This window comes from Streptomyces sp. NPDC044003, from assembly GCF_056435185.1.
In genome coordinates this window covers 564,478-679,820 of the sequence record NZ_JBWKFA010000003.1, presented here as the reverse complement: position 1 = coordinate 679,820, position 115,343 = coordinate 564,478, and the positions used below count along the sequence as shown (strand labels likewise).

General features: G+C 70.9%; 80 protein-coding genes and 5 pseudogenes (2 of these 85 only partly in view). 42 read left to right on the top strand and 43 right to left on the bottom strand.

The window, feature by feature from the left end:
* From AC07AW_RS14965 to AC07AW_RS14950, 4 genes are all read left to right on the top strand, one after another.
* A protein-coding gene (locus AC07AW_RS14965; RefSeq protein WP_478815853.1) for an LAETG motif-containing sortase-dependent surface protein crosses the window boundary here: on the top strand, nucleotides 1–68 show its end. The gene continues 286 nt to the left of window position 1, outside the view; the window shows 68 of its 354 coding nt (coding positions 287–354); its start codon lies off the left edge, out of view; it ends in the stop codon at nucleotides 66–68.
* A gap of 515 nt (nucleotides 69–583) precedes the next feature.
* A complete protein-coding gene (locus AC07AW_RS14960; protein WP_478815852.1) occupies nucleotides 584–1,936 on the top strand; it encodes a DUF4012 domain-containing protein in 1,353 nt (450 codons plus the stop codon).
* 228 nt (nucleotides 1,937–2,164) lie between these two features.
* Nucleotides 2,165–3,628: a glycosyltransferase family 4 protein gene (locus AC07AW_RS14955; protein WP_478815851.1), complete on the top strand. Its 1,464-nt coding sequence runs from the start codon at nucleotides 2,165–2,167 to the stop codon at nucleotides 3,626–3,628.
* 145 nt (nucleotides 3,629–3,773) lie between these two features.
* The gene (locus AC07AW_RS14950; RefSeq protein WP_478815850.1) at nucleotides 3,774–4,928 is read left to right on the top strand and encodes a glycosyltransferase family 4 protein; all 1,155 of its coding nucleotides are present in this window, start codon (nucleotides 3,774–3,776) and stop codon (nucleotides 4,926–4,928) included.
* Here AC07AW_RS14950 and AC07AW_RS14945 read toward each other — a convergent pair.
* Nucleotides 4,909–6,375 carry an oligosaccharide flippase family protein gene (locus AC07AW_RS14945; RefSeq protein WP_478815849.1) on the bottom strand — a complete coding sequence of 489 codons (1,467 nt, stop codon included), beginning with the start codon at nucleotides 6,373–6,375 and terminating at the stop codon, nucleotides 4,909–4,911. The genes AC07AW_RS14950 and AC07AW_RS14945 overlap by 20 nt on opposite strands.
* A 480-nt stretch (nucleotides 6,376–6,855) precedes the next feature.
* Between AC07AW_RS14945 and AC07AW_RS14940 the strand changes: the two genes are divergently transcribed.
* On the top strand, nucleotides 6,856–9,450 hold the full coding sequence (locus AC07AW_RS14940) for a polysaccharide biosynthesis tyrosine autokinase (RefSeq protein WP_478815848.1): 2,595 nt from the start codon (nucleotides 6,856–6,858) through the stop codon (nucleotides 9,448–9,450).
* Nucleotides 9,447–10,013, top strand: coding sequence for an arsenate reductase/protein-tyrosine-phosphatase family protein (locus AC07AW_RS14935; RefSeq protein WP_478815847.1), 567 nt, complete (start codon nucleotides 9,447–9,449; stop codon nucleotides 10,011–10,013). The genes AC07AW_RS14940 and AC07AW_RS14935 overlap by 4 nt, the downstream gene beginning before the upstream one ends.
* On the opposite strand, the gene AC07AW_RS14930 is transcribed toward AC07AW_RS14935, so the two are convergent.
* Nucleotides 9,989–10,993 (bottom strand): polysaccharide deacetylase family protein, encoded by a 1,005-nt coding sequence (locus AC07AW_RS14930; protein WP_478815846.1) that lies wholly within the window; start codon nucleotides 10,991–10,993, stop codon nucleotides 9,989–9,991. The genes AC07AW_RS14935 and AC07AW_RS14930 overlap by 25 nt on opposite strands.
* The gene (locus tag AC07AW_RS14925) at nucleotides 10,990–11,901 is read right to left on the bottom strand and encodes a class I SAM-dependent methyltransferase (protein ID WP_478815845.1); all 912 of its coding nucleotides are present in this window, start codon (nucleotides 11,899–11,901) and stop codon (nucleotides 10,990–10,992) included. Before AC07AW_RS14925 ends, AC07AW_RS14930 begins: the two co-directional genes overlap by 4 nt.
* A gap of 213 nt (nucleotides 11,902–12,114) precedes the next feature.
* On the opposite strand from AC07AW_RS14925, the gene AC07AW_RS14920 reads away from it, so the two are divergent.
* The 3 genes from AC07AW_RS14920 to AC07AW_RS14910 all read left to right on the top strand — a co-directional run bounded on the left by AC07AW_RS14920 (nucleotide 12,115) and on the right by AC07AW_RS14910 (nucleotide 14,881).
* A complete protein-coding gene (locus AC07AW_RS14920) occupies nucleotides 12,115–13,095 on the top strand; it encodes a glycosyltransferase family 4 protein (protein WP_478815844.1) in 981 nt (326 codons plus the stop codon).
* Nucleotides 13,092–14,168 carry a GNAT family N-acetyltransferase gene (locus tag AC07AW_RS14915; RefSeq protein ID WP_478815843.1) on the top strand — a complete coding sequence of 359 codons (1,077 nt, stop codon included), beginning with the start codon at nucleotides 13,092–13,094 and terminating at the stop codon, nucleotides 14,166–14,168. The genes AC07AW_RS14920 and AC07AW_RS14915 overlap by 4 nt, the downstream gene beginning before the upstream one ends.
* A 122-nt stretch (nucleotides 14,169–14,290) precedes the next feature.
* Nucleotides 14,291–14,881, top strand: coding sequence for a sugar transferase (locus AC07AW_RS14910; protein WP_478815842.1), 591 nt, complete (start codon nucleotides 14,291–14,293; stop codon nucleotides 14,879–14,881).
* Between the two features lie 18 nt (nucleotides 14,882–14,899).
* On the opposite strand, the pseudogene AC07AW_RS14905 reads toward AC07AW_RS14910, so the two are convergent.
* The 3 genes and pseudogenes from AC07AW_RS14905 to AC07AW_RS14895 form a co-directional block, all read right to left on the bottom strand.
* Nucleotides 14,900–15,269 (bottom strand): annotated as a pseudogene (locus tag AC07AW_RS14905) (transposase); the annotation flags it as partial.
* A 347-nt stretch (nucleotides 15,270–15,616) separates the two neighbouring features.
* Complete coding sequence (locus AC07AW_RS14900) at nucleotides 15,617–16,402, bottom strand: WecB/TagA/CpsF family glycosyltransferase (protein ID WP_478815841.1); 786 nt, start codon at nucleotides 16,400–16,402, stop codon at nucleotides 15,617–15,619.
* Complete coding sequence (locus tag AC07AW_RS14895; protein WP_478815840.1) at nucleotides 16,396–17,391, bottom strand: NAD-dependent epimerase/dehydratase family protein; 996 nt, start codon at nucleotides 17,389–17,391, stop codon at nucleotides 16,396–16,398. The genes AC07AW_RS14900 and AC07AW_RS14895 overlap by 7 nt, the downstream gene beginning before the upstream one ends.
* A gap of 1,401 nt (nucleotides 17,392–18,792) precedes the next feature.
* Between AC07AW_RS14895 and AC07AW_RS14890 the strand changes: the two genes are divergently transcribed.
* Nucleotides 18,793–19,884 (top strand): PP2C family protein-serine/threonine phosphatase, encoded by a 1,092-nt coding sequence (locus tag AC07AW_RS14890; protein ID WP_478815839.1) that lies wholly within the window; start codon nucleotides 18,793–18,795, stop codon nucleotides 19,882–19,884.
* A 402-nt stretch (nucleotides 19,885–20,286) separates the two neighbouring features.
* On the opposite strand, the gene AC07AW_RS14885 is transcribed toward AC07AW_RS14890, so the two are convergent.
* Nucleotides 20,287–22,689 carry an ATP-binding SpoIIE family protein phosphatase gene (locus tag AC07AW_RS14885; RefSeq protein WP_478815838.1) on the bottom strand — a complete coding sequence of 801 codons (2,403 nt, stop codon included), beginning with the start codon at nucleotides 22,687–22,689 and terminating at the stop codon, nucleotides 20,287–20,289.
* Nucleotides 22,690–23,589: 900 nt separating this feature from the next.
* On the opposite strand from AC07AW_RS14885, the gene AC07AW_RS14880 reads away from it, so the two are divergent.
* Complete coding sequence (locus tag AC07AW_RS14880; protein ID WP_478815837.1) at nucleotides 23,590–24,912, top strand: ammonium transporter; 1,323 nt, start codon at nucleotides 23,590–23,592, stop codon at nucleotides 24,910–24,912.
* Nucleotides 24,909–25,247 (top strand): P-II family nitrogen regulator, encoded by a 339-nt coding sequence (locus AC07AW_RS14875; RefSeq protein ID WP_478815836.1) that lies wholly within the window; start codon nucleotides 24,909–24,911, stop codon nucleotides 25,245–25,247. Before AC07AW_RS14880 ends, AC07AW_RS14875 begins: the two co-directional genes overlap by 4 nt.
* Before the next feature lie 464 nt (nucleotides 25,248–25,711).
* On the opposite strand, the gene AC07AW_RS14870 is transcribed toward AC07AW_RS14875, so the two are convergent.
* From AC07AW_RS14870 to AC07AW_RS14820, 11 genes are all read right to left on the bottom strand, one after another.
* The gene (locus AC07AW_RS14870; protein WP_478815835.1) at nucleotides 25,712–25,924 is read right to left on the bottom strand and encodes a hypothetical protein; all 213 of its coding nucleotides are present in this window, start codon (nucleotides 25,922–25,924) and stop codon (nucleotides 25,712–25,714) included.
* 127 nt (nucleotides 25,925–26,051) lie between these two features.
* A complete protein-coding gene (locus tag AC07AW_RS14865) occupies nucleotides 26,052–26,297 on the bottom strand; it encodes a hypothetical protein (protein ID WP_478815834.1) in 246 nt (81 codons plus the stop codon).
* 109 nt (nucleotides 26,298–26,406) lie between these two features.
* A complete protein-coding gene (locus tag AC07AW_RS14860) occupies nucleotides 26,407–26,523 on the bottom strand; it encodes a hypothetical protein (RefSeq protein ID WP_478816249.1) in 117 nt (38 codons plus the stop codon).
* Between the two features lie 197 nt (nucleotides 26,524–26,720).
* A complete protein-coding gene (locus AC07AW_RS14855; protein ID WP_478815833.1) occupies nucleotides 26,721–28,574 on the bottom strand; it encodes a hypothetical protein in 1,854 nt (617 codons plus the stop codon).
* Nucleotides 28,567–33,870, bottom strand: coding sequence for a hypothetical protein (locus AC07AW_RS14850; RefSeq protein WP_478815832.1), 5,304 nt, complete (start codon nucleotides 33,868–33,870; stop codon nucleotides 28,567–28,569). The genes AC07AW_RS14855 and AC07AW_RS14850 overlap by 8 nt, the downstream gene beginning before the upstream one ends.
* Entirely contained in the window at nucleotides 33,867–37,079 is a 3,213-nt protein-coding gene (locus tag AC07AW_RS14845) for a hypothetical protein (RefSeq protein WP_478815831.1), read from the bottom strand. Before AC07AW_RS14845 ends, AC07AW_RS14850 begins: the two co-directional genes overlap by 4 nt.
* Nucleotides 37,076–38,251, bottom strand: a complete 1,176-nt coding sequence (locus AC07AW_RS14840) for a Kelch repeat-containing protein (RefSeq protein WP_478815830.1) — start codon at nucleotides 38,249–38,251, stop codon at nucleotides 37,076–37,078. Before AC07AW_RS14840 ends, AC07AW_RS14845 begins: the two co-directional genes overlap by 4 nt.
* Before the next feature lie 28 nt (nucleotides 38,252–38,279).
* Nucleotides 38,280–42,875 carry a DUF6603 domain-containing protein gene (locus tag AC07AW_RS14835; protein WP_478815829.1) on the bottom strand — a complete coding sequence of 1,532 codons (4,596 nt, stop codon included), beginning with the start codon at nucleotides 42,873–42,875 and terminating at the stop codon, nucleotides 38,280–38,282.
* Nucleotides 42,872–44,494, bottom strand: a complete 1,623-nt coding sequence (locus AC07AW_RS14830) for a hypothetical protein (protein WP_478815828.1) — start codon at nucleotides 44,492–44,494, stop codon at nucleotides 42,872–42,874. The genes AC07AW_RS14835 and AC07AW_RS14830 overlap by 4 nt, the downstream gene beginning before the upstream one ends.
* Entirely contained in the window at nucleotides 44,491–46,587 is a 2,097-nt protein-coding gene (locus tag AC07AW_RS14825) for a hypothetical protein (protein WP_478815827.1), read from the bottom strand. The genes AC07AW_RS14830 and AC07AW_RS14825 overlap by 4 nt, the downstream gene beginning before the upstream one ends.
* Nucleotides 46,588–47,158: 571 nt before the next feature.
* A complete protein-coding gene (locus AC07AW_RS14820) occupies nucleotides 47,159–48,109 on the bottom strand; it encodes an NADP-dependent oxidoreductase (protein WP_478815826.1) in 951 nt (316 codons plus the stop codon).
* Between the two features lie 102 nt (nucleotides 48,110–48,211).
* On the opposite strand from AC07AW_RS14820, the gene AC07AW_RS14815 reads away from it, so the two are divergent.
* Nucleotides 48,212–49,276 carry a GlxA family transcriptional regulator gene (locus tag AC07AW_RS14815; protein WP_478815825.1) on the top strand — a complete coding sequence of 355 codons (1,065 nt, stop codon included), beginning with the start codon at nucleotides 48,212–48,214 and terminating at the stop codon, nucleotides 49,274–49,276.
* 332 nt (nucleotides 49,277–49,608) lie between these two features.
* Here the strand turns inward: AC07AW_RS14815 and AC07AW_RS14810 are convergent, their stop codons facing one another.
* Complete coding sequence (locus AC07AW_RS14810; protein WP_478815824.1) at nucleotides 49,609–50,667, bottom strand: hypothetical protein; 1,059 nt, start codon at nucleotides 50,665–50,667, stop codon at nucleotides 49,609–49,611.
* A 169-nt stretch (nucleotides 50,668–50,836) separates the two neighbouring features.
* Here AC07AW_RS14810 and AC07AW_RS14805 point away from each other — a divergent pair.
* The 4 genes and pseudogenes from AC07AW_RS14805 to AC07AW_RS14790 form a co-directional block, all read left to right on the top strand.
* Nucleotides 50,837–51,172, top strand: a pseudogene (locus AC07AW_RS14805) (transposase); the annotation flags it as partial.
* Nucleotides 51,173–51,399: 227 nt separating this feature from the next.
* Entirely contained in the window at nucleotides 51,400–52,026 is a 627-nt protein-coding gene (locus tag AC07AW_RS14800) for a 2OG-Fe(II) oxygenase (protein ID WP_478815823.1), read from the top strand.
* Entirely contained in the window at nucleotides 52,023–52,763 is a 741-nt protein-coding gene (locus AC07AW_RS14795) for a hypothetical protein (protein ID WP_478815822.1), read from the top strand. The genes AC07AW_RS14800 and AC07AW_RS14795 overlap by 4 nt, the downstream gene beginning before the upstream one ends.
* A gap of 44 nt (nucleotides 52,764–52,807) precedes the next feature.
* Nucleotides 52,808–53,680 (top strand): glycosyltransferase family 2 protein, encoded by an 873-nt coding sequence (locus AC07AW_RS14790; protein ID WP_478815821.1) that lies wholly within the window; start codon nucleotides 52,808–52,810, stop codon nucleotides 53,678–53,680.
* Between the two features lie 240 nt (nucleotides 53,681–53,920).
* Here the strand turns inward: AC07AW_RS14790 and AC07AW_RS14785 are convergent, their stop codons facing one another.
* Both AC07AW_RS14785 and AC07AW_RS14780 read right to left on the bottom strand, forming a co-directional pair.
* Nucleotides 53,921–56,155, bottom strand: a complete 2,235-nt coding sequence (locus AC07AW_RS14785) for an exonuclease/endonuclease/phosphatase family protein (RefSeq protein ID WP_478815820.1) — start codon at nucleotides 56,153–56,155, stop codon at nucleotides 53,921–53,923.
* Entirely contained in the window at nucleotides 56,152–56,982 is an 831-nt protein-coding gene (locus AC07AW_RS14780; RefSeq protein WP_478815819.1) for an NHL repeat-containing protein, read from the bottom strand. Before AC07AW_RS14780 ends, AC07AW_RS14785 begins: the two co-directional genes overlap by 4 nt.
* Before the next feature lie 1,020 nt (nucleotides 56,983–58,002).
* On the opposite strand from AC07AW_RS14780, the gene AC07AW_RS14775 reads away from it, so the two are divergent.
* The 3 genes from AC07AW_RS14775 to AC07AW_RS14765 all read left to right on the top strand — a co-directional run bounded on the left by AC07AW_RS14775 (nucleotide 58,003) and on the right by AC07AW_RS14765 (nucleotide 61,817).
* The gene (locus AC07AW_RS14775) at nucleotides 58,003–58,887 is read left to right on the top strand and encodes an alpha/beta fold hydrolase (RefSeq protein ID WP_478815818.1); all 885 of its coding nucleotides are present in this window, start codon (nucleotides 58,003–58,005) and stop codon (nucleotides 58,885–58,887) included.
* A gap of 229 nt (nucleotides 58,888–59,116) precedes the next feature.
* Nucleotides 59,117–59,851: a D-Ala-D-Ala carboxypeptidase family metallohydrolase gene (locus tag AC07AW_RS14770; RefSeq protein WP_478815817.1), complete on the top strand. Its 735-nt coding sequence runs from the start codon at nucleotides 59,117–59,119 to the stop codon at nucleotides 59,849–59,851.
* 187 nt (nucleotides 59,852–60,038) lie between these two features.
* Nucleotides 60,039–61,817 carry a glycoside hydrolase domain-containing protein gene (locus AC07AW_RS14765; protein WP_478815816.1) on the top strand — a complete coding sequence of 593 codons (1,779 nt, stop codon included), beginning with the start codon at nucleotides 60,039–60,041 and terminating at the stop codon, nucleotides 61,815–61,817.
* A 261-nt stretch (nucleotides 61,818–62,078) separates the two neighbouring features.
* On the opposite strand, the gene AC07AW_RS14760 is transcribed toward AC07AW_RS14765, so the two are convergent.
* From AC07AW_RS14760 to AC07AW_RS14750, 3 genes and pseudogenes are all read right to left on the bottom strand, one after another.
* Nucleotides 62,079–63,143, bottom strand: a complete 1,065-nt coding sequence (locus AC07AW_RS14760) for a polyprenyl synthetase family protein (protein ID WP_478816248.1) — start codon at nucleotides 63,141–63,143, stop codon at nucleotides 62,079–62,081.
* Nucleotides 63,144–63,262: 119 nt separating this feature from the next.
* The gene (locus AC07AW_RS14755; RefSeq protein ID WP_478815815.1) at nucleotides 63,263–64,414 is read right to left on the bottom strand and encodes a tetratricopeptide repeat protein; all 1,152 of its coding nucleotides are present in this window, start codon (nucleotides 64,412–64,414) and stop codon (nucleotides 63,263–63,265) included.
* A 189-nt stretch (nucleotides 64,415–64,603) separates the two neighbouring features.
* Nucleotides 64,604–64,738: pseudogene (locus AC07AW_RS14750) on the bottom strand (LacI family transcriptional regulator); the annotation flags it as partial.
* 418 nt (nucleotides 64,739–65,156) lie between these two features.
* Between AC07AW_RS14750 and AC07AW_RS14745 the strand changes: the two are divergent.
* The 7 genes from AC07AW_RS14745 (at nucleotide 65,157) to AC07AW_RS14715 (ending at nucleotide 71,966) form a co-directional block, all read left to right on the top strand.
* Complete coding sequence (locus tag AC07AW_RS14745) at nucleotides 65,157–65,918, top strand: peptidoglycan-binding domain-containing protein (protein WP_478815814.1); 762 nt, start codon at nucleotides 65,157–65,159, stop codon at nucleotides 65,916–65,918.
* A gap of 17 nt (nucleotides 65,919–65,935) precedes the next feature.
* Nucleotides 65,936–66,694 (top strand): D-Ala-D-Ala carboxypeptidase family metallohydrolase, encoded by a 759-nt coding sequence (locus AC07AW_RS14740; RefSeq protein ID WP_478815813.1) that lies wholly within the window; start codon nucleotides 65,936–65,938, stop codon nucleotides 66,692–66,694.
* Nucleotides 66,695–67,209: 515 nt separating this feature from the next.
* Complete coding sequence (locus AC07AW_RS14735; RefSeq protein ID WP_478815812.1) at nucleotides 67,210–67,383, top strand: hypothetical protein; 174 nt, start codon at nucleotides 67,210–67,212, stop codon at nucleotides 67,381–67,383.
* 205 nt (nucleotides 67,384–67,588) lie between these two features.
* Nucleotides 67,589–68,668, top strand: a complete 1,080-nt coding sequence (locus tag AC07AW_RS14730) for a ferritin-like domain-containing protein (RefSeq protein WP_478815811.1) — start codon at nucleotides 67,589–67,591, stop codon at nucleotides 68,666–68,668.
* A 248-nt stretch (nucleotides 68,669–68,916) separates the two neighbouring features.
* A complete protein-coding gene (locus tag AC07AW_RS14725) occupies nucleotides 68,917–69,153 on the top strand; it encodes a hypothetical protein (protein ID WP_478815810.1) in 237 nt (78 codons plus the stop codon).
* Nucleotides 69,154–69,533: 380 nt separating this feature from the next.
* A complete protein-coding gene (locus AC07AW_RS14720) occupies nucleotides 69,534–70,220 on the top strand; it encodes a hypothetical protein (RefSeq protein ID WP_478815809.1) in 687 nt (228 codons plus the stop codon).
* 414 nt (nucleotides 70,221–70,634) lie between these two features.
* Entirely contained in the window at nucleotides 70,635–71,966 is a 1,332-nt protein-coding gene (locus tag AC07AW_RS14715) for a DUF1254 domain-containing protein (RefSeq protein ID WP_478815808.1), read from the top strand.
* Between the two features lie 441 nt (nucleotides 71,967–72,407).
* Here AC07AW_RS14715 and AC07AW_RS14710 read toward each other — a convergent pair.
* Nucleotides 72,408–73,476 (bottom strand): annotated as a pseudogene (locus AC07AW_RS14710) (DUF5685 family protein); the annotation flags it as partial.
* Nucleotides 73,477–74,160: 684 nt separating this feature from the next.
* Nucleotides 74,161–75,585 (bottom strand): RtcB family protein, encoded by a 1,425-nt coding sequence (locus tag AC07AW_RS14705; RefSeq protein WP_478815807.1) that lies wholly within the window; start codon nucleotides 75,583–75,585, stop codon nucleotides 74,161–74,163.
* Nucleotides 75,586–75,763: 178 nt separating this feature from the next.
* On the opposite strand from AC07AW_RS14705, the gene polX reads away from it, so the two are divergent.
* Nucleotides 75,764–77,500 carry a DNA polymerase/3'-5' exonuclease PolX gene (gene polX / locus AC07AW_RS14700; protein ID WP_478815806.1) on the top strand — a complete coding sequence of 579 codons (1,737 nt, stop codon included), beginning with the start codon at nucleotides 75,764–75,766 and terminating at the stop codon, nucleotides 77,498–77,500.
* Between the two features lie 8 nt (nucleotides 77,501–77,508).
* On the opposite strand, the gene AC07AW_RS14695 is transcribed toward polX, so the two are convergent.
* Nucleotides 77,509–77,946 carry an archease gene (locus AC07AW_RS14695; RefSeq protein WP_478815805.1) on the bottom strand — a complete coding sequence of 146 codons (438 nt, stop codon included), beginning with the start codon at nucleotides 77,944–77,946 and terminating at the stop codon, nucleotides 77,509–77,511.
* Nucleotides 77,947–78,278: 332 nt separating this feature from the next.
* Between AC07AW_RS14695 and AC07AW_RS14690 the strand changes: the two genes are divergently transcribed.
* Complete coding sequence (locus AC07AW_RS14690; RefSeq protein WP_478815804.1) at nucleotides 78,279–78,560, top strand: hypothetical protein; 282 nt, start codon at nucleotides 78,279–78,281, stop codon at nucleotides 78,558–78,560.
* A 6-nt stretch (nucleotides 78,561–78,566) separates the two neighbouring features.
* Here the strand turns inward: AC07AW_RS14690 and AC07AW_RS14685 are convergent, their stop codons facing one another.
* The 7 genes from AC07AW_RS14685 to AC07AW_RS14655 all read right to left on the bottom strand — a co-directional run bounded on the left by AC07AW_RS14685 (nucleotide 78,567) and on the right by AC07AW_RS14655 (nucleotide 86,304).
* A complete protein-coding gene (locus tag AC07AW_RS14685; protein WP_478815803.1) occupies nucleotides 78,567–78,848 on the bottom strand; it encodes a hypothetical protein in 282 nt (93 codons plus the stop codon).
* A gap of 740 nt (nucleotides 78,849–79,588) precedes the next feature.
* On the bottom strand, nucleotides 79,589–79,804 hold the full coding sequence (locus tag AC07AW_RS14680; protein WP_478815802.1) for a DUF6243 family protein: 216 nt from the start codon (nucleotides 79,802–79,804) through the stop codon (nucleotides 79,589–79,591).
* Between the two features lie 1,372 nt (nucleotides 79,805–81,176).
* Nucleotides 81,177–82,412, bottom strand: coding sequence for a cytochrome P450 (locus AC07AW_RS14675; RefSeq protein WP_478815801.1), 1,236 nt, complete (start codon nucleotides 82,410–82,412; stop codon nucleotides 81,177–81,179).
* Nucleotides 82,413–82,436: 24 nt separating this feature from the next.
* Complete coding sequence (locus tag AC07AW_RS14670) at nucleotides 82,437–83,861, bottom strand: NAD(P)/FAD-dependent oxidoreductase (RefSeq protein WP_478815800.1); 1,425 nt, start codon at nucleotides 83,859–83,861, stop codon at nucleotides 82,437–82,439.
* Nucleotides 83,818–84,042, bottom strand: a complete 225-nt coding sequence (locus AC07AW_RS14665) for a ferredoxin (protein WP_478816247.1) — start codon at nucleotides 84,040–84,042, stop codon at nucleotides 83,818–83,820. Before AC07AW_RS14665 ends, AC07AW_RS14670 begins: the two co-directional genes overlap by 44 nt.
* Before the next feature lie 112 nt (nucleotides 84,043–84,154).
* Nucleotides 84,155–84,793 carry a hypothetical protein gene (locus AC07AW_RS14660; protein ID WP_478815799.1) on the bottom strand — a complete coding sequence of 213 codons (639 nt, stop codon included), beginning with the start codon at nucleotides 84,791–84,793 and terminating at the stop codon, nucleotides 84,155–84,157.
* A gap of 170 nt (nucleotides 84,794–84,963) precedes the next feature.
* Nucleotides 84,964–86,304: a helix-turn-helix domain-containing protein gene (locus AC07AW_RS14655; RefSeq protein ID WP_478815798.1), complete on the bottom strand. Its 1,341-nt coding sequence runs from the start codon at nucleotides 86,302–86,304 to the stop codon at nucleotides 84,964–84,966.
* A 137-nt stretch (nucleotides 86,305–86,441) separates the two neighbouring features.
* Between AC07AW_RS14655 and AC07AW_RS14650 the strand changes: the two genes are divergently transcribed.
* Nucleotides 86,442–87,791, top strand: a complete 1,350-nt coding sequence (locus AC07AW_RS14650) for a M64 family metallopeptidase (protein WP_478815797.1) — start codon at nucleotides 86,442–86,444, stop codon at nucleotides 87,789–87,791.
* 250 nt (nucleotides 87,792–88,041) lie between these two features.
* Here AC07AW_RS14650 and AC07AW_RS14645 read toward each other — a convergent pair whose 3' ends face one another.
* Entirely contained in the window at nucleotides 88,042–90,567 is a 2,526-nt protein-coding gene (locus AC07AW_RS14645; protein WP_478816246.1) for an FtsX-like permease family protein, read from the bottom strand.
* A 10-nt stretch (nucleotides 90,568–90,577) separates the two neighbouring features.
* Between AC07AW_RS14645 and AC07AW_RS14640 the strand changes: the two genes are divergently transcribed.
* From AC07AW_RS14640 to AC07AW_RS14620, 5 genes are all read left to right on the top strand, one after another.
* A complete protein-coding gene (locus tag AC07AW_RS14640) occupies nucleotides 90,578–90,715 on the top strand; it encodes a hypothetical protein (protein WP_478815796.1) in 138 nt (45 codons plus the stop codon).
* A gap of 163 nt (nucleotides 90,716–90,878) precedes the next feature.
* Nucleotides 90,879–91,475, top strand: coding sequence for an ArsR/SmtB family transcription factor (locus tag AC07AW_RS14635; protein ID WP_478815795.1), 597 nt, complete (start codon nucleotides 90,879–90,881; stop codon nucleotides 91,473–91,475).
* A 325-nt stretch (nucleotides 91,476–91,800) separates the two neighbouring features.
* Nucleotides 91,801–92,229, top strand: coding sequence for an XRE family transcriptional regulator (locus AC07AW_RS14630; protein ID WP_478815794.1), 429 nt, complete (start codon nucleotides 91,801–91,803; stop codon nucleotides 92,227–92,229).
* Between the two features lie 7 nt (nucleotides 92,230–92,236).
* Nucleotides 92,237–92,794 (top strand): ParH-like protein, encoded by a 558-nt coding sequence (locus tag AC07AW_RS14625; protein WP_478815793.1) that lies wholly within the window; start codon nucleotides 92,237–92,239, stop codon nucleotides 92,792–92,794.
* Nucleotides 92,791–93,978 carry an MAB_1171c family putative transporter gene (locus AC07AW_RS14620; protein ID WP_478815792.1) on the top strand — a complete coding sequence of 396 codons (1,188 nt, stop codon included), beginning with the start codon at nucleotides 92,791–92,793 and terminating at the stop codon, nucleotides 93,976–93,978. Before AC07AW_RS14625 ends, AC07AW_RS14620 begins: the two co-directional genes overlap by 4 nt.
* A gap of 157 nt (nucleotides 93,979–94,135) precedes the next feature.
* Here the strand turns inward: AC07AW_RS14620 and AC07AW_RS14615 are convergent, their stop codons facing one another.
* The 3 genes from AC07AW_RS14615 to AC07AW_RS14605 form a co-directional block, all read right to left on the bottom strand.
* On the bottom strand, nucleotides 94,136–95,359 hold the full coding sequence (locus AC07AW_RS14615; protein WP_478815791.1) for a M6 family metalloprotease domain-containing protein: 1,224 nt from the start codon (nucleotides 95,357–95,359) through the stop codon (nucleotides 94,136–94,138).
* Between the two features lie 48 nt (nucleotides 95,360–95,407).
* Nucleotides 95,408–95,554: a hypothetical protein gene (locus AC07AW_RS14610; protein ID WP_478815790.1), complete on the bottom strand. Its 147-nt coding sequence runs from the start codon at nucleotides 95,552–95,554 to the stop codon at nucleotides 95,408–95,410.
* 492 nt (nucleotides 95,555–96,046) lie between these two features.
* Complete coding sequence (locus tag AC07AW_RS14605; RefSeq protein WP_478815789.1) at nucleotides 96,047–97,204, bottom strand: M6 family metalloprotease domain-containing protein; 1,158 nt, start codon at nucleotides 97,202–97,204, stop codon at nucleotides 96,047–96,049.
* Between the two features lie 136 nt (nucleotides 97,205–97,340).
* Here AC07AW_RS14605 and AC07AW_RS14600 point away from each other — a divergent pair, with 136 nt between their 5' ends.
* Nucleotides 97,341–98,309, top strand: coding sequence for a LysR family transcriptional regulator (locus AC07AW_RS14600; RefSeq protein WP_478815788.1), 969 nt, complete (start codon nucleotides 97,341–97,343; stop codon nucleotides 98,307–98,309).
* A 165-nt stretch (nucleotides 98,310–98,474) separates the two neighbouring features.
* On the opposite strand, the gene AC07AW_RS14595 is transcribed toward AC07AW_RS14600, so the two are convergent.
* Nucleotides 98,475–99,311, bottom strand: a complete 837-nt coding sequence (locus tag AC07AW_RS14595) for a DUF5995 family protein (protein ID WP_478815787.1) — start codon at nucleotides 99,309–99,311, stop codon at nucleotides 98,475–98,477.
* A 476-nt stretch (nucleotides 99,312–99,787) separates the two neighbouring features.
* Here AC07AW_RS14595 and AC07AW_RS14590 point away from each other — a divergent pair, with 476 nt between their 5' ends.
* Nucleotides 99,788–100,273 carry a hypothetical protein gene (locus AC07AW_RS14590; protein WP_478815786.1) on the top strand — a complete coding sequence of 162 codons (486 nt, stop codon included), beginning with the start codon at nucleotides 99,788–99,790 and terminating at the stop codon, nucleotides 100,271–100,273.
* A 165-nt stretch (nucleotides 100,274–100,438) separates the two neighbouring features.
* On the opposite strand, the pseudogene AC07AW_RS14585 reads toward AC07AW_RS14590, so the two are convergent.
* Nucleotides 100,439–101,248: pseudogene (locus tag AC07AW_RS14585) on the bottom strand (collagenase); the annotation flags it as partial.
* A gap of 671 nt (nucleotides 101,249–101,919) precedes the next feature.
* Between AC07AW_RS14585 and lanKC the strand changes: the two are divergent.
* Nucleotides 101,920–104,520 (top strand): class III lanthionine synthetase LanKC, encoded by a 2,601-nt coding sequence (lanKC, locus tag AC07AW_RS14580; RefSeq protein WP_478815785.1) that lies wholly within the window; start codon nucleotides 101,920–101,922, stop codon nucleotides 104,518–104,520.
* Between the two features lie 328 nt (nucleotides 104,521–104,848).
* On the opposite strand, the gene AC07AW_RS14575 is transcribed toward lanKC, so the two are convergent.
* Together AC07AW_RS14575 and AC07AW_RS14570 are read right to left on the bottom strand one after the other, a co-directional pair.
* Nucleotides 104,849–107,941 carry a glycoside hydrolase family 3 protein gene (locus tag AC07AW_RS14575; RefSeq protein ID WP_478815784.1) on the bottom strand — a complete coding sequence of 1,031 codons (3,093 nt, stop codon included), beginning with the start codon at nucleotides 107,939–107,941 and terminating at the stop codon, nucleotides 104,849–104,851.
* A gap of 34 nt (nucleotides 107,942–107,975) precedes the next feature.
* Nucleotides 107,976–109,889 carry an RICIN domain-containing protein gene (locus tag AC07AW_RS14570; RefSeq protein ID WP_478816245.1) on the bottom strand — a complete coding sequence of 638 codons (1,914 nt, stop codon included), beginning with the start codon at nucleotides 109,887–109,889 and terminating at the stop codon, nucleotides 107,976–107,978.
* A 228-nt stretch (nucleotides 109,890–110,117) separates the two neighbouring features.
* On the opposite strand from AC07AW_RS14570, the gene AC07AW_RS14565 reads away from it, so the two are divergent.
* Nucleotides 110,118–111,401 carry a ricin-type beta-trefoil lectin domain protein gene (locus AC07AW_RS14565; RefSeq protein WP_478815783.1) on the top strand — a complete coding sequence of 428 codons (1,284 nt, stop codon included), beginning with the start codon at nucleotides 110,118–110,120 and terminating at the stop codon, nucleotides 111,399–111,401.
* A 22-nt stretch (nucleotides 111,402–111,423) separates the two neighbouring features.
* On the opposite strand, the gene AC07AW_RS14560 is transcribed toward AC07AW_RS14565, so the two are convergent.
* Nucleotides 111,424–112,731, bottom strand: a complete 1,308-nt coding sequence (locus tag AC07AW_RS14560) for an ROK family transcriptional regulator (RefSeq protein ID WP_478815782.1) — start codon at nucleotides 112,729–112,731, stop codon at nucleotides 111,424–111,426.
* Between the two features lie 170 nt (nucleotides 112,732–112,901).
* On the opposite strand from AC07AW_RS14560, the gene AC07AW_RS14555 reads away from it, so the two are divergent.
* The 3 genes in view from AC07AW_RS14555 to AC07AW_RS14545 are tightly spaced (at most 19 nt apart) and all read left to right on the top strand, a layout consistent with a single transcriptional unit that may run on beyond the window.
* Nucleotides 112,902–114,221 (top strand): extracellular solute-binding protein, encoded by a 1,320-nt coding sequence (locus AC07AW_RS14555; RefSeq protein ID WP_478815781.1) that lies wholly within the window; start codon nucleotides 112,902–112,904, stop codon nucleotides 114,219–114,221.
* Between the two features lie 11 nt (nucleotides 114,222–114,232).
* Entirely contained in the window at nucleotides 114,233–115,225 is a 993-nt protein-coding gene (locus AC07AW_RS14550) for a carbohydrate ABC transporter permease (RefSeq protein ID WP_478815780.1), read from the top strand.
* 19 nt (nucleotides 115,226–115,244) lie between these two features.
* A protein-coding gene (locus AC07AW_RS14545) for a carbohydrate ABC transporter permease (protein ID WP_478816244.1) crosses the window boundary here: on the top strand, nucleotides 115,245–115,343 show its 5' end (the start). 741 nt of this gene lie beyond the right edge of the window; 99 of the gene's 840 nt are visible here — the first part of the coding sequence; the start codon lies at nucleotides 115,245–115,247; its stop codon lies off the right edge, out of view.

The following is a 115,343-nucleotide window of genomic DNA, read 5'->3' as shown; positions in this document are numbered from 1 at the left end:
TCGCGGCCGCTCTGGTCGCGGCAGGTGCCGGCACTGTGCTCGTCGTGCGCCGCCGTCGCCAATCATGACGGCACGACGACCCCGTATGACATTCGGCGGGCGTCCCGGGCGTACCCGGGACGCCCGTCGGGCGCGTCGGCGCATCCACGGTCCTGGGGCCAGGAAGGTGCTGCTCGCAGCCGCCGTCCTTCCCTCGGCGGCGGCCGCCTGGATCCTTGTCACGGGCGGGCTCGCCGTCGCCGAGCTTCGCGCCGCCCAACACGACCTGAACGCGCTCCGGGAGTCGGTCGCGGCGTCGGCGTCCACGGGGTTTCCGGGGGGCGCCTCAGGGTCGCCCGGGGAGTCCGATCAGGAGCGCTTGCTGCGTTCGGCGGCCGCGCATGCCTCACGCGCCCACGACCTCACCACTGGGCCTGCTTGGTACACAGCCGCCCAGCTACCTTTCTTCGGAAGGCCGTTCGAGACCGGACGGGGCATCGCAGACGCCTCGGACAGACTGGCCCGAGACGTCCTGCCCCCGCTGGTGCGAGCCGTCCCCCGGCTCTCGGCCGGTGCTCACGCGAAGGGTGCCGCACACGCTCTCGTGGGGCTGGAGAGCGAGGCGCCCGCGTTCGCCCGAGCCGCGCGTGTCGCCGCCGAGGTGCAGCAGGACATCGCCCGCCTCCCCCACTCCAGCTGGCTGCCGGCGAGCGACCGCGGCCGTGCGGATCTATCAGATCAGCTCGACCGTCTCGTCCCGGGGACGCGCGACGCCGCCGTCGCGGCCCGCGTGCTGCCGTCGATGTTCGGGGCGCACGGGCCGCGGCGCTACTTCCTCGCCTTCCAGAACACGGCCGAGGCCCGGGGTACCGGCGGCCTCCCGGGAGCCTTCGCCGTCCTGCGGGCCGACCGGGGCCGGCTGTCCTTCGAGCGCTTCGGGAACAACACCGAGCTGGACGGACTCCGCGCGGATGTGAACCTCGGAGCCGAGTTCGCCGACAGGTACGGGAGCAACGAGCCCGGCAGCGCATGGGCGAACTCCAACATGAGCCCGCACTTCCCGTACGCGGCCCGCATCTGGGCCGGGTACTGGCGCGCGCACACCGGTCAGCACATCGACGGCGCGATCGCCGTCGACCCCGGCACCTTGGGCCTGCTTCTGCGCGTCGCCGGGCCGGCCCGCCTGCCCGACGGCACCGCACTCACCGCCGACAACGCCATGGACCTCACCGAGCGGACCAGCTACGCGAGTTACGAGGACACAGCCGAGCGCAAGGCGTTCTTCGTCGAGGCCGCGCGGGCAGCCGCCGAGCGGATGATGAACGCGGTCGAGGACCCGAAGCTGCTTCCCGCTCTCCTGGGCGCCGTCCGCGATGTTCAGCAGGCAGGCCGCCTCCAGGTGTGGAGCGCGAACGCGGACGAGGAGCGGCTGCTGATGTCGGGGGCGTTCGGAGGTGCCCTGCCCGACACACCCGGTCCCTTCGCAGGGCTCGTGGTGAACAACGCGGCCGGCACCAAACTGGACTACTACCTGGATCGAAGCCTCGTCTGGGCGCCGGGTGCCTGCGCGGACACCGGCCGATCGGTCACCGCGACGGTGACGCTCACCAACCGGGCACCGACCTCGGGCCTGCCCGCGTACGTCACTCAAAGGGTCGACGCTCCGCCCTACCGGACCCTCCCAGGCGACAACCGGCTGCTGGTCGACTACTACGCCGGTCAGGGAGCGACTCTGGAGGGGGCCACTCTCGACGGCCGCCCAGTCGAGCTGATCCCCGGTGTCGAGCGCGGCCACCCCGTCTACACACTCGACCTGGAGCTGCCCCGGCAGTCCAGCCGCACGCTGGTGCTGCGCCTGCGCGAGCCCGACGCCGACCGCCCCCCGACGATTCTCCGGCAGGCCCTGGTGACACCACTGAGAGCCACGGTGAAGCGGGCCGCTCCATGCCGCGGCTGACCAGGGACCATTCGAGGACGCGCTCGGCTCCGATCGTGTCGCCGTCGGCGGACGCGAAGAAGCCGATTGGGGTAATAATCGCCGAAACGCCATGACAGTGATGTTTTCGGTCGCCTTGAATCCTAGGCTGACACGTGATCTCTGGCGTCGGCTCGACCGAAGCCGCCACGCGCTCGTCAGCCACGTGCCGCTGCACCGACCGGGTCCCGCAGCGGATGGAGAGGACTCATGCGCCAGGAACAGGCAGAGAAGGCGGGACGCCCCGCCGGCCTCCCCGCCGCGGCAGGGAGCGCCGACGTGGGTACCGACAGCCCGGAAGGGGCCGAGTCGGCGCTCGGCGGTGCGACACGGGGGCTGCACATCGTACTGGTCGCATACGGCTGCGATCCCACGCGCGGCAGTGAACCGGCCGTCGGGTGGGGATGGGCCGAAACCCTTGCGGAACGTGGGCACACCGTAGAGGTCCTGACCCACCCCGACCGGGACAACGAGCGCCAGATCAGGCTTCGGGCCGCAGAGCTGGGGGACGTGGGGCGGCGGATCAGACCTCACGTCATCCCGGTGCCCGACCTCCCGTCCTGGGCTGCTCTGCTGCCGGGCTTCGTGCGCGACAGCGCCCGGGAGTTCCTGCGTTACGACGGCTGGCAGCGCCGGGCCCTGGCCCACGCGCGCACCCATGGGCTCGACCGGGCCGATCTGGTTCACCACGTCTCGTACGTATCCCTCCAGGGCGGCTGTGCGCTGTACCGTCTGGGACCGCCTTTGGTGTTCGGTCCCGTCGGCGGTGGCCAGATCGCACCGCACAGCCACCGGCGTTACCTTGGCCCGGCGTATCTGCTGGAAGTCGTGCGGACCTTGCGGGTGCGCCATCTGGGCCGTCGGCCGTTGTGCCGCGCGACGCTTCGCGAGGCGGCGGCGGTCCTGGTCACCAACTGGGACACGGACCGGAGGGCTCGCCGTCTGGGCCGCACCGATGCGTGCCTGATGCTGGCGGACGGGATCCACGAGTCGGTGATCCGCCAGCCGCTGGAGGCCCCGCCGGCGTGGTCCGCCCTTCACCCTCCGACGATTCTGTGGGTCGGCGGACTGACGGCGCACAAGGCGCCCGAGCTGGCGCTGCGGGCGATGGTGCATGTCCGGGCGGAACATCCTCGGGCGCGCCTCGAATTCTTCGGCGACGGACCGCTGCGGCTCTCCCTGGAGCGACTCGCCCGGCGTCTGGGGGTGAGCGAGTCCGTCGTCTTCCATGGTGACGTGCCCTGGACGGATCTGCGCACGGCCTACGACGCTGCGGATGTCTTTCTGATGACAAGCCTGCGCGACTCGTTCGGCGCCCAGTCGCTGGAGGCATGGGCGAGAGGCTTGCCGGTGGTCCACATCGGTCACCAAGGCATCGGTGATTTCTCGGCCCCCGGCGGGGCGGTCTCCGTGCCGCTCGGCAACCCCGCCGATCTGCCGCAACGCCTCGCGAACGCACTCAGCGCCGTACTGGGCGACGAAGAGACACGCCACGGTATGCGCGCAGCTGCGTTGGCATGGGCGCGGAAGCACACGTGGACGGCGAAGGCCCGAGCCGCCGAAGAGCTCTATCGCGTCGTCCTGTCCAGCGGAAGGCCGGCTGCCGCGACCTCCGCCGAAGACCGTCCCGGACGGGGCGTGGCCGAAGCCGCCGCCCTCTCGAAGACCACTTGAAACAGGAGGTGGAACGAGTGCCGTCACCACAACCCACGCTCGGCGTGATCGCAGTCTCCACCCGGCGAGGCATGAGCTCCCTTCCTCGCGGTGGCGTGCCAGGACACCGGCTCGCCGTGTGCTCGCCCCGCCTCGGGACAACCGGATGACCCCGCTGCGCATCGCCGTCGTCCACAGCTTCTACTCCTCCGGGCAGCCCAGCGGCGAGAACGAGGCCGTGCGCGACCAGGTCCGCGCCCTGCGGAACGCCGGACACGAAGTGGCCCTGGTGGCCGCGCACACCGACACGCTGGCCCGCAGCCGCGTCTACCCGGTGCGGGCGACCGTGACGGTGGCCTCCGGCAGGGGCCGGAGCCCGATCGCCGAGCTGCGGGCCTTCGCCCCTGATCTGGTGCACGTCCACAACCTGTTTCCGAACTTCGCCCGCGGCTGGGTGCGCGCCTGGGACGGCCCGTTGGTCGCCACCCTGCACAACTACCGTCCGTTGTGTGCCGGCGCGACCCTCTCCCGCGACGGCGCCCCTTGCACCAGCTGCCTCGACGGCGACCGCTGGGCGGGTGTCCGGCACGGCTGCTACCGCGACTCCCGGCTCGCCACGGCACCACTGGCGTGGGCCAACAGGCGGGGGGCGACGGGCGATCCGCTGCTGCGTCGCGCCGACCGGCTCATCATGGTGTCCGAACTCGGGCGCAGGATGTACCTCCGAGCCGGGATCGCCGCCGACCGCATTGCGCTGATCCCCAACTTCGTCGACGAGCCGGCCCCCTGCACGGACGGTGCATCGGACAAACGGTGGGTCTTCGCCGGTCGGCTCAGTCCGGAGAAGGGCGCCCTGGACCTGCTCCGTCGCTGGCCGGAGTCGGCGCCGCTGGACATCATCGGCGACGGTGAACTCCTCGGCCGGGCCCGGGCCACGGCACCCTCATCGGTGCGGTTTCTCGGCCGTCTGGACCGCGCGGAACTGCGCCGACGGCTGCCGTCGTACCTCGGCCTCGTCTTCCCGAGCCGCTGTCTGGAGGGCGCCCCCCTGGTTCAGGTCGAGGCGTTGGCCGCCGGGCTGCCCATCCTCGCCTTCGACGGTTCGTCGGTCGCCGAGTCCGTCCGATCCCTCGGGACCGGTGCGGCCGTCGGCTGGGAGAAACCGCTGGCGCCCGTCCTGGCTGACGCGGCCGAACGGTTCCCCGCCCTGCGTGCGCACTGCCGCCGTGTCTTCGACACGTACTTCACCGAAGACGCCTGGCTGCGGCAGGTCGAGCGGCTCTATCACGAGGCCCTCGGGATCAGCCCGCTCGCCCCGTGACCATTCCGCGGGAGACGGCCGCCGAGTACAACGGGAGCCTGCGGCGCAGCACGACACACACCAGGGCCACCGGGACCATGCCCAACAGACCGTGCAGGACCTTCGCCGGCGCCCCGACACCGTAACCCGCTGCCAGATACCCGCTGCCGTACAGCGCGACCCCGACGGCCGCATGGACGGCATACGGCCGGACGAGCGCCGACAGACGGCACAGTCCGGCCCGGTGCCAGCGGACGAGCTGATCCACGTGCCCGACGCCGGCCGCGACGGACGCGGCCACGGCCACGAGCGCCATGCCACGACCGGCCGCGACCGCAAGCCCCACGAGCACCACCGTGGCCGCCAGGACGAGCAGTTGGGTCCTCAGCAAGCTGCCCATCTCCTTGCGGATCTCGTCCACGGCATAGCTGACCTGACAGAGCAGGACGAGCGGGGCGCCTGCTGCCAGGACCGGCACCAGCGCACCTGCCGCTCCCCATCCGGGCCCGAGCAGGAGGCTCAGCGCGGCCGGGCCCACCCCCGCCAGCACGCCGAAGGAGACGCACGCGACCGCGGACGTCGCGCTGAGCACATCGGACAGCACCGTGCCGAGCGGCCGCCCTTCTGCGTTGATGCGGGCCAGTGAGGGCATGACCGCACGCCTCAGGCTCTGGCAGAGCATGGCGACCGGCAGGCCCACCGCGAGCGTCGTGCGGGAGAACTGACCCGCTGCGGCCGGTCCGAGGAACCGGGTGACGGCGAACAGGGTGGCATCGGCCGCCGTCATCTGGATCATGCCGTAGCCGGCGAAGGCTCCGGAGATGCGGAGCATCTCGCGAGGCGGCACGTGAGGGCCGTCCGCGAGCGGCAGGCGCGCCAGCGACACCGCGGTCACCACGAGCGTCACCGAAGGCGTCACCACCTGGGCGGCCACGAGTCCGTACGGACTCCAGCCGAGGGCCAGCAGGACAGCGCCGACCGCCATGCCGGCGAACTGGGCCACGGTCTCGGTGAGCGCGCAGAACCGCGCGCGATCCAGGCGGCGCAGTGCCGCGACGGCTACCTGCGAGGCCGGCTGGGCAAGGAAGTACATGCCGTAGAGCTGCACCAACGAAGCGACCTGGGGCATTCCCCACACGGTGGCCGCCAGCGGCGCCAACGCCTGGCTCACGGCACAGCAGAGCACACCACTCAGCACGGAGACGCGGTACGCGCACCGGACGGTCTGCCGGGTCAGCTCCTCGGCACGCAGCAGATAGGTGGCGAGTCCCGCTCCGGCGACGTACCCGAGCACGGTCGTGGCCGCGGCGGCTGCGGCGAAGGCGCCGAAGCTCTCAGGAAGGACGACGCGAGCGGTGTAGGCGGTGTAGCAGAGCTGGAGCACCGTGGCGACGATCGCCGAGGCATAGTTCCAGACCAGGGCGACCATGGTGGTGCGCGCCTCGGGTGCTGCGGTGTCGGTGGACAAGGGCTCCCCATGTCTCAGAACCTGCCGCGGGCGGTGCGGACCGCGGAAACCGTCGGGCGAAGGGCGAGGGGAGGGCAGGGCGGCAGGAACAGACGGTCCGGGTCCCCCCGTGCAGCGTGATACTCCGTCAGCAGCGGCCGCTCTCCCACGAACGACATCCCCTGACCTACGACATTCTCGAGTCGGGGCCTTACATCGTTCGGTAGACGGGCCCAGGACTCGTCCGTTCGTGGGATGTTCGTGCCGCGCTGCACCCTGAACGGCCGGCCGCCGGTCTCGATCGACGGGTTCGCGTCCGGCCGGTCGGCGAAGGAGACACGGCATCACCGAGCGGCATCCGGGAAGCACATCGGCCGGCACCAGGTCGGGCTCGTCGGCAGACACGCCCGACGGCGCTCTTCTCCTGGCCCGTCCATAGGTAAAATGCCCGTTATGCCACGAGCTGTTACGACGCGATCAGTGGTGAACGATCGACCACGCATGCCCTTGATCGCCATGGCGGCTTTCTGGACTCTCCTGGGAGGTATCCCCGCACAGTTCGGGCTGAACGGCCCCGCCACGGTACTGATCTTCCTCGCCGCCGTGATCGCGCTGCCCTACGCCACGCTGCGTCGGCCCGTCCTCGCCCACACTGCCCACCCAGCCGTTCTCCGGCCATCGTCAGGGGTGCCGCTTCCCCTGTGGCTCTTCGCCGGCCATGTGATCGCCTCGGAAATTCAGCAGCGGACCCAGGCCGGCGCCCAGAACACCCTGGTGTACGTGTCCTTCGTCGCCGTGATCGCCCTGGCCTCCGCGTGGACCTCGACGGAGTCGCCCCTGCGGCTCCTGCGCTGGCTCCGCGGCGCGTCCGTCGTGGCCGCCATCGCCTATCTGGTGACGGTGGTTCTGTTCGGGCCGGGGAACGGCGTCCTGTACCCCGGGCGTCTGTTCGGTGAGGTCGTCTGGATCGGGATGGTCGGCGCCGTGCCGCTGGCGGAGCGTTCGCGCCGGGGTTGGCTCGCGCCGTGCCTGCTGGTGACCGCGGACATCCTGTCCCTGTCCCGTACGTCCGCCGCCGTGTGCCTGGTGCTGGTCCTCGGGATGGTGCTCAAGGGCCGAGGCCGGGGTGAGTTCCGTCGGGCCTTTGTGCTCGCCACGGTGATGGCGGTGGCTGTGTACCTCCTGGTGGAGAGGTACCGGCCGCTGCAGAACCGCTTCACCCAGAACGACAAGCAGACCTTCGCAGGGGTGGAGATCGGCACCTCGGGTCGTTCGTGGCTCTGGGAGACCACCTGGGCCTCGGTCAAGGAGGCTCCGTGGCTCGGCCACGGCATCGGCAGTGTGGAACGTGTCGTCGGCCATCCGCACAACGACTATCTGAGGCTGTGGCACGACCTCGGACTGCTCGGTCTCGCCCTGTGGGCGCTGGCGATCCTCGTGATCGGACGCGGGGTGTTCCGCCGCAGACGCGCCGCGCGGAACGACGACGACTGGGCGATCCACCAGGCCGCCCTGCTCGCCGTGGTCGGGCTGAGTCTCAACGTCGCCACCTCCAACCTGCTCGTCTACCTGTTCGTCATGATGCCGGTCGCGGTGGTCATCGGTACCAGCATGGGCCGATCCGCGAGCGACCCCGATCTCCCTCAAAGACACCCAAGTTCCTCACCTCCGAAGGGGCGCACGTTGGATCTGCGTGGTTTCCTCAAGGCCCTGCGACTGCGATGGCTCTCCATCACTGCTCTCGCTCTCGTCGGTCTCGGCGCCGGAATCGCCTTCACCTCGTTCTCGACTCCCCAGTACCGAGCCACCAGTCAGATCTTCGTCTCCGCCCGTACCACATCGGACATCACGGAACTCAATGCGGGCAACACGTTCTCGCAGGCACGCGTGGAGTCCTACGCCGACATCATCACGAGCCCCCGGATCGCCGAACTCGTCGTCCAGCGGCTCAGCCTGCCGATGACGCCGGCCAAGCTGGCCGAGCACATCAGCGCCGAGGTCAAGCTCGGCACGGTGCTGATCGACATCACCGTCACCGACCGCAACCCCGCGCTGGCCGCACGGATCGCCAACACCGTCGCGAGCGAGGGGAGCAGCGAACTGGTGAAGCTGGAGACACCGCAGGGGGAGACGCTCTCCCCCGTGAGCATCGGCGTCACGCGCAATGCCGAACCGCCGACCACTCCGATCAGCCCGAGGCCCCTGCTCAACACCTTGGTCGGACTGTTCGCCGGCCTTCTCGCCGGCATCGGCTTGGCTGCCCTGCGTGACACGCTCGACACGACCCTGCACACCGGCGCCGCGATGGCCGAGGCGACCGGGCTGGCGGTTCTGGGCACCATCCCGTTCGACAAGGAGGCGCCGGACAAGCCACTCGCGGCCGGCCCGGCGGCCCACGGTGCCCGCGCGGAAGCCTTCCGGCTGGTGCGGACCAACCTGCAGTTCGCCCAGGTCGACCACAAGCCCCGGGTGATCATGGTGACGAGCCCACTGCCGAGCGAGGGCAAGACCAACACCGCCACCAACCTCGCGCTCTCTCTGGCCGAGACCGGCGCCAGGATCTGTCTGGTCGACGCGGACCTGCGCAACCCCTGTATCGCCAAGACCTTCGGACTCGTCCAGGGCGCCGGTCTCACCAGCGTCCTCATCGGCGCGGCGACCGCCCTCGACGTCATGCAGCAGTTCGGGGAGCAGGGCCTCAGCGTGCTGACTTCGGGACCGATCCCCCCGAACCCCGGGGAGCTGCTCGCCTCGGAACGGATGCGGGAGATCCTGAATGACCTGACCGAGGACTTCGACATCGTCGTCGTGGACAGCGCCCCCCTGCTGCCTGTCGCCGACACCGTGGGGCTCGCCCCGATCGTCGACGGGACGGTCCTCGTCGTGCGAGCCCGGCGTACTCCGGCCGAGCGCGTGAAGGCGGCGGTCGACGCCCTGCACTCGGTGAGCGCACCGGTTCTCGGCAGCGTGCTGAGCATGGTCCAGCTGACCAGCAACGGGTACGGGTACGGGTACGGGGAGCGTCCCTCCGGCCTGGAGGACTTTCTCGTACCCCCGCAGAAGGCGGAAGCCGACGCGATCGGAACCGCGCAGTGAGCGCGTTCACGGTGCTGTTCGTCTGCACCGGCAACATGTACCGATCGCCGATCGCCGAACGGTTGCTCCCCGTACATCTGGGCGCGGCCGCCGATGGCTTCCGGAGCATCAGCGCCGGAACAGCAGCGCGGCCGGGGGCTTCGCTGAACCCCCGGAGCACGGCCGTGATCGAGGATCTCGGAGGCCGGGCAGCCGGGTTCACGGCCCGACGGCTGACGGCCGACCTGATCGGCTCGGCCGACGTGGTGCTCGGGCTCGCGCGGGAGCACCGCGAGGCCGCGCTACAGCTTCGGCCTGCGGCGCTGCGGCGCTGCTTCACGCTGGAGGAGTTCGTGCGCCTCACGGGTGGACGGCGTTTCGAGAGCGGCCCCGCGGACGCGGTGGCCTGCGCTGCCGCGGCCCGCGGCCGAAGCGCCCCCGTGGCACCGGAGTCGGACGACGTCGAGGACCCCGACGGCCGCCCCCTGGCCGAGTTGCGCGTCTGCGCCGCTCAGATCGACCGAGCGCTGCGCCAGGTGGCGGCAGCGCTCACGGCTGGTCAGGACCTGCTACTGAGCGGCTGACCCACGTGCGCGACGACACGGGCGGCCTTTCGCCCGACGCGGAACAGGGCAGGGTGCAGCCCGGAAAGGATGGTCTCCAGCCGGTCCACGCTGGTCCGGCTGGAGACCACGAGCCGATCGATCCGCAGCGGGTGGCGGGCCCCCGGAGCGGCGAGTCGGTGGTTGTACAGGAATCCGGAGCGATACCCGGCCCGGGCGAGCAAGCGGTGGGCCCGCTCGTCGACGTTTCCGTTGGGGTAGGCGAACGAAGACGGCGGGCGGCCGAGCAGCTCCGTCAGCCGCTCGTGCGCCTGCAGTACCTCCGTACGCACCTGGTCGTCGTCACACCGGTCGAGGCAGGGGTGGGTCAGTGTGTGGTTACCGACGACGACCCCGCCCTCCTCCAGCGCACGTAGTTCGCCGACGGTGAGCTGCTGGGGGCGCGGGCTGGACACGGTGGCCGTCGCCCGCAGCTCCGCAAGGGCCAGCTGTCGGTCACGCTCGGACAGCAACTTCAGGGTGTGCGGGGTCAACTCGGGCCGGGTGGGTGGGATCCGGTGGGTCGTGCCGCCGTGCCGGACCAGGTGTTCGGCCTCGTCCCACCAGAACGGAGCCCGGACACCCACCAGGCCGGGAATGACGAAGCAGACGGCGGGGATGCCGCGCGCCGCCAGCATCGGCAGGGCGTGCGTGTACACGCTGCGGTCACCGTCGTCGAAGGTGACGAGGACGCTGTGGGCGGGGAGCGTCCGGCCGCCGTGGGCCGCCTCCTCGACCTGCTCCAGTGACACCGGCACGAACGAGCGCTGCAGCACGTCGAGGTGGGCCTCGAAGGTCGCCGGGTCCTCCACGCCGTGATAGCCGAGGACGGCCAGTCGGGGCGCTGCCCGGCGGTGGAACCACGCCTGGGCCGGCGAGCGGCGCAGCACCGCGTCCGGCGCCTGCCAGGAGTCGTATCGCGCGTACCAGCCGGCGAGCCTGGCCCTGACCGCCGGGTTCACGCCCGGGCCAGGGCGGGGAACGACGCACCGATGCCGACGCCCTGGTACCAGTGGTCGTGCGGCTTCTCGTTGAAGTGGAGGAACTCGCGCTGCTGCTCCTCGGCCCAGCGCGACAGCTCCTGCCAGCAGTAGGTCTTCGTCGCCACCACGACCGCACCAGGTGCCAGCAGAGAGGTCGCTGCCGCGAGTTCGGCACGCTCGTGTTCCGGGGTGTGCCCCGTGTCCACGAAGAGCAGATCGATCGGCCGGCGCCGCACCACCGGACTCGCCAGGAACTCGAGCGAGTCACCGACCACGTGCTCGATCACCTGGTCGTACGGAGGAAGGATGAGTTCGCCCGATCGGTCGTCGAGGTCGACGGTCGCCAGTCGGCCCCGGCCGTTCTTCAGCATCGCGGCGGCGATCACCGCACTCCCCATGCCGCGGTTGGTGCCGGTCTCCACCACGAACTCCGGACGCAGGGCACGGACGATGGCGTACCAGCCGATCCTTCGGCCGTATCTGACGACCCGGTCGGTGATGGCGCTCCGCGGGCTGTCGGCCAGGCCATCGGCGATGATCCGGCGCAGTTCGGCATCCTCCTGAAGCTCCGCCAGATAGCCGCGCACGACGTTCACCCGACTGCCCGTCACCGTACTGACGAACCAGGCCAGATGCTCCATGTTCAGCGGTTCGAGATCGTAGGTGTAGTGGACGTACTCACGAGAGCGCACCAGCCAGGAAGCCGTCTGCTTGGCGACACGGGCGTTGTGCCGAGCCACCTTCGCGAACCGCCCCGGAAAGGCGGCGTAGTGCGCCAACTGGCTTGCTGCGATTCGGCGGGCCAGCTCATTGCTCTGCATGAATACTCCTATTGAGTCTTCTCCGGCTCCGCTGCCGATTCCTGACTTGCCGTTCACTGCGTTCATGGCAATTTATCCAGCATGGAAAGAAAGTCCCGATCGACACGCCACCTCGCAGACCGCCCGCGAGTGGTCCTCCTGGTGCCGTTCCTCTCGGAGTTCCGGCGCTCCTTCTATCGCCGCCTCGAAGAGGATCTGAACGCCCGCGGGATCCGTCTCGTGATCGCTTACGGTGCGCCGTACAGCGAGGATCAGGAAGCACGCCGAGACGTGATCCACATGGACGGCGCAGTGCGGCTGAAACAGCGGAGCGCCTGGGTGGCGGGTCGACCGCTGGTGCACAAGCGTCTGGGCACGCTCGCCCACTCGGCGGATGTCGTGGTGGTCGACCAGTCGCTTCGGAACATGGAGCTGTACCCCCTGCTGCTACGGCAGTTGACGGGCCGCGGGCCGGCGGTCGCGATGTGGGACCACGGTCGCACCTACACCCGTCCGCAGTCCGGGCTGGAACAGTCGCTCAAGTATTGTCTGACCCGGCGTGCCCGCTGGTTCTTCTCCTACACCGCCGGTGGGGCGCGAGCCGTCACCGAGCACCGGTTTCCGCGCCAGCGTGTGACGGTCGTCCAGAACGCCGTCGACACCAAGGCGCTCGGCGACGCGTACCGCAGTGTGACCGAGGACCAGAGCGCCGAGCTGCGCCGGACGTACGGCCTCACGGCCGGTCGCACCGGCCTCTTCGTCGGAGCCCTCAGCTCCGGCAAGCGCATCCCGTTTCTGATCGAGGCGGCAGAGAAGATCGCCGACCGCCTGCCCGGCTTCCGGCTCCTGGTGGCGGGAACCGGTCAGGAGCAGCAGATCATCGAGGCCGCGGCGGCACGGAGGCCCGTCGTGGTGCCCGTCGGCCAGGCGTTCGGTGACCGCAAGGCCCTGCTGGGCGCGGTGTCCGACGTCATGCTGATGCCGGGCCTTGTGGGACTGTGCGCGGTCGACTCGTTCGTCCTGCAAACACCCATCGTCACGACCGCGTGGCCCTGGCACGCCCCGGAGTTCGAGTACCTCGAACACGGCCGCAACGCCTGCGTCGCGCCGGACGACCCGGGGCAGTACGCCGCCGCCGTGGCGGCGCTGCTCTCCGACCCCGAACGACTCGACGCCATGCGCGAGGAATGCCGGCGAGACGCCAGCCGGTACACCGTCGAGGAGATGAGCCGGCGGTTCGCCGACGGTCTCGTCCGGCTCCTTGAGGACAGACAGAGGTGATCCGCACAGCGATCCCCCAGGCGCCCGCCACCGCCGGCTTCGAGGTGCACCGCACGCCGAGCAGCCTGGCGCCACTGGAAGACGCGTGGCGCGACCTGGTCAAGAACGTCCCCGGCTCCTCGTACTTCATCACCCCGGACTGGGTGCTCGGCTCGTGGCAGGCCATAGATCCGGCCACCACCGCCGAGGTGGCCGTGTGGACCGGTCCCGGTGGGCGCGTGGAGGCGGTCGTCCCCCTGGTACGCGTCCGCGAGCGGCTGCACCGCCGGCTCCCGCTCCCGGTTGCCTGTTGGACCCTTCTCGGAGCCGGCGCCGACGCGGCGGACCACGGACTGTTCCCCGCCCTGCCGCACCGCCGTGACGACGTCCGCGCCTTCCTCAGGGCGCGTACCGGGCGCAGCAGTTGCTGGTTCCCCGCGATGGACCCGGAGGCCGATCCCGGGCTGCTTCCTCCCGGGACGCGTCGGATCACCACCACGGCCTGCCCACGCCTGGCGATCGGCCCGGACAACACCGTCGGCTCCCAGAGTTTCCGGCAGCTCATGGCGCGGCGCCGACGGCAGCTCGCCGCGGCCGGTGTCTCGTTCCGCTGGGTCCCTCCGCAGGAGATGACGGCCGAGGTGACCGACGTCGTGATCAGGCTCCACCGGGCGCGGCAGGACGTGAAGGGCGTCACGACGACCTTCGGGCCCGGCCGACGCGGCTTCCATCTGCGGCTCCAGGCCCACGCGGCTCCCGGACGGGGTCCCGCAGCCCTGCTGGCCGAGCGCGACGGCAGCGCGGTAGGGGCCGTCTACGGATTCCTGTGGCAGAACACGTTCGCCTACTACAACGGCGGCTGGGATGCGGCGTACGCCCGGATGAGTCTTGGCACCGTCCTGCTGCACCAGACCATCGCCGCCGTGGCCGAGTCGGGTGTGGAGACCTTCGACTTCCTGCGCGGCAACGAGACCTACAAGTACCGGTCGTTCGGCGCACGGGACCGCCACGACGAAAGCTGGCTCAGGTCCCGCAGCCCGGCAGCACTGCTCGCGGGCACAGCCCTCGGGCTGCACCATCGACGGTCCGGCTGAAGAGTTCGCCACCCCGTCAAGGTGCGGCGTCGCAATCACGTGGGGATTGCGAGAAGGCACCACCACCACCCGATCAACCCATTCGTGACGACTGTCCCAGTGTTTCCGCGAACGGATGCAGCATGCCCACCAAGCGAATCATCGATGTTGCCGGCAGCATTGTTCTGCTCCTGCTGGCCGCCCCCCTGCTCTGCGTCATCGCTCTCGTGATCGTGTCGAATTCACCGGGCAGCGTGATCTACCGACAGGTCCGGGTCGGGCTGCACGGCCGCCCCTTCGAAATCCTCAAATTCCGCACCATGCGGGTCGGGGCACACGCCGAGAGGGACTCGCTCGCAGCACTCAACGAGACGGACGGCCATCTCTTCAAAGTCCGCGACGACCCGAGGATCACTCCGGTGGGGAAATGGCTGCGGCGACTCTCACTGGACGAACTGCCCCAGTTGGTGAACGTGTTGCGGGGCGAGATGTCCCTCGTCGGACCACGCCCGCTGATCCTCGCGGACTCCGGCTACACCGGTGACGCCCGCACCCGGCTCTCGGTGGTCCCGGGGCTGACCGGACTGTGGCAGGTCAGCGGCCGGTCCATGCTCGCCTGGGAGGAAATGGTGAAGCTCGACCTGCACTACGTCAAACACCAGTCCCTGTCCCTGGACCTCGCCATTCTCATCCGAACGGTCTCGGCCGTCCTCAGCTCCAAGGGCGCCTACTGAGACCGTGTCCTATGTGGTGAGGCGGACGCCGATGCGCTTGCCGCGGAGCCATCTCGGCAGTTCAGGTATGTCGTAGGCCTTGTCGGCATGCAGGCGCTGGGGTTTGAAGTGACGGCTGCGGTGGGTCGTCGAGGCGGTGCAGGATGTCCTCGTGCAGCCGGCCCCAGACTCCAGCTCCAGACCAGATCAGGAACCGGCGGCGGGCGGTCGACTTCGAGATGTCGAAGCAAGGCGGTAGGGCCCGCCGGGCGCAGTCGGGCACCAGCGCGTAGACGATCGCGGCGAATACCGTCTCATCAGGCGTGTCCTGTGTCCCGCCACCCTGCGGCCGCACTCGACATGGCGGGATCAGCGGCTTCGCGATCTCCCACAGCCCGTCCGGAACGATCCAACGCCACGCCCCGCCCCATCCAGTGACCTCAACGGCCGCCTCACCACATAGGACATGGTCTCAATCGGAGCACCGACGACGACGTCTGCGCCGGAGCCTCACCACGCCATCCGCAGAGGTGACCAGCACGCCCCTGTTCACGGGTTCCCGATCCGGTTGGTCACGGACGCGCGACGATGCCGGGCGGCGCGAGTGCAGGCGCCACCCGGCATCGAATCGACCCAGCGGATATCGAGCCCGTACGGATGGAGTGGCCGCCCAAGGAAGCACGAACCGCCGGGCCACGACGGTCGGTCCCACGGCCCCACCGCGACCGACCGACCTCGGGGCCAAACGGTCGGTCCTCAGCCCTCGCCGGACCCGACCAGCCTCGGCGGCCGCAAGGCCGTACGCACCACATAGGAGGGGTTGTTGCGGAGATAACGCCGCCAGAGCCGACGGGGCTCCTTGAACAGCCGGTACGACCACTCCAGCCCGTGCTGCCGCATCCACTCGGGTGCCTGGGGCATGAGGCCGGCGTGGAAGTCGAACGCTGCACCCACTCCGAGCAAGACGGCGGAGTCGAGCCTGGCGCGATGCTCGGCCATCCACCGTTCCTGCTTCGGGGTGGACAGCCCGACCCAGACCAGATCGGCTCCGCTGTCGTTGATACGGCGTACGACGGCCTCGTCCTCCTCGACCGTCAGCGGCCTGAAGGGCGGTGAATGGGATCCGGCGATCTTCAGCCCGGGAAACCGGCGGAGCAGAGCCTCCTCGAGCAGTTCGGGAACGCCCTGTGCGCCACCGTAGAGGTACGAGGACCAGCCGCGCTCGGCTGCCTGCGACAGGACGGACAGCATCAGGTCCGCACCGCGCACCTGACGCATCCATGGTGCACCGGCGCGGTGCCCCGCCCAGACCATCGGCATGCCATCGGGGACGGTGAGCCCCGAGGCGTTGTGGATGCGGCGCAGAGCGGGGTCCCGCTGCGATTCCATGACACCGTGGACTCCCGTCACACAGACATAGGACCGCTCGCCGGACTCGATCCAGCGTGAGATCGACGCGACCGCCGAATCCGGGGTCACCGCGCTCACCCCCACCCCCAGCACATCGACCCTCACCGGGCTACCCGGCGCGCTCGTCAGCACTGGTGGGGCCGCCCTTCGAGCTGGGCCTTCACCTGGTCGTACACCCAGCGGTAGGTGGTCTCGAGACCCTGCACGAGAGACGACTCCGGAGCCCAGCCGAGTTCCTTGCGGATCCGGGTGTTGTCGCTGTTGCGACCGCGCACCCCGAGCGGACCCGGAACGTGACGGTGCCGCAGCCTGACGCCGGCGATGTCCTCGACGATCCCGTACAGCTGGTTGATGGACACCAGATGGTCCGAACCGATGTTGAGCGGATCGGTGCACTCGCTGCGGGTGAGCCGCAGCGTGCCGTCGATGCAGTCGTCGATGTAGGTGAAACTGCGTGTCTGCTCGCCGTCACCCCAGATCTCGATCTCGGCGTCTCCGGTGAGCTGGGCGCGAGCGACCTTGCGGCAGGCGGCCGCCGGCGCCTTCTCACGGCCACCCGTCCAGGTGCCGTACGGGCCGTAGACGTTGTGGTAGCGAGCGGTGCGCGTGGCCACTGCGTAGTCCTCGCGGAAGTGCCGTGCCATGCGCTCGCTGAACAGCTTCTCCCAGCCGTACCCGTCCTCGGGCATGGCGGGATAGGCGTCCTCCTCACGCAGAGGGAGCACGTCGATGTCGGTCTGCTTGTCAGCGGCGTACACACATGCGGACGACGCGTAGAAATAGCGGCCTACGCCCGCTTCCCTGGCGGCGAGCAGCATGTGCGTGCTGGAGAGAACCGAGAGCATGCAGGCAGCCTTGTTGCTCTCGATGAAGCCCATGCCACCCATGTCGGCGGCCAGATGGTAGACCTCACGGGCACCGCCTTCGAGTACGCCCCTGCAGGTGTCGAGCAGGGAGACGTCCCCCTCCACGTTCTCCGCATCGTCGTGCACCTGATACCACTCGGTGAGCGGCTTGCGGTCGACGGCCCGCACGCCGCATCCCTCGGCGAGCAGGGCTCGGGTCAGATGCCCGCCGATGAATCCCCCGGCTCCCGTGACCACCACATCGATGTCACCCACTGTGTACTCCTTGGCGTTCGTGTACGAAGGGCTTGAGCTACGGTTACGCCCCGCTCGCCCCTCCGGCCGCATTGCCGGAGAACACCGGGCCGAGCCCACCCGGCTGGCCGAGCGACCCCCGAATCACCCTGGTGGTCCGTCAGGCCCGGACCGTTACCCGCGACGGGATCCATCACGAGGAAGATCTGGAATGGCCGGCGATCTGCACGAGGCTGCGCTCCTCCGGCATGCCACTGGCGACGATCCGTCAGTACATCGAGCTGGTCCGCCAAGGACAGGGCAAGGACAACGAGCGGCTGGAGTTGCTGCGCCGGCACGCCACCATGTGGAGGGGCAGATCCTGGAGCTGCAGGAGACCTTGGCCGCGATGAGGCAGAAGGTGCGGATCCACGAGGATCATCTCGTCCGTGGCGACGCCGACCGGCTCTGGAATCCGTCCCACCCAGACGCCGCCCAAGCCCTCACTCACCAGGAGTGCCATCCGCCAGAGGGTACGTGATCGTTCGGTTACGCTCTGTGCGGCGTCGACCGCAACCTCTACCGCTCCATCACCCGCGGCGCCCAGTTCGCCGGCTGCGCACCGCCGGGAACCCACGTTCGATCCGGCGGCCCCAATCGGTAAGCGGACGGCTTCTGTCCCCCACCACGAAGAGCTGCCCTGGAGGAACGATCCGTCGTATTCATGGAGCGCCATCAACTCCGCTCGGCTGTGCGGACGGACACCCCGCATGGCGCGCCAACGCCCCTGGCATCTATCGCTTCTGGCGCGACATCGGCTATGCCTCTGGAGGCCTGACCGCCGGCGTCCTCGCCGACTGGCTCGGCCTCAACGCCACCGTCATCGCCGCCGCCGTCCTCACCACCGCGTCCGGCCTCCTCTCGGCCCGCCGGTTCACCGGACACCGCCCCGACACCCGCTCCGCTCCCACGTGACAGGACGGTGCCCGCGAGATCCGAGATCGCCGATCCGCCAACGACCAGATTTCGATCCGGTCGTACGACCGGCTCCTGCGTGGCGGCAGCAATGCGGACACCACGCTCCCCGGCCTGCTCGACACCGAAACCGGAGACCTCAGCCGCGACTGGTAGCAAGGGCCGGGCCGGTGCCGGACACGTGAAGGCAGGAGCGGGACGGCCTCCGCCTTCGCCTCGTACGGGGTTCTTCCCGGCGTCACGCCTCTCAGACTGAAGGGGCCGGAGGCTTCCGGCGGCGACCAGCCGGCTTCGACGAAGGGGTTACTCTTGGTATTCGGTTTTCACCATCCGTGACGTTTCCCGGGCCCTACGAGCCACTGGCACATCACGCGGTCGCGCTCTCGCAAGCCGGCAGGCGTGCTCTGCCCTACCCGGAGCCCGCTCGTCACGTCGCTGAGCGCGCCCCTCGCGGATACTCTGGGATTCATGATCGAGTCCGGACGGCCGCGGCTCCGGCAGAGCTACGGCTACGGCAGGCTTGTGCGGCTGTCACCGGTGATTCTGACCGTCGTGATCGCCAGCCTGGCTTACGCCACCCCGCCGGAGATGGCCTTCAGCCGCCTCCTGCCCGCGGCGCCGGCTCTGGCCGCCGCCATGTGGCCGGTCCTCCCGACCGTCCTGCTCGGGACCGTCTGCCTCTTTCTGATGATCGGCCTCAGCTTCGTCTTCCCCGATCTGGGGACGTGGTGGACGTGCGGGGGGATCATCGCGGTCACCGTGGCCGCAGCATACGGAAGCCACGTCCGGCTTCAGCGGGAGCGCACCCTCTTTCAGGTACGGCTCGTCGCCGACGCGGCCCAGCAGGTGGTGCTACGGCCCCTGCCGCACCGTTTCCGGAACGTCGAGATCGAATCGCTGTACCTCGCGGCCGCGGCAGAAGCCCGCATCGGCGGGGACTTCTACGAGGTGGTCGATACGCCGTACGGGGTACGGCTACTCATCGGCGACGTGCGGGGCAAAGGCCTGCCGGCAGTGGGGGCGGCCGCGGCGATCGTGAACGCCTTCCGGGAGGCGGCACACGGCGAGGCCTCCATGACCGACATCGCCCGCAGGCTCGACGCCAGCTGCGCCCGGCACAACGCCGCCCATCCACCCGAGGCACCGATGGAACGCTTCGCCACCGCGCTGCTCGTCGAGATCCCGCATCAAGGCAGCCGCATCACCATCGTCAACTGCGGACACCCCCCACCGTTGGTCCACAGCCTGAGGAACGTGCGCATCCTCGAGCCGTCCGCCCCGTCGCCCCTGCTCAGCCTCGCGGAGTTGATCGGTGACCAGTACCGTGCGGACGCCTTCGACTTCGCTCCCGGCGAGCTTCTCCTCCTCTATACGGACGGGATCGCCGAAACCCGCGCCCGGGACGGTGAGTTCTTCCCGTTGACAGAATGGATGCGTCGACAGCTCCCCACACCTCCCCGTGACCTGCTCACGGCCCTGCACCACGACCTCCTCCGTCACAGCAGAGGCAGCCTCGACGATGACATCGCCGCCTTGGCCGTACGCCTGCACACCCCATGAGCCATGCGCACGGAGAGGCCGTGAGCTCCCACGCCGCTCAGCCTTGAGCCAACCGTCCTCTCCCGATCCAACAGTGTCGCGAGGGAGGAACTCGCTCACGCCAGTGACGGTCGGCAGCAGGGCAGCAGAAGCCGGCTGTCGCCGATCTCGTGTCACCGCGTGGCCCCATACGATCCGGCGTTGAACGCTCCCGTCACGCTGCTCGCCGACGCAACGCCCACCGCTCCCCCTCTCGTCCTTCGCCCCTGGTGCGCGGACTCCGTTGCTGCCCTGGTTCAGGCCCACCAGGACCCCGTTCTGCGGCGTTGGACCAGCTCTCCCCTGGAGAGTGCGGACGACGGGCCTGCGGTGTGGGAGCGGCACCGGGATCCGAGCCACCCGCGGGGGGGCGGCGCGCGGCCGTCAAGCCAAGGGCAAGGCCTGTTCCGCCCAGATCGTTTTCCCTGCCGGCATGTAGCGCGTCCCCCAGTGCTCGGTGAGCTGGGCGACCATGAACAGTCCACGTCCGCCCTCCTCGTCGCTGCCGGCGTAACGGGCATGCGGTGAGGTGTGCTGCGAGTCGGAGACCTCACAGATGAGAGAACGGTCCCGGATCAACCGCAGACCGATCGGGCCGGAGGCGTGGCGGATCGCGTTGGTGACCAGTTCACTGACCACCAGTTCCGTGGTGAAGGCCAGATCGTCCAGTCCCCACCGCCCAAGCTGTTCCGCGGCCATCGCACGTGCGCCCGCGACGAGCGCGGGGTCCGAGGGCAGCTCCCAGGTCGCCACCTGACGTGACCCCAGCACACGGGTGCGCACGACGAGGAGCGTCGCGTCGTCCTGCACCTGGTCCGATGCCAGCTCCGCGACGATCTGGGCGCACAATCGGTCGGACGACGATCCCCGCTGCTCGCCGAGTACCGCCGCCAACCGCTCCAACCCTGCGTCGATGCCCTTCCCCCGGGCCTCCACGAGGCCATCGGTGAACAGGACGACCAGACTTCCCTCGGCGAGCTCCACTTCCGCGCCCTCGTATGGAAGCCGTCCCACACCCAGAGCAGGCCCCGGCGGCAGACGAAGGAAGCTGACGGGGCCGTGGGGCTGCACCACAGCCGGCGGCAGGTGTCCCGCCGCCGCCCAGGTACTCGTCCGGGAGGCCGGGTCGTAGATCCCGTAGACGCACGTCGCTCCGACGGCGCCACTGTCGTCTGCGCCTTTCCCGTCCTGGTCCGACGCGTCCTTGCCGACTTGATCGTTCAGCCGGGCCAGGAGTTCGTCGGGTGCGAGGTCCAGCTCGGCCAGGGTGCGCACCATCGCGCGCAAGCGCCCCATGGTGGCAGCGGCCCCGAGTCCGTGCCCGACCACGTCCCCCACGACGAGTCCGACACGTGCCCCTGACAGCGGAATGACGTCGAACCAGTCTCCGCCGGCGCCGAGGTGGCTGTCGGCCGGCAGGTAGCGGCTCGCCGCCTCGACCGCACTCAGCTCGGGCAGCGAGCGTGGCAGCAGGCTGCGCTGGAGCATGAACGCGGCGGTGCGCTCCCGGCGGTACCGCCGGGCGTTGTCGATGCATACGGCGGTCCGCGACGCCAGCTCCTCGGCCACGGCCCGATCGCCGTGGTCGAAGGGTTCCGAGTCGTCGCCCCGCACGTAGGTGACGAGGCCCAATGGCGTCTCCCGCACCATCAGCGGGACGTAGAGCCGCGTCGGCGCGACCACGGCGTCCATGGTCGACCGGCCCGTCGCCAGGCTCTCGGCCTGCGACGATCCGGCGGCGTACGCAACACGCTGGGCCACCCGGGAGGGTTCCCCGTCGGAATCCGCCACGCGTACGAGGTCCCCTGCCGCGACGGGCTTCGGCTCCTCTCCCTCGAGCACTTCTGCCACTACGTCGACAAGCAAGGCGTCGGCGTACTGCGGCACGGCGATCCTGGCGAGCTCCGCTGCCGTTTCGGACGGGTCCAGCGTCGACCCGATCCGCGCGCCGGCCTCCGCGAGGAGCGCGAGGCGCTGCTGCGCACGGTAGTGGTCGGTGACGTCGATGGACTGTTCGCACACGCCCACCGGCTCTCCCCGGCCGTCCAGCAGCCGGAAATAGGACGAGGACCAGACGTGCTCACGCCGCGGGTCGACCGGAGAGCGCCCCCGGAAATGCACGTCGATGACCGGCTCACCGGTCTCGAGGATCTGCTGGACGAGGTCCTCCGGCGGCGCCAGATGCTGGGTGGTGAGGACATCACCGGGAAAGAGTTCGGTCATGGAGCGGCCGAGCAATCCTGTGAGGTCGCCGCCGAGCTCCCGGACACTGGATGCGTTGGCCCACAAGAGGCGCGCGTCGGGACCGTAGATGGTGAGCGTCACCGGCGACTGGGTGACGAGCCCTTGCAACATCGCCTGTCGGGTCTCCCACCAGCGAAGCCCCTCCAGCTCAGCCGCCATGAGGACGGCGGAGGGGGCCTGGCCGGAGGAGACCCCGACGGAGGCGGGGGTCAGGGGATGCAGAGTCACTGCCACCCGTACGGTGTCTCCGCTACGGTGGCGCACGTCCACGACGGCACTGCGTGTCCCATCGAGCCGCAGCCGCTGATCCGACCGCGGCTCTTCCGATCTGTCGCGATCGGCGTGCGAGGTCGCGATCAGGTCCACCGCCCGGCGTCCCAGTACCTGCGAAGCCGGATATCCCAGGAGTGCCTCGGCCTCACGACTCCACCCGACGAGCACTCCGTCTGCGGCGAGCAGGGCGAAGGCGGCCGGGGGCGGGGGCGGGCTGAGGTGCCCCCCTTCGTCCGCCCCGGCAGAAGGAATGAACGGTAGCCCTTCCATGCCCCCATCATCCTTCCGAGCGGTCGTGACCGCAGTGCGCTCGATCAAGTCCAGGCGGCCACCGAGCAGCGCGGGCGAGTGCGCGGCCTTCCGGGTTCTCCACGGAGGGGTCTCACCGAAGTCCCGACACCAGGAAGTCGTGCGCCGTGAAATCGGGACCCGAACCGGAGCGGATCGGCCGAACCGGGAAACCCCCTTGTGCCTGCCACGCTGCGAAATGCTGGCCGAGCGCCGTGCACCACTGGATCAGATGCTCCAGATATCGGCATTCTCGGTGGCATCCGGGACCTGGTCGTCGGGGACGGGGCACGTTCGCCCTGGGTGGTGGCATGGTCATCGAGGGCTGGGACCGGGGAATGAGACATTGCGTGAACGGCCCTGGCTGGGATTGGTTCCCCTATGGCCGCGCGGTGGACGCGTCGGGCCGCCGGCGCCGCGTACGAGTCGGGTTCGGCGATCGTCGGGGCTGGGTCCCGCCCACTCACCCGATCCCCGCCGGACCCGAACACCGCGCGCACCCAGATCCGTCCTTCCAGCACCGTGGTGGATTCCTCGTCCGGCCAGTCACGCCGATGGACTTCCATCGGAGGCGTTCGGCTGACGATTGCCCGCCTTCCCGGCGCGAGGTCATGGGGCACGGGCCTCGCGGCCCCGCTCATCCAGCGCGCAGGCACCCGCGGCGGGCCGCACGTCGTGGCGGCGCGGAACCGGGGGCGAACCCGCGGCGGCTTGCCCCAGCATCGTCGGCAGTAGTGCGGGTGGGCACCCCAGAGCCGCACGCGGCACTGTGAGGGCCAGGTAATCCCCGCGCAACACGAAACACGGCGGAAATGCCTGTGTACGCATCGTGAAACGCGCCGCCATGAGGCTCTCCCCCTGACCCGTAGGAGGAGACCGTTGATGCCCCTCGCCGCCGCACCCCGGCTCGACACCGGCGACACCGCCTGGCTGCTCGCCGCCACCGCGCTCGTTCTGCTGATGACCCCGGGCCTGGCCCTGTTCTATGCCGGCATGGTCCGCACGAAGAGCGTCCTCAACATGCTGATGATGAGTTTCGTGTCGATCGCCCTGGTCACCGTGGTCTGGCTGACTGCCGGCTACTCGCTCGCGTTCGGCGACGACGCCTTCGCCGGCCTGATCGGCGGGCTGGGACACCTCGGCATGGCGGGCATCGGGCCGGACACCCTCACCGGTACGGTTCCCACCCTCCTCTTCGGCACCTTCCAGCTGACCTTTGCGATCATCACGGCGGCGCTGATCAGCGGCGCGGTCGCGGACCGCACCAAGTTCGCGGGCTGGCTCGTCTTCGTACCGGTATGGACGCTTCTCGTATACGTTCCCGTCGCGCACTGGGTGTGGGGCCCAGGCGGCTGGATCACTCACTCGCTTGGCGCCCTCGACTTCGCGGGCGGACTCGTCGTCGAGATCGCCTCGGGCGCCTCGGGCCTCGCGATGTGCCTGGTGCTCGGTCCGCGCATCGGCTTCAAGAAGGACGCGATGCGGCCGCACAATCTGCCGATGGTGCTGCTCGGCGCGGGTCTGCTGTGGTTCGGCTGGCTCGGCTTCAACGGCGGCTCCGCGCTCGGCGCGAACGGCCTGGCCGCCGCGTCCGTCCTCAACACCCTCGTCGCCGGGTGCACCGGCCTCCTCGGCTGGCTCTTCGTCGAGCAGCGGCGCGACGGGCACCCGACCACGTTCGGTGCGGCGTCCGGTGCGGTCGCCGGGCTCGTGGCGATCACTCCGGCGTGCGGGGTCGTCGGCATGCCGGGCGCGGCGGCGATCGGTCTCGCCGCGGGCGTCGTCTGCTCGTACGCGGTCGCCTGGAAGTTCCGCTTCGGCTACGACGACTCCCTCGACGTCGTGGGCGTGCACTTCGCCGGCGGTGTCGTCGGCACGCTGCTGATCGGCCTGTTCGCCACCTCGGTGATGACCGGTGGCAAGGAGGGGCTGTTGTACGGTGGCGGGCTCGGCCTGCTCGGCCGGCAGGCCCTCGCCGTGGCGGCCGTGGCGGCGTACACCTTCCTCGTCACGTACGGAATCGGCAAGGCTCTCGACCGGGCGATGGGGCTGCGGGCCTCCGCCGAGGAGGAGTTGACGGGACTCGATCAGACGGTGCACGCGGAGACCGCTTACGATCACGGCGTGCTCGGCCACGGCGCCGCACCGCTGTACGCCGCGTCCCCCGTCACCTCGCTCGTCAAGGACAGGAAGCCCTCCGCATGAAGCTGATCACCGCGATCGTCAAGCCGTTCCGCCTCGACGAGGTGAAGAACGCGCTCCAGGAACTCGGCATCAACGGGCTGACGGTCACCGAGGCCAGCGGCTACGGGCGCCAGCGAGGACACACCGAGGTGTACCGGGGCGCCGAGTACCGCGTGGACCTCGTCCCCAAGGCACGTATCGAGGTCGTCGTCGAGGACGCCGACGCGGAGCCCGCCATCGAGGCCATCGTCCGCGCCGCCCATACGGGCAAGATCGGCGACGGCAAGGTGTGGGCGGTACCGGTGGAAACGGTGGTGCGCGTGCGCACGGGGCAGCGCGGCCCGGACGCGCTCTGACGTACGGGGTGCACCGCGGCGGCGCTCTGCGGCCGTATCCACGGCACCGCACCGGGTCAGCCGTTCCGCCCACGCCCTTCGCCACCACCCGCCCGGCACCGCACTGGCCGTGACCGGCGGGCACACTCATCAGCCCCCTCCCGTTGCTCTGGGCCTTGTGTCAGGTCGTGACCTGGCACAAGGCCCTTTCGCGTTGCTTCGAGCATGGGATACGAGCGAGCGCCGAAACGTCGGCCGCCGGGCTCTCGACCGACCGCCGGTGCGCCCGACCGCGCGGCAAACATCGATCTCCTCGCCGAGTCGTCGTCGGCGGGCGGAAGCCTGGTCACCGCGCACGACCCGAGCGAGTACCGTGGGGTCACGCACCCGGCGCACAACCACTCCCCCTGGTGTCGCCTGCCCTCACACGGACATCACCGCGAGCTGCCCCATCGATTCAAAAACCACTCGGGGTATTTGACAGGTCAATCGAACCGGTACGTGATCCAGTCCGTTCCGCCCACCGGGACCACGCCTGCCGCTGCGAGCTGTTTGGCCTTTGCCGTGTAGTAGTGGCCGTCCACCCGCGTCCGCGCACCGGACATGGTGTTCTCCACCCACGCACCCTTGGACATGGACTTCCTGGCCCGCTCGCGGAACCTTCGCCAAACCGGCGCGAGCGACGCGTCGTCGGTCATGGCGACGAGGAACGACTCTCCGAGAACGGTGTCCGACTGCGCGCCGAGGTGGATGAAGAGCGAGTCAGGGTTCCTCTTGGGGGCGCACCGCTCCAGTCGCCGGAAGATCGCCTCGGTCCCGTCTCCGTCATATCCGTGCGGGACATGGGCGTAGGCGGAGACGGGGGTGGACGTCGCCGGCGACGGGCCAGCCGGCCGCGTGGCCTGCGGGGAGGATGCCGAGCGGGATCGCGTAGGTGAAGGGGTGAGACAGCGAGCGGATGTTGTGGGCGGCAACACCGGCCCACAGCGCCTGTGCCTGGGGCGTCCGGAACAGTCCGGCCAGGACCGTGGCACGCACAGCGGTGGGCAGCCCGAAGCGGGCGAGCAGCAACGGGTGGTGGGGACGCGGAGCAACGGGCCCAGCGTGTCCTGGGCCAGCGCCTCCCCGTCGCGAACCGGCTCGCCGAGGAGGGCTCGCCATGACGTCCTGTCCGTGGACGTCATCGGCCGGAGCGGGTGGACGCGCTGCACGTGGTCCAAGGGGAGTCGGAGCCGTCGGTGGGCCAGGGTGGACGACGCAGCATGTCCTTCACCTTCACGTGTCCGCGTTCGAGCAGTCCGAGCGCGGCGTCATGGATCTCGTACGCCTGAGTCTGCCGGTGGATCGGCCGGCCTTACAGGCAGATCACCCGTACGTCACCGGGGGCGAGGCCGCAGCGGTCGCTACCGAGGCGGACGGGCCGGTCTCCTCCACCGGCGGCTGCCCGTCCCGCGCAACGTGCGCATTCTGCAGGGTCCACGCCCGTCCGGCCTGTCATGAGCTCGCGCCAGATCCGGCCGCCGCTGCGGATACCGTGCCCGTTCCGGTCGTGTCGACCAGGGTGTCGAAGGCCAGTCCGCTGGAGCCCTCGCCACGGCCGAGGCCGCGTTGGGCGCTGAGCCAGACCGCTACGCGTCCGTTCCGCCAACGGGTTCGGTTGTACGCGACGGCGACCCGGGTACCCGCCTGTGTCACTTCCTCCTCGTTGATGAAGTACGGGTTCCCGGCGTCGAACCCTTCGCGCAACAGGCTGGTGCGGGGCTCCACGGCCTTGCCGTCGACGGTGCTCAGGACACTGGCGCGCTGCAGCCTGACGGCTCGATTGCCGCCGGGGACGTGCACGGCGATGAACGGCGTCCAGTTCTCGGGCACGGAGTTCATGGCCTGATAGGCGATCGGTGCGGTGGGGGTGTCCGGAGCGGGCGCGGGGCGGAGCCGCATCCGGTGAGCAAGGATCTCCGCGGTCACCTCGCTGCCGCGACGCGCCTCCCCGGTCGGCAGTCTGACCGTCTGCTCCAGGCCCCAGACCATGTTGGCGTTCTCGTCGCGGATGAGCAGGACCTCTTCCAGCGTCGGCCCTTCGGCGATCTTCGGCACGCTGGCGGGCAGGAAGATACCCGTGTCGGCGGCCACGTCCTCTGCGCCGATGGTGTCGAGCGTGTACATCGACCAGCGCTGCCAGTCCTCGTCCTGTCCGGCGCCCGCAGGGGTGATCCACAATCGCTGGCCGAAGACATCGGTGACCGCCAGGCCGCGGATCGAGGCCAGTGCACCGGCCGGCAGGTCACAGGGCAACTGGAACCAGTCGTTGCTGAAGACGAGCGCGAATTCGAGGAAGATCAGCCGGGCGAGGTCGGTACTGTCGGGCTGTACGGCAGCGAAGTTCGTACGGCCGTCCTCCACCGCCCACCATCGCGGCAGCGGCATCCCTGCATAGCGCACCGGTGTGGGGAACACCGTGCGGTTGATCGGCGCGGGCGCCGAGCCGGTTCCGCCGAGCGGAGCACCTGGGTCGATCGAGAACGCGTGCCAGTCCAGCTGCCCTCCGGGGTACTCCTGGGAGGTGAGCACCTTCTCACCCCCGGTCGGCTCGGCGGCCGCGACGGAGAACCGGTGTTCCAGCCTGGTGGCGTCCCAGGCGGCGTCGGCGCGGGGCTGCTCGATCAGCTCCTCGAACCAGCTCACCAGCCGGGCACCGAGGCCGTCCAGCTGAGCGCGCAACACCGCCGAGGCGGTGATGCCGTCCCACGCGTGTCCATGGTCCACCGTGATGTGCCGGTAGAGCTCGTAACCGTCCATCCGGCGATCGGCGTACGCCTGCAGGGTCGACCAGACCTCGGAGTGAGCCACCCGCGGTGCGTCGGCGTCCGCGTCGCGGTCAGGTGCGAGGACGGGATACCGCGTGACGTAGGCATTGCGCAGATGCTGCAACCCCGGCTGGGCCCGCAGCAGTTTGAGCCATCGGCGTCCGATGGCCAGGCGCAGGTCGAAGGAGATCCGGTCCGCACCGGCCGAGAACGCCAGGGCGCGCCGTTCCGCCAGGGTCTCCAGCGGACGGTCGGACGGCAGACCCTCTACCGGGCCCGCGGCGGACCGGAACCGGGACGGAGTCGTGGTGGCCACGGAGTATGTCGCTGTGACGGGCGATCCCGCGTCCGTGCCACGGAACTCACCGAGCTGCCATTGGCGGGTGAGCAGCCACAGCGGGTCGCGGACCTCCGCGCGCAGGGCGCGGTCGAATTCCGTGGTGCGGGGCCGGCCTTCGAGGCGGTTCCAGAGTCCGACGGCCGGGTACGAGCGACTGTCCAGCGCGGCGCGCAGATTCGTGATGCGGGGTGGCTCAGACACGGTTCTTCCAGCGCAGGTTGGCGGTCGCGAGGTCGGTACTGATGGTGATCGGCTGCCGGGTCGCCGACATCACGGTTGCCGGCAGCAGATGTGCGTACGCGGTGGAGTCGAGGTGCTCCGGCTCGACTGCTCGGCTCTTGGCCAGGTCCAGGGTCTCGCCGATCGCCGCGAGCAGGTCGTCGCTGTTCCAGTTCCCCGTCCGTACCGGCGGAGTGACGAGCAGCATGGCCTGCGGCGGCTCGGAATCGGGGCCGTCGTAGTGGAGGGCGATGCCGGTGGTCTCCTTCTCGGCCGGGATCACCTCCGTCCATTCGTCGAGCAGCAGGCCGCACTGCTGGTTGCCCACCAGCAGTGGCCCGTCGGCGTAGTGGGCCGTGAACAGCAGCCGGTCCTCGTCGATGGAGGTGTGCGCTGCGAACTCCATGCCGAGCCAGTGGTCGTCCGGGCGGTAGGGAAGCTGGATCGGTACCAGCTCCGGGTCCTGCACGCCGTGGACATCACCGAGCAGGCCGCCGGCGCCGCTCAGGGCGTCCGCGAGGAGGACGGCCTGTTCCCACTGGCGCGGCTTGTCCCGTACGCGTGCGATGCCGTGGAGCCAGTCGTCCACAGGGAAGTCGCGATGGAAATCCTGCGTGAGGTGGCTCAGGAGATCGGTGCTGTCCCCATGCGCCTTCCGCCAATTCGTGAGCAGCTCATCGGTGGCGGTGAACTCCGGTACGAGGAGTACGTCCTCGCCGAGCATCGCCTGGAGGGCCTCGGTCGCGGCGAGCACCCGGTCCGGACCGGTCACCGCCTGCGTGTACGCGGCCAGGGCCTGGTCCGCGGCCGCGAGTCGGCCGATGACCTCGGCATGCAGCGTACGGGCCCGCTCCAGCAGATCGGCACCGAAGACGACGGCCCGGTCCTGGAACGGTTGGAGATCCAGCCCGATGGGGTCGAAGTCGCTCAGCGGCAGGAGCGTCGCCACCTCCGTGAACAATCCGCTGAGCGTCTTCTTCGTCGTCCTCGCCACGTTGCGGAGGGCCTGGAGGCGCGTGTTGAAGGTGGAACGGCGAGCGCCGACGATGGCCCGCAATGGGGCGGGCTGAGCCGGGCGGGGGCTGGTCGGCTTCGTGGTGAGCAGCCACTCGGCCTGTTGCAGAATCCGGAACCGGGTGTCCGCCGCCGCCGATCCCGGCAGCCTGTCGTAGGCGGCGATGAGCGAGTCCGCGGCGTCGAGCGTCGTCTTCATACGGTCGGCGGTGAGCGCGACCGCTGACTGGAGGTCGGCGTACACGGCACGCCGCCACCGGGACAGCTCGCCCCAGCCACCCCGCACCATGCCGAAGCCACCGGCGGTGACGACCAGGCCCGCGTACCCGGTCAAGAAGGTGTCGATGCCGTTGAGCACGGCCGCGCGGTCGGGCTGAGCCGGCGGCGCGGGAAACAGGGGTGCCAGAGACGCCAGGTAGGCGGCCGTGGCCTGGCGGAGGGTGTCCAGGGACGCGCGCACCGCGTCCGGCCGCTCGCGCGGGAGGGAGACGGCGTCGTCGCCGCTGCGGTCGATCTGCTGGGTGCCGGCACCGGGTACGAGGTCCGTCGCTCGTAGGGGGCGGGCTGTGGTGAGCAGCGAACGCAAGGTGGAGATGAGCGGAGACACCTCGAAGAAGGTCAGTTTGCCGGCAATCCGCTCGGTGTGCCGGATGACCAGCTTCGCGTCGGGACGCGGCTGGTCCTTGGCCACGACGAATCCGATGATCCGGTCGTCCAGATCGCTCATCGCGCGGATCCGGTCGATCGTGTCACCCGACGGAGGGACCCCTCCCGTCTGCTCCCTCGCCACGGCCTCGTCGCCCAGCCGTACGCTCCACAGCATGTCGATCGGTTGAAGTTCGAGGTCGAACTGGGTGACCGTGCGGCTGCGTTCCGTGCCGTCGACCGGATCCTGCCAGGTGACCCGGACGGCCACGTCCTTCTGGGCCGGCAGCAAGGAGGGAAGCCAGGCATTCACCGCAGGTTCGGCCCGAGCCCGTGGGCCGTTGCCGTGGAACAGACTGGAGCCGTGCTCGGGGCGCAGCCCGGGGGTGAGGTTCAGCCCCAGCCGGTGGGTCAGCGTCACGCCGCTGCGCGGTGTCCGGATCACTGCCGGGTCAGGGGGGAACCCCTCCTTGGCGTACGCGTCGAGCGTCGCGCCCGCGCGTTCGGTGTTGCCCGACAGCGCCTGATGGGTGGCTTCGGCCACAGCCAGGTCGGCCAGCGCGTCATGGATGTCGAGCAGGCGCTGCACTTCGGCGTTCATCGCACGCTGCTCGCCCTCGGTCGCGTCGGGCAGGCCCGACGCGCCGAAGGGGTATTCGGGGTGGGCCGGTTCCCGGGTCGCGCGCCGTACGAGGGCGAGGCCGTCGACGACGTTGCGGGCCTCGATCAGCTCCACCGGGTGAGGGGAGGTGATTTCGGACAGGCGCCCGGCCCGCAGCGGGAAGGCGCCCCGCAGCGCCGGGATGAACTTGTCCAGTTCGACCTCGGCGTGGCGGTCGTGCAGGGCACGTTCGAAGCGGTAGCCGAGGAGCGCGCCCAGGGACTGGCCCTGGCGCAGTCCGTCCAGGAGTCCGAGTGCGACCCGGACCCGGTCGGAACTCAGGTTGACGGCAAAGCAACCGGGCTTGTCGGGGGCTCCGTTGGCGAGGTAACCGGCCCGCAGCACCGCCGCGGTGGTCGCCTGGGCGGGCGACGGCGCGTGCATGTAGCCGCCGTTGTGGGGGTCATGCAGCAGAGGGCCGCTGCATTCGGGCCGGCTGAAGACATCAGCGAGGTCGCCACTCAGTTCCACCGGTGTGAGGCTTTTCTTCCGGGGGCGGATGTCCTCCAGCCATCCGAACGCCCCGAGGTGGAGCCCGCGCCGTGGGGGTGAGTTCCCGTCGGCGCCGAAGCGCAGCTCGCTCAGCCGTTCGTTGGCCAGTCCGAGCCTCCAGGCGTCCAGCCTGTAGGTGGCGCAGTCGAGATGCTCGGCCATGACGCGTTCGAGAGCCGCCGTGGGCACATCCGCCAACAGGTCGAGCGCCTTTACCTGCTCCGCCAGTTGAGTCGTGTGGGAATCGGTCCCGATGACGCCACCGATGTAGTCGACGACCAGCTGGTCAGGATCATGAGTGATGTCCGGGTCCGGGGAGTACAGCTTGCGATAGCGGCTTTCACTGGGCTGCGGAGGACTGGTCTCCTTGATGTGGATGAACAGGGGATCCGCCGCCGACACTGCCTCCCCGGCTCTCGCGGCCAGCTTGCGCGCGGTGTCCTCCCAGCCGAGCAGCACGGCATGGCGGAGCAGCAGGTACAGCAGCGCGGCCGGCGGACGGTCGTCGATGAAGCCCTGTTCCAGCCGGATGGTCTCCAGCGACCGGCCCGCGTTGTCGGCCAGCCATTTCACGTAGTTGCGCCCGTCGGCGAGGTACTTGCGCACGCCTTCGGTCTCCGACAGCGGACGGTCGTCGACGAGCGGACCCAGCAATGGATGCTGCTCCTCGGTGAACAGGCGGCGGATCACGTCCGGATCGGGGACCCCCGTGCCGCCGTGGCCGAGCCGGGCCAGCAGCGCTCGGATCGGCTGCGGCATGTACATCAGGTCCAGCGCGGGCAGCACGCTGGGGCCGTTGCTGCGGAAGTTCTCGCGGTTGAAGATGTCCTCGACGCTCTGGGCATACCGCTGGTAATACTCGGCCGAGGTGGGGTGCAGCGCCAGGATGTCGAGCAGCAGCTGATGCGGATCGTCGGTGTACTTGCCCAGATATGCCACCTTCTCCGTGGCGGCCTGCCAGTCCTGCGCGGCGGCACTCAGCAGCTTGTTGAGGGCGTGCCGGTGCGTCGCGGTCGCAGGCCAGGAGAGTCTGGAGAAGGCGGTGGTGGGCAGAATGCCGTAAGGCTGCCGCCCGATCTTGATCGCGGGGACCGGACCACGGCCGGACACGTGGCGGACGAAGAATTCCCTGGTCTCGGACACCGCGTCCGCGGGGACGACGGGGTGCAGCATCGTCTGCAGATACGAGCCCCAGGTGGCGGGCCACAGCGCGATGTTCGCGGCCCGCGCGTCGCGCTGGTCCGTCCGGTCGGCGTTGGCCACCCCGGCCAGCACCGCGGGGTCGATCCCGAGGAGTTCCGCGAACCACTGTCCGTCGCTCTTGGTGGTCCAGTCGCCCGGCGTCGCGATCCCCAGCCCGGAGACGGTGCGCCGTACGGCCCCCGCCACCTCGTGGGCGTCCTGTCCGGCCGGCCCCTGCTCGCTGTTGTTGGTCGGGGTGCCCTGCGGCAGCAGGGCGAACCCGGCCGGACTACGCAGCTGGCGGGTGATCAGGCCCGCCAGGTCGGCCTCGCTCTGCTGGGGAGTGCTGTTCTGCCGTACGCCGAAGACGATCATCCGGTCGACGCCGTCACGGATCTGCTCGTCGAGAGGGATCCGCACGCCCATGCCGACGTCGACCGCCGCGCAGAAGTCGGTCAGCCAGCGCAGATCCGCCGGGACGTGCAGCACCGCGGTCTGCTCGTCGACCTTCGGCTTGTCGGCGGAACCGGGGTCCACGCTCACCGCCAAGGTGGCCGGGACCGGTTCGCCGGCCACCGAGAACACCTCCCGGCCCGCGACGTACCCGACCACCGTGAACCGATCGGGAAGCAGCCGCGCCCGGGCCGCCTGGGTCCACGAGCGGGTGGCGACCTCCTCCGGTGCGGGAGGCGCCAGCACCAGAAAGGCCACGAGCACGTCGTCCCCGGCGCCCGCGGGCGCACCGTCCAGCCCGACCGGGCGCAGGCGTCGGATCGCGTCCGCGCGCGAAGCGCCCACCTCCGCCAGCAGGGCCGTGTCGGCGGCCCGGACCTTCGCACGGTCCCCGTGCGCTCGCCAGATCCTCGTCCAGTGGTCGATCGTCGGCTGACGGTCGCCCGAGGCGACGGCCTGGGGGCTGGCCACCACCAGCACGGTGGTCCCGGCCGGCACGTCGTGCGGCTGCTCGGTGGGATTGGCGGGGCGACGGGACTGGAGCAGCCACCCGGCCCGCCCGGCCGGGATCCGTGCGGTCACCTCCCGCCAGGCGGCTTCTTCCGCCGCCGCGTCGCCGCCGGCCCGCCACAGCGCGGTCCAGTAGGCATCGAGCGCGCCGATCTCGGCCGGGCTGGGGAGGGGCTCGGACTTGTCGATCGACCACTCGTCCGGAAACACCCTCACGAGCAGTTCGGTGTCGGTGAAGCGAGTCTCCAGGCGGACCGGGCCCAACAAGACGGGGAAGTCGTCGCTGAGCTGGAGCGGTGAGCGGAGGTCGGAGGGGATCACGGCAACATCTCCTGTGCGTGCACGGCCATCAGCACCGGGGCTTGGAAGAGGACGTAGGCGATGTCGGCGGAGCTGAGGCCGGCGTGCCACAGAGGCAGGGACAGGTCTTCCACGTGCTGGTCGTGCTTCTCCGCGTCCTCCGTGGGCTCGTCGAACTCCTGGAGCACCACCGGATCGGTGTCGCCGTCGAGCCGGATGAACCCGCTCTCATCGGGGTCGACGTCGGGCCACGACAGGTCGTTCCATACCTCCACTCGCGTGGCGGGACCGATGTCCAGTCCGAACCGGGGGTCGCCGGGGCGTTCCTTGAGGACGAAGAACCAGCCGGCGCTGCCCCCGGGACCTCCGCCCTTCGCCTCCTGGGACGTCAGATCGAATCCGAGCAGGTAGATGTCGGGTTCCACCTTCGCCTCGTACAGCGGCAGTCGGATCTCGGCGTGCGAGGGGTTCGCCTCGTCGACGAGTTCGACGGGGACCCGTTCCCTGCCGGGGTCCGGATGGGCGTCGCTGGGATCCCAGCGGGCCCGGTGCGCGTAGACGGCCGCGTTCGGATACTTCTTGAGCAATTCGCCCCGGATGACCAGGACCAGTTCGTTCTCCTGGTCACCGGTGTCGCGGTTGTCGTGGGCGCCGAGCCGGGAGTCCGGCGTCCAGGTGGCGATCGGAGGGATGTCGTACAGCCGTTCCCGGCGCTCTTCGATGCTCTCCCCGGCCGCCGACGGGACCGTGCGGACGTCCCAGAACTGCCGGAACGGGGTGCCGCGCTGGTCGGTGGGGTACTCACGCCACAGGAGTTCGCGGGCCATTTCGTGGTTGAGCCCGACCATGTAGGCCTCGATGAACTCCTGGTTGGTCTCCAGCAGAGTGATGGAGTTCGGTGCCACGAGGTTGAGATTGGGGACGAACAGGTCCACCGACTGGTCGAGCAGTGCCTGGTACATGGGCATGTCCAGGACGGGGTAGGCCATCGCCTCCATGAACCGGTCGGCGAGCGACGCCAGTTGCTTGGGCAGTCTCACCGAGCTGAGCAGGTTTCTCCGCACGGTGGTGTCGGCGCGCAGCCCGGCCAGCATCGCGTCCGTGGTGCCGGGGACGTTCAGCTGCCGGCGCGCGTCGGTGTGACCGCCCAGGGCGGCGTCTCCCCACCCTTCATAGATCTCGTGAAGCGCCTTCTTGAACGACTTGGCTTCGGCACTGTCGTCGCCCCCGGCCGTCGGAACGAAGGAGTCCCCGGGAAGGGTCAGCTTGAAATTGGCGCTGGTCGGCAGGGTGTCGACCGGATCGGTGACCGTCGTCGCCGTCGGGGTGACGCCCGGCGGCACGGGGTGCAGCACCCGGTCGAGCTGAGCGGGCGTGATCACGGCAGCGGGCCTCGTCTTGGGCACCGCGGCAGTGACCCCTCCGGATTCCGCGTCGATCCTCGGGACCAACGCGTGCGGTGGATGCTCCTCGGTAAAGGGCAGCGTACGCATCAGCCGCGAACCCGGTCGGGTGATGCGGCGCATCGCCGCCGAGACCGGCGAGGCGGTGACCCGGCTCTCCGACACCCGGAAACCGACGGCCACACGCTCGCCCGACTCGGCCGTCCCCGCCGCAGCATCGGTGACGGTCCCCGTCCCGACGGCCGCCACGCGTGCGACGACCCGCGAGTGGGCGGGCGCGGTCAGGGTCAGTGCCCTTCCGGAAGGCGCGGCCGACGCCCTGGCCCCCGGTGGTGGCGCCGGATCCAAATGCTTGCCGTGGAGTACGGATCCCACCTCGCGGGCCAGTTGCGCGGCCCGGACCCGGGCGTTCACCGCGAGCACCTCACCGACCTGCGACCAGGCGGCCGCCATGAACTCCTCCTGCCGTCTGCGTACCACCTCCGCGCCCAGGTTCGCCGCCACCCGGTGCCTGGGGTCCAGGTTGAGCTTGTGCACCCAGTTGCGGTTGTACGGGACGGGGCTGCCGTCGCGCTCGGTCAGCAGCCGCGCGGCAGGCGCGTGCCAGCGCCCGTACAGGGGCGAGGTGATGATCGGCGCGGCTTCGGTGCTCGCCGGCACGGTGCCCGCGGCGGCGAGAGCGCTGTGCGCGGTGGCCGGTTCCTCGTCGAGGTAGGTGTCGGCGAGGTTGATCACACCCGCGAGGGCCCGCTGGAACGGGTGAGGGTAGGAGAACCCGAGCCGTTGCAGGTCGTCCCATTTGTCGTAGATGTCGCTGAGTTCGGGCTGCTTCAGGGCACCGCCCAGCTTCAGCACGCCGCGGAGCTCCACCGGCTCGGTGATGCCGGGCAGCAGAGGGCTCTGCCGCCGGTGCACGTCGAGGTCGCGGCGGCCGACGCTCGGGTCCAGCGGCCGCGTCGGGTCCAGCAGGCGCACGAGGTACTCGAAGTCGCCCGCGCTGCCTGTCGAGAAGAACCACCGGTGGTAGTACGGAATCTGCCCGGGTGCTTCCTGCCCCCCGTACCCCTGTCCCCAGCCCGGGTGCAACGCGCCGGGAGAACGGGCCGGATCCAGCCCCAGACCCGCCAGCCGCCCGGTTTCGAACGCCGGAACGAGAAAGGCGTGGTAGCCGGTGTTGGGGGACAGTCGGCGCGGGCAGATCAGCCGCGCGCAGGCGTGGTCGGCGTTGGTGCGCAGTACCTCGCGCAACGCGGGCAGCGCCGCGGCCATGTTGTCGGAGGCCACGGGAGCATCGAGAGAGCCGTTGACATGGACGTGCGCCCAGGCACCGAGCTCTGCCGCAGGCGGGAGGGCGTCGGGCTCTTTCACCGTGATGAAGGGCAGCGGCCGTCCGGCGGTGGTCCCGTCCCGGAACTCGGCGTCGGCTCCGGGACGCGAGTCGTCTCCGCCGGCGAGGACGATCAGAGCGAGCCAGGGCCGCAGCCGACGGGTCGTGGCGTCGGGCGCCGCGGGGCTGTAGCGCCACGGGAAGTCCTCGTCGTAGAACTCGATGTGAGCCAGGTAGTTGGGCTCCACATTGGTGATCCACGGCCGTGGCTCGGTGCGGGAGATCGCTCTCGGATCCACCCCGATGACATCGCCCGGACCGTACAGCTGCACGGTCTTCTCGATGTCGCGGCCGAGCGGACCGGGCCCGGTGATGGGTTCGCCGGTCACGCGCAGGCTGACGGGGACGCTCGCTCTGGACGCCGTACCGGGGTTGGTGGTGATCTTGGTGGCGATTCCGGAGCGCAGCCACGGCAGAAACGTGTAGGCGTTGGAGGTCACGGTGTGCCCGTCGCGTCGAGGTCGAAGATCTCCGCACTGGTGGTCAGCTCCTCCGCACCCGGACTCGCCGCGGCCTGGCCCGACCGCACGGCACCACCGGCAACCAGCACCAGCTTGTCCGACAGGGCCGCGGCCGCGAAGGCCCACCGGCCCGTCGACAGGCCGGCCGCCGGGCTCCAGCTGCGCGTACCGGCGTCGAAGACGAGTGCACTGGCGTACCCGACATCGTCCCGGGCGTTGTCACTTCCGCCGACGACGAGGACCCTCGACGAACCGAGGGGTACGGCGCGGTGCAGACCACGGCCGCCCGGCATGTCCGGAACGCTGGTCCACGCCCCGGTGTCCTGGATGTACAGCTCGGCACTCGCGCGGCTGAACGGGTCGAACGTGCCGTCGCCCGGTCCGCCCGGAGCGCGGCCGCCGGTGACCAGCACGCTGGAGCCCCCGGAGAGCACGGTGGCCTGGTGGCGGCTGCGTGGCACGAGCAGCCCGCCGGTCGGACTCCACTTCTTGTCGTCGGGGTTGTACAACTCGCAGTAGGCCAGAGCGGTGTCTTCGTCGCGGGCCGTCGGTACGGTGCCCCCGATGACCAGCACGCGGCCGTTGCCGAGCACCACCGCGGGGTGGCCGCTGCGGGCGTCGGTCATGGGCTCCGTCTCGCTCCAGGTCCGGGTCGCCGGGTCGTACAGCTCGGCGGAGCGCAGCGCCCTCACCGACTGGGCGGAGCGGATCGTGGTGCCGCCGGCCACGAGCACCTTGGTGCCCACCAGCACGGCGCTGTGTCCCCACCGGGGCGTGTTCATGCTCCCGGTGGGGGCCCAGGTGCGCGCCACGGGGTCGTAGATCTCGGCCGCGGCCAGGCCCGGCGACGGGAACTGCGCCGATCCGCTGATCCCGCCGGCGACGAGGACCTTGCCGTCGGGCAGTCTGGTCGCGGTGTACAGCCGTCTCGGGGTCTGCAGGGCGCCCGTGGGGGCCCACGTCTTCGCCGTGGGGTCGTAGACGGCGGCCTGCGCCAGCGCCGCCGCCGAGCCGTCCGCGCCGCCCATCACCAGGACCTTGCCGTCGCCCAGCACGACGGCTCCGTCGTGCTGGCCGTACCAGCCGGCGGCCGACGGCAGTGCCCCGGTTGTCGTCCAGTGCCCGGTGACCGCCAAGGTGGAGCTGGTCATGGCCGCAAACCCTTCGTCGTCGGTGCGCTCATGGAGTGAAGATCTCGGCGGTGTCGGTCAGGACGTCGTGGCCTTGATCGGGGGCTGCCACCCCCGTCAGGGCACGGCCGCCGACGGCCAGCACCCGTCCGTCGGAGAGGAGCACGGCGGCGAAGTCCCACCGGCCCGTCGTCAGGCGGCCGGTGCCGGTCCACGTGTCGGAGTCCGGGTCGTACACCGTCGCGTCACGTTGGCCCACGTGGCCGCGTGGACCGCCGGTGCCGCCGAGCACCAGCACCTGGCCGTTCGACAGCGGGACGGCGCGATGGCGGGTGCGCCCACCGGGCATGCGGGCGGCCGGGGTCCACTCGCCGACTGCGGGGTCGTACAACTCGGCGGTGTCCAGACTGCCGGCGTTGAAGGTGCCTCCTGGGTGGCCGGTCGGGGCGTCGCCTCCGGTGACCAGGACGGTCCCGTTCTCCAGCAAGGTCGCCTGATGCCCGGTCCGGGCCGTGGTGAGGCTGCCGGTGGGCGTCCAGGTGTCGGTGGAGGGGTCGTACAGCTCGCAGTAGGCGAGTGCGGCAGTTCCCCTGCCGGTGAGCATCGAACCGCCGATGACGAGGACCTGGCCGGTGCGCAGCCGCACGGCCTGATGCCCGGTGCGGGCCTCGGTCATCGTCTTGGTGGACTTCCAGGTGCCGCTGTCGGGGTCGAAGAGCTCCGCCGACGCCAAGGCCGAGGGGCGCTGCCCCCGCAGGCCGGTACCTCCGGCGACGAGCACCTTGTGGTTGTCCAGGGCGGTGGCTGAATGCCCGTACCGGGGCGATTTCAGGTTCACTGGGATCACGGACCAGAGGTCGCGGACCGGGTCGTACCGCTCGGCGGAACCCAGAACGGAGCCGTCTGCCGCCAGGCCGCCGACGACCAGTGCGCTGTTGTCCGACAGCTTGGTCAGGGAGTGCCGACGACGCCCGGTCGTCAGGGTGTGGACCGCGGTCCACGTGCCGGCCACCGGGTCGAACAGCGCGCTGACGTCGAGCGCCCGGCCGGCGGCGTCGACCCCGCCCGCCACCAGGGCCCGGCCCCCGGACAGCAGTACGGCGCTGTCGGTGGCGGAATCCGTACCGACAGCCGTCGGGACCGCCACGGTGCCGCTCCAGCCGCCGGGGACCGCAAGGGAGTCGGTCGCTTCGGATTCCGGAATGACATGGAGGGTGCCCAGGAGACCGGGGTCGTGCCGCACCATGTCGTCGAGGGCGTCGGTCGCTGTCGCCAGGCTGCGAAAGCCGGCCGGATTCCCCGTACGGACCGATGTCCCGGAGGTGGTCGGGAACGCCCGCTGGTTGTTGCGCCGGTGGGCGACGACGAAGCGCTGTCCGGTCAGCTGCAGCGTGTCGTCGGCGAAGGGTCGGCGAAGGGCCGCCTCGTGCTGGGAGAGGGAGGAGCGGCTGGTGCTGCTGCCGTTGAGGAGCTGCTGGAACACGACCGGACTGACCCGGCAGAGCTTCTTCTTCTGGAGCGGGGCCGCGGTGGTGTCCGGCAGCCGGATCCCCCTGTCGGCCCGCTGTGCGGCCGTCTGCCGGGCCTTGCTGTCGATCACGATCATTTCGTACCGTGCGCTGCGGCGCACGGCACGGGCCGACGAGAGGCTCCCCTGCGCGGCGGTCAGTTCAAGGCCCGCGTCCTGGTCTTCGTATGCCGGGCGGGACAGTTTCGCCGCATCGTCCATGTTCTGGAACTGGGCCATCGCGAACCGGTCCGTGGTGACGGAAGCCTGCAACAGGCCGCCGCCGGGCGCCGGGGCGACGCTGAACCTCTTGCCGTCGCTCGGCTGCTGGGCGCCGACGCGGTCGAGCCGCACGTTGAGAGGGATGGCCCGCTGGCGGATGAAGAGGGTGCCGAGCGGGTGCAGCACCAGCCGGTCGGACGCGGGTAGCGTGCGGAGGTTGACCAGCGCGGCGGTGCCGCCGGTCGGCAGCCGGGTCTGCCACCCCTCCTGTTTGCCGATCTCGTCACTGAGCAGGGCCAGGACGTCGATCGGCGGCAGGGTGGGATTGTGGCTCTCGCCCCAGGTCAGGTCGAAGTCCGCCGAGATCTCGAAGAAGAGCAGCGAGATCGATCCGCGCCCCCGTGCCCTCCAGGGGGCCGGGCCTTCCAGCTGGAATCTGAGGTGGACGCTGAAGAGGCCGACGCCGAATGCCTTCAGCGACAGGTCGGCCGCGATGTCGATGACGAAGGCGAACGGGGAGAAGCGGAACAGCGCGTCGAAGCTGAGATGTCCTTCGAGGCCGAAGTCGTCGAACCCCAGGGCGAGTTCGGCCCTCGCCCCGAACTGCGCCGTGTTGCTGGTGACGGCGAAGTAGCCCGAGACCCTGATACGGGCGAACGGCTGATGGAGGATGTCGACCGAGATGCGCGGCGGAATCGGGAACGGCAGCGGGGGCGGCCTGAACGACGGGTGGAACCCGCCGACGGACAGGACCAGGTCGCCCTCGCCCCAGCCGACGAGCAGGCCCATGCCGCCTTCGATGGTCATGAACAGGATGCGGGACTCGAACAGCTGGGCGCAGAACCACAGCCGCTGCTTGTCGAACTCGATCGCCCCGGCGAAGTTGACCTGCAGGACCAACAGCGGCAGTTCCTTCGCCGGCAGGATGCACCGCAACACCCCGATGATCGCGATGTTGCCGGGAATCTCGACGATGACGCCCAGGGAGACGCTGATCAGGGTGGGCGTGCCCCAGCCGATCTTCAACATGGGGCCGATCAGGAACGTGCCCTGCTGAGGGGGGAAGAAGGCACGCAAATCGCCGAGGATGCGCGGGGCGTTGGCGACCACGTCCCGCGGGAACATCACCGACTCCACGGCCCCGGTGCGCACCCCTTCCGCCAGCGCGCCGAGGTTCATGGAGCGGTGCAGTCCGAAGAGCCCGCCCACGGCGAGCAGCGTGAACCCGTAGCCCAGCTGCAGACCGATTCCGCCGAACTCCGCCGTCAGGACGATCAGCAGCGAGAAGCCCGCCGAACCGTCCGGCATCCGGGTGGAGAGCAGCCCGATGGCCTTCACGTCGATGAATCCGGCGAGCCGGAACGCCAGCGCCCCCGCGTACTCTCCACGATCGGGGTCGAACGACAGGAACCCGCCGCCACTGACGATGTCGAGGTCCAGGGACAGCCCCACACCGGTGGGCGGCTTGAACCGGGTCCCCAGGTCGACGGGGCCGAGGTTGCCCTTTCCGCCCGGCGCCAGTTCGAGGGGGATCTCGATGCCCAGGCCCTGGACGACGGCCGTGATCGGACCGAGGCCCGCCTTCACGTCCGCGGTGAGGCCGAGGGTGAACGCGCTGTCCTTCACGCCGAGGAGCAGAGTGAGAGCCAGGAGGTCGACCGCGCCCAGATCGACGTGTGAGGCGAGCTGAACCTCCAGTCCACCGCTGCCCTCGAACCGCAGGCCGTCGTCCTGCGAGAAGCGGGCACCGAGCTCGAAGTTTCCCTCGAGGCGCACGTCCTTCAGCAGCTTGGCGAGGAACCCGTCACCGCCGCCCAGGGTGAGGAGCACCTTGCCCCGCCGCAGGAGCACGCCGAGACCGACGCTGAGGCTGCCGTCCGGCAGCGCCCGGATGCGCAGGGCGGAGTCCACCTGCTCGACGGACACTCTGCTTCCGCCGGGGAGCGAGACCAGCAGCAGCGGATCGTCCGGCTCACGGACGTAGCTGTGGACGGCCTCGGCGGTGCCCGCGACGGTCGCGCCGGGCGGGGGCTCGACCTTCGCCTTGCCGGGCTGCAGGACGAGCACGGTCTGTGCCGGCACGTCCGCGTCCAGCCGCAACGTGAGCGTCCAGCGCTCGCTGGTGCGCTCGGTCGTGCCCTTGAACAGCCCGTCCGGCAGCTCCACCGCCAGGCCCGGCGGAGTGAGATCGGTCCTCGGCGTGAGCGCCGCGAAGACCACGTCCAGGGTGGGCGGTACGGCCGTCTTGTCGAACAGCGCCGGCAGTCCGGCGTAAGCGGCGAGCCGGTCCAGCACGGTGAGGACCTTGACGCCGTCAAAACCCGGCGCGCCCCAGTCGTACAGGGCACCCAGCTGAGTGCCGGGCTCGCGCAGCCAGCCACCGATCCGGTCCAGGTGGAACTCGTTCTCCGTGAAGAACGGCTTCTGCGGATCGATGAGCCCGACGTTGTGGTCCGTGCGTACGAGGATGCCGAGGAACTCGAGGAGTTCGTTGACGCCGGGATCGCGGCCGAGGAACCGGGCCAGCAGCAGGTTGAAGAGCCGTTCCGGAAGGTTCGCCAGAATCGGTCCGGCGTCGGGCAGGTTCAGCCCGGTGAGCGCGACCTTGAGACCGTCGAACCCGGTGATGACCGTATTGATCTGCGCCCCGGCCCGGGCGATCTGGCGCAGGACCTCCGCCCACTGCTCCGCGTCGATCGCCGCTTGGAGATCACCGAGCAACTCGACCAGGAAGCCGACCGCGCCGGTGGTGGTGCTCAGCGCCGGCGCGATGGTGGTCGCCTGCGCGTCGGTGAGCGGCAGGCCCACGTCGGCGAGGAATTCCCGCGCCCCGGCCGGAGTGAGGCCGGTCAGCGGGGACAGCAGCGTGGTGAGCTGGCCGACCAGCCCTTCGAGGGTCCCGCGCTCGCCGTTCATGACGCCAGCGCCTTCGGGACGTCCTGCATGGTGTCGACCGACAGCAGCGCCGCGACCACCATCGGCCCGTACCGTTCGAGATCGTGGCGCAGGGCCGGCCCCGCGTGCCGGGCCAGCAGCGGCAGCATCGCCTCGGCCAGCTGGCTCCGCGTGACGCCGTTGATGACGGTGGGGACGGGGTGTCCAGGCGTGCGGACGGCCCGTACACAGTGGTGGTAGAACGCCGCTCCCTGCAGGGCCTGCCAGGTCGCGGCGACCGGGCGCACCGAAGTGATCATCCTCTTCACCTCCGCGCGGTGCTGCCGGATCTTGCCCAGCAGCAGCTGTCCACGGACGGAGGTACGGAGCTCCGCCCGCAGCAGCTCCACGCCTCGCGACTGCGCGACGGCTTCGGGGGACGGGGCCCCGTCCAGGCCGAGGTGCATCTCCTCGCCCGCGCTGGGCGCGGTGCCGGACCAGCCTGCCTCCACGGCGGGGATCTCCACTTGGAGGAGGTCCAGGACCGCGCGAATGGGTGTGGCCACGCCGACGAAGCCGACATGGGCGAACTCGGGTTTGCTCTGGTCGATCTTCATGAACTTCCGGACGTCGTAGTGCCGGATGATCATGCCGATGACGAGGTTCTGATGATTGATCACCACGCTGCCGGAGTCGCCCGACTGGAAGGAGAGTTTCTCGCCTCTGCGGTAGCTGTCCGCCAGCGACTGGCCCGCGACGGGGGTGGGCCGTGGGAGGATCATGAATTGGTTGATGGTCGTCTTGATGCCGGCTTCCAGGTCGCTCTCGTCGAATCCCTTCTCCGAGCAGATGATCCCGTCCGCGTCGGCGGAACTGGACGGAGGAAAGCTCAGCAGGGTTCCGTACTTGAGCCGGCCGTTGACCGCGTTGTACACCCGCACGTACTGCTCGGGACTGGGCAGGGTCCCGAGCGCGGGTCCCTTGCCGATCCCGAGTCCGGTGGTGACCGCGCCCTTGATCGGAATGCTGGTCACCGTGCTGCCGCTCTTGACCTGCCACACGTTGTGGAACTTGACCCCGGGGGCGACCAACGCCGCGGCGCAGTCCGTCGTACTGGCCTGCCGCGCGGCGTCCCACTTGAACCCACCCGTCCAGGTCCCGTCGTGGTAGCCGCCGACCCAGCCGCCGTCCGCGGTCTGCTGCGCCTTGACGTTCTTGTCGACGACGAGCCTCCCGACACGGTCACCCCCGGAGCAGCATGAGCTGTAGTCGGGGGAGAAGACCCACATGTCGTCGATGACGCGGAACCCCGGGAACAGTACATGCGAGCACGAGAGCATGACGGGCTTGCCGTTCCGGTCCCGGGCGAAACATCCCAGGCTGCCCTCGCCACCGCCGAGATTGGTCTCGATGCTGGCGCCTGCCGTGATGAACGGCGGGCCGGCGGTCGCGGTGACCGGGAGCGCGGCCGCGACATGGGTGGGCAGGCCCAGCACCGATCGTGGCACGCCGCGGCTCCGGCCCTCGACGTACACCCGCCACACCAGCGCCGCGTCAGTGTTGTCCGCGACGCCGAGGCCCACGCCGACCACGCCCGGGAGGGCGAGCAATGTCCGGCGCACCCTCGGCAGCAGTGCCCGCCACGTCTCCAGTGAACTCATGCCGTTTCCTCCGGTCCCGGCCCGAGGTCGACCCCGAGGCAGTGCAGCAGCGGCTCGATGGGGCAGGCGACGCCGTCTCCATTGGCCGTGGCGCCCCACAACAGCCCCACGACGCACTGCTGTTCATCCAGGAGCGCCGCGCCGGAGTCGCCAGGAGCGGTGAAGGCCAGATCCGGATCGTGGGAGCCGACGAGCAGCTGACCCGGCGCGGCGCGGTCCCGACCTTCGATGAACGGCCGGTCGGGGTAGGCGACATCGAGGAGAGTTCCCCGGGTGAAGCCGGTGGCCGGTCCGTGTTTGGTCACCCGTGCACCGGGGGCCGAGTGACCGACTGCCATGGGCCAGGCGCCGGCCAGCATCCGACGTAGCCACGCGGGGTGTTCCTCGGGGCCGTCCCTCTCGATCTCGATGAGCGCGCCGTCGACGAAGTACTGTCCGCCTTGGAAGGTCACTTGTCCGAGGTGACCCCGACGGGCGTACCCCAGCCGCACCCGGTCGGCCGGCGTGGCGCTCTCGCCGGACGGCGGCAGGGCCCAGACCGCCTCCCCCGCGCCCGCGCCGCCGCCCAGGACGACGTGGTGGCTGGCCAGCAGATAGCGGGATCCCTTGCCGTCGTGGACCAGGGCCCCCGCTACCCCGGGCACCCCACGGGAGTTGACGATCGCCACGGCCGGAGGTTGCGCGGCGTATCGGGAACCGAGCAGGTCCTGCAGCGAATTCGTGCGCGCCGCCAGATCCAGTACCTGTTCCTGGTGGGCGATGATGTCGGAGCGCAGCGCCGTGCTGCCCTCGACCAGGAGCACGTCACGCATGACGTGCAGAAGGTCCACCAGGCTCACCCCGTCGATCGAGGCGGGAACGGGCCAGGCCGGTTCGCCGGAGCTCCGCAGCGCGGTGTTGACGAACGCGGGCCCGTGATGGCGGTGCCAGGTGACCAGTACGCGCCGGTTGTGGTGGACGAGGTGGCGGACCTCCTCGGCGTGACGCCGGAAGGGCCCGCCGAGCCGCGCGCCGAGATCGCTGCGCTCCAGGGCCGCGCAGGCGCTGTGGACCGTCGACCAGTCCACGGGCTGGGCACCGTTCCGCGTCAGGGGCATCCCCGGGGCGGCGACGGCCTGCCCGGCCGTGTGGAACCCGACCGGCGCGATTTCGGCGTTGAGGTGCTTCAGCGCCGCGGCGATGAAGATGCCGTGCGACCGAGGACCGAGGATTCGCACCGGATCGGGCTTGCCCATGACGAGGATGTCCACGTTCACGCCACTCGCGATGATGCCGACCACCTTCCGCTGCTTGTCGACGATCGGGGCTCCGGAGTCACCGGGCTCCGAGAAGTGCGAGCCCCTGATGATGAGGGTGGGATTGCTCGCGGAGCCGCCGGGTGTCGCCGCGAGACCGGCATGGGCACGGACGCGGTCGGCAATGATCTGCGGGGTGATGTTGGGATCGATGGTCCGGTACCGGGCCATGTCCAGGCGGTGTTCCTGGACCTTCGGCTCGGCGCCCGGGGGCGTCACGTGCTCGACCTCGAAGAGCCACCCGAGCGTGGGTGGCCCGGAGGCCTGAAGAATCGACACGTTCCGCAGAGCGATGATCTTGCCCTGGGTGAGATCGGTCTCCGGGCCGTACTTGGACACATCGATCTGCCGTTCCGCCGGTACCGTCTCCACCGGCGTGGTGGTCGACAGCGACCACTCCGCGATGAGGTCACGGATCTCGGAGACCTTCCCGATCTCCGGAATCTCGTTCGAATGACCCGCGTTGGCCCTCAGGGCGACGAGTGCGGCATCGACCGCGAAGGCGGTCTGTCCGAGTTTCACCGAGGCCTGGATCGACTCGCTTTCGAACGGCTGGAGCGTTTCCTTCACCACGTCGCCGACGGGGTGGCGGCACTCCACGTCGCACACCGTGCTCGGTTTCGGCGAGTACACCTGATCGGAACCCTCCGCCGCCTCGGGAGGTGCCGCCACTCCCAGCACGTGCGCGCAGGTCAGAATGTACGTGCCCGCTGCGCCGGTCCTTCTGACGATCAGTCCGGCGGTGCCGCGGCCGTACTGCCCTTCCTTGCCCCGCGACACCCCCTTACCGGAGTGCACGCTCGGCGCGCTGGTATGGGGAACGCTCCGCGCTTCGAACAATGTGTCGGCGGACACCAGGGGGGTGCGATCGAGCGAGTCACCGCTCATGTCGACCGCCACATGGCGGGTGCCGGTTGCCGATCGGCCTCGATCGCTGCGGCCCTCATGGGGATCACCTGCTCGCTCCGTCAATCACCTGGCGTGAACACTCTAAGCTACGATCCATCACGCAGAGCATCCGATCGGGGATGAAGTACACGATGGAGTGAGTGGCGTCGTGAGAGCGGATTCCCGTGATCGCAGGCAGGAGTGCGGCTGTCTGGCCCACCGATCCGGCCGCCCTTCCGGTCACGCACCGTGCCATGAGGGCGTGCGGACGCCCATCACCGGCGGACCCTCAGAACCACGATCCGGACCATGCGCGGTCCGACATCCCGCCCGACCCCGGCCCACGGCGGATCCCGCCGGTCGGTTGCCGTGCAGCGGCTGTACCACCAGCAGGCCAAGAGCCGGCTGTTCCTCGGAGGTGGACGCCTGGGCGGGGCGTACGGGCGGGCGCCCGGACCGGGCGGCAGGGTGTGGGGCGGGGTCAGGCGACCGTCAGGACGATCTTGCCCGTCGTACGGCCCAGCTCGCCGACAGCGTGAGCCTCCGCGGCCTCGGCGAGCGGCAGCACGGTGTCGACCACCGGCCTCAGCGCGCCGCGCTCCACCAGGTCCGCGATCTCTCGCAGGCCGAGGTGGTCGGGTTCGACCAGGACCCACGCGGCCATGACACCGTCCTGGGCGGCGGGCACGTCGTCCGGGCCCGGCAGCGTGATGAGCCTGCCGCCGTCGCGGAGCACCTTCAGGGAGCGCTCGGCCGTCTCTCCTCCGAGACCGTCCAGCACGACGTCGATGTCGGAAACGACGTCCTCGAAGCGAGCCGCACGGTAGTCGACCACCTCGTCGGCGCCCAGCTCTCGCACCAGGTCGTGCTTGGCCGCGCTCGCGGTGCCGATGACGTACGCACCGCGGGCCTTGGCGATCTGCACGGCGAGGTGCCCCACCCCTCCGGCCGCGGCATGCACCAGTACGCGCTCGCCGGGGCGGACGTCCGCCGCGTCGACGAGAGCCTGCCAGGCGGTCAGGGCAGCGAGCGGCAGCGCGGCCGCCTCCACGTGCGTGAGGGACGCCGGCTTCGGCGCGAGGTGGCGCGCCGGTGCCACCACGTACTCGGCGTACGCGCCCGCCTGGCGCGGGAACAGCGGCATCCCGAAGACCTCGTCGCCGGGGCGGAAGATCCCCACGCCGGGGCCGACGGCCTCGACCGTGCCGGACACGTCCCAGCCGAGGACGGGCACGTCGCCCCATCCGATGAGGGCGCCGCTCACGCGGGTCTTCCAGTCCACCGGGTTCACCCCGGCCGCGTGCACCCGCACCAGGACCTCGTTCAGGCCCGGCTCGGGGCGCTCCACCTCGCGCTCGACCAGGTTCTCGGGTCCGCCCCACTGCTCCACGACCACCGCACGCATGTCGTCCGCCTCGCTTCTCTGTCTCATCGGGATGCCGCCGGATCCCTTCCGGCGGCGACCGCTCCACGATCGGGCATTCCGCCCCGGCGAGGTATTGGCCTCCTAGCCACTATGTGACAGGATCTGGCCATGACCGAGATGCCGGGAACGACCACGGGGGACGAGCGGGCGGAAGAGCGGGTGGGTCCGCACCGCATCGCCGTGCTCGCCCTCCCGGGCGTGCCCCCCTTCGAGCTGGGCATCCCTTCCCGGGTCTTCGGAAGCGTGGAGGACGCCGAGGGCAGGCCCCTCTACGAGGTCACCGTCTGTACGGCCGACGGCGCCCCTGTCCTCAGCGACGCCGGTTTCACCGTGCAGCCCGCGGCCGGCCCAGAGGCTCTCGCCGAGGCCGACACCGTGATCGTCCCGCCCACGCACGCCATGCCCGAGCTGAGCCGCGGAGGCCCGCTGCCTCCCGAGGTCGGCGCCGCCATCCACGGGATCCGGCCGGGCACCCGACTGGTGTCGATCTGCTCCGGGTCGTACGTGCTCGCCGCCGCCGGTCTCCTCGACGGCCGGCCGGCCACCACCCACTGGAATCTGGCCCCTGAGTTCCGCCAGGCCTTCCCCGAGGTCAAGCTCGACGAGGAGGTGCTGTTCGTCGACGACGGCGACGTGCTCACCTCCGCAGGCGTGGCCGCCGGTGTCGACCTGTGCCTGCACATGATCCGCCGCGACCACGGCGCCGCGGCCGCCAACCGCGCCGCCCGCATGTGTGTCGTACCGCCCTGGCGAGACGGCGGGCAGGCGCAGTTCATCGACCGCCCGGTCCCCGAGCCCACCCTGGCCAGTACGACCGCCACGCGCGCCTGGGCCCTCGAACACCTCGCGGAACCGCTCACTCTGGCCCGCCTCGCCGAACACGCCCGGATGAGTCTGCGCTCCTTCACCCGCCGGTTCCGCGACGAGGTCGGCATGACGCCCGTGCAGTGGCTCACGGCGCAGCGGCTCGAACTCGCCAAGCAGCTCCTGGAGACGACCGATCTCCCGGTCGACCTGGTGGCGCACCGTGCCGGGCTCGGTTCCGGGAACTCCCTGCGCGTCCACATGAGGACCGCGTTCGGCATCTCCCCCACTGCCTACCGCCGTACCTTCGGCGGCGACGGTGACGATGGCGCCGCCGCCGGGGCAGGGGTCTCCCGCCCGCGTCGTTGACGATCTCTCCGGTGAGGCGTCCGGAGTCGGGCGAGGCCAGGAGTCCACAGGCAGGTGCCCTCTCGGCCTCCTGCGCCGCCCGCACCGGGCGGTGGCCGGCCTCCGAGGTCCGCCGCTTCCGGCATGGTGGCGGGGATCAGCGGCATCCACACCGGTCCCGGTACGACCACGTTCACACGGATGCCTCGTCGGGCCGCCTGCTGTTCCGGTCCGTTCGAAAGGGGCGGTGAGGGTGCGGCCGGGTAGACGCCGGACAACGTCCGGGTACCTCAAGCTCTCGACGGAGGCCGTCGAGGGGCGCACCGCCGCGGCGGTGCGCCCCTGGGGGGCGGTCAGCCGGTCGGCAGGCCCAGCCCGTAGTAGGTGACGTGGTAGCCGTCCACGTACTCCGCCTCGCCGCCGATGATCAGGTCGGTGGGTTCGGTCGCGCCCGCCGCCCTGGCCGTGGCCACGAGCATCTCGGCGAGTGCATGGCCTTTCGGCTCGCCAGGGCCGCCCGCGTCCACACGCCAAACCGGATCGTCGTCGCCGAAGACCGACGCCGTGTGCGGGAATTCGGCGACCGTGCCCCAGCCGAGTGCGGCCGGATCGACGTCGTCCGGGGCGAAGCAGGCGATCGAGAGCCGGTCGCCGCACACCACGTCGAAAAGCAGGGGCGCGCTTCGGCCGTTGCGCCCGTAGAACGGCATCCCGATCCGGACACCCAGGGCGGTGGTCTCGGCAGGCAGCGATCCCAGGAACTCTCCCAGCGACCGGGTGACGGTCTCCCAGCTGCGGGCGGTCCATCCGCCCGGGAAACCGAGGCCGACGTTGGCCTGGTCACGGTTGCTGCCGAAGAAGCCACTGATCGCGTGCTCCTCGCCGACGCCTTGACGCCAGAACCAGTTCTCTGCGGGGTCGGTGGGTTGCAGGACCAGCTCCGGCCCCGACGTCCCGGCACGCAGTTCGAGCGTGTTCGGCCTGCCGCGCCAGCGCAGGAAGGGGGCGCCCCAGAGCGGCTCGCTGTCGTAGAAGGGGCCCATGTCACCGTGCGAGCCCATGATGGACGGCGTGCCCAGCGCCGCTGTCACTTCCTCCTTCGCGGCCCGGAAGGATGCCGCCTGCGCTGCGGCGTCCGGCGCGGGAACGGCCAGTGGCACCGCGAGCTCCACGTACGACTCGCCGTCGACGTAACGCTTCTCGTAGTCGCCGACCGGCCGCAAGCGAGCATCGCCCGAGGACCGACCAGTGATCAGCACGGGAGCGTTCGACGTGCCGCCCCAGGCCCACCCCAGCTCGACCGCCGCAGCCCTCACACCCTCCGGCGTCCAGCCGTCGGTGTCTGCCGCGAGGAGTCGCCGGGCGAGCTCCCCGATGGATTCCTCTGCCGTGCTTCCCTGTTGTACGTTCATCGGGCCATCGTGCCGCATCTCGGGCCGGCTCCCTGCAGGGTGCGCACCGACAGCCTGAGACCCGCTCCCGCGGCTCCTCGCGAGTCGTGTCATCCCGCATCTCCACGAGCCCGGGCCTGCGGCCTGCGTGCGGGCCCTGGCCTTCCGCGCCTTCCTGCTCCTCCTCCACGTCCGCACGACGAGGACGGCCGCCGAGGCGGCGGCTTCTGTAGACCGGGGCAAGAAGGGCTCGAAGATCCATTCGATCACCGAGCGGACCGGTCTGCCCCCCTCCGTCAGGATCCCAGGCGCGAACCTCCACGACAGCCAGGCACTTGAGCCGCTGGTGCGCGGCATCCCTCCGATCCGCTCGCGCCGCGGCCCGCGCCGGCGACGGCCCGCCAAGCTCCACGCGGACAAGGGATACGACTTCGACCCCCTGCGCCGATGGCTCCGTTCGCGCGGCATCCAGCACCGCATCGCCCGCAGAATCATCGAGTCCTCCACACGGCTGGGCCGGCATCGGCGGGCCGGCCTTCGACCGGCTGGTGCCGGTGCCGCGCCGGCCCTGAGGGCCCGGGGCCGCGGGAGGACCGGCTGGGGGCGCTCCGGGTTGGGCGGCGGGCGGCGCCCGGGCCGATCGGCGTACCCGTCGGTCGGGCTAGTCCGGCGTGCGGGTCGCGGTGGACGGCGCTTGTCTGAAGGAGTCTCGTTCCACCCCAGGAGACGTACGCGACCGGGAGGCGCCAGGACATGCAGCCCCAGTTCAGGACGCAGAACATCGCGTCGACCCAGGGATTCCTTTCGGTCGGCGAATGCGCCGACGTCATCCGGGCCATGGCGCAGGCGCCGCGGGAGCCGGCTCAGATCGTGCGCGCGGGCGAATCGATCCTGGACGAGTCACTGCGCCTGTGCTTCGACCACCACTTCCCGGAGGACTTCAAGCGCCGCATCGGCGAGCGCATGACGTCCTATTTCGTCGACCACCGTGCGGATTTCGACTCGGACGCGGACTATTTGTACGGCCCGTACTTCATGTCGTACGAGAAGGGCAGCTACTTCCGCGCGCACCGGGATGTGGCCAACCACAAGGACGATCCGCCCCGGCTGGCCGCCCACCGGTGGTCGCTGCTGCTCTACCTCAACGGGCGCGACGGCAGCGAGGCTCTGCCGACCTTCGACGGCGGCGCGCTCACCGTCTACGAGACCGACCCGGGCCTGCGCGACCGCCGGGTGGTCGTGGTGCCCGAGCCCGGCATGCTGGTGTTGTTCCGGTCCTCCCTGATGCACGAGGTGGCGACCGTGCGCGACGGCACGCGGTACGCGGTCGCAGGGTGGATGTCCAGTGCAGACTCCCCCGCCCTCGGAGGCCCGCGATGACCCACCACTCCCCTGCGAACGAGTCGGTCCGGATGACGGTGACGACGGAGACCGACGTCGAAACACGGACCGCGCTCGCCGCGTTCTGCCGCCGCAACCGGTTTCCGTACCTCTATTCCGAGGTCCTCGAACCGCTGCTGTCCCGGGGCGGTCTGGTGCTGGCGCTGGCCACGACGGAGCGGCCCTGGCCGCCCAAGGGCATCGGGTCGCAGACCGTCGAGGCCGTGGGCATCGCCATGATCGGCAGCGAGGACCGGGCCCATCTCACCCCCGTCCTGACGGACCGGCGGAACGCCACCAACATCGGCCTCGTCGGTGCCGTGACCAAGCAGCTGTTGGAGCACCTGTGCGAGGCGAACGTACCGTCGGTCGGATATCTGGTCCGCCAGGGCGACCGGGCTCTCGAGCGCGCGCTCGAGCAGGCCGGTTTCGCCGAGGCCGACTTCCAGTCGTCGACCGACTTCGCCGACTACCTGGAATTCTCCGCAGCGCCGCAGAAGGTGCTCGACGCGCTGAGCCTGGGCCGGCTGAGGCTCGGCGACCTGCTGGCACTCGGCCTGGACGGCGGCGAGCTCGACCGGCTGAGCTCCTACCACTTCGCGCTGAACGCCGGACTCACGGCCTATCTGCAGGACTCGATCCGGTACGCGGCCATGCTGCCGGGCCTGATCGACCTGATCGCCACGTCTCCTCCCGGGGGAGTTCCGCCCGGCACGCCCGGCCCCCCGTTGGAATGATCCGCACGGCGCCCGGCGTGGAGCGAGGGCCTCTTGAGGGGCCGGTGACCGTTTCGCTGGTGATCGCGAGCCTGGACGAGGGCGCGGAGCTGCACGAGACCCTGAGGTCCGTGTTCGCCGGGTCGGACGTCGCCGACGAGACCATCGTCGTCGACGACGGCGGCACCGACGGCAGTTGTGCCGCCTTGGAGCGGGAGGAGTGGCGCGCGCGAGGGGTCGTGGTACGCCGCATCCCGCGCAGCGGCGTCGCGGCGGCCCGCAACGCGGGCGCCCGGCTCGCCCGGGGCACGCACCTGCTGTTCCTGGACGCGCACTGCCGGCTGGAGCGGGACTGCCTCGGCCGACTGCGGGCCACACTGGCCGCCGGACCCGATGCCGTCCTCGCACCCGCCCTGCGCGACTTCGGCGGCACGGCGCTGGGCTGCGGCGCCCGCCTGATCGACGCCGCCTTGCGGGTGCGCTGGCTGCCGCCGGGGCCGGACAGCGCCCCGTACCCGGTGCCCGTCGCGCCGGGCGGCTGCCTGGCGGTGCGGCGAGCGGTGTTCGAGCGGCTCGGCGGCTTCGGGGCCTTTCGCGAGCTGGGGCTTGAGGATGTCGACTTCAGCCTGCGGGCGTGGCGCGCCGGGATCGACGTGCTGGCCGTCCCGTCGGCACGGCTGGAGCACCGGTTCCGTCCGTACCCGCCCTACCGTCTGAGCTCCGCGAGCCGCGCGTACAACGTGGCACGGGTGGCCCTCGTCCATTTCGACGGCTCGCGCCGCGAGGAGTGCCTGCGCAAGGTGATCGGTACGCCCAGGGCCGCGGAGGTGCTGATCGAGGCGTTCGCCAGCGACTGGGAGGTGCAACGAGGCGCCGTCGCGGCGGCAAGTGTGCGCTCCGCCGAGGCGTTCTTCGAGAGGTTCGGCGACTGGAGATGAGGCCTGTCCAGCGTGCGCTGCGCCGCCTCGCGGGCGCGCCGGGCCGGATCCCCCGTGAGGACCCGCCCACGGAGTGACCTGCCGCGTACACGGCAGCGGGGGCGCCGGTTCAACGGCCGTGCCGGCCGCGGGTTCTTGGCGAACGGATGTCTGAACGGTCCTTACACGCCTGAGCCTTGCCAGGGTCGATGCGGCCGGCGAGGACGCGGTCGGTGACCACGAGGCCGAGGCGCGCCAGGGTCAGAACTGCTCGTCCCACGTGGTGACGGCGAGCTCCACGTCGTAGCGGCCGTCGTCCACGTCTATCCGGAGAAAGCCGCGTAGCCGACCGGGTGAGATCCGTTCCGTGACGGTGAATCGGTCGAAGGACTCCAGCGCCTCGAAGGGTGGCAGCGTTTCTCGGCCGATGTCGTCGTGACCCACGTCGTCGAGCTCCTTCACCATGAACTCGATGTCCCTGCGGTAGGGAAGGAACTCGGGGACCCATTGGTTGAGGTCGCGGACGGCGTCCTGCTCGAAGTCCCCGATGGTGTCGTTGTCGACGTACGCGGTCTGGACGCCGTCCGTCGTGATGCCGAGCTCGATGTCGTCGGCGCCCCATCCGCTGGTTTCTGTGGTGCAGGTCAGCCGTGGTGCGCCGCGGCCGGCGCCGAGGACGAGGGCCATGTCGACGGTGGCGGTGACGACGAACTCCAGCTCTCGTTGGGACGGTTGATCCCATCGGGTGACCTGGACATAGAGCCGGTCACCCGTGGAGAGCGATGTCTCGAGGCCTGCCAGCGGGCCGCCGCTGGACTGCGCCAGCAGCTGCCAGGTGCCGCTCGGTGACTCGCGGACCAGCGAGGCGGCGAAGGACGCGTGGCCGACTCTGCGCCAGACCGTGATGTGGGCGTGCAGCGGGGAGTCGACGGGGATGATCGGGCCGTCCAGGCGGAACCACTTGGTGTCCGAGTCCTCCCAGTCCGTGTCCTCGAATTCGGTGTTGAGTAGCTGACCCACCGGGAACGATTCGGGGACGCCCTCACCGTACGGGAGTTGGATCGCGTCCCATGGACCGACGCCCTGGTGGCGGTGGGCCCGGAACACGAACCAGTCTTGTTCCGACGTACGCGACGTGGCGAACACCTTGACCAGGAAGGGCGGGGCGGGGATGACGAACTTGTCGCCGCGCCGGGGGTCGGACTCGTTGTGGTACTGGCGGCGCGGCCTCGACAGGTCGGTGTCGAGGTAGACCTCGTAGGCGATCCGGTCGCCGGCCTGGCTGAGGCGGAGGTCGTACGTGCCCGCCTCGTCGAAGCGGAACCACATCGCCTGGCCGTCGGACAGCCACTCGCGGCTGCTGTCGAACTGTGGCGTGTGCGGCACCGCCAGCGCCGTTGCCGGGGTGGAGTGCGGGCGGGGTTGGGCCAGCTCCACGCGCAGGGGGCGATGGTCGCTGAGGTAACTCACCTCGGGGTGGCCGGGCGGGACGTTCGCCAGGTCGTAGTCGATCATCACGTGCTGCGCGGCGAGCGAGTTCGTGGTGGCGGCGACGGCGTAGTCGAGGCGCTGTTGGCGGGGCTCGTACACCACCGTGGCCGAGAAGCCCCGGTCGCGCAGTCCCGGCAGGTCGCTGGTGCACTGCCGGCGGCCCCACAGGTCGGCGGCGCGGTCCGTGAGCATCCGGCCCGAGGAGTCGTGGAAGTAGCTCCGCCACTCCCCGTCCGGGTCGGCCTTCGCGTCGGGCTCGCCGACGATGTTGAGGTCGCCCAGGAAGAAGACCTCACCGTCGAAGAGGCCCGGACCGGCGCATGTCTCGATGAAACGCTCGACGTCCGCGATCTGTTGGGAGCGGGTGCCGCGGTTCTCCTCCGGGGTGTGCGAGTCGGCCTGGGTGTGGCTCAGGAAGAGGTGGTAGACCTGCGCCGGCGCGCGCTCGATGCGTGCGTATGCGATGCCCTTGGCCGCGTGCCGGTCGTCGCTCACGGCATTCCGGTAGGGCAGGAAGTTCACCGCCGGCACCACGGCCGGGACGGGGTAGCCCAGAAGCGCGGAGACCTCGACCACCGTCAGGTCGAGCCCGGCGGTGCCGAGTTGCGCGAACGGCCACCTGCTGAAGAGCATCAGCCCGCTGTCCTCCAGCCGCCAGGCGCCTCCGACGTCCGGGATCCCGAACAGTGCGCACTGGGCGTACCGGCCGCAGGTCTGCCGGGCACCGGCCTCCTCGACCTGGAGGTAGTCCCAGTCGCACTTGGTGACGACGTGCGGGAAGCGGGGGCGGAGCCGGTCACGGAGGATCTCGCGGGCGTCCTCGTCGAACACCTCGCAGAGGCCGACCACGTCGTAGTCGAACGGGCTGCCCAGGATGTTGTCGGCGATGAACCCGGCCCGTTCGGCGGCGGTGTCCACCGGCGGGATGCTCGGCGGGATCCCGACCTCCATCGCCCAGGACCGCAGCTGTGTGTTGTACGACAGGATGCGCAGGCTCTCGCTCATGACACCGCCAATCCGGTCAGCCGGGTGAACTCCGGTCCGGGCAGAGCCCTGGGGATGCCGACGAGTCGCTCGGTCACCACCCAGCTGCCGCCGCCGTCCGCCGACCAGCGGGTGACCTGGGCGGCACCGGCGTCGGCGACCAGGACGGTCGCACCGTCCATGGCCGCGGCGATGGGGGCGATCAACTCGTCCGCGCCGTCGATCAGCACGCTCATCGAGGCGTCCGGGTGCAGCTGCAGGACCGACCTCGTGGCGAGCTCGGTCACCAGCACGCCTCCGGTGCCCCAGCGGACGGCGTAGGGCCTGGTCGACCCGGCGGGCAGCGGCAGCTCGGTCCAGTTGCGGCCGGTCAGGCCGTCGAACCGGACCAAGCGGCGGGCGGCCGGGTCGGCGACCACGATGCGTCCCACGTCGTCGACCGCGACCCCGGTCGGCGCGAGGAACTCATCCGGTGCGGCCGTGCCGGGTGAGCCGTAGCTCTCCCAGGTCGGAGCGTCGACGGCGGACGCCCGTACGATGCGGTGATTGCCGGTGTCGGCGACGAGGACGGCGCCGGTCGCGTCGACGGCCACCGCCGTCGGGCCGTTCAGCGGTCCGACCTGGGTGGCCGACGGATCGAGCACCTCCCCTTGTGAGCCATCGGGCTCCATGACCACGACCACTGACCCGACGCGGTCCGCGAAGACGAGGCGGCCATCGGCAGTCAGTGCCAGACCGGCGGGCACAGGGGGTGTGGCCACCGGGGGAAGCCGGGTCTCCCAACCACCGCCGTCGAGACCGGCCAGCTCCACGATCGCGTGCTGCCGTTCGTCGCTGAGGTAGATCATCGCTGCCCCTTGATCGGTGCGCAGCGGACGATTTCAGCATCGCACGGGGGTACGGCCGGCGCAGCCGGGGCCCGCCCGGCGACGGCAACAGCGACAGCGACAGCGACAGCGACGGCGACGGCGACGGCGACGGAGCGTCAGCCGGGCGTGAGCGAGGGCCGGCGCACCGCTCCGAGTGGCGGACGCGGTGGACGCGTACGCGAAGGAGTTCGAGCTCGCGGGCGGTGCTGTCCAGACCGCCGCCGTGGCCGCCGGGTATCTGGCGGCCGCTCGCACCCGGCTCGTCGGCGAAACCGGGTCCTTGTCGCCGTGGTGACCTGGTGCTCGTTGCGGTTGGTGTCGCGGCGGACGATCTCGTAGCCGCCTTGGTCCAGGACGGCCACTGGCGAGTGCGGGGTCATACGTATGACGTCGGAGGTGTAACCGAGAAGGGGAAAGTAGGTTGCGTGCGCCGCGTCGTCTACGCCCTGGGCGAGGACGAACTCGCCGCGCCGGCCGGAGGCAGCGGCGGGCCCGTCCTCTCCCTGCCCTGCCGCCGCGTGTTCGCCGCGGGATCACCGCGGGCGGAGGTTTCCGGTCCGCACCTGCGGCCCGCGACGGACTCCTCCCACGGCCGATGGCCCGGATCCACCCCAAGCACAGGTCCCCCGTCGTGGCCGGCGCCTGGCAACTCAGCCTGGTCGCCACCACCGTCGCTCGGTGGCCTCGGGCTGATCGCCGGCCTCATCCTGATGGTTCACCACTTTCCTACCCTCACCGGCGGGGACACGGCAGCGCAGTCGGTGACACCGGGCCGGGAAGGGACGGGCGGGCTCACTGCGACGTCATGCAGCGATGGAGGCCCCAATGAGTGATCCAGTTAAGGCTGTTCGCCAGATCGAGCGGTCGGTCTGCGGCATCCTTCAGCGGGAGGCCGTCTCGGAAGTACTGCGAATCCAGCCACTCCTCCTTTACGAAGAGCGGACGCACAAGGCGTGCTTCCCCGACCCGCAGGAGACCGAACAGATGGGAGAGGTCCGCATGACCACGCGTACTCCGCAGGAACTCGCCGTCCCCGTACGAGGAGGCGACCTCGCCGTGACCCGCTGGCCGGGTGAAGGGCCCGCGGTCATCGCCCTGCACGGCATCACGGGCAACAGCCTGTCCTTCGGCGCCGTCGCCGAGCAGCTCGGCGACATCGATCTGTACGCCCCGGACCTGCGCGGCCGGGCCGGCAGCGCAGGTCTGCCGGCTCCCTACGGCATCCCCGCCCACGTCGAGGACGTCCTCGCCGTCCTCGATCACCTGGGCCTGCGCCAGGCGCTGCTCGTCGGCCACTCCCTCGGGGCCTTCACCACCGCGGTGGCCGCCGCGCGGCACCCGGACCGCTTCCCGCGCGTGGTCCTCGTCGACGGTGGCCTCGGATTCCCGATTCCGGGCGGCGCGGACATCGACGAGGTGATCGAGTCGGTCATCGGCCCGGCGATGCGCCGGCTCAGGATGACCTTCCCGGACGGCGACGCGTACCGCGCTCTCTTCCGTGAGCACCCGGCCTTCACGGCCCACTGGGGCCCGCACATCCAGGCGTACGTGGACCGCGACCTGGCCGGCGAGCCTCCGGAGATGCGCAGCAGCTGTGTCCTGGACGCGATCCGTGCCGACGGCGCGGGCCCCATCGGCGACCCCGAGACGCTGGGCGGCATCCACCGGCCGGAGGTGCGCGGCACCATGCTGTGGGCGGAGCGAGGAGTGATGGACGAGCCTCAGGGGCTCTACGACGAGGGGCGTCTGGCCGCGGGCGACCTCTCCCCGGACCGGATCACCACCCGCCGGGTCGACGACACCAACCACTACACGATCCTGTTCGCGGAGAACGCGACGGCAGCCATCGCGGAGGCTGTGCGCGCGGAGTTGAAGCTGATGTAGCACCGGACTCGATGGGACACACCGGGCCGAGCGTGCGTGCGATTCCTACGGAACGGCGCACATCCGGACCGGTGTGCGACCGGCGCCACCACGACCGTCGACCTGCAGAAGGGTTGTTCCGAAGGTCTGGTCCTGTGGCGGATGGTGACGGTGTGGACACGCACCGCTTACAGGTATCACACTCGCCTCAGCCCCTCGACGGGGAATCAGAACTCAGGACGGAGACGCGATGCTTCGGCGCACGATCCAACTCGCCCTCTCGCTTGTCATGGTCATGATGGCAACGGTGGGTGGGATGCTGGCCACGGCCGGATCCGCCCAGGCCGACGAGTGCTACACCTGGGGCCGCACCCTGTCCGAGGGCATGTCGGGCTCCGACGTGACGCAGCTGCAGATCCGCGTGGCCGGACACGCCGCGTACGGCGAGGTCATCGCCATCGACGGCGCATTCGGCCCGGCGACGAAGGCCGCGGTGACCCGATTCCAGCAGGCGTACGGTCTGCCCGCGGACGGCATCGCGGGTTCCCAGACGTTCAGCAAGATCTACGCCCTGCAGGACCCGGACTGCACCCCCGTCCACTTCACCTACGCCGAGCTGAACAAGTGCAACTCCGACTGGTCCGGCGGCGCGGTGAGCGCCACGACGGCCAAGTCCAACGCCCTGCAGACGATGTGGAAGCTGGAGGCCATGCGACACGCCCTGGGGGACGTGCCGATCACCGTGACCAGCGGATTCCGCTCGTACGCCTGCAACAGCGCGGTGGGCGGCGCCTCGAACAGCCGGCACCTGTACGGTGACGCTGCCGACCTGACCGGCAGCCCGTCGCTGTGCACGCTGGCCCAGCGGGCCCGCTACCACGGCTTCGGCGGAATCTTCGGCCCCGGCTACCCCGACCACAACGACCACACCCACGTGGACGGACGCACCAGCCGATCCTGGTCCGCGCCCAACTGCGGCGTCTGACCCGGACGTACGACACGGACAGCGGGCTCTCCCCCGGACCGGCTCCGGCCCGGGGGAGAGCCCGCACCGTCCGCGAGGCGCGCTGCCGACAAGGCTCCGGCCCTCCGGACGGGCATCACTCATCCCTGCCCCGAGCAGACCTGCCCCACCACTCTCTCCCCTCCCCGCATCGAGTAGGAGTGCCTTGATGTCCTCCCGCATCCCCTGGCGCGTCCGTGCCGGAACGGCCACGCTGGCGGTGCTCGCCGGTATCGGGGCGTTCGCCGCGCCCGGATCCGCCGCGGCTGCCTCCCCGCCCGGGGCCGCCACGGCCGCCTCCCCGCCCGGGGCCGGCCGACAGACCGTCACTTACCACGGCTACCGCATCGAGGTCCCCGCCGACTGGCAGGTCGTCGATCTGGCCGAAAGTCCGCAGGCCTGCCTCCGATTCGACCGACCCGCCGTCTACCTGGGCGAGCCCGCCGAGCAGAGCGACTGCCCCGCACACCTCGTGGGCCGTACGGCAGGCATCGTCGTGGAGCCGCTCACCGCCCGCTCCGCCGGACAGGCGACGGCGGCGACCGCACGGACCCCGCGCGGCAAGGCCACCGCCCCGACCGCCGTGTCCAGCAACGACACCATCCAGATCGCGGTCGAGGACGCCGGCGTACTCGTCACCGCCGCCCACACCCCGGCGACCGAGAATCTGGTGCGGGACGTTCTGGCCTCGGCCGAACTCACCCCGGGTGCCAGGCGCACCGAGCTGCCCCGCGCAGCTCAGCGGCCCGATGCCACTCCCCTGACCGCGGCCGGGCCGCAACCCGGCAGCTACCTGGGCAAGGGCTTCGACACCTGTGCCGCGCCCTCCCAGGCCGCCATGAACGCCTGGCAGGCCGGCTCACCGTACAGCGCGGTCGGCGTCTACATCAGCGGCTCCTTCCGCGGCTGTGCGCAGCCGAATCTGACCGCGAGCTGGGTGACCAGTCAGACCGGCAACGGCTGGCGGCTGATCCCCATCGACGTCGGCCGCCAGGCCCCGTGCACGAGCTTCTCCCTGAAGATGTCCGCCGACCCCGCCACGGCCAAGTCCCAGGGCGTCACCGCAGCGGCCGCCGCCCTCACCGCCGCGGCGAACCTCGGCATCCCCGCGGGCAGCGCCGTCTACAGCGACATCGAGGGATACACCTCCACGGCCTCCTGCAAGGCGGCCGTGCTGTCGTACCTGTCCGGCTGGACCGAGCGGCTGCACAGCGGCGGCTATCTGTCGGGCTTCTACTCCAGCGCGTCCTCCGGCATCAAGGACGCCGCGAGCGAGTACGGCAACAGCGCCTACACGCGGGTCGACGACATCTTCTACGCCTGGTGGAACGGCGCCGCCGACACCAACACCGGTTCCTACGTTCCGTCCACCTACTGGGCCGGGCACCAGCGCATCCACCAGTACGCGGGCAACGTCACCGAGTCCTACGGCGGCTACTCGATCAACATCGACCGCGACTACCTGGACGTGGGCACCGGCACACCGCCCGCGCCCGACTGCACGGGGACGAACCTCGACTTCACCACGTACCCCACCGTCCAGAGCGGATCGACCGGCGACCAGGTCAAGGCGGCCCAGTGCCTGCTCAAAGCCGCCGGATACGACCCCGGCACCCCGGACGGGACGTTCGGCGCCGCCACGACCACCGCCACCAAGAACTTCCAGAGCGGCACAGGGCTCACCGCGGACGGAGTGATCGGTCCGAAGACCTGGACCGCCCTGCTGTCCCGCGGATCCACCCCCACCGTCCAGAGCGGCTCGACAGGAGAAGCGGTCACCCGGCTCCAGCGTGCCCTGACCGCCGCGCTCGGCCGGACGGTGGCCATCGACGGCGCCTTCGGTCCGGGCACCGACCAGGCCGTGCGCGACTACCAGTCCTCACGCGCTCTGACGGTCGACGGCATCGTCGGCTCCGGCACCTGGGGCGCCCTCCAGTCGGGAAGGTGAGGAAGACCCGGTGAGCCCACTCGCACCGAGCATCGTGTTTGCCGACAGCGGCAGACCAGCGCTCCGGCGCCCTGGGCACAGCCCGGCGAGGTGAGCTACTCGGCGTGCTCGCCGGGCCGGCGGCAGCCCTGGGAGCCGCCATCGTCTCCCAGGGCGGTCACTGGGCGGATGGTTCCCAGCCGCGCGAACATTCCGCGCTCCGCTACGCGTCGCCGTCGTCGAGCCGTCACCGCCGGGGGGATCACCGAGGAGGAACGGTGATCACCTGGTCCGGTCGAGCACGTACGTGAACAGCCTGTCCAATTGCTGTGCAGCGGTGTACGTGAGGGGCGCGTCGCGCAGCGCGCGGCGGGCGGTGTCCAGGTGCCGGCGCGCTTCGTCGCGGGTCGCGGTCCGCCCGCCCAGCTCCTCCACGAGTGCCGCGACGTGTGCGGCGGCCTCGTGGTCGAGCGGCTGGGGAAGGTCGAGCAGCGCCGCCAGTTCGTGCGCGGCCCTGCCTCCGCCGGCCAGTGCGGCGAGCATCGGGTAGGTCTTCTTGCCCCTGCGCAGGTCGGCGTGGACGGGTTTGCCGGTCACGGCGGGGTCGCCCCAGATGCCGAGGATGTCGTCCACCGCCTGGAAGGCGAGGCCGAGATGGCGGCCCGCCCGTTCGAGCGTGGTCACGGTCCGGGCGGGGGCGCCGCCGAGGACCGCGCCGAGCGCAACGGCGCAGCCCAGCAGGGCGCCTGTCTTGTGTTCGGCCATCGACCGGTACTGCTCCGGTCCGACTGCGCCGGGGCCGTACCACGGACGGTGTTCAAAGCGCAGGTCCTGTGCCTGGCCGGAGACCAGCGCGTTCAGGGTCCGGCAGAGGCAGCGGACCGCGGCCGCCGCGTGCCGGCCCGGGGCCTCGGCCAGGGTGGTCACGGCCTGGGCGAGAAGCGCGTCGCCGGCGAGAACGGCGGGGCCGGTCCCGTATGCCTTCCACACCGCAGGCCGCTGCCGGCGCAGGTCGTCGCCGTCCATGATGTCGTCGTGGAGGAGCGAGAAGGTGTGCACGAGTTCGACTGCCACGGCGCCGGGGACGGCCTCCGCGCCGTCCGCCCCGACCGCCTCGGCCCCGAGCACGGCGAGCGCCTGGCGCACTCCCTTGCCCTCGGACCTGCCGGAATCCGGAGTACCGGCCGTGTCGGACCAGCCCAGCGCGTACGCCGCCATCTCACCGGTCCACGGATGGAGGCTGCCCACCGCCTCCACCAGCGCGGGCCGGACGAGTTCACGACAACGCTCCAGGACACGGGCCGGCGCTGCGTCGTGATCAATATCGCGATCAATATCGCGACCAATGTCGCTATCAATGTCGCTATCAATGTCGTGATCAGCGTCGTGATCACGAGAGGAACGCGCCGTGGCCACGGCTGTGGCGCCCGGCCGGTACACCGGCGAGAACGGTGTCGGGACGGCGCTCACCGCAGGCCCTCCACATCGGCGGCCTGAAGCGCCTCGGCCCCGACCGCCGGCAGCACGGGCCTCGCGGCGCCCTGCCCGTGTCCGCCGTGGTCCGGCAGCGGCCCGACCCCCAGTTCGGCCGCTGCCTTGTCCACCATGTCCCGGGCATGCCGCAGACCGATACGGTCCAGCGTCGAGCGCAGTTCGGCCAGGTCCGCGGCAGTGTGCGCGGCGTCGCGGCCCAGGTGGGCGGAGGCCTTGACCAGGCCCAGTCGCGACAGCGCCGTCCCGCGCGGCTCGTCCATCTCGTGGAACTCCTCAAGGGCCAGCGCGTACATCTCACGGGCCTGCTCGTAGCGGCCCGCCCGGTACAGCACGTTGCCGCGCATCTTGTGGTTGTAGGCGAGCGCGCTGGACAGCCGCATCTCCCGGCAGGCCTCCTCCGCCTGGGACAGCAGCGACAGGGCGCGCTCCACGTCGGCGTCGCGCACGGACACCACGTCCGCGATGCCGCGCAGCGCCCATGCCCACCCGCGCCGGTCCTCGGCTCGGGACGCCGTGTCGGCCGCCTCCTCGAACAGGGCCAGGGCCTCGTCGTATTCGCCGGTGTTGCGGTGCATCTGCGCGATGCCCTCCAGCGCCCACACCGTGTGCCGGGCCTCGCCTCGGCGGCGGGCCTCGGCAAGCAACTGCTCGTGCAGCCTCCTCACCGCCGCGTAATCACCCTGGATGCGCCCGGTCTCGGCGAGCCCCGCCAGCGAGTAGCCGCGCACGACGACGTCACCGCCCCGCTCGCCCGTCTCGGCGGCCAGCCTCAGCAACCGGTACGCCAGCCTGAATGCACCGCGCTGTCGGGCCAGCGTGCCGCCGCTCCACAGAGCCCACGCCATGGCCCCCTCGTGACCGGCCGAACGCGCCGCCCGGTAGCTCGCCTTCCACGCCCGGTCGGCCTCCTCGATCCGCCCGAGCCTGCGGCAGGCCTCCGCCACGGCCAGCCCGCAGCGCGCCTCCTCCCGCCGGTCCCCGGCCCGCTCCGCCGTCCGCAGCTCCTCCATGCCCCGGGCCAGCACCTCGGGCAGTGAGGCGTTCACCGACAACGATTCGAGAGCACCCTGGTACTCCGGCGCCGATGCCTTCGCCCGCCTCGTCCTGTGCACCTGACCTGCCATCACACCCCTCCTCGTGTCGACTCGACGATCAAGTCGACGCGAGGACCAAGACGGCGACCGCGGGCCGGGGTTCCCTCTCGGTCGAGAAGTCCGCCTCCGTACGGACGCGGGATCGTCCTCAAGTGCTACGCGGCCGTCGACGACTCCTCAGCGAGATGTACGCCGGGGCTCCCGGACCGGCTGGTCCGGTCAGCGCGGGGTGAGGCTCGAACGGCGGACGACCAGTTCCGGCCGGAGCACCACCTGGTCGTGGCGGTGGTCGTCCGCGTGGTCGCCGGTCTCCTCCAGGAGGAGCCCGGCCGCTCGCGTGCCGAGGGTGACGGCCGACCGCGACCGGCAGATCGCGAACCCGTGCCGCAAGGACGTCCCCTGGCATGAACCTCCGTCGCCTGTAGGGGATTTCACCAGCAACTTCCCGCTACCTGCCGGGCAGGACCTCGTCTCCCCCGCACCCGCACACCGGCGACACGGAAGGCTCGCAGACCGTCGAAGCACACCCGAGTGATGTACGCCGCAGGCGACGACCGTTGCGGAAATCCATCCCACATTTTCCCGTCCCGTGCGCACCGAGCGTCCCACGCGTCCCGGCCCCGTCCCGTATCGCTCCCAAGGGGCTCCGCACCACGGACCCCGACGGCACCATGGCTTCAGTCACCAAGTCCTCTTGCATGCATGCGACTTGGCTGTCTCGGCGCGCATCCGTCGAGACATCGGCATCGACCCGCGAAGACAAGGACTCGGAGTGATACCCATCGGTACGGCCCTTCCGGCCTCCCAGGCGCCGGCCCCCCGGCTGCCCGTCGCCCGCACGGCACTCGTGCTGTTCGTCACCCTGCTCGCCATGCTGGCGCCCTCTGCCCCCGCACACGCCCTGGACTCCACCACCTGGCTCCAGCGCAATCTCGCGGGGATCGGTTACCTGCCGTACAGCGGCATCGACGGCGTCTACGGCTCCCAGACCAGCACCGCGGTCCGTTCCTTCCAGCACGACAACGGGCTGGCCGAGGACGGCGACTACGGCAGTCGCACCGAACTCGCCCTGCACAACAAGGTGATGGAGGTACAGCGCAAGGTAGGCACCACCGCCGACGGCGCCTACGGCGACGGCACCAAGTCCAAGGTGACGACCTGGCAGCAGGCGAACGGCCTGTCCGCCGACGGCGTCACAGGCCCCGCGACCATGAACGCGATGCACATCGCCCGCACCGTGAAGATCACCGGCCAGTGGAAGATCACCGAGCACGGCTGGTCCGTGTCCAGCCAGTTCGACTGCCTGGACAACCTCTGGATCCGCGAGAGCAGCTGGAAGGTGTACGCGACGAATCCCTCGTCCGGTGCGTACGGCATCCCGCAGGCCCTGCCCGGCGACAAGATGTCCGTAGCGGGAGCGGACTGGCAGACCAACCCGGCCACCCAGATCGAGTGGGGCCTCGACTACATCAAGTCGCGGTACGGCACCCCGTGCGCGGCGTGGTCCTTCTGGCAGTCCCACAACTGGTATTAGAAGAAGGGGACTCGACCATGACATCCGACCTCTCGCGACGCTCGTTGCTGCGCTACGGCGCCGGCGCGGTGGCCGCCACCGGTCTGGCCGTCGGTACCGGCCTGGCCCTCGCCGGCCCGGCCGCCGCCTACAGCTGGCCCTCACAGCTCTCCCAGGGCTCCAGCGGTGCGGCCGTCACGGAGCTCCAGATTAGGATCGCCGGCTGGGCCGCCGGCTCGGCCCAGCAGACCTACGTCTCCCTGGACGGCGACTTCGGTCCCGGCACCGAGGCGGCGCTCCGTCGGTTCCAGGCCGCGTACGGACTCACCGTGGACGGGGTGGCGGGGGCGCAGACGTTCAGCCGGCTCAACGCCCTGGAGAGCTCCGACGGATCGACCGCGCACTTCGACTTCTCCGAGTTCGAGAGCAAGGACGGCTCCGGCTTCTCGGGTGGCAAGGTGAGCGCCACGACCGTCAAGGAGAACGTGCGCCGCAACATGTACAAGCTGGAGGCGCTTCGCAAGAAGTGCGGCGACCTGGCCGTCACGGTCAACTCCGGCTTCCGCAGCATCTCCCACAACGCGTCGGTGGGTGGTGCCGCCAACTCCATGCACCTGTACGGAATCGCCGCGGATGTCGCCGTCTCCGGCCTGTCCACGAAGACCATTTACCAGAAGGCCGAGACCTGCGGCTACTCGGGCCTGGAGACCTACACGGTCTCGTGGCAGCACGTCGACTCCCGGGTCGAGTACCCCTACGGGTCGCAGTCCTGGTGGTGGCAGGACGGCGCGGCCTGACCCTCCGGCTCCGTACCTGTCTTCAGCACAGCATCGCGGACTCGGCCAGGGCCCACGCGGGGCCGACCGGGTCGTCCCCCCGTCACCGGTCACGCGCGTTCTCGCCGAGAGCTCAGCACAGGCAGAAGCGACTTCAGGTGGCAGGGGCGATCCGGTCGTGCCGGGGACTCCGCGGTCAGGAGCGAACGTCTCCGACGGGAGGGGAAGTCCGGTTCCTCGTCCAGTACAAGAGTCGAGGCGAGGCGTCCGATTTCGTCTTCGTCGCAACCGCGGGCTCCGTGACCGTTCCCGCAGACGGCCACGTACAGGCCGTCCCCAACCCAGTCGGCCGATGTACGGGTATCGGGACCGTGTCTTGACGGGCTCGTCGTACGGTCCGAGAGCACCCCGAAGGCGTTCTGGAGAGGCTGCGTCAGGTGGCCGGGATCGCGAGCCACAGGGCAGCGCTGAGGGGGCACGGTCCGGAACCTCGTCCTACGATGGGTGGGTGCGGAAGAGACCCCCAGGGACGACGCATGAACCCCTCCCCCGCTTCACCCTCCCGCCGGTTCGGTCTCCGGCTGCTCGGGCGGTTCCGGCTGTCGGTCGACGGTGAGACCGTCGCGCCGCCCGGCAACGCGCGGGGTCTGCTGGCCTTCGTCGGCCTGCGGCGGCGGGCGGGGCGTCAGGAAGTCGCCGGGATTCTGTGACCGGAGGCGTCCGAGCGCACGCGCGCGGCATTCTGCGGACGGCGCTGCGGTGCGTACCGTCACCTGCTGCGCGCGGAGTTCGGGGTCGAGCCGTCCCTCGGGTTCGCACGGATCGTGCCCTGCGCCGTGGAGAGGTCCACGGTGGGGTGACGGTGGGCGCGGGCGCTGCTGAGAGTGGGGGTACTCGTTCGGAAGGAGGCCGGCCATGGACGCGCTGCTCCACACCACGAGCCGGAATCAGAGGATCGTCGAGTTGATGCGGCAACCCGCCGAGCGGCGGGACGCCCTGTGGGTGAGGGACGCGGCGCAACAGGCCATCCTGCTGGAACTCGCCACTCTCCCCCCGTACCTCTGCGGCAAGTGGTCCATCGACGACATCGGGGACGGCCAGGTATTCGACACGCTGAGGGCGATCATCTTCGACGAGATGTCGCACGTGGGCCTGGCGTGCAATCTGCTCACCGCTATCGGCGGGACTCCCCAGCTCGCCGACGCGGCACTGGTGCCCACGTACCCCGGTCCTCTGCCCGGCGGCGTCCGGCCGGAAGTCACCGTCTCCCTCAGCGGGCTGACCAAGGCGTCGGTGACGATGTACGCGGAGATCGAGAAGCCCGACGCCCCGGTGACGGAACGCCGGGAGACGCCTCACACCTCGATCGGCGCCTTCTACACCGCGATCCTGGACGCGCTGCGGGCGAGCCCGGAGCTGATCACCGGCGCCCGGCAGATCGAGATGGACATGTCCAGCCACGGGGCGGGGAACAGCCTGGTGGCCCTCACCTCGCTCGCCGAGGTCGAGTCGGCCATCAAGGTGATCAAGGAGCAGGGCGAAGGCACGTCGACCTCGCCCGAGAACCCGTTCCCGGGCACGCAGGGCGAGCTCGCCCACCACTTCGCGTTCCTGGAGATCCAGCACGGGCGCAAGCTGGTGCACCCGCCCGGCTACCCCGACAAGTGGGACTTCCAGGGCCCGGAGGTGCCGATGCCCCACGCCCTGCCCATGGGTGTCGTGCCCGCCGGCGGCTGGCCGCGGACGGGACCCTTCGCACCCGCCCCCGCGACGGTACAGCTCCTCGACGAGTTCAATCGCGCCTTCAGCGAGCTACTCGGCCTCCTCCAGGACGCCTGGAAGCAGGAAGATCCCGCCCAGGCGCTGGACACCCTGAACGCCGCCGTCGCCGCGATGTTCGGGCTGCAGATACCCGCGCAAGACCTCATGGCCATCCCGCTCCCCGACGGAAGCGGCAAGACCTACGGGCCGGAGTTCCGCTACGTGTCCGCGTGACGGTGACGGTGGCGGTGGCGGTACGGCGAGCGGGCCGGGCTCCGGCTTCCCAGGATGGGAGGAGACGGGCGGGGGTCCACGGCTCTCTGTCGCCCCCTCCGACCCTCGGAGAGAGATGATGCACCGCCCGGAACCTCTCTCACATCCCGTCTCGGCCCGCTCGGCCCGTTCCGGCTGCTGTACGGCACCGAAGCCGTCCTCCTGTGCGGCACCGCGCAACGGCTGTCGGCCGTCGTCGGACTGCGCTCGTGCTTCAGCCGGAACGTCTCGCCGGGACGCTGTGGCCGGACGCCACCGAGGCACACGCCTGCGGCCGGGCGGTGGTCGTCCGCTGCAGGCACGTAATCGCCCTCGACGACTCCGTCGGCGTCGACGCCCGCGTCCTGGCCGGCACGGCTCTGCGCGTGGAGAACCAGACCCAGAAGCCCATCCCCAGCTCGGCGCCGTTCTTCCCGCCGCCGCGGCGGCGTTCACCGTCGGCGTGATCGGCGCGGCAGGGCCCGGCATCGCGTGCCCGGCGCCCGCGTACGGCGCGGCCGGCACCGCGGAATCCCGCGTCCACGGCCGACCGGTAGGCGGCGCAGGCCCACTCCAGCACGGCGCGTGACGCGTTCACGGCCGGCGTCGATCCGGCGCCGCCTAGCCGGACCCGGGGTGTCACCGGTACGTCGGCGCTGCCGGGTGCCGCGTAGCAACCGACAGTGACGGTGTGCCCGGCGGCGGCCACCCCCCGGCCGCAGTCGAGGTCGAGCACCTCGCCTTCGAAGCACCGAAGCGCGAGATCCGCCGCCCGCCCACCAGCCGCTATATCTTCCGAGGGCAGGACGGACAACCACTCCGCACTCGACCGTAAGGGCCCGCCACCATGACCGGACGCATCCCCGAGCCGACCGAGAGCCCGAGTTCGCATGAGCCCTACGGTGAGGCCCGCTGGCCGATGGCCACGGCCGTCGTCACCGCCATGGTGCTGACCGTCCTGCTCCCCGACGACCTCCGTCTGGCGCCTCGCTGGGTGCTTCCGACAGTCGAGGGACTGCTTCTGCTCGCGCTCATCGCCAGCGACCCGGGCCGGATCGACCGGCGCTCGACCGTACTGCGCACCCTGTCGATCGCCCTGGTGGGCGTTCTCGCTCTCAGCGCCGTCTGGTCCACGGTCCAGCTGGTCGACGACATCCTCCACGGCGGCAAGGAGACCGCATCCGCCACCAGCCTGCTGCAGTCGGGTGGCACCGTGTGGGCCTGTACCGTTCTGGCCTTCTCCTTGCTGTACTTCGAACTCGACAGCGGCGGAGCCGCCGCTCGTGCCCACCGCATCCCCCGCACACCCGCGCTCGCCTTCCCCCAGCAGCTCAACCCCGAAGTGGCAAGCGCCGACTGGCGGCCCCGCTACATCGACTACCTCTACCTCGGACTCACCAACGCCACCGCCTTCAGCCCCACGGACGTGATGCCCCTGGCCGCCTGGGCCAAGATCGCCATGGGCATCCAGTCCCTCGTCTCCCTGCTCATCCTCGGCCTGGTGGTCGCCCGCGCCGTGAACGTTCTCGCCTGACCTCCGGCGGTGTGTGGCCGCGAGCGGGGTAGGCCGAGCCTGGAAAGGCGGCAGAGCGGCGAACGGTGCGGTGTTGAAGGACCGGACCTCGGCGATGGGCACCCGTGCCTGCTCGGCCGTGCGCAGTTCGTCCCGACGCCGGCCGATGAGGGGGCCGAGTGCCATGGCCGGAGCCGTGGCGGCGAACCGTACGTCCGCCGACGTGGGACAGCGGCCCGGCCATGCGCCGAGACCGGGCAGGGACCGTGGACGTGTCCGCCGGCCTCAGCCCGTCGGGAACCTTCGGAACGCACGAAAGGCAGACGCCCATAGGAGCGAGCCGCCACCCGTTCGGCGGACTCGCCGCGCGGGAGGCCTGCGGCGCTCGTAGCGTCGGGCCCGGACGGGGACCGACGTAGCACCTGGGAGAAGCCGATGACGGACGAATCGATGGAGAAGCTGGCCACGGAGGCATGGCTCTATGGGTACCCACTGGTCACGGCGGCCATGACGAAAGGCTCCATGACAGCGGTCCCGGCCCGGGACGACGCGCGGCGGAAAGCCCCGGTCAACCAGTTCTGCTACCTGCGCTCCACCCCGGACGCCTCCTTCACCGAGGTCGTCTCACCGAACGCGGACACCCTGTACTCCAGTGCCTGGCTCGATCTGTCCGACCAGCCTCTGGTGCTGACCCTTCCCGAGTTCGGCGACCGGTTCTGGATGGTCCCGATCTTGGACGCCTGGTCGGATGTCTGCGCCGTCGTCGGCCGACGTAAGAACGGCCCGTCCGCCGGCCCGTTCTTGATCGCCGGACCGTCCTGGTCAGGAGCCACCCCCTCCGGCCTGACCCTGTTGAAGTCGCCCACCGCCGTGAACTGGATCATCGCCCGGTACGCGACCAGCGGCCCGTCGGACTTCCCGGCCGTCAACCGGCTCCAGGACGGCACGCGGCTGATTCCGCTGTCGGAATGGACCGGCGACCCCGATGCCTACTCCCCTCCCACCGACGTCCCTGTTCCCGCCGATGCCGACGCGACGACACCGCCCGTGGAAAAGGTCCACGCCCTCAGCGGCCGCGAGTACTTCACGCTCCTCAACCGGATGATGGTCGACAACCCTCCCGACCCTGCCGATGCACCGTTCCTGGGCCGCATCGCCAAACTCGGCATCGCACCCGGCGCGAGCCTGGACGACCTGTCCCCCGAGGAGCTCGCCACCCTGGACGCGGGTGCGCGGCGCGGCCCCGAGATGCTGCGCGATCTACTCGACCGAGCGGAGTCCGCGGGCTCCGGTGGGTGGACCGTGCACCGAGGCCTGGGAGATTACGAAACCGACTACGCCAAGCGCGCGGTCATCACCCGGTTCGGGTACGGAGCCAACCTCGACGCCGACGCCCTGTACCCGCACGCCACCACCGACGCCGACGGCCGGCCTCTCAACGGTGCCCACACCTACGTGCTGCACTTCGCCGCCGGGGAAACCCCGCCCGTCGACGGCTTCTGGTCCCTCACGATGATGACCGAGCATCAGTTCTTCGCCGACAACCCGCTGAACCGCTACGCGATCGGCGACCGCAGCGGTATGCGGACCAACCCCGACGGCTCCCTGGACATCTACGTCCAGCACGACAACCCGGGACCCGATCGCGAGAGCAACTGGCTTCCCGCACCCGCGGGCAGCTTCAACGTCTTCCTGCGCCTGTACTGGCCCCAGCAGCCCGCCCTCACCGGCAGCTGGACCCCGCCGGCACTGCAGCGCACCAGCTGAACCCAGAAGTCACCGGTGCGCACCCGCGTGGACACGGGTGCGCACCCCACGAGCGAAGCGGCCCACAAGGAATCCCGGTGGGCCGCTTCCTCATGAGCCCCTGGTCAGGCGCCTCCAGCAGGTACGCATCCCTCCGGACGCGCCGTCGCCGACGCGCCCGTTCCCCTTCCGGGCCCCGCGTGGTTCATCCGTCGTTCAGTCGCAGCAGCACTTGCACGGGTTGCAGCAGCCTCCGCCACAGCCGTCACCCGAGCCCCCGCCGGAGCCACCAGAGCCACCGCCGGACGTGTGCCCTCCGCCCCAACCGCCGGAGGTGCCTCCTGAGTTACCGCCGCCGTGCCCGCCGAACCAGCCGTCGCCTCCGGAACCGTCCCTGCCGGAGCCATCCCGGTTCGAGCCGCCGTTGCCGTTGCCCTCGCCGAACTGCCAGGGCTCTCCGTCACCCGAATCCGCGTCGTCGTCGCAGCGGCAGCAGTTGTAGCACAGCCGGCAATCTCCACACAGCCGGCGCTGCTCGCGACACCGCCGGCACTCCCCCTCCGGCGGCCGGCCCGATGCCGTCGGCGCACCCTCCGGGGCCGCGCCCGCAAGCACACCGACGCCACAAGCCGTGCTCGAGCCGGTCTCCGGGGGCTCTTCCGTCACCGTACGGCGACCCAGCCACGGCAGCATGCGCAGGCCCCGCGTCTGGCGGGTGTGCCGATGGTGGCGATGCCGGGGGTCGAAGACCCGATCGACGGCGCGCTCCAACTCGCCACCCAGAAGGGCCCGTACCAGCCGCCCGTCGACGAACACGGCGTCGGACAGGGCGAGCTGGATTCCGTGAAACGGCGTCGTCGCAGAGCCTGCGCACCTCGGCGCGGCCCGCGCCGGTCACGGCGATCGGGTTCCACGCGCCCGACGCCTCGTCCGCGGCCAGGTCCTCCACCGCGTCCAGCAGATGCGCCAGTCGACCGAACAGACGACCGGCTTCCGCCAGCGGTTCCGCGTTGTCCGGGCGGTCCGTGAGCACGGCGGTGTACGCGAAGGCGGCGGCGGTCGCCGTCTCGGTGGGCTCCGTGACCGTCAGCAGCGAGCCACCTCGACCAGTCGACCGCTCGATCTGCGGCTGGCGCTCGACCGCCCCCAGCAGCACCGAGGTGCCGAAGCCGAGCCGCTCTCCGCCCGCGGCACCCGCACGGTCCCAGCCGTGGGCGATCCGGCGTGCTGCCAGCGCCACCGGGCGCCTTCCCAACAGGCCGTCGCCGTCGGCCACATGGTCACGTATCTTCGCCGCGGCGAGGACCAGCGACACCGTCGCCGCCAGCCGCGCGCCCTCGCCCTGCGCCACGTCCGCCGACCGCATCCCGCGCAGCGGGCACGGACCGGCGCCTCGCCGCCAGTCGCCGGTTCGCTCCGACTGCGCCTCGGTCAGTACCGAGACGATCAGGCCGTCGTAGTTGGTGGCCACCCGCGCGAACTGCCCGTACTCTCCGCGCAGCGCCAGGCACAGCCCACACAAGTGCGCCATCCACTCGGTACGCAAGCCCTCGCCCAGCCGATGACGGCATGGCCTGATGATTCCGAACACCGAAATCCTCCCCCGTAGAACAGCTACCCGCGCGCATCCGGTCGGACGGCGTGCGGACGCAAGGCCGCAGGCCGCACAACCGGCAGGACCGCATGTGACGTCAACCGCATGCGCCATCAACGCGCGGTCGTCATCCTAGAGGGGCCCCTCCCGAGGTATCCGCGCAGACCGGCCCGGAGCCCCGCTGACACTGGAGGACGACCGAGGTCCGGCCCTGCGGTTCATCTGTTGGCGCACCGAGAGCAGACGGGACACCGATGGCGCGGACGTCGTCCCAGGAGTCCGGCACCGCGCCATGCCTCGGTCCCGTGGCCCTTGCCGCCCTTCACCACGCGCGCTGCCCTGTCGCCGTCGACCCCCACGACTGAGCCGGGCCACCTCAGGAGGCCGATCGCCCTGGCACTCCCGACGACGCCTCCGCGCTCCGAACGGGCGTCGCCCCTGACGTGCACCCGCTCTCGCGGGCAGCGGTACGCGAGACACCTTCCGCGGTCGTGTTCCTCGTGCGGGCGCGATCCGGGTCCCCGACGCGGGGGCGCCCGAGCCTCTCGTGGCGGTGCGGCGCCTGCCGGCGGAGCGCCGCCTGTCCCGGCTCGTACGGGAAGGATCCGTTGTCGACGATGGTCATCCCTTGACGACCCCGAGCGGTACGAGACGGGCGACCAGCCGGGCGAGCCCCGCGTCCTCCGTGGCGGTGGCCACGGCGTCGACGTCCTTGTAGGCGTCCGGGGCCTCCTCGGCGAGCGCCCGCCAGGACTTCGGCCGGACCGCGATGCCGTGTGACTCCAGGTCCTCGTGCAGTTCCTCGCCGCGGACGCGGCGCAGCGCCTGGTGACGGCTCCAGACACGGCCCGCGCCGTGGGCGGAGGACCAGAAGGCGTCGTTGCCGGCGGCGCCGGCCATCACGAACGACGCGGTCCCCATCGTGCCGGGCACCAGCACGGGCTGCCCGGCCTCCGCGAGGTCGTCCGGCAGGTCCGCATGGCCGGGCGGCAGGGCCCGGGTCGCGCCCTTGCGGTGGACGCACAGCCGGCGCCGTACGCCCTCGACCTCGTGGGTCTCGATCTTCGCCATGTTGTGGGAGACGTCGTAGACCAGGTCGAGCCCCGCCCCGGCGGCGACGGTGAAGGCGTGGCGCGCGGCCTCGGTGAGCAACTGCCGGTTGGCGCGGCCGTAGTTGGCGGCGGCCGCCATGGCCCCGAGATAGGCGCGGCCCGGCGTCGAGACGGCCGGCGCGCAGGCCAGCTGCCGGTCCGGCAGATCGATCCCGAAGGAGCGCAGGGACTGGTCCATGACGCGGACGTGGTCGCTGCACACCTGGTGCCCCAGGCCGCGTGAACCACAGTGGATCATGACGCACACCTGGCCGGCGTGCAGGCCGAAGGCGGTCGCGGTCGGCTCGTCGTACACCCGGTCCACGGCCTGCACCTCCAGGAAGTGGTTGGCCGACCCCAGACTGCCCACCTGCCGCAGCCCCCGGTCCACCGCCCGCTGGCCGACCTGCGACGGATCCGCCCCCGCCAGCGTTCCGCGGTCCTCGCAGCGCTCCAGGTCACGGGGCACGCCCCGGCCGTGCTCGACCGCGTAGGCGGCCCCGGCGACCATGAGCTCCTCCAGCTGAGGGCGCCCGGACAGCTTCCACAGCCCGCCCGGTCCCAGACCCCGCGGGACGGTGTCACCGAGGATGTCCATCAGACGCCGCATCCGGGGAGCCAGCGGGCCGCGGTCGATGTCGGCGGCGAGCAGCCGGACGCCGCAGGAGATGTCGAAGCCGACGCCGCCCGGCGAGATCACCCCACCGGCATCGACGTCCGTGGCGGCCACGCCGCCGATCGGGAACCCGTACCCCCAGTGCACGTCGGGCATGGCGTACGAGGCGCGGACGATGCCCGGCAGGGTCGCCACGTTGACGACCTGTTCCAGCGCCTTGTCCCCCGTCGCCTGCGGCAGGAGTCCCCGCGTCGCGAAGACGACCCCGGGCACACGCATCGAGCCCCGCCGTTCGATGCGGAACCGGAACGGGGTCTCTTCGACCAGGGTGATGTCCATGCGCCCGTCACCTTCCCCTCGTGCCACTTCCCCTCGTGCCACGCGGGCGGCCCCTGGCACTGCCCCGGGGCGGTCCCGTTCTTCGACACGTCGCATCGCGCGGCGAGGATCCCCCCTCCCAGTACAGCGTCCGGTCCCGGCTTTCGCGCGGCGGGTGCCGGTTCCTAGACTGAGAGACGTGGTCCGGCCCAACGAGGAGGTCGAGGCACTCCTTCAGGAGTACGCGGATCTCATCGCCATCACCGGAGGCGAGGCGTTCAAGGCGCGCGCCTACGAGAAGGCGGCCCGCGCGATCGGGGGCCACCCCGCCGATGTCTCCCACCTCGACGCCGCCGGTCTGCGGGAGATCCCCGGCGTGGGCAAGTCGATCGCCGACAAAGTCGTCGAGTACTTCCGTACCGGCAAGGTCGCGGTCGTCGACGAGCGACGGGCGAGTATCCCGGCCGGGGTGCGGCAGCTCATCGCCATCCCCACCCTCGGCCCGAAGAAGGCGATGGCGCTCTACGAGGACCTCCACATCTCCTCCATCGACGAGCTGGCCGACGCCATCAAGGCGGAGAGACTGCGCGACCTGAAGGGCTTCGGAGAGAGGACCGAGGCGAACCTCCTGCACGGCATCGCCCTCATGCGGCAGGCGGGCGGGCGCATCGTGATCGGCGCCGCCATGGAGGCCGCCGAGGACGTGATCACCGTCCTGTCCGGGATCGCCGGCTGCGAGAACTGCGCCTACGCGGGGTCGCTGCGGCGCATGCAGGAGACCATCGGCGACATCGACATCCTGGTCGCCGCCGACCGCTCGGCCCCGTTCATGGATGCCCTCTCCGAGCTGCCCGCCACCGCGGAAGTCCTCGTCCACGGCCCCAAGAAGACCTCCGTCCGCACCGTCGACGGTATCCAGGTCGACCTGCGCGTGGTGCGGCCGGAGTCGTGGGGCGCCGCGCTGCAGTACTTCACCGGTTCGAAGGCGCACAACATCCACACCCGCACCATCGCCGTCCACGCGGGACTGAAGCTCTCCGAGTACGGCCTGTTCGAGACGGAGAGCGGCAAGCGGATCGCCTCCCGTACCGAGGAAGACGTGTACGCCCGACTCGGCCTGCCGTGGATCCCGCCCACGCTGCGGGAGGACCGGGGCGAGATCGAGGCAGCCCTCCGCGGCGAGCTGCCCCACGTGGTCACCGAGCACGACATCAGGGGCGACCTGCACACCCACACCGACCTCACCGACGGCCTGGCCCCGCTCGAGGAGATGGTGAAGGCCGCCGCCGCACGGGGCTACGCGTACTACGCGGTCACCGACCACGCACCCGACATGTCCATGCAGCGCATGACCGACGAGAAGGTCCTCGCCCAGCGCGAGCGTGCACGCGGACTGGACGGCAGGCACCGCCGGATGCGGCTCCTGCACGGCACGGAACTCAACATCGGCCCCGAGGGAGAAGTGGACTGGCCCGGTGCGTTCCTCCAGGGCTTCGACGTCTGCGTCGCCTCCGTGCACTCCCACTTCGGCCTCGACCGGCAGGCGATGACCCGCCGGCTCGTGCGCGCCTGCGAGAACCCGCACGTCAACATCATCGGCCATCCCACCACCCGCCTCATCGGCAAGCGGCCGGGCATCGGCGCCGATCTCGACGAGGTGTTCGCCGCCTGCGCCCGCACCGGAACGGCCATGGAGATCAATGCCCAACCGGACCGCCTCGACCTGGGCGACGAGGACATCCTCCGCGCCCGGAGTCACGGGGTGAAGTTCGCCGTCGACACCGACGCCCACTCCATCCCCCAGCTCGCCTACCTCCGCTACGGCGTCGGAACGGCACAACGCGGATGGCTCACCCCCGACGACGTCATCAACACGTGGCCTCTGCCACGGCTGCGGCGGTTCCTGCGCAAGGACCGAACGCGTCGAGCGAGCTGAGTGCGCGCTCACACGTCGAGCGTCACCGAACAGGTCCAGCCGTCCGGCCCATGGTTCAGCTCCAGTCCGTGCAGCGTGACGGCCTTCGGTGCGGCACCCGTCACCGGAAGCGCCCCGGCGTCGGCCATCCGGAATACGCCCTTGACGCCGCCGTCGACGGGGACGAGTTCCACGTCGACCGGGACCTCGCCATCCGTGTCCAGCCGGTACACGATCTCGTCCAGGAGCGCGACCAGCACGTCCTCGCCCCGCTCCGCCCGCACCACGAGATCCTGTCGGCGGTCTCCGACCGCCCCCGTCAGATCCAGGAACGACGCGCACATCCCCCGCACCGCCTGGGCCATGCATTCCTCGCGCGTGGGGGCCCACGCCTCCACCCGCAGGTCCGCCGTGTGCGGAACACCGCGATACCCGCTGCGTCCGACGGCACCCTCCGGTCCCTTCACGCCCCTGCCTCGCTCGTGCGTCGCGTCCGGCGCTCAGGGAAAGGCCGTGTCGCGGTAGTCACGCCGAGGCGGCGGTCCGGGCGACACCGTGGTGGTCTGTGGCGTCCCTGCCCCATGGCCTCCATGCTAGGGCGGGCGCCACCGGTCGGCAGCCGCAGCACCGAACGGCGTCACAGACGCCTGGGTGGCCCGCTGGGGCCGGGGCCTGGTGCGCGGCCTGGAGCGCCGCCCGAGCATGTTCTTGCGCCTGCAAGTTCCGGACCGTACACGGTCCAACGTCTGGCAATCCGCGCGCGGTCTTGTCATCCTCGCTGGTCAGGACGAGGTTCAGCGTGTACCGCCAGCAGACCGAGAACATCGGCGGCAACCGGGTCGACCAGGCCCTCGGGCTCGTGGTCGCGGCCGGGCGTTTCGCCGAGGACGACCTGGTCTCCGTCCTGGAGCGCATCGCGGCAAACCGGCCCGTCGGCCAGGTCGTCCGCGCGGACGAGGCCCACTCCGTCCAGAACGGCACCATCGCCTGGCAGGCCCTCGGGCAGCAGCCGATGACGGCCGGGAGCCGGGGGCGACTGACCGCAGTCACTCGGACGGCCGGGGAGCCGGGGGCCGACTGACCGCAGTCAGTCGCCGATGAACCACAGATACAGGTGCAGCCCGCGCTCGACGACCTGGCACAGCTCACGAGCCTGCCCGACCCAGTCGCCGCCCAAGCCGGCAGGAAGCCGGTCGAGTTCCGCCAGCAGCAGCGGCATCTGCCGCTGGTTGAAGACCGCATCCCCATACGGCGTCAGGGCCCAGAGCATCGGGAACTCCGCCGGGTCCAGATCCGCGAAGCCGGCCGTCCACTCCACGCCGGCCTCGGCGCGGGCCACGACCTTCCTGCTGTCACTACGCACAGCCATATTGATCACCCGCCGAGCCTATCGGCGCCCACCGAGACCACCGAAGGAATTACCGACCGTGACGTTCCCAGGCCCCGGCCCTGCCCGAGGAGCTCGACAAGCTGCTGCGCCGGATGCGCCTGCCCTACATGCGCAAGGCAGCACCCCACGTCCTGGCCACCGCCCGGCCCAGCGGTGGGACCCCGCCGAGGTCCTGCGGCTGCTGATCTCGGAGGAGGTCACCGGCCGCGACGCGGCCACCCGGCGCCTCCGGCGCCACTCGGCGAACTTCCCCACCGGCAGGACACTCGCGTCCTGGCGGGCCGAGGACGCCACCATTCCCGAACCCACCCAGAACTCCCCAGGATCTGGTCGGGATGGCCTTCGCCTCCAGGGAGAGGCGGGAGGTGTCGAACGCGGAGCCGGAGGATACTGCGGGCGCGACAACGGCGGACGTCGTGTCGTCCGCGGCCGTACCGGGTCTACACGACGGCGGTGCTCACCTTCCGGCGGGCCTGAGGCGCCACCCTGACCGACACCAGTCGCCATCACCCTCGGCCAGGTGCTCCATGATCGAGGCCGCTCTCTATGACGCGTCATGACGCGTCGCCCGCTCCCGGGGCTGCTGCCCCGGGCGGTCGGCCGAGAGCCGAGCGGGACCGGCCGCACCGGTACGGCAGCACAGTCCCGATACGGCAGCAGGACCCGGACCGCGCGTCTCGGTCCGGGTCCTTGTGGTGCCGCCCTGCGGCGGCGGTGCGTCAGCTCTGTGCGGTGTCGTCGCCTGTCTGCCCGGCGCTCTCGGCTGCAGCTGTCTTCTCGCGCATCTTGCGCACCAGCTCCGCCTTCTTGTCGGCTGCGCCCTGACGGTCGAGGTTGCGGTGCGGACCGTTGTTCTGCCGTTCGGCGCGGGACAGCCTCTTCCGCTGGCCGCCGCCCTGGCCCACGGGGTTGTTGATGTTCTTGCTGTCGGTCACGGGTTCTCCCGGTGGTGATGTGAAGTGATCTACGGATTCATCGGTGGGGGACGGACGGCGACGTCGAAGGACGTCAGCAGGGGTCCGTCACGCTCTCACTCGTAAATCGGCGTCTGGAAGAACATGCCAAGGACGTTACCCTGTTCCGTCAGCCCCGCACACCAATTTGTTCGCCGCCCCGGTGCCGGCCAGGCCTTCGGCGAGCGGCTGGGGTCAGCCGTTTCCTCCCGGGCATCTCAGCACCGTCGACACCCGCCGGTGGTTCGCCGCCCGCCCGGGGCAGGTGCAGATGGGCGTTCGCGGGCCGCCGCGGACGTTGTCAGTGGTCGCGAGCACACTGACGGCACGAGCCTCCTTTCGTCCGCTGCAGCCGATGCGTCCACCTCTCTCCTGTTTGAGTGGAGTCGATGGGCGGGCCTTTGATCGTCGTCCCCGTCTCCTCGTCGGCTGCATGGCGCCGAGCTTCCTGCAGTGGCGCTCATGGAGCGTGCCAAAACAGGCGCCGAACCGGTCATCGACCCTCCCGGCGGCGACGGGATGTTCGCCCAGGTATCGGCCCCGCCGCCCGTCGGCCGCTGGGTCCGAAGCACCGAGCACGGCCCTCGTCACCGGGCCCTTCTCGGATCGGTCGCTCTCACCACGTACGACGATCACAGCCGTTTGGCCCGCGCGGCAGCCACCAGCCACTCCGGGCCGAGCACGAGGGCGGCGAACCTGCCGTTCCCGCTGTGGCCCACCACGATCGCGCCGCGGTGGCCGGCGGACGGCGACCCACAGCACGGCTGTTCCGGCGAAGGGTGATCCGTCGACCCCGGGTTCCACAGGTTCTGGTGCAAAGCCAGACCTGATTGCGCGCGGGGCGAGACCGCACCGCATGAGCGAACGATCTGGCGAGTTCGGGACGGTGTTCCGGACGGCCGCCGGCCCGGTGCGCGGCAGGGAAGCCGGCGCCGACGGTGTCCTCGCCGTTCTCGGAGTCCCTTTCGGCGTCCGGCGCTTCGTCGAGCCGCAGCCCTCACGGGCATCGCGGCATGCGGCGCGACCCCACGAACGTCGCCCTCGCCGGGCGCTCCTCCGGCTTCCTCCGCCGCATGGCACACGGGCAGCTCGCAGTCCCGCGCCGTTCCCAGGGCGAGCGCGGTGAGCGGGCCAGTCGGCAGCGCCTCGTCGTCCACGACGGGCTGGAAGATCGCCGGCGCCTAGGCGCGTGCCGAGGAGCCGGTGGTCCCGCTCGGGATGGCGTAGTTCGGGTTGCCCAGGTCGATGAGCGTGGACCGACGGCAGACTCGCGCGACGGTAACGCGCTGACGAAGCGGCGGTTCGGTATGCGCGATCCGCGTCGGCGCTGTGGGGCCTTGCGTCCGCTGCCGTCCTAGGGTCGGATCCCGTCGCAGGCGATCCGCAGATGGCGCGGCCCGCGCAGTACGGCGTTCTGGCGGTACTGGGGTGGGTCGTCGAGCAGGCGTGGATTCTCCAGTCTCCGGGCCAGCTCCGACAGGGCGAGTTGGGCTTCCAATCGAGCGAGCGGTGCGCCGAAGCAGCTGTGGATGCCGCTGCCCAGGCCGAGGTGCTGGATGTCCGGGCGGTCCGGGTCGAAGCGGTCCGGGTTCTCGAAGCGTTGCGGGTCGCGGTTGCCGGACGCCAGAACCAGCCAGAGGGTGGAGCCCTTGGGGATGGTGACGCCGCGGACCTCGATGTCGGCGAGAGTGGTGCGCTGTGGCAGCAGTTGCACCGGCGGCTCGAAGCGGAGCAGTTCCTCGACGATGGGCACGGCCAGTCGCGGTTCGGCCCTCAGGCGCTGCAGGACGTCGGGATTGCGCAGCAGGGTCAGCATTCCGTTGCTGATGAGGTTGACCGTGGTCTCGTGCCCCGCGATCAGGAGCAGAGCCGCGGTACTGAGCAGCTCCATCGTGGTCATCGGGCCGTCCTGCCCCTTGGCCGTCGCCAGCTGGGAGAGCATGTCGTCCCCGGGGTTCTTACGGCGCTCCTCGATCAGGCCGGCCAGATACATGCCCAACTGCATCCGGGCCTCGTGCGCGCCCTTGCCGCGCTCGACGGGATCGGCGTCCGGGTCGGGGTCCAGGTTGGCGGCGAGGGTGTCCGCCCAGGTGTGGAAGCGTGCCTCGTCCTCGCGCGGCACCCCGAGCAGTCGGCAGATCACCGTCACGGGGAACGGGTAGGAGAACTCCTCCACCAGGTCGATCCGGCCCGGGTCGCCGATGCCGTCGATGAGGCCGGCGACGATGTCGTGGAGCTCCGGACGCATGTCGTCGACCCGGTGGGGCGAGTGCGGCGGGCCGAAGTGCCGGTTCGTCATGCGTCGCATCCGGTCGTGTTCCGGCGGGTCGAGCCGGAGGAAGCCGGGCGGCAGGGCGCTCTCCTCGGAGGCCGGCTCCGCCAGCGGGTCGGCGCTGCTGGACGCCAGGTTGCGGGCGTCGGAGCTGATCCGGGGATCGTGGAGAAGGCTGCGGATCTCGTAATAGGTGCTGATCACGAACGGCCCGTCGGCCTCGTGATGGACCGGTGTCTTCCGCAGTTCTTCGTAGATCGGGTACGGGTCGGCCCTGTTGGCGTAGTCCAGGATCTGGTGCAGCAGGGTTTGCGTCATGGCAGGTCCTTGTGGCCGTGCGGGTCAGTGCGCGGGGGTGAACGTGATCCGGCGGTCGGCCGGCGAGTATCCGCTGAGGGTCACGGTGGGGCCGTGGCTGGGGACCGACGGGTCGGGGAAGTCCGCGTCCATGGGACGTTGTCCGTCCGCGTGCCGGTCGACCGTGGGGAACTGCGGCGGGAACGGCGCGGTTCTCTCGATGAGTTCCTCGTAGAACGGTAGCCACCGGCCGTGGTCGAAGGAGACGGCGCCGATGACGCGCCCCTGGTATCCGTAGACGCCGACGAACCGACGGCTGTCCAGTGAGCCCTGTGCGATCAGGATCTCCGTCGCCATCGACGGCACTCCGACCGACTTGATGTTGACGCCGAACTGGGAGGACCAGAAGGCCGGCACGTCCATGTGCGGCAGTCGGTCGATGCTCTCGCTGAGCATGTTGTGCGCCGCGATCCCGGCCTGGGCGACGGCGTTGCCCCAGTGCTCCAGCGACAGGAACTGGTAGCCGAACAGGGGGTGGGGGCAGCGGGCGACGTCGCCCGCGGCGTAGATGTCGTCGGTGACGATTCCGCGGATGTCGAAGGCCCGGCAGCCGGCGTCGCAGGCGATGCCGCGGGGCCCGGCGCCGAGCCCGGAACCGTACAGCCACTCGGTGTTGCGGAGGGCGCCGAGCGAGACGACCACCACGTCGGTCTCCACGGTGGAGCCGTCGGACAGGTGTGCGGCGCGCACCCGTCCCGAGGCGTCGCCCTCCAGAGCGGTCACCATGACCCCGCACCGCAGGTCCACACCGTGCTCGCGCTGGAGGCCGGCGGCCACAGCGGCGACCACCCCGCCGAGTGCGCCGACCAGGGGCGCGGCGCCCCGTTCGGCGACGGTGACGGGGAGGCCGCGTTCGCGGCAGGCGGAGGCGACCTCCGAGCCGGCGAACCCTCCTCCGATGACGAGGACCCGTTTGGGTCCCTCGTCGAGCCGCCGGGCGAGCGCGGTGCCGTCGGCGCGGGTCCGCAGCACGAAGACGCCGTCGAGTTCGGCCTCCTCCTCGCGCGGCCACGGCCGCGCCCGGACACCGGTGGCGATCAGCAGCCGGTCGTACGGCACCTCGTCGCCGTCGGCCAGTCGCACCCTCCTCGAAGCCATGTCCAGGCCGGTGGCGGGAACGCCGAGCCGCCAGGTCGCGTCGACGGACCGGAGCCGGGGCAGCGCGGTGCGGTCGGCGCGCGCTCTGCCCAGCAGCACCCCCTTGGACAGCGGGGGCCGGTCGTACGGTTCGTGCGGCTCGTCGCCGATCATGGTCAGGGACCCCGCGAAGCCCTTGGCGCGCAGGGTCTCGGCGGCCCGCAGGCCTGCCAGCGAGGCGCCGACGACGACGATGCGGCCCTCGCGTTTGAGCTGTTCCAAGACTCCGTCACCGAGCACCGGACACCCCTTCCGTCGGCTCGTCCACGGCATCGACGAGGATGGCCTGTACGGGGCAGGCCGCAGCGGCCTGGGCCAGTTTCTCGCGCTGTGCCTCGTCGGCGTCCGGGTTGTACAGCAACGCCTCGTCACCGTGCATGGTGAAGATCTCGGGAGCGAGGAACGCGCACTGCGCGTACCCCTGGCAGCGGTTCAGATCGACGGCAATGCTCACCACGGGATCGGTCCTCTCCAATGGCTCGGTCAAGCCCCCTGCGTCCACTCTGGTCGGCCGGGAGGGCCACAGCGACGGGGAGCGGACCGATCGAGTGAGCGGTGCGGTCCGATCAGGTCGAGGCGGCGGGCCGTGACGCGGCGGAATGCCGGCCCCACAGGATGTTCAGGCTGACGACGAGCACCCAGGCCGGGAAGACCAGCTCCGACCAGGGCACGTTCGCTCCCACCACAAGCAGCGTCAGGCCCGCCAGATAGCCGACGACGGTGAGCGGGCGCGGGAGGACGCCGAGCCGATGGCCGATGGTCGAGGTCGTGATGACGAAGACCGCTGCCATGCGCATGGCGTAGGTGGTCAGCAAGGCGTAAGCGACATCGCGGCCGAAGGTAGAGCCCTGTCCCCCCTCATCGAGCACGCTCCAGGCCGCAGCGGCGGCGCCGAACAGCGTGGCGACGAAGACGAGACCGCTGCCCAGGAACACCGTGGAGACGAACTTGTCCTCGCGCTCGCCCGCCTGCTCACGCAGGGCGCCCATGAACCACAGGAACGCGATCCCGGCGAACGGGATCAGCTCCAGCGCCGTCCGCACGGCGCTCCGCTGCCCTGCGTCCACGGTCGCTTCGGCCCCGTTGTCGCCGTTCGGCAGGGCGATGCGTACCAGGACGATCGCCGTGGCCGTCAGGATCGCGAACACCACTCCTGCCACGCCTGAGGCCCAGGGCGTCGCGAGGCGCTTGTGCTTCCGCTCCATGCTCTCCCGCCTTCTGCCTGTACTTCCTTCGTCCAGACACTCGTGATCGCGGGACTCGCGCCACTGGAATCACCCGAGAGGAAGAGCTCTGTGGGCCGTACAGGCCACCCGGCTCCTGCGCGAGGGCCTGGAGGCGTAGCCGCGCGACCTCACGCGTGTCGGCTTCTCGTTCAGTGCCGCGGGAACGTCAGTGCCGTCGGAGCCGGCCCCAGCGTCGTCGTGCCAGGGGGCGACCGGTGGCCCAGCCCCGTGCGGTACGCGTCCAGTGCGGCCTCGGTGCGGCCGCCGCGTCGCAGAAGGTCGCCCAGCAGACGGCACAGATCGGCGAGGTCGCCGCTCGCGCCGCTGCGCTCCAGCAGCCCCAGCGCCATGACGTAGTGCTCCTCGGCAGTCTCGCTGTCCCCTCGCTCCTCGGCGATGAGCCCGAGCAGTCTGTGCGCACCCCCCGCGTGCACCGCGCCGTGCCGGTCGCCCAGCTCAAGAAACGCGGAGAGCAGATCCGACGCCTCGCCGTGCCGTCCGAGCCGCCGGAGCACATCGGCCAACTCCACCTCGACCTGCGCGGTGAACAGCGCCGCGCGTTTGGCGTTCAGCATGTCCCGGGCGGCGCGCAACTCCTGTTCAGCTGCTGCCAGTTCGCCGTTCTGCGCCTGGACGTAGCCGCGCATCCAGTGGCAGTGCGCGAGATCGGTACGCAGGCTCAGCTGCTGGTAGATCGCCTGCGCCTTGGCCAGTGAAGCGTCGGCGTCTGCCGTGCGCCCCTCGGCGAGGAAGGTGCGGGCCACCTGCCGGTGCATGCCCGCCACCAGCGCCGGATCGTCGACCTGCGGAGCCAGCGCCAGGGCGAGCTCGGCGGCGTGCGCGGCACGGGCGTGCGCGCCCATGTCGATGTACGGGCCGATCACGGCGGCGTACAGGATGACCAGCGCCTCGGGGTCGGCCAGGCCGCTCGCACTGAGCTCGTCGATGGTGGATTCGAGAAGGTAGCAGGCGTAGCGCAGCTCCCCGGCCAGGAGGTGTGCGACGGCACGGCCCCGGATCGCGCGTGCGCGGCGGGGCAGCGGCTCCTCGGCGAGGAGCCGCTCGGCGGCCTGGAAGTGGTGGCCCGCGTCGACCAGTTCACCGGCCTCCAGGGCACAGTCGCCGAGCCCGAGCAGCGCCTCGGCCTGCTCGGGAACAAGTCCGAGGTGCTCCGCGTCGGCCAGGAGCCGGCGGTAGCGCACGGCGGCCTCGCCCGCCGTCCCGGTGGCCAGCTGCTGGTGGGCGTCGGTGAGCGCGAGCCGCAGCTCGGTGGCGAGGTGCGCGGGGCGGCCGGTGGTCAGTTCCTCGTACGAGGTGCCGAGCCGCTCGGCAAGGAAGCGCAGTGCGGTCTCCGAGGGCCTGACCTTGCCCGACTCCAGCGTCGAGACGTACGCGGGCGTGTACGAAGGCTCGGCCAACTGCCGCTGTGTCAAACCGCGTTGAGTGCGCAGCCGCAGTACTCGATGCCCGATCGTGGCCGGATCGTCCATGCGGACCCCCTGGTTCGTGAACTCCCCAGTATCCAGAAGCAGTAGGCATTGCGCACCCCTCACCTTCCCCCTATGTTAAGCGACTCATTCAGCAGATTTACCGGCGTACTTAACTCGCCTGACAAGGGGCTGATTTCATGCGTTCAGCACGACGCGGAGCCATGGCGGCCGGAGTGGCCGTCGCCCTCGCGGCCCTACTCGCCGCCGCACCCGGCAGCGCCGCCGCGGACCCGACGGCACCCCCCACGGCCGGAGTCGAGGTCGAGGTACCCGGGCCGGCGCACGGGGCGCTCGCCGGATCCGGCCACACGCATGTGCCGCCGGCGGGCCGGAACCAGCCGGCCTCCCGCCTGACGGCGACCGAGGTGGCCGCCGACGGCGAGGTGACCAAGATGGTCGACAACGGCCCCACCGCCGACCGGCTCGACATCGTCGTCGTCGGAGACGGCTACACCGTCGCCGAACTGCCCCGCTTCCATGCCGACGCCCAGCAGAAATGGGCCGAGCTGACGGCCGTCGAGCCGTACACCACCTACCGCAACCTCTTCAACGTCTGGACCGTCGATGCCGTCTCGAACCAGTCCGGCGTCTCCGGCGACCCCTCTCCCGACACCCTCCGGGACACGGCCCTCGGCTCGTACTTCTGGTGCGACGGCATCGAGCGGCTGCTCTGCGTCGACCAGGACAAGGTCGACGGATATGTGACGAAGGCCCCCGAGGCCGACCTCGTCCTCGTCCTCGCCAACAGCACCAAGTACGGTGGCGCGGGCTACAACGAGCCCAGCGAGACCCTCGGCTACGCGGGCATATCAACGGCCTCGGCGGGCAACGAGAAGTCCGGCCAGGTCGCGATCCACGAGACCGGCCATTCCCTGGGCAAGCTCGCCGACGAGTACTTCTACCCCGACTACCCCGGCTACGAGCGGTACGTGGGCCCCGAGCCCGCCGACTCCAACATCACCACGTTCACCGCCGACGAGCTGGCCGACCGGGGTGCCAAGTGGCACCGCTGGCTCGGTGAGCAGTCTCCCGACGGTGGCACCGTCGGCGCGTACGAGGGCGGCGGCTACTACGTCACCGGGCTGCGGCGTCCCACCGAGAACTCCCTGATGCGCTCCCTCGGCAAGCCCTTCAATCTGCCCGGAGTGGAGGCGATGATCGCCGGCTTCTACCGCGAGGCGCGCATCGCCTCCCCCGTCACGGCCACCGATCGCACCCTCCGCAGGGACGACACCGCCACAGCCCTTGTACCCCGGTTGACGGGTGCGGACGGGCGTCAACTCACGATCCGCTGGTATCTGGACGGGCGGGAGATGAAGTCTCTCGCGGGCCGCACCGACGTACGAGTGTCCGACCTGGCTCCGCGGCTGCTCGACCTTCGGACGCACACACTGTCCCTCACCGCCGAGGACCGTACGCCCTCGGTGCGGGACCGCGCCATCGCCCGGACGATGAGGTCCACGGTCAGTTGGACGGTCCGGCTCTGACGGCTCCGGCAGGCATACGTCGCGGTTCGTGGCCGGCTCGACGACGCCGCCGAGGAATGTGACGCAGTGGCGGTCGATGCGGCTCGGTGGTGGCACGACCGCCCGCGGTCGAACCCACCTCCCCACCGAGCGGGTATCCGCGTCCACGGTGGGGAACCGGGTACCGAACGTGTCGCGGCATGGCGGGTGGAGGGTGTGGGGAGCAGGGCCGCGCCCGTCCACGGCCGCCGCCCCCCCCTCCACCGTGCCGCTAGGCCCGCGAGCCGATGACGTCTGCCGGGCGGCCCGCCAGCACGATGCGGCCCGGGAGCAGCGTCGCCAGGAAGGCGAGCGCGGAGGCGAAGGCGACGACGCCGAGGTAGGTCCAGGGGTTCACGGACGGTGCGGCCGAGCCCGTCATGCCGAGGCTGAAGGCTGTGAGGACCGCGTACGCGATACCTGAGCCCAGTGTCGTGGCGATCAGGGTCACCAGGGTGGCTTCGATCCGGAGCATGCGCGTCACCTGGCGGCGTGTCGTGCCGATGAGCTGGAGGAGGGCGAACTCGCGGGTGCGGTCGCCAACCGAGATGGCCAGCGTGTCGACCGCTGCGATGGCGGTGAAGGCGATGATCAGACCCATCGCCACGTAGTTCACCTCGGCGTTGGACTGCTGCACCTCGGCCCGCAGGCCCTCGACCTCGTCGCGGTCCAGGACGGCCACACCCGGCAGGGCTCCCAGCGCCTTCTGCAGCGCGGCGCGGCCAGGACGGTCGGTCTCCTCCGTCTTCACCAGCAGGCTGGAGGCCAGCGGGTTGTCGACGTGCCGGGAGACCAGCTCGTGGGACATCGTCAGATCGCCGAAGCCCAGGCCGCGCTCGTACACGACCGCGACGGTGAGGTCGGTCTCCGTGCCGTCGCCGAGGGTCAGCTTCAGCGTGTCACCCGGCTTCTTTCCGAGGTCGTCGGCGGCGAGCTCGCTCAACGCGACGCTTCCCGGGCCGAAGTCGTCCAGGCTGCCGGCTGTGACGCCCGGGTCCCAGGTTCGGGTCAGGCCGTCCGTGGAGACGCCCTGGGCCGCGTACTTCACCAGGCCGACGCGTACGGAAGTGCGGACGACCTCCGTCACCGCCGACACACCAGGGAGCGAGCGAAGCGTGTCGGCGGCCTGCGCGGGCACGCCCGGACCGGCCGAAGCCACGACCCAGTCCGACCTGTTGCCGGTCTGGGCCTGAGCGGTGGCCGCCGCGCCCATGGTGGTCTGGACGAAGAGGACCGTGCAGGCCATGCCGATCAGCAGGGTCAGCGGGGTGACGGCCGCCGACAGGCGTCCGGTGTTGGCCCGGGCGTTGGCCACGGCCAGGTGGCCCGCCACCCGTGAGGTTCGGAGCGGGATCCCGAGGACGACCAGCGCGCCGCGGGCGATCAGCGGGCCCAGCAGGGAGACCGCCACCGCCAGCACGACGACCGACAGGAAGGTCACCGGTGTCGCCGCGGGCTCGCTGCGGAGAGTGGACAGAACGGCCAGCAGGACCGAACCGGCGGCCAGCGCTGCCACTCCGGCTGCGATACGGCCCCAGGAAGCCGGGCGGTGCTCCATCGCCGCCTCGGACAGGGCTTCGGCGGGGCGGATGCGGGAGGTACGACGGGCCGAGATGCGTGCGGCCGACCAGGCGCCGAGGAGGGCGGCGCCGATGGCGGCGAAGACCGGGAAGACGCTGTAGGTGACGCCCAGGGTCTCCGGGATCGCCTTCAGGGCGACGAAACGGTGGTGGAGCCACGAGGCGAGGGGCAGGCCCGCCAGCGATCCGAGTACGCCGGCCAGGAGGCCGACGATCAGTGCCTCCCGCCCGATGAGGCGGCGGACCTGGCGGGGGGTCGCCGCGCCGGCGCGCAGCAGGGCCAGCTCGCGGTGGCGCTGCTGGATGGTGAGGGCGAAGGTGCCCACGACGACGAGGATCGCGACGAGCAGCGAGGTGCCGCCGATGGCACCTCCCATGGAGACCAGTTTGATCCGGGCGTTGGCCGCGTCCAGGAACTCGACCGGTCCGCGGTCGCCGCCGGTCACCACCTGGGCGCGCGAGCCTTCGAGGGCCTTCTCGATCCGCGCGGCGAGCTCGGCGGTGGCCACGCCGGGCTCCGGCAGCACGCCGACCGTGGAGACCTCGCCCTCGTGCCCGTACAGCCGCTCGGCCTCGGAATCCGAGAAGAACAGCGAGGTCTGCTGACGCAGATCGCCGCCGGACGGTGCCGCGATGCCGGTGACGCGGTACGTGCGCGGCGCCTGGGTCGACTGGACGGTGAGCCGGTCGCCGGGTGCGAGGCCGGTGCGCCCGGCCAGTTCGCGGTCGACGACGACGTCGTCGGGGCGGGCCGGGGCGGTGCCCTCGGTCAGGGTGAAGGGGGTCAGGGGCGCCGAGGTCCAGGAGTGGCCGTACGAGGACTTGGCGTCGACGCCGGGGATGATCCGGCCCTCGGGCGAGACCGCGGAGACGGGGAAGGTGATCTCCGGCAGCGCGGCCCGGACGCCGGGCAACGCGGCGAGCTCGGTCACCGTACGGGCGGGCAGCCGGACGCGCTCGCCGAGCGGCTTGGCCTTCTCCTTCGTCTTGGTCTTGTCGCCCTTGTGCTCGACGGTGACCTCGTGCACGTTCTGGTCGGCGCCGACGATCACCGGGGTCCCGGCGTACCGTTCGGTGCCGATGGTCCCGCGCAGTCCGGTCTCCAGAAGGACTCCGCAGGCCCTCGGCCGGCTCCGCGAACAGACCCGCGGCGGCATGCACGCGTACGCCATCGACATCGTCCACTTCATGGCCGCCCTCCCCCTCCCCGACGACCACACCCCGCCCCGCTGGCTCGACGACGAACAGACCACCCGCAGCCGATGGCGACGACTCGTCACCAGTCGGCAGAACCTCCTGCGGACTCGCCCGTCCACATCGGGGTGAAGACGGCGGCGCTCACATGCGGCGGAGTCGCTCGGTACACCGGTGTCCTCAGGCGTCGAGCGGGCACGCGGTACCGCCCGGACGGGCTGCCCGGCGGTGGTCAGTCGCCCGCGATGAGGAGCCGGTAGCCGTAGTCCACGCTGTCGCGGGCCAGGAGATCCGCGTGGCGCGCCGCCCACGCGCCGGAGGCCAGGTCGGTACGTGGCTGCTCGTGATCGCCCCGCACTGGCCGCGCATGCACGCCGTCCTGCGCGCCGACGTCCTGCACCGCGCCCGTCGCCTTGCCGACGGGGGCGCCGCCGCACTGTTCGCCGACCTCGACCCCGGCCTGCACTGGGATTCCGGCACCGGGACGCTCGCGATCGACGCCTTTCACGCGGAGCGGCATGACGTGGCCGTCGGGCAGCGAGTCACCTTCACCCCCTCGCTGTTCTGCGACCATGCCGTCACTCTCATCGACCTCGACCTCACACCCCGCGTCTGGTACCCGGCCCGAGGCCTCGGCACGGTCTGGCAGGACACCACGACGGCACCGCCCGCAGCCTTGGCCGAACTCCTCGGCCGCACCCGCGCCCTCATCCTCGGCGCGCTCGCCGAGCCCGCGAGCACGACCGCCCTGGCCCGGCGCCTCGCCGTCACCCCTGGCACGGTGAGCCAGCACCTCGGAGTGCTGCACCGGGCAGGCCTGGTCACCCGGGCCCGCCAAGGGCACGAGGTCCTCTACCTGCGCAGTCCCCTCGGCGACCGGCTGACGGCATGAGACTCCCCCGCGGGTATCCCGAAACGAGCGCCCGCCGTGTGGCGGTCCGGCGGCGGACCCCTCACGCTCGTCGGCGGCAAGGCAGCAGCCGAGAGCGGCACGGCCGTCCGTTGGTGCGCAGCCGGGCATCGCTACAGCCTGACTCCCCTCCCTGGATGTCGACCAGTCCGTCGGGCCCGGACCACGCGACCAGGGCAGCGCAACACTCGTACGCCGTCCGGGATCTCAACCAGAATGCGTCTGAGGCATCGTCATATCGGCTGGGGTGAAGGCTGGTTGGCTATGCTTGCTCGCACGGGCGCGGCCGAGCGGCGGGAGGGGCACGATGGCGACAGGCGGGGCGGAGACAGTCACCCTCGCCGACCGGATCGAGCGGCTCTTCCAGGCCGTGCGCCGGCCGAACCGCGAGCTCTACAGCAACGAGGAAGTGGCCCGCGCCTGCCGCGAGGCGAGCGGCGAGAGCTTCTCCGCCACCTACCTCTGGCAGCTGCGCACCGGGCGGCGGGACAACCCGACCAAGCGCCATCTGGAGGCGCTGGCACAGTTCTTCCAGGTACCCCCGGCCTACTTCTTCGAGGACGAGCAGAGCCGGAGGATCTCCGAGCAGCTGGCCCTGCTGGGCGCGCTGCGCGACGCCGGTGTCCGCGACGTCGCCCTGCGGGCGGTGACGCTCTCCCCGGAGGGACTCGGCACCATCAGCGACATGATCGAGGCCATCGCCCGCCGAGAGGCCGAGGCCAGGAGGCGGACGTGAGCCGGTGGTGAGCGGCATACGGCGGCGCGTCCTGTGGCGGCGGTGCCGCCGGATCGCGGACAGTCTGCCGCTGCCCGAGCCGTTGGACATCCCCGCCCTGGGCCCCGCGCTCTCCGAGCGGTTCGGGCGGCCCGTCGAGTTACTGCCGATGCCGTCGGGGACACTCGGCACCTGCGGGCTCCTGGTGAGCACCGACCGCGCCGAGTACATCGGATATCCCAGCGACACCACCGCACTGCACCAACTGCACATCGTCCTGCACGAGGTCGGCCACCTGATCTGCGGCCACCGCGACCGCGGACCGCTGGCCGACACGGCCGCCGTACGGGCCCTGGCGCCGCACCTCTCCACCGAACTCGTCCGCCGGGTGCTCGGGCGCGGCGCGTACACCGACCCCCAGGAGCAGGAGGCCGAACTGTTCGCCACTCTGGTCATGCACCGGGCGTCGGCGGAGCGGCCGGGCCGGCCGCCCGGGCCGTCGGGCCCCACCGCGAAGGCGGCCGCGCTCGGCCAGCTCTTCGACACCCCGTCGCACCGGGCCGCCGCCGCGGCCCCCGAGGCATGACGGGAGCCCTGCCGGCGGTCGTGGGGGGCGTCGCACTCGCCTGCGTGACCGTCCGGCTCGCGCTCTGGCGCCGCATCCCGCCGCGCACCGAGGGCCGGTACCTCATCGTCTTCGCGCTCGCCCTCGGCCTGGCGATGGTCCTGCTGCCCTTCGCCCAGGTCCAGGCCGGTCGGTCGACCGGCCCGCTGACCCGTTCCCTTCCCCTGCTGTGCACCGAACTCAAACTGCTGGCCGGGGCCTCCGTGGCCCTGCTGGTCTACACCGTGCGGCAGGGCGCCGCGCGCCGTACACGGGTCCGGTGGCAGGCCATCGCCTCGGCCCTGGTGATGGCCGTCGGAGCCGTCCTCTACGCGGCGGCCGATCCGACCCTCGCCGAGGGCGCGCTCCTCGTCGACGACGGCAGACGCCCCCTGATGGCCCTGCACTACCTGCTCTTCATGGCGCACAGCCTCTGGTGCGTCGGCCTCTACACGCTGACGGTGCGCCGTTCGGCCCGACAGCTCGGACCCGGCCCGCTCCGCACCGGGCTGCGGCTGGTGGTCGCCGGCGGGGCGGTGGGCCTGCTGTGGTCCGCGCTCAACCTCATGGCCGTGCTGTCGCTGCTGCGGTCCGGCCGCGTGTTCCTCACGGGAGGTGCGGCTCTCGCCCTGCCCACGCTCGCGCTCACCGTCGCCGGGCTCACCCTCACGGCCTGGGCGGGCCGACTCGCGGCTCTCACGCGCCGGGCACGGGCCTGGCGCAGCCACCGACGGATCGGCCCGCTGTGGACCGCCCTGCGCGCCGTCCGTCCGGACATCTGCCTTGCCCTGCCCAGTGGTTCGGGCGCGCCTCCGGGACTCGCCCTCTACCGGCGGGTGATCGAGATCCGCGACGCACAGCTCGCCCTTCGCCCGTACGTCCATCCGGAGGCGTCACGGTGGGCGGCAGAAGCCGGCGCGGCCGAGGACGACCGGCAGCGGCAGGCCGCGGTCGTCGAAGCGGCGCTGGTCGCGGCAGCCCTGGAGTCCGCGGCCGCGGGCCGCCGCTACCCGCGACCGGCCGACCCCGAACAGGCCCGGAGCGAGCCGGCGACCGACCTGGACGCGGAGGCGGACTGGCTGATCCTGGTCTGCGAGGCGTTCACCGACTCCCCGGTGGTCGCCGCCGTCCGCCGGCGCATCCGCAGCGAACTCAGCGCGGGCTGACGCCCCGCCCGATGCAGTACGCGCGACGAGCACCGGTTCCACAGATCACGAGGCCGCCGCAATGCGCGACCGCAGGACCGAGATCCGGACCAGGCGCGGACCAGGCACGGACCAGCGACGCATGTCTCACAGGGCAAGCCGCGCGGGCCCGTGGCGCTCAGGTAGCGCTGAGCGTGACCACGTCTCCTGACGGGCCGCCCGCGCGGACGTCGATACGGACCCCGGTGTCCGGGTCGGTGAAGGTCTGGCCCGGCGTGTACGCCGCAAGGTCGAGTGGGGTGCAGCCGGCCGGAGGAGTCGCTGACGGATTGCCGTTCGTGATCCGGACCGGGCCCTCTCCGGTCAGGGTCGCGGAGTCGACCTTGTAGATCAGGACCCCGCTCGAACAGGCGGAGGCGTCGTTGCGCTCGGGGCTGCGGGACTCGGCCACGTAAGCGGTGGTCTCGCCGGTGCGCAGGACGGCGATCTTGGTGCCGCCGGGGCGTTCCACCGGGGTCAGGCGTACGGTGCGGCGTCCTGGTCCGGCGAGGCAGGCGACCTGGTGGTCGCGGATCCAGCCCAGTTTCCACGAGTGCCAGCCGAGGAACTGCGGGGCCGCGCCCGCGATGTCGCCCATGACGTCCCAGCCGCCGACGTACTGGTGGGTGGGGCCGGTGAAGGAGTAGAGGTCGGGCAGGCCGAAGGTGTGGCCGGTCTCGTGGGCGACGACCTTGTGTCCCCAGCGCCACATGTCCTGGCCGAAGGTCACGGCCCACTTGAGGCGGGTGCCGTCGGCGGTCACTCCCGGCGAGGTGGGGTCGTACAGGTAGGTCGGGGAGAACGGGATCGCTGCCGCGGTCCGGGTCGGGACGACGTAGACCATGTCGTAGCGGGAGAAGTCCGCGTACGGGTCGGCGGCGGCGATCGCGTCGCGCACGTACTTCTCGTGGGCCTCGAAACTGAGGCCGCGTGCGAATCCGTACGTGGTCGAGTCCGCGGGCATACGGATCCACTGGTGCAGCGCGTCCATCGAGAGGTGGAGGCGGCCGTGGCTGGCCCTCCGCATCCAGTCGGCGGCGGGGGCGAGGTGGGCGGCGTACGGCTCGGTGGCGTCGGTGGCCGGCGCGTCGGGAAAGTCGACGAACAGGGTGAGGACACGCCGGGTTCCGGTGGCCGGCTGGAACTGGACACGGTCGGTTTCGTGCCCCTCGTCGGTCCAGCCGGTCCGGCCGGGCAGCGCGCAGTCGGCGGCTAGGCCGGCCGTGGTGGACGAGGGAGTCGTGGGAGCGGGCGGGGCGGACGGGGCGGACGGGGCGGCGTTGGCCGCGGGAGCGAGGGCGAGGCACGAGGCGAGGGCGATGACGGCGGCGAGGGGGCGCGGTCGGGGGCTCAGGGCGGGCATGTCTCTCCTGTCGGAGCCGAGGAAGGGGGAAAAGGGTGCGGGGGCGGGTCAGGCGCGGTCGGCGGCGAGGTCCATCAGGTGGGCCGGCATTCGACCGCCGGAGGCGGAGATGCCGTCGTGTTCCCCCTCGTCGGTGCCGCAGAGGCGGGTGGTGCCGACCTCGCGTGCCGTACGCAGCGAGAGGCCCACGTACATGTCGTCGTGGTAGGCGAGGGCGGCGAGCGGGGTCTCGCCCGTACTGCGTCTCCTGGAGGACGGCGAAGAGCGGGTTGTCGGTGAAGCCCGTCAGGGTCAGGGCCTGGTGGAGGAAGGTGTCGGTGGGTGTGCCGTCCGGGTCCAGGGCTTCGTCGAGGAGCCAGTGCAGGCGCTCGCACCCGTCGCCCCTTCCGAGCACGAGACCGAGCGTGCCGTCGGACACCCGGCGGTCCGGGGAATCCGTGAAGGTGTGCTCGACGGTCGCGTAGGCGGGGGTTCACTGGTCCCTTTCGCGGTGCACGGGTGACCGAGGTTGTGAGGTGTGACATTGCACAGTGTGCGCTGCGGCGCCCGGGAAGAGGAGCCCTCGGCCGCCCATAACTCCGCGCTATGCCGCGGCCGGCCGCTCACCCCTGTGGCGCGTGGGTGGGAAGCGGGTGGGTGTGCCCCGCGACCGACCGGTTCTCCCGGGGCACACGTCTCACCGATGGGCTACCACTTGGTGACCCGGACGGTCTCCCCGTACCCGTCGGCTCCGAGGACCTCGATACGGACACGGGCGGTCGGGTCGGTGAACGACTCACCGGCCCAGAAGGGGGCGTCGTCCAGGGGCCGGCAGCCGGTTGCGGGAACGGCGTTCGGCTTCGCGTCGAGGACCCGGACCGGCCCCTGGCCGGTAGGGACGGAGGTGTCCACCTGGTAGACCAGCGCACCGGTCGAGCAGGCGCCGCTGTCCGCCTGGACCGCCCGCCTCGACTCCACCACGTAGGCGGTACGGGGACCGGTGGGGATCACCACCATCTTGGTGCCGCTGCCGTACTCGACCGCGGTGAGGTACACGGTGTCGCTGCCCGCCGAGGCGCGGCACACGACCTGGCTGTCCGCGGTCCAGCCGAGTTTCCAGGAGTGCCAGGCGAGGTACTGCGATCCGGGTCCGCCGATGAGCCCCATGACGTCCCAGCCGGCGACGAAACGATGCGGGTCGGTACCCGTGAAGCCGTACAGGTCGGGCAGTCCGAAGACGTGGCCGGTCTCGTGGGCCACCAGCTTGGGTCCCCAGTGCCACATGTCCTGACCGAAGGTCACGGCCCACTTGAGCAGGGTGCCGTCGGCACGGACGCCCGCCGTCCCGGGCTGGTGCACGTAGGTGGGCGTGAAGGAGATCGCCGAGGCGTTACGCGTCGCGACGACGTACACCATCTCGTACTGCGAGAAGTCGACCTGTGGGTCGGCCGCGGCGACCGCGTCCTTGACGTACGCCTCATGGGCCTCGTGGCTCAGTCCGCGTGCGAAGCCGTAGTCCGTGGAGTTGCGCGGCATCCGCACCCACTGTCGGTGCTGGGTGATGGAGAGCCAGACCCTGCCGTGGGAAGCGTTCCAGAGCCAGTCGGCCCCCGGCGTGAGCTGCGCGGCATCGTCGGCGGGGGCTTCGACGGCGGGCGCGTCGGGGAAGTCGACGAAGATCATGCCGACCCTGACCGTTCCCTCGGGGCGCTTGAAGACGGACCAGTCCGTGCCGTGCCCCTCGTCCGTCCAGCCGGTGGTACCGCCCAGAGCGCAGGCGGATACGGGGTCCGTGGCCGCGCGGGCCGGCGGCACGGCCCCGGCCAGGAGCAGCAGCAGCGCCGCGAGGAGGGGCGCCCAGTGCACGACACGCGGGGAACGGAGGGAAGGGTGCGCTCTCACGCGATCACGACCTCTCGATGGATTGACGTGTGACATTTCACATATCCTGTGGTGACGCAAGGGTGTCCGGAAGCTGTCGTCGGTCCATAACATCCGCGCCATGGATCTGGAGGTGCGTCATCTACGCGTGCTGTGCACGATCGCCGAGGCGGGTAGCCTCACCCGCGCCGCCGCCTCGCTCGGGACGACCCAGCCGGGACTCAGCACCCAACTGCGCCGTATCGAGGCCATGCTGGGCGGAGTGCTGTTCACCCGGGGACAAGCAGGGGTCGTCGCCACCCCGTTCGGGGAGCTGGTGCTCGACCGGGCCCGCGCCGTCCTCCCCGGCATCGACGGCCTGATGACCGACACCGCCCGGATGGTCCGCCGGATGTCCGCCTGCGACCACGTCCGGGTCGGCTCGGTCGGTGCGCCCCTTCTCGGCCAACTCGTACGAGCCGTCAAGACCGTCCTGCCGGACGCGCAGGTGTCGACACGCTGCCAGCACTCCCCCGTCACGCTGCTCGACGAGCTGGCGGCGGACCGGCTGGAGGCGGCGGTGCTCGGTGATCACCCCGACCAGCCACTGCCGCACCGCGACGGAGTGGTGCTCCAACCCGTGGCCACCGAACCGGTGTTCGCTCTGCTGCCCTCCTGTCATCCGCTGGCCCGGCGGGAGGAGGTCCCGCTGGCCGCCCTCGTGGACGAGGACTGGGCGGTACCCCGGCCGGACGGCGACCGGACCCGCGAGTACTGGTTGTCCGTGTGCGCGGCTGCCGAGCGCCGTCCGTACACCCCGTACGAGGCGGAGGGACGCCCGTTGATCGAGCTGGTCCGCGCGGGTCTGGCGGTCAGCCTCTGCCAGGCCACCTTCGTCGAGGCCCCTGGCACCGCCGTACGGCCCCTGGCCGGAAACCCTCTGTGGTACCGCCACGTGCTCGCCTGGCACCGCGACGGACCCCTCGCGCGTCATGGCGAGGACATTCTGCGCCGGGTCGCGGCCGGCTACCGGGACATCCGCGCCGCCGCCCCCGCGTACGCTCGCTGGCATGCCCGACATCCGCACACGACCGGCCCGACGGTGACCTGAGCCATCGGCCGGCCATGGCGACGACCGGCGGGCCGACGCCGCTCGCGGGCACGCGTTCGTCCCGCCACGATCCGACCGTGGCCGCCGGCGCTCTCCGAGCGGAGCTCCAGGGCCGGCAGACCGCACTCGCTCGGACCGTGCGGTCAACTCACTGCGTGCGACTTCCTACGCGAGGGGCGTGTCCGTCGCAGGCCACTGCCGGCGGTCGGGAATCAGCCTGCGCAGGATCCACAGTCCGGCGCGCAGCTTCCAGTCGCCGGGGGAGCGGATTTCGGAGATGAGCGCGGCGGTGCTCCTGCTGATCGATCGTGACGCTTCCTCGGTCGCGTCCGGGTCCAGGAGTCTGTCGCAGTTGAACCAGGCCAAGCCTCGCGAGACCCGGATCCCGCAATTGGTCAACAGTTCGTCACTACGGGTGAACAGCCTGTCCAATGAGCTGAGCCCGCGGTTGTACCTGGCCGAAAGGTCGTCCTGGACACCGTCGATACAGGACGCCAGCACCTCGTTCATGCGATGGAAGTCCGCGATGTGGCTGCGGGCGTCCATGGACGTGGACGCCGCCATGCGCCGCAGCGCCTCCGGGAGGTCGTACGACATGTGAGCCATCATCGAGAAGATCACGTCTTCCAGCATGTAGGAGCGCCGGACACTGGAAGCGGCGAAGACATCTCGCCATGGTTGAGGGATGGAGTCCGGCAGATCTTTGGGCTGAACTTCGTCCGCGGAGCGACCGGGTCGTCCTGCCAGCCATGCGTCGATGCTGTCCATCGCGCTGAAGTAGTCCGATGCGAGCGTCTCACTCAACTCGGCGACCCACGGCGGGTCGTGGAAGACGGGGGTGCCGGTTTCCAAGCCTTTGGCAAGCGTCGTCGTGAGGCGGTAGTAGGTGTAGGCGAACGCGGCCCGGCGATCGCGTGTGGTGTCGTACTGCCTGACCCGGTCGGCAAGCAATGCGGCGACCCGGGTGACCCTTGCGGCAGGGAGCATGAGTTCGGCGGTCATCGGGAGTGTGTTCCTGCCGCCCGCTAGGCCGGCGCGCTGATTCGGCGGGTGTCCTCGGTCGCCGTCGCCGGTGATTGGGTGCGTTCGTTCGGTGTCGAGGCATACCCTCGGACTCCATTGTCGCGATGCGTAGCGTAACATCACACTCCGTACACATGCGCTGTTCGCCGCGCGGTGGGGCGGATCTCGGCGCGCCTGGACGAGTCACCGCGGACCTGGCGCATCGAGCTGGGCCGGCTCGACGAGCACCTCCCCGGTGGAGCGCGGCACCGAGACGCCGCGGGCCCGGTTCCGCCGAACCACGCCCCGCCCCCGAAGAAGCCCGGGTCTTCCAAGGGCGCGAATAGAGGCGCCTGACCTGGGCCTCCGCTCAGCCGTGGGTGTGGCACGGACGGTCCCGTCCGGGTGTCGGTGGCGGTGTGGTGGCCGATTCCGGCTCTATGCGGTCCGCGCGCAGGAGTGGTTCGCTGGTCGTCGTGCCGGAACTCTTCGCGTCCGCTCTCGCCGTCCTCGGAACGCTGTTGGGTGCCGCCGTGGCGCACCGCTACCAGGAGAAGGCCACCGTCCGGTCGGCAGCCCGCGCCGAGCGCGAGCGAAGCCAGCAGCTCCTCCTCGACGCGTGTGCCGACTTCCTCGCTCTCGCGGAGGACTACCGGCAGGCGCAGTACGACCGCTGGACGAGCCACCATTCGGGAACCGAATCGGAGGCAGCCCTCGTAGCCCGGGCCGAGTCACACCGCCTCTACGCCGAGGTCCGCAGTCGTGTGTTCCGGCTGCGCCTCGTCGCCCATGGGTCATGCTCCCGCCCCCTCGTCGAACAGGCCGCCGAGATACAGGTGATGACACGGGAGATCTTCTTCGCCACGGACAGGGCCGACATGCTGACCAGGGGCGAGGCGGCGGAGCAGGCGTGCGAGGCCTTCGCCGTCCGCGCCGGGGAGCTCCTGGCCGCGGAGGCGTGAAGGAACCCCGACCACCCCGACCATGACCTCGGGCTCACCCCGCCCCTGGACGGACATCGTTCCGCCGCCGCACCGTGGCGGCGGCGGAACGGATCGAACGGCCCCGTCAGTGGAGTCTCCCTGCAGCCGACGGGGAATCGGCGTCAGCGGGCGGGCAGGTCAGGCGCCCGCCGCCACGTCCGTCAGCCAGGCGTTCCAGTCGTTCTCGTAGTCCAGCGAGGTGAGGAAGGAACGAGCGGCGGCCCAGTTTCCGGTGCGGTAGTAGCCGAGGACGGTGGCGACGTCCGCCGGGTGGTTCTCGGTCATGTAGCGGGCGGCGAGGTAGCCCCAGTTGTAGGTGCGGTTGACGTCGCTGTTGGCGTACGTGGTGTCGAACAGCGTGCGCAGGGAGTACGTGTGGCTACCGGCCTCGGCCAGCGCCTTCGAGTAGGTGACACCGCGGTAGGAGTAGGAGATGTACTCCGCGATGCCCTCGCCCCACCACACGGTCGGGGTGGTCTGGCTGGCGTCGAAGTCGCCGTACAGGTCGAATCGGCCGTCGAGGTAGTGGGTGTACTCGTGGTTGAGGTTCCAGATCTGCCAGCCGGGGCTCACGTCGGTGCGCTCGTAGCATATGAACCGCGGCTGGTTGCCCGCCTTGGCGGGGTCTCCCTCCAGGTACATGCCGCCGTTGTTGGTGTCGATGCCGTAGATCCTTCCCGCGTAGGCCTTGTAGTCGGCGCTGGAGTTGAAGACATCGACCTCGAGGGTGGTGTTGTAGTCGTTCGCGACCGGACCCGAGTCCCCCACCACACTGTGGAAGTAGGCGTCTTGAGCGGACAGGCTCGCGCAGGTGGCCGTCAGCTGGGCTGCGGTGATCTCCTGGGCGCGTATCCGCAGCGAGGGGCTGCAGTTGTAGACGACCGGCAGGATGCGTGACTCGAGTCTGCCGCCGGTGGTCCCGGTCGCGTTGAGGGTGTCCTTGGCCTTGCCGTGGGCCGGGCGCTGCCCGGGGTCCGAAGAGACGTGGGGCGGCTGGGGATCGACCTGGGCGGCCTGGGCGGCGGGAGCGGCCGCGACAGCGGCGAGGAGCAGAGCGGTGGCGATGGCCATGGCGCGCAAGATGCACTCCTGAGAGGGGGAATGGGGTTCCGTCAGCAACGGACTGCGCAGTAAAATGGCACATGTCACATGGCTTTTCAATGGTGTTCACAAGAACGTCCGTCGGGCTCCGGGCCGGCGTCGCCGGTTCGGAGGAAGTGAACTCCTGGGATTCCGGCGGCGAGCCGCGCTCGACGGGCGGTTGGCGCTCCGCTGCCGGCCGGGGCGGCGGCGGTGGTGGAAAAGCCGCAGCCACCGCTGTGCCGGGGACCCGTGTCGCCCTCCCGTTGCGCCGACCCTCGACCCTCGTACCCGAGGAAGGCCTCCTCCCTCATCGGCGAACGCGGTGAACGCGGTGACCGCGGTGCACACGGCGAACGAGGCGAAGACGTCGGCAGGGTCGCCGGACGGGCAACCGCCCGCAAGATCTTGCGGGTTGCCCCGGACGTGCTCTCGCCCAATGCTGGTCGCACACCGCCGCCCGAACCGCCTCCGTACCTGCCGGTCCTGACGTCCGGCGCGCGAGACCGTTGCCGGGACCCACTACCCCCCTGTGAGGAGATCCCGTGCTCGAAGGCTTCGGCGAGGCGCTCGCGGACCGGGAGTACTACCTGCCGCTGCCCAGCGTGGCCGACCCCGGGCCGCGCTTCGCCCCTGGCGAGGTGCCGCCGGGCCTGCACGGCTCCGCCCAGGGCATCTGGACGGTCTGGGGCAGTCCGCGGACCGGGCTCGCCGAGCAGGGCTGGAAGATCCATGTGTCGGCGCGGCTTGACCGGGCGCAGCACGTGCTCGACACGGTCGCCGGGATCTGCTTCTCGGAAGGCGTGCCGTTCAAGCACCTGAGCGCCCGGCTCTTCTTCCTGTTCCTCCATCACAAGCACGCCGTGCGGGCCCAGGCGGGCAAGTTCTGCGCCGTCTACCCACCGGACACGGCGACCGCCCGCCGACTCCTTGAGCGCTTACGCGACGCGCTCGACGGGGAGGAGGGGCCGTACGTCCTCACCGACCGGCGCTTTCGCGACTCGCGGACGGTCCACTACCGCTACGGCTCCTTCGACGGCGCCCGCAGCCGGCTCCGGGCCGACGGCACCCGGGAGGGGACGATCCGCGACGGCTCCGGCCGCGAGGTCGTGGACTCGCGGCTGCCCGCCTTCCACTTGCCCGCGGGGATCACGGACCCCTTCGTCGAGCAGGAGGAGCAGCCGCACGCGGGCCCGATCCTGATCCGCGACTACGAGGTGACCCGCGCGGTGCGCCTGAGCAACGCCGGCGGCGCCTACCAGGCCCGCGACCGGCGCACCGGCCGCACCGTCTTCCTCAAGGAGGCCCGCGCCCACAACGGCCTGGTCTTCGACGGGACCGACGCGCAGCAGCGGCTGCGGCACGAGTACGACGTGCTGCGCGCACTGCACGCGGCCGCCCCGGGGGTGGGCCCGGAGCCGCTGGACCACTTCACGGAGTGGGAGCACGACTTCCTCGTCACCGAGTACGTCGCGGGACAGCCGCTCGTGGGCTGGCTGAGCCGGTCCTCCCCGCTGGCCCGCGCCGACCGCACGGCCGAGTCCGTCGCCGCGTACTACGAGGCGTGCCGGCGGCTGCTGGCCGCGCTGGACGCCTCGCTCGAGCGGCTGCACGCCGCCGGCTACCGGTTCGGTGACCTCAGCCTGGGCAACGTCCTGGTCACGCCGTCGGGCGGGGTCCGTCTTGTGGACTTCGAGGCGGCCTCGGCGCTGTCCGAGGCCCCGTCCCGGATAGGCACCCCGGGGTTCACGCCGCCGCCCGGCCTGCGCCGGGCCGACACCGATCCGCTGCTGCAGGACCGGTACGGCACGTCGGCCGTCGCGCTCGCCTTCCTGGCGCCGTTCAACGAGATCGCCGAGCACGCGCCCGCCAACCTCGCACTGCTGCGCCGCGATCTGGCGGACGTGGCTCCGCCGCAGGACCTGTGGCAGCGGGCGACCGCCTTCCATCTGACGGAGGACCGGGCGCAGGACCAGAACGGTCTCCACCGCCCGCCCTCCCCCGTCGAGCTGGACACCGATCCGCGCGGCTGCCTCACCCGGCTGGCCGAGGAGGTGGCCGCGGGGCTGCTTGAGATGGCTGACGCCGACAGGCCGGAGTGGGCCTTCCCGCCCTCGCCCGAGGCGTTCCGTACCAACAACGTGTGCCTGGCCTACGGCACGGCCGGGGTGGTGCACGCCCTGCACCGCGCCGGGTTCCCGGTGCCGGAGGAGATCCGCGAACGGCTGCGCCACGACACGCTGGCGCTGCGCGACGCACTGCCCCCCGGACTGCTCGTCGGCTCGGCCGGCATCGCCCCGGTGCTGGCCGGCCTCGGCCGGCTGGACGAGGGCGTCGACCTGCTCACGGACGCCGACGGCCACCCGCTCACCGCCTCCTGCGGCACGCTGGCCGGCGGGCGGGCCGGGGTCGGTCTCGGCTGGCTCGCCCTGCACCGGCTGACCGGGGAGAGCAGCCACCTGGATCGGGCCGCCGCGGCGGGGGAAGCCCTGCTGCGGACCCCTGATCTGCCGGCCGCCCTCGGCGAGTACGACGCCCGTGGCCTGCTGCACGGCCGCTCGGGGCTCGCCCTCTTCCTCCACCGCCTGGCCGGCGACACCGGCGAGGCCCGCTTCCTGGAGGCGGGCCGCCTGCTGCTCCACCAGGAGCTGGACCGGACCTTCCCGCTGGACGACGGCGCCCTGTCCCTCTCCGACAACGCGCGGCTCACCCGTGCCATGCCGTACCTGGCCACGGGCGCGGCCGGTCTGGCGGCGGTACTCACCCGTTATGTGGCCACCGCGCCGGACGAGCGTTGCGCCGCGGCACTGCCGGGGCTGGTCGCCGGCATCCGGGTCTCCTGCGCCACGAAGGAGGCGGGCCTGTACCGGGGGCTGGCCGGACTGACCTGGTTCCTGACCGAGCACGCCGAGCTCACCGGCACGGACGCCGCCCGCGGGGACGCCGTGCGCGCCGCGACCGGCCTGCTGAAGTACGCCGCCCCGTACCGGCGCGGCGTCCGCTTCCTCGGAGCCGGTTCGCAGCGGTTCACCGCCGACCTGTCCAGCGGCGGGGCCGGTGTCCTGCTGGCCCTGCACCGCCTGCTGGCCGGCCCGCTCCTGACGGGCCCCCACCATGCGCACCCCCGGCTACCGGCAGCGGCCTGACGTCACCGGACGGGCCTCCCATGAACCCCTCGACACGGCAGCGAACACCTCCGTGCCGAGGTGTGCAGTGACCAACCGATACGCCCCCGACAGGAAGAGGAGATCATCCATGAGCCAGATCCTCGCGCTCCAGACCCTGGAGACCGAGCAGGAGGCCGACGCCTTCCTCCCCCCTTGCTTCAGCGCCGCCTGGAGCATCACCGACATCTTCCCTGAGCCGATGTAGCAAGCCGGCAACCGCGAGGGCCGGAACCGGTGGTCCTGCCACCGGTTCCGGCTCGCGCGGTCGGCGAGGACGGACCCTGCCACTCGGCGGGTGCCGGTGCGGTCAGCGCGCTGCGCTGAAGGCCTCGGTCAGCTTGCCGACCGCGCCGGCGGGGTCGCCGGTGAGCAGCAGATGGTCGGCGTCCGCGAAGGGCTTCGCCGATCGCTCGGTGATGTTCTGGCCGATGCGGTCCTGGACGATCAGCCGGGCCCGGCCCACGAGTTGACGGGCCGCGGCGGACTTTCCCTGGCCGGCCTTCTGGAGGGCGCGGGCGGCGAGGCCGATCGCGCGCAGGGCCGGTTCGCCGCCCTTCGGGGTGCCGCGGAGTGTGGTCAGGCCCCAGCCGTACGGGAACTGCGGGTCGTAGCGCGTGTCGCCCACGTTCAGCGGCACCTGGCTCTCCGACTTCGGCCAGCTCACCGGCAGTTGCCCGGTGAAGGGCCTGCGGCCGTAGAGAACGTCGGCCACGCCGTCGCCCTCCGTGCCGGGCAGCCAGGACGCGACCAGGGCGTCGATCGCGGGCAGCCGGTCGCCGATGAGCTGTGGGCGGCCGGAGACGACGAGGACCGCACAGGGCATCGCGGCGCAGACCCGGTCGACGGCCGCCTTGTCCGCCGCGCTCAGTTCCAGGTCGTGGCCGTTGCCGACGTCGCCCATGCCCTCGGCGTACGGCGTCTCGCCGACCACGACCACGCCGACGTCGTGACCCTCGGTGGGCGCGGAGGCGTCCTTGGAGTAGGTGAGCGTGGTCCCGGGGTCGGTGGACTTCCGCATGGCCTCCAGGATGGTGGTGCCGGTCGTCGTCCGGCCGGAGGCGCCCTGCCAGGTGACGGTCCAGCCGCCGGCCTGGTTGCCGAGGTCGTCCGCGTTGGAGCCGGCCACGTACACGTTCTGGGTCGGCTTGAGCGGCAGCACGCCACCCGTGTTCTTCAGGAGCACCTGGGAGGCGGAGGCAGCCTCACGCGCCACCGCGCGGTGCTCGGCCGAGCCGACGGAGGCCAGGTGCGTGGTGTCCGCGTACGGCTTCTCGAAGAGGCCCAGGCGGAACTTCTGGGTGAGGATCCGGGCGACGGCGTCGTCGATCCGGGCGAGGGGGATGCGGCCCGCCTCCACCTCGGCGACCAGGGTCCTGGTGAACTCCTGGTAGTTCGTCGGCACCATGATCATGTCCAGGCCGGCGTTGACCGAGGTCCGCACGTCGCTCGGGTAGTCGCCGGGGATCTGGTCGATGGCCTGCCAGTCGCTGATGACGAAGCCTTCGAAGCCCATCCGGTCCTTGAGCACGCCGTTGATCATCTCGGCGTCGGCGTGCATCTTCACGGGGCCCTGGTCGTCGCCGAGAACGTCGAGCGAGGAGTACGAGGGCATGACGGTGCCCACGCCGTGCTTCACGGCCTCGGCGAAGGGCGCGAGGTGCACGGCCTCCAGCTCCTCGCGGGTGACCCGGGTGACGCCCTGGTCGATCGTGTACGAGCCGGTGGTGGACGAGCCGAAGGCCGTACCGCCGTCGCCGACGAAGTGCTTGGCGGTGGTCAGCACCTTGTCGTTCCGGTCGAGGTCCCGGCCGTCCCGCGCGCCCTGCATCCCGTCGATGACGGTCTCCATGGCGGTGATGAGCGCCGGGTCCTCGCCGAAGGACTCGTAGGAGCGGCCCCAGCGTTCGTCGCGGGTCACGCACAGGCAGGGGGCGAAGTCCCAGGGCACGCCGGTGGCCCGGACCTCCTTCGCCGTCACGGCGCCGGTGCGGGCGGCGAGGGCGGCGTCGCGTCCGGCGCCGATGCCGATGTTGTGCGGCATGATCGTCGAGCCGATGACGTTGTTGTGCCCGTGCACGGCGTCCACGCCGTAGATGAGCGGGATCTGCCAGCGGGTGGCCTGGGCGCGCAGCTGGTACGCGTCGACCATCCGGGCCCAGGCCTCGGGGGTGTTGGGGGTCGGGACCGAGCCGCCGCCGGAGAGCAGCGAGCCGAGGCCGTAGCCCGCGATGTCGCCGGGCGAGCGCAGGGCGTTGCGCTCGGCCTGGGTCATCTGGCCGGCCTTCTCCTGGAGCGTCATGCGGCTGAGGAGATCCGCGACCCGCTTCTTCACCGGCAGACGCTTGTCGAGGTAGGGCAGTCCGTGCGCGTCGATGACGACGACCGGTGTCTCGGCGGGTGCCTTGGCGCCGTCGACGGTCAGCTTCACCGGAATCGTCTCGGCCTCCTCACCGTCCCCGTCCTTCAGGGTGGTCACGGTGATCGAGCGGGTCGTCCCGGAGGGCGTCCCGGCGGGGAAGACGAGGGTGCCGCCGGCCGGCGTGTAGTCCGTGCCGGGTTGCGCGGGCCCGGTGGCGTCCGTGGTGTACGCGACGGTGACCGGCTCGCCGGTCGGCTGGGAGCCGGTGGTGGCGACCGAGACGTCGATCCGGGCGGTGCCGCCCTCGTCGACCGGGTGCACCACCGCGCCCGTGACGACCCGGGTGTTCAGGGCCGGGTCGGCCTTCCCGTACAGCTCGACCCCGTCGAGGGCGAAGCGGCCGGGTGCGCCGGTCGGCAGCGTGAGCGCGTATCCCCACATGCGGTCGAGGCCGAGGACCTGGTCGATGCCGCCGACGGGCTGGTAGTCGGCGCGGTAGTGGAACTCGGAGAACGGGATCTCGACGAGGTGCCAGCCCTCCCAGTCGTCGGTGAAGGAGGTCGTCCACAGTTCGGACGCCTCGCCGTTCGCCCCGCCGTCCTTGATCTCGAAGTTGATCCGCCTGCCGGAGCCGGGCGGCAGGGGCGCGGTGTTCTGGCCGTACCACCAGAAGCGGATGCCCTTGTGCGCGGTCCAGTCCTGGGCGGGCTTGTCGAAGGCGAAGTCGTGGGTGAATCCGCCCCAGCCGCTGATGTCGTAGCGGCCTTCGAGGACGTGTCCGCCCTCGGGGGCGTCGGCGCGCTCGGCGAGGGTGAGTGCGGGGTGGTCGTCGGTGTCGCTGCCCCAGGTGAACAGGCCCTCGGCGGGCGGTCCGGCGAAGGGGACCTCGCCCTCGAAGCGGTCGACGGCCCGGGGGGCCGGGTCGGCGTCGGCGCCGGGGGCTGCGGCGCTGGGCACAGCTCCGGCGAGCAGTCCGGCGAGGACGGCGGTGGCGGCGAGCGCGGCGGCGCTCGCCCTTCTTCGGTGGCGCGGGTGCGGCATGCGGGCTCCTCGGAACAGGGGTACGGGGGCTGGTTCAGGACGCCAGATGGGTCCACTTCTGGTTGGCCCCGCCGGTGCAGGTCCAGATCTGGGTGCGTGTGCCGTCGGCCGAGGAGTTGCCGGTGACGTCCAGGCACTTGTTCGCCGCCGTGTTGACGACGTCATGTGTCCCGGGGTCGTACGACCAGCGTTGTGCGCCCGTGCCGTTGCAGGTGTAGAGCTGGACCTTGGTGCCGTCGGCGGTCCCGCCCCCGGTGACGTCCAGGCACTTGCCGAGCGCGCGGACGGTGCCGTCGGCGGCGAGGGTCCACCGCTGGGCCGTGGTGCCGTTGCAGGTGTAGAGCTGCACCGGGGTGCCGTCGGCGGTGGCCGCGCCGGCCACGTCCAGGCACTTCCCGGCGAGACCGGTCAGCGGCCCGGTCGGTGCGCTCGCCGTCGTGCCGGACCAGGTGAAGGTGGCGGTGGTGCGGGCCGGCAGGGTGTACGTGAAGGACTGGCCGCCCCAGTCGACGCGGACGGACTGCGCGGAGGCACCGCCGTTGTGGGCGATGAGCGCCTTGGAGCCGTCGGGGTTGCGCCAGGCGACGTTCTGCACGGTGGAGTCGGCGGTGGAGGCGATGCGGTACGCGCCGGGGCGCACGAACTTGGTGAGATGGCCGGTCGTGTAGTACTCGATCGTGTAGTCGACCTGACCGGCGCGCGGGCCGCCCTCCTGGACCGTGATCAGCCCCGTACAGGTGCCGCAGCCGCCGTTGTGCGGGCCCATGTCCTGGTTGAGCGCCAGGCTCCACTTCGTCAGGCTGCTGCTCCAGTTGCGGGCGTAGCTGACGATGTCCTTCAGGTCCTCGTTGTGCTGGTTGCCGATCCAGGTGCCGCCGGAGTGCTCGGTGCTGAACTGCTTGACCGTCGGGTACTGGTCGTGGACCTGGCTGCCGACGGCGGGGTCGCCGAAGTAGCCGTGCCAGGCGATGCCGCCGAACAGCGGATCGTTGCGCACGCCCGCGTCATCGAGCACGCCGGAGCCGAAGTTCGCGTAGTCGCCGTAGTTCCAGTCGTGGACCAGGACCTTGGTGGTGATCCCGGCGGCCCGGAAGGCCGGGTAGAGATGGTTCTTGGTGAACTCGGCCAGACCGGAGGGGTTCCAGCTCATGCCCGGGTAGTTCATGGCGGTGGGATTGCTCGCCTGGCAGCAGTTCGGCTCGTTCTGGACGGACAGGTAGTCGACCTTGACGCCGGCCGCCTGGTAGCTCTGGATGTACTTCACCAGGTACTGGGCGTAGAGCGGGTAGTACTCCCACTTCAGCCAACCCATCTGGTCCATCCGGCCGTTGTCCTTCATCCAGCCGGGTGCGCTCCACGGCACGGCCTTCAGCCGGAGCGCCGGGTTGAGCTGCCTGGCCTGGACGGTGAGCAGCCGCACGTCGGTGTCGTAGCCGTTGGTCCCGAAGTCGCCGAGGTCGCAGCAGGTGTCGTCGAGGGAGACGTTGCCGGGCCGGGAGAGGTCGGAGGCGCCGATCGGGTTGCGGACGAAGGAGAGGCCGATGCCGTCGGTCGGCGAGAACAGCCTGCGCATGACCTCGTCGCGGGTGGCGGCGCTGATCGCGCCGCCGCGCAGGAGGTAGGCGGTGGTGTCGGTGATCGACGCGCCGCCGCCCTCGAACTGCTGGTAGGTGGTGTTCTCGTCGACGGCGATGGTGCGGTTCGCGCTGCCGCCGGCGGGGCCGAAGGCGATCGGCGTCTGCGGGGCGAGACCCCGCGTGACGGTACGGCCGCCGGCATCCGAGGTGGTGGTCAGCCAGACGTCGACCCGCTCTCCGGTGGCCTCGGCCACGCCGGGCCCCGTCATGACCAGTCCGCTCGCGAGGAGGGCACCGGTCACGAGGGTGGCGAGGCGGCGGGGGCGGCGCCCGCGGCGGCCGCCGGACCGGGAGCCGAACCAGGAGCTGATTCTGTAATGCACCTGACAGACCTTTCGACGAGGATTCAGGCCTTCGAGCTTTCCTTAAGGTGTGAAGCTATGAAGGCGCCTCGCGCACGTCAACCCCTCCCGCATACAACTCCCGAACACAGAAAGCCGGTTGGGAGCCAATCCGGTTCAAGGTCTTGTCGCCCTGGTACAGACCATGGCACTCTTCGTTGCCGTCCACCACACACCCGACCGTCGGCGGTGACAACGATGTCCGCACCCCCCTCTCGACGATCACGGCTTCTCCTGGCCCTCGGCCTCGGATGCGCCACGATGGCTGCTCTGGTGAGCCCCTCGGCGCAGCCCTCCGCGATCGCGGCGACGACCACGGCCGCAGCGGCCGCGGCCGAAGCCGGCGTCCAGGCCACCACGTTCAGCGACGAGTTCAACGCTCCGGCGGGCACGCCGGTCGACGGCTCCAAGTGGAACCTGGAGACCGGCGACAACGTGAACAACCACGAGCGGCAGTACTACACGAACTCGACCCGCAACGCCGTGCACGACGGCCAGGGCAACCTGGTCATCACCGCGCGGCGCGAGAATCCGGGCAACTACAACTGCTGGTACGGCCGTTGCGAGTACACCTCGGCCCGGCTCAACACGTCCGGCAAGTTCACCCAGACGTACGGAACCTTCGAGGCCCGGCTGAAGATGTCGCGCGGCCAGGGCATGTGGCCGGCGTTCTGGATGCTCGGCAACGACATCGGCAGCGTCGGCTGGCCCCAGAGCGGCGAGATCGACGTGATGGAGAACGTCGGATTCGAGCCGAACACCGTGCACGGCACCCTCCACGGCCCGGGCTACTCGGGCTCGGGCGGCATAGGCGCCGGCTACTCGATCGGCTCACCGTTCGCGGACGGCTTCCACACCTTCCGTCTCGAATGGGCGCCGGACAAGCTGGTCTGGAAGGTCGACGGCGTCACCTACCAGACGCGCACCCCGGCCGATCTCGGCGGTCGGCAGTGGGTGTTCGACCACCCGTTCTTCCTCATCCTCAACCTCGCCGTCGGCGGCTACTGGCCCGGCGACCCGGACGGCAGCACCCCGATGCCGAACACCCTGACCGTCGACTACGTCCGGGTCACCAACGACCAGTCGGCCCCGCCGACCGGCACCGGCGGCCCGATCACCGGCCTCGGCGGCAAGTGCGTCGACGTGGCCGGGGCGAACCCCGCGAACGGCACCCCGGTCCAGCTCTACGACTGCAACGGCACCGCGGCCCAGCAGTGGACCGTGAACGCCGACGGCTCGATCCGCGCACTCGGCAAGTGCCTGGACGTCACCGCCGGATCCACGGCGGACGGCGCCAAGCTCCAGCTGTACGACTGCAACGGCACCGGCGCCCAGAAGTGGCGGGTGGAGGCGGCCCGCGACATCGTGAACGTCGCGGCGGACAAGTGCCTGGACGTCCCGAGCAGCAACACGGCGAACGGCACCCGGCTGCAGATCTGGACCTGCAACGGCACAGCGGCCCAGAAGTGGACCGTGGGCTGAGCTCCCGGCACCCGGCGCGGCGTCAGGGCGTGACACGGTCCGCGAGCGCCGTCCGCCAGGCGGGGGCCGGCGTGCTCGGGGTGGTCTCCGGCCGGCGGCCGCCCCGGGCGAAGAAGTCGTCCAGCGGAAGAAGGGCCGCGCCGACCGTGACCGCCTCGGGCCCCAGAGTGCCGAGGCCCACGGTGGTGCGGCTCGCCGGATAGCGCAGGGCGTACTCGGTCGCGTACCGGGTGACGGTGTCGAGGAAGCGGGAGCCGAGCTGGAGGCCGGCCCAGCCGCCGACGAGGATGCGCTCGGGCTGGAAGAGGTTGATGAGGTCGGCGAAGCCGGCGCCGAGGTATTCGGCGGTCTCTTCGAGGACGGTGAGGGCGGTGGCGTCGGGTTCGGCGTGGGGCGCGTCGGGGTAGGCGGCGGCGAGCATGGCGGCGAGGGCGGTCTCCTCGTCGGCGTCGACCGGCGGGGTGCCGCCCGCTTCGCGCCAGCGGTCGAGGAGGGCTTCGGCGCCCGCGTACGCCTCCAGGCAGCCGCGGGCACCGCAGCGGCACCGGCGCCCTCGGACGTTGACGGTGAGATGGCCCCATTCGAGGGCGCGGCCGGGTCGGAGAGGGTCGGTGACGACGCAGGCGCCGACACCGGAGCCGAACAGGACGGTGACGGCGCTGCGGGCGCCGCGACCGGCGCCGAACCACATCTCGGCCTGGCCGAGGGTCTTGGCTCCGTTGTCGATCCAGTAGGGGACGGTGTCGGGGAGGTCGACGGTCCGGCGCAGGTGGCCTTCGAAGGGGACGGCCTCCCAGCCGATGGTCTGTCCGTGGACGACCGCACCGTCGTCCGGGGTGTGGGCGACGATGCCGGGGACGCCGACACCCACGCCGAGGAGCCGGTCGGGGGCGATGCCCGCGGTCCGCAGCACCTCCGCGATGCCGTCGCGGACATGGGCGACGACCAGATCCACGTCGTAGCGGGACGTGCGCGGCCCCGAGCTGGGCAACGCCCGGTCCGTACGGGCGAGTTCGGTGAGGGTGAGGTCGAAGAGCTCGACGCGGACACGGGTCTCGCCGACGTCGACGCCGATCATGCAGCCGCTGTCGGGCCTGACCCGCAGCAGGGTCTGGGGACGTCCGCCGGCCGAGTCGACGCTGCCGGCCTCCTCGACGAGTCCCTCGGCGACGAGTTCGGCCACCACGTTGCTGACGGAGCCGGAGCTCAGCCCGGTCGCGGGCCCGAGCATCAGGCGGCTCATCGGTCCGTCGAAGTACAGCCTCCGCAGTACGGCGGTCCGGTTCTCGCGCCGCAGGTCACGCACCGTACGGCCACTTGTCGCGTCCACGTGGGTTCCCGTCTCTGAAGTCCTTCGGTGCAACATACCCGCATCCCAAGCCTTGACGCGACCTTCTCACGAGGATTAACTCACGTCCTAAATTAAGCCGATGGACCGGAAGCGGCCGGACCCGCCCACGGTGTCGGCCCTCCCGTCGTCCCTGAAAGGGTCCTGGAGCCATGCGCAGATGCAGAGCCGCCGTCACCAGCGCCGTCACCCTCTCCCTCGTCTTCGCCGCCACCGCCTGCGGCGGCGGCACCGCCGACGGTTCGGGCGGCTCCAACTCCCGTCCGAAGACGCTCACTTACTGGGCCACGAACCAGGGCACCAGCCTGGAGGCCGACAAGAGGATCCTTCAGCCGGAGCTCGACAAGTTCGAGAAGCAGACGGGCATCAAGGTCAAGCTGGAGGTCATCCCCTGGTCCGACCTGCTGAACCGGATCCTCACCGCCACGACCTCCGGACAGGGCCCCGACGTCCTCAACATCGGCAACACCTGGAGCGCCTCGCTCCAGGCGACCGGCGCCCTGCTGCCCTGGGACGAGAAGAACTTCGGCACGATCGGCGGCAGGGACCGCTTCGTCGACTCCGCGCTCGGCTCCGCCGGAGCCCCCGGCAAGGACCCGGCCGCCGTACCGCTCTACTCCATGGCCTACGCCCTCTACTACAACAAGAAGATGTTCGCCGACGCGGGCATAGCCAAGCCGCCGACCACCTGGGCCGAGGTCGACGCCGCCGGCAGGAAGCTCAGCAAGGACGGCAAGTGGGGCATCGGGGTCGAGGGCTCCAACCTGTCCAACAACATCCACCAGGTCTTCGTGCTGGGCAAGCAGCACGGCGCCGACTTCTTCACCCCCGACGGCAAGCCGGACTTCACCTCCGACGGCGCTGTCGCCGCCGTCAAGCAGTACGTCGACCTGATGGCCGCCGGCAAGATCGTCGCGCCCGGCAACGCCGAGTACGCCCAGAACCAGTCGCTCTCCGACTTCGCCAAGAACCGCACCGGCATGGTCCTGTGGCAGACCCCTCAGCAGACCTTCGCCGCCCAGGGCATGTCCGAGGACCAGTGGGGTGTCGTCCCGGCCCCCGTCGCCTCCGGCGCCCCCGGCCAGGGCGCCCAGACCAACTCCATGGTCGCCGGCATCAACATGGCCGTCTTCAGGAACACCAAGAACCTCGACGGCGCCCTCGATTTCGTGAAGTTCATGACCGGTGACGAGGAGCAGATCCTCCTCAACAAGACGTACGGATCCGTCCCGCCGGTCAAGTCCGCGCAGGCCGACCCCGCCTTCGACACCCCGTCGCTGGCGGTCATCCGCGACACCCTCGCCAAGAGCGCCTCCGCCCTGCCGCAGGTCCCCGAGGAGTCCCAGTTCGAGACCGTCGTCGGCACCGCGGTCAAGGAGCTCTTCGCCGACGCCGCCGCCGGCCGCCCGGTCACCACCGAGTCCGTGAGGGCCAGGCTCGACAAGGCCCAGCAGCAGATGCCGAACAAGTAGGCGGCACCTCCATGACCCAGACCGCCGTCGCTCTGCGGAGCGAGCACGCGGTGCGCGGGGCCGGCCCCGGAGCGGCGCCCGCACAGCGCCGCTCCGGACGCCGCCGCATCGCCCTCCCGTACCTGCTGCTGCTCCCCGCGCTCGTCCTCGAACTCCTCGTCCACCTCGTCCCGATGCTCATGGGCATCGGCATGAGCTTCAAGGAGCTCACCCAGTTCTTCATCCGGGACTGGTCGTCCGCGCCCTGGGCCGGCCTCGACAACTACGCCGTCTCGTTCGACTTCGACGCGCCCGTCGGCCAGGCCCTGCTGAAGTCCTTCTTCACCACCTGCCTGTTCACCCTGGCGTCGGTCGCCCTCTGCTGGTTCCTCGGCACGGCCGCCGCCGTCTTCCTGCAGGAGAACTTCCGTGGCCGGGGCTTCCTGCGGACCCTGTTCCTCGTCCCGTACGCGCTGCCCGTCTACGCCGCCGTCATCACCTGGGCGTTCATGTTCCAGCGGGACAACGGCCTGATCAACCACGTGCTGCACGACCAGCTCGGCCTCGGCGACAGCCCGGCCTTCTGGCTCATCGGCGACAACAGCTTCTGGGCCCTGCTCACCGTCTCCGTGTGGAAGGGCTGGCCCTTCGCCTTCCTCACCGTCATGGCCGGCCTGCAGAACATCCCCCGGGACATGTACGAGGCGGCCGCCCTCGACGGGGCCGGTGTGTGGAGGCAGATCCGCCACATCACCCTGCCGTCCCTGCGCCAGGTCAACCAGGTCCTCGTCCTGGTCCTCTTCCTGTGGACCTTCAACGACTTCAACACGCCGTTCGTGCTCTTCGGCAGGGCCGCTCCCGAAGCGGCGGACCTGATCTCCCTGCACATCTACCAGTCGTCCTTCCTGACGTGGAACTTCGGCACCGGATCGGCGATGTCCGTACTGCTCCTGCTCTTCCTCCTGCTCGTCACGGGCGTGTACCTCCTGCTCACCACCAGAGGAAGGAAGGCCTCCGATGTCTGAGCGCACCCCACGCTCCCCCATGGCCGCACCCCGCTCCTTCCTGTGGTCCCGGCGGATCTTCCTCACCCTGCTCACCGGCTTCGTACTGCTGCCGCTGTACGTGATGGTCTCCGGCTCC

Coding starts and splice junctions, on each gene's coding strand:
- AC07AW_RS14955 (WP_478815851.1), top strand. CDS start 2,165: ATGCGCCAGGAACAGGCAGAGAAGGCGGGACGCCCCGCCGGCCTCCCC.
- AC07AW_RS14950 (WP_478815850.1), top strand. CDS start 3,774: ATGACCCCGCTGCGCATCGCCGTCGTCCACAGCTTCTACTCCTCCGGG.
- AC07AW_RS14940 (WP_478815848.1), top strand. CDS start 6,856: ATGCCCTTGATCGCCATGGCGGCTTTCTGGACTCTCCTGGGAGGTATC.
- AC07AW_RS14925 (WP_478815845.1), bottom strand. CDS start 11,901: ATGAACGCAGTGAACGGCAAGTCAGGAATCGGCAGCGGAGCCGGAGAA.
- AC07AW_RS14920 (WP_478815844.1), top strand. CDS start 12,115: ATGGACGGCGCAGTGCGGCTGAAACAGCGGAGCGCCTGGGTGGCGGGT.
- AC07AW_RS14910 (WP_478815842.1), top strand. CDS start 14,291: ATGCCCACCAAGCGAATCATCGATGTTGCCGGCAGCATTGTTCTGCTC.
- AC07AW_RS14890 (WP_478815839.1), top strand. CDS start 18,793: ATGATCGAGTCCGGACGGCCGCGGCTCCGGCAGAGCTACGGCTACGGC.
- AC07AW_RS14885 (WP_478815838.1), bottom strand. CDS start 22,689: ATGGAAGGGCTACCGTTCATTCCTTCTGCCGGGGCGGACGAAGGGGGG.
- AC07AW_RS14880 (WP_478815837.1), top strand. CDS start 23,590: ATGCCCCTCGCCGCCGCACCCCGGCTCGACACCGGCGACACCGCCTGG.
- AC07AW_RS14875 (WP_478815836.1), top strand. CDS start 24,909: ATGAAGCTGATCACCGCGATCGTCAAGCCGTTCCGCCTCGACGAGGTG.
- AC07AW_RS14870 (WP_478815835.1), bottom strand. CDS start 25,924: ATGACCGACGACGCGTCGCTCGCGCCGGTTTGGCGAAGGTTCCGCGAG.
- AC07AW_RS14840 (WP_478815830.1), bottom strand. CDS start 38,251: ATGACCAGCTCCACCTTGGCGGTCACCGGGCACTGGACGACAACCGGG.
- AC07AW_RS14835 (WP_478815829.1), bottom strand. CDS start 42,875: ATGAACGGCGAGCGCGGGACCCTCGAAGGGCTGGTCGGCCAGCTCACC.
- AC07AW_RS14830 (WP_478815828.1), bottom strand. CDS start 44,494: ATGAGTTCACTGGAGACGTGGCGGGCACTGCTGCCGAGGGTGCGCCGG.
- AC07AW_RS14820 (WP_478815826.1), bottom strand. CDS start 48,109: ATGAGACAGAGAAGCGAGGCGGACGACATGCGTGCGGTGGTCGTGGAG.
- AC07AW_RS14815 (WP_478815825.1), top strand. CDS start 48,212: ATGACCGAGATGCCGGGAACGACCACGGGGGACGAGCGGGCGGAAGAG.
- AC07AW_RS14810 (WP_478815824.1), bottom strand. CDS start 50,667: ATGAACGTACAACAGGGAAGCACGGCAGAGGAATCCATCGGGGAGCTC.
- AC07AW_RS14800 (WP_478815823.1), top strand. CDS start 51,400: ATGCAGCCCCAGTTCAGGACGCAGAACATCGCGTCGACCCAGGGATTC.
- AC07AW_RS14795 (WP_478815822.1), top strand. CDS start 52,023: ATGACCCACCACTCCCCTGCGAACGAGTCGGTCCGGATGACGGTGACG.
- AC07AW_RS14785 (WP_478815820.1), bottom strand. CDS start 56,155: ATGAGCGAGAGCCTGCGCATCCTGTCGTACAACACACAGCTGCGGTCC.
- AC07AW_RS14780 (WP_478815819.1), bottom strand. CDS start 56,982: ATGATCTACCTCAGCGACGAACGGCAGCACGCGATCGTGGAGCTGGCC.
- AC07AW_RS14775 (WP_478815818.1), top strand. CDS start 58,003: ATGACCACGCGTACTCCGCAGGAACTCGCCGTCCCCGTACGAGGAGGC.
- AC07AW_RS14770 (WP_478815817.1), top strand. CDS start 59,117: ATGCTTCGGCGCACGATCCAACTCGCCCTCTCGCTTGTCATGGTCATG.
- AC07AW_RS14765 (WP_478815816.1), top strand. CDS start 60,039: ATGTCCTCCCGCATCCCCTGGCGCGTCCGTGCCGGAACGGCCACGCTG.
- AC07AW_RS14755 (WP_478815815.1), bottom strand. CDS start 64,414: ATGGCAGGTCAGGTGCACAGGACGAGGCGGGCGAAGGCATCGGCGCCG.
- AC07AW_RS14740 (WP_478815813.1), top strand. CDS start 65,936: ATGACATCCGACCTCTCGCGACGCTCGTTGCTGCGCTACGGCGCCGGC.
- AC07AW_RS14735 (WP_478815812.1), top strand. CDS start 67,210: ATGAACCCCTCCCCCGCTTCACCCTCCCGCCGGTTCGGTCTCCGGCTG.
- AC07AW_RS14730 (WP_478815811.1), top strand. CDS start 67,589: ATGGACGCGCTGCTCCACACCACGAGCCGGAATCAGAGGATCGTCGAG.
- AC07AW_RS14720 (WP_478815809.1), top strand. CDS start 69,534: ATGACCGGACGCATCCCCGAGCCGACCGAGAGCCCGAGTTCGCATGAG.
- AC07AW_RS14715 (WP_478815808.1), top strand. CDS start 70,635: ATGACGGACGAATCGATGGAGAAGCTGGCCACGGAGGCATGGCTCTAT.
- AC07AW_RS14705 (WP_478815807.1), bottom strand. CDS start 75,585: ATGGACATCACCCTGGTCGAAGAGACCCCGTTCCGGTTCCGCATCGAA.
- AC07AW_RS14685 (WP_478815803.1), bottom strand. CDS start 78,848: ATGGCTGTGCGTAGTGACAGCAGGAAGGTCGTGGCCCGCGCCGAGGCC.
- AC07AW_RS14675 (WP_478815801.1), bottom strand. CDS start 82,412: ATGACGCAAACCCTGCTGCACCAGATCCTGGACTACGCCAACAGGGCC.
- AC07AW_RS14670 (WP_478815800.1), bottom strand. CDS start 83,861: ATGCCGTGGACGAGCCGACGGAAGGGGTGTCCGGTGCTCGGTGACGGA.
- AC07AW_RS14660 (WP_478815799.1), bottom strand. CDS start 84,793: ATGGAGCGGAAGCACAAGCGCCTCGCGACGCCCTGGGCCTCAGGCGTG.
- AC07AW_RS14655 (WP_478815798.1), bottom strand. CDS start 86,304: ATGGACGATCCGGCCACGATCGGGCATCGAGTACTGCGGCTGCGCACT.
- AC07AW_RS14650 (WP_478815797.1), top strand. CDS start 86,442: ATGCGTTCAGCACGACGCGGAGCCATGGCGGCCGGAGTGGCCGTCGCC.
- AC07AW_RS14645 (WP_478816246.1), bottom strand. CDS start 90,567: ATGTCGATGGCGTACGCGTGCATGCCGCCGCGGGTCTGTTCGCGGAGC.
- AC07AW_RS14640 (WP_478815796.1), top strand. CDS start 90,578: ATGGCCGCCCTCCCCCTCCCCGACGACCACACCCCGCCCCGCTGGCTC.
- AC07AW_RS14630 (WP_478815794.1), top strand. CDS start 91,801: ATGGCGACAGGCGGGGCGGAGACAGTCACCCTCGCCGACCGGATCGAG.
- AC07AW_RS14620 (WP_478815792.1), top strand. CDS start 92,791: ATGACGGGAGCCCTGCCGGCGGTCGTGGGGGGCGTCGCACTCGCCTGC.
- AC07AW_RS14615 (WP_478815791.1), bottom strand. CDS start 95,359: ATGCCCGCCCTGAGCCCCCGACCGCGCCCCCTCGCCGCCGTCATCGCC.
- AC07AW_RS14610 (WP_478815790.1), bottom strand. CDS start 95,554: ATGTACGTGGGCCTCTCGCTGCGTACGGCACGCGAGGTCGGCACCACC.
- AC07AW_RS14600 (WP_478815788.1), top strand. CDS start 97,341: ATGGATCTGGAGGTGCGTCATCTACGCGTGCTGTGCACGATCGCCGAG.
- AC07AW_RS14595 (WP_478815787.1), bottom strand. CDS start 99,311: ATGACCGCCGAACTCATGCTCCCTGCCGCAAGGGTCACCCGGGTCGCC.
- AC07AW_RS14575 (WP_478815784.1), bottom strand. CDS start 107,941: ATGCCGCACCCGCGCCACCGAAGAAGGGCGAGCGCCGCCGCGCTCGCC.
- AC07AW_RS14565 (WP_478815783.1), top strand. CDS start 110,118: ATGTCCGCACCCCCCTCTCGACGATCACGGCTTCTCCTGGCCCTCGGC.
- AC07AW_RS14555 (WP_478815781.1), top strand. CDS start 112,902: ATGCGCAGATGCAGAGCCGCCGTCACCAGCGCCGTCACCCTCTCCCTC.
- AC07AW_RS14550 (WP_478815780.1), top strand. CDS start 114,233: ATGACCCAGACCGCCGTCGCTCTGCGGAGCGAGCACGCGGTGCGCGGG.